We start from the raw sequence: 115,343 nt of genomic DNA, 5'->3' as shown, positions 1-115,343 counted from the left end.
CGTCTTGTATTGATATTCGGGTCCAGCCTTCACGTGCAGAGGGGGTGACGATGACGCCAATGGTTCCATTACCCACACGTCCCTCCACTCCGTGAAGAATCGCATTCTCGACGATCGGCTGAATAAGAAGCTTAGGCACCGGTACGGTAGCCTCCCTATGTTCAATTTGGATATTCCACGACAGGCGGTCTCCCATGCGCATCTCCATAATTTTCAGATAACGCTTAACCTGCTCTACTTCTTCCCCGAGGGTAACCCATTCATCGGAGTTCGAATTTCCGATAATGTACCGGAAGAGTCTGGACATTGCAACCATAAGCCCAGCCAGCTCTTCTTCGCCCTTCTCCTCAAGCGACCAATTGAAGGCCTCGAGTGTATTGAACAGGAAATGCGGGTTGATCTGTGCCTGCAACGCCTTTAGCTCCGTACGGCTCTGCAGCACTTCCTTTTCATAGACCACACGGATCAGATCATTCATATTGGCAATCATACCGTTGTACGTATAGTTCAATTCCCTTAACTCCATTGTGGATACCGTCTCTGAGTTAGGGGTCAGAACTCCTAGCCGGGATTTACGCATCGCGCGAATCAGATGTATAATCGGCCTCGTAATCATCGTGGACAGCACAAAAGACAACAGTAAAAACAGCAGCGTGCCAATCCCGCCCGAAACCAGCAATACCGTTCTTAGTACAGAAATCCCTTTGGTAACATAGCTTACTGGAGTAAGTATCAGTAGTGTCCAGTCGGTCTTATCAGAGCCCAGCTTCACCTGTACATATTCCTTGCCCTGGAAGTTAACGGTCTGGTCCTTGCTGGCAAGCAGCGGAAGCAGCTCGGGCTGCGGTTCCTCACTGCCTCCGAGCAGTTGGCCCTCGTCATTCACCAGCAGCACAGACTCGCCCCCGTCACTGCCGGACAGCGGATCATTGAGCTGGAAGTAGCTGCGCTGGATCCGGGCGATCAAATAGCCACCCCGTGAGAACCAGCGATCCATCAGGCTGACCTGGCGGATAGCCAGAAGGCTGCCTTCATCATTTGGATCCACGCCGATCCAGACCAGCCTGCCTTTCTGGGTATTGGCTTCAGTGATGTATGGATCGCTGATTCTTGCGTTAAGGCTTCCTTCCTTAATCGGGAACAGCAGCCGGTAGTCCGCCGTATACAGCTCCAGAGAACCCACACTCGGCATATAGGCCTGGTAGCTGGAGACGATCTGCTGCAGAGACTGACGCTGATTAAAAGACACGGATTTGCCGTTCAGCTCATCATTCAGCAGCTGCTGAACTGTCGGATGGTTCGCCACCTGCTCCGTCAGGCTGTCGATCTGATCGATCAGCGCATCCAGCCTTCCGTTCGCTTGCACCGCAGTCTGCTGGATGTGCCGTTCCGCATTATTTTTCAGCAAATAGGAGACCCTGTTATACACAAACGCCCCGGACACCGCAATGATCACCAGCATCACCAGCAGAAACCCAATGAATATTTGATTGCGGAGCGTGTTCAGTTCCTTCACTTTCCCATACACACAGGATTCCCTCCCTCAGGTGATAGCGTTTCCAACCTTATTCTCCAAAAGTTTCGCCAATTGTCAAGCACATTTGTCGCCCTTCTGCCAAACGCACCAGAAAAAACCAACGCAATTTCACTTACCAGGGTTCAGTTAGGGGCTTATCTGGTTGTCCATCCATTCAGACAAAAAAATAGCCCGCTCCTCAAAAGGAACCGACTGCTAAATGATCTTCTTTATACTATCTAAGTGGATTGACCGGCTTCCTGAAGCGGCAGATTACGTAATGGTAATGCCCTTCTTGATCGCCTTCATGTCAAAATTCGTGTTCACAAGCATAGGCAGTATCTTCATGCTTCTAGTCATTGGAGAGTTGCATTGCCAGCAGGTAGGTACATATTGAAAGGCAAAGTTATCGCGCATCCATCCGGTACAATCCTCTTTGGTGCAGGACCAGATGGCGGTGTCTTCCTGTGGAAGATCCTCCAGCGCTTTTTTTCGAAAATACATAAGTACCCCTCCTTGGTTCGAATTGAGAAGATGTCCACACCCATAACGGGCGTTATGGCAGGGCTGCAGCGGCTTGTTCATTGTCAAAAAAAAAAGCTGTCCTCAACTTGAGTTAAGGACAGCTTGATTTCAAAATTACAGTTTTACAACGTTTTCGGCTTGTGGTCCACGAGCGCCTTGAGTTACGTTGAACTCAACGCGTTGGCCTTCGTCCAAAGATTTGAAGCCGTCGCCAGTGATTGCGGAGAAGTGTACGAATACGTCGCTTCCGCCTTCAACCTCGATAAAACCGAAACCTTTGTCTGCATTGAACCATTTAACTGTACCTGTTTGCATGATATTACCTCCAAAATATTATTTAACACATGTCCTTTTATTCCTACGTATTGTACGAACAAATAAAAATTCACACATTGGAAAAGGCTTCATAAGCACAAATGATAACCCTTTACAATATGTGAATTAAGGTTAAACTTTATGTTTGAATTTATTGTATCACATTCATTCTTCAAAAGCAAAGGAATCGTTAAAAATAAAAATATCCTGCCGGGTCCTGAGTCCCTGCAAAGGCCATGGACCCGGCAGCTACAAGGGTTAGTCGATGTATCCGGCCAGCCCTTTATCCATTAAATAATCCATTTCCGCATCGAGGATACTCTCTACAGTCAGTTCATCCAGCTTCACATCGCGCTGGGCGACAATATAATCCACCAGATCATCGTTATCGATATCTACCTCACCTTTAGCATTCGCTTTGGCTTTGTTGATAAAGGCCAGCTCATGTTTCAGCACCAGCTGAATCAGCTTGGAATCGACTTTGGTCTGCGCAGCTAATACCTCCAACAGTTCCTGTTCATTCACTTGATCACTCATGTTCGTATTGTCAGCTCCCCTGGCATTTATGCACAGCTATTGTACCACATGTCCATACTCTGTATCGCCTCTTACTTCCACCATGTCAGTGAAGGAACATCCGCAGAACCGGTATAGACCGGCTCACCAATGCGCGGTGTAGCCAGACGCACACCCTGTGCCTTCGCCGCTGCGAACACCCGCTCCACCGGATCAGTCCAGTCATGCATCGACAGGGTAAATGCCCCCCAATGAATTGGAATCATCAGGGCACCGCGCACATCCAGATGCGCCTGGACCGTCTGTTCCGGGAGCATATGAATATCCGCCCACCGCGGATCATATTGGCCGCATTCCATCAGCGTCAGATCAAAGGGTCCATACTGCTCTCCGATCTCGGCAAAGTGCGCGCCATAGCCGCTGTCGCCGCTGAAGAAGATCTTCGTCTCTACCCCCCGGATAATCCAGGAGCACCAGAGTGTGGTATTGCGGTCCAGCAGGCTGCGCCCGGAGAAATGTCGTGCCGGAGCGCTTGTCAACGTAAGCCCGGCATACTGGAACTCATCCCACCAGTCCTGCTCACGGATTTTCTCACGGCTCACCCCCCAGCGCTGCAGGTGGGCGCCGACGCCAAGCGGCACAATGAACATGCCCACCTTGTCCTTCAACTGTTTGATCGTGCCATAGTCGAGGTGGTCGTAATGGTCATGGGAGAGCAGCACGGCATCGATACGGGGCAGCTCCGAAATCTCGGCTGGCAGTTGCTTGCTGTATCGCCTGCCACCCACAAATGGAAAAGGAGATGGCGAGCGCCCCAGCATAGGGTCAAGGAAGAGTGTCACTCCATCCATCTCCAGCAGCACGGCAGAATGCCCAAACCAGGTCACCCGGGTGTCCCCGGCCTCCTGAATCGAGCCGGGCATTAGCCTTTCCGGGATCAGGGGCTGCTTGGGCCGCGAGCGGGGGTTACCTTTGATGAAATCCTTAAGTATGGATAAGCCGTTTCCAGCACTGTTTTCCATCATCACGGTAGGAGCCGGATAGACGAATTTCCCATCCTTGTAATTCGGTGATTGGCGGATGGTCTGCTTTTCCTTCCCAGAGGCTCTGCGGCCAAAGGCAGGATAAAGGGCCATTGTTAAGTAAGCCAATACGGCCAGCGCCACAAGGACAATAGCAATGATAATTAAGGTCATGGTCCAGCCCTTCTCTCCGGCATATTAAGATCTTAGGCATATTATAAATCCGGCCGGAACCGGGAGCAACTGTGCCGCCGGCGGCTCTGCAAGCTACAGGTTCCAGCCAGGAATTTTGCGCAAATCACCATCCTGGATTTGGACCGTGCTCTGTACGGGGACATCAACCGGAGAGGAAGCTGTACGAATGAAGCAGGAATCAATCCCCACTGCCGCCGCACCTGCCATGTCTGTACGCGGATCATTGCCAATCATGACCGCTGAGCTTAGATCTGCCCCGTACTTCTCCGTCAAATAGCGGTAGAACAGCGGATCAGGCTTGCTGATGCCTGCCTCCGAGGATATCGCCACCCCATCGAATAAATGCAGAATACCCAGCATGGTCAGTTCTGCTTCAATGAAGGTTTTCTGACCATTGGAGAGCAGGAAGACCTTCTTGCCCCGCGTTCTCAAGTGCCGCAGGATTTCCTGAGCCCCGTCATACAGGGAGATCTTAATCATGGATAAGGTGCGCAGCCATCTTACAGTTTCGTGCAGCCAGGCTTGTCCAGGGTTCCCGCCCAAAGCACGGGCCACCTCGCGGAAGACCTCCTCCATCACAAAATCGGGATACTCACAGTGCTGTGCAGCAGCCGCCAGCTGACGGTCCCTTTCCAGCAGAAACCGCTGCTGCAGCTCCACTCCAGTAATCGTCAGGCCATGATAACCGTAATGGAGCGCGAGCCGCTCCCAGACTCCGGGCTGCTCCTCGTCTGTCTCAATGTCGATCAGTGTGCCGTACAGATCAAAAATATATGTCTGATACATAATTGATTCCTCCTAAGTGTCTCTGTTGCAGCTATTGTTAATATTTTCATTCTAAACGGATATGGAACTTATGCAACAAAATCCCATACCCTGGCGTTTAGAGGTTAACAGACCCGGCACCAGAGAATCTGAACCAAAGGAGCAAATACCATGAACACTATTCTAAAAACAAGCACTATCCTGCTAACCTTGTCACTCGCACTTACAAGTGGAGGGGTCTCTGCCGCCCCAAGTGCTTCATCCGCAAATTACAGCGCCGTAAAGGCAACCTCTGCTGCGGCTGCTATATTCTCCATATCCCTGAGCGGGACTGTTCTTTCGGAGTCCGGTTACCAGCCTTCCGGCAGCAAAGAGCCGCTGGTTCCTCTTCGTGCTGTTGCTGACGGGCTTGGCTTCACGGTTGCCTGGAATGCGCAGACAAAAGCTGTAGAACTGAATAAGGGTAATATTTTCACCACAGTAAAAAGCGGCGAAGACCGCTATGTTATCAATAAAATGTACACTACACTCGGTACAGCGCCGCAAACAAACCAGGGCAGGCTGTATGTCCCCGCCTCTTTTATAAACAAAGTGTTGCGTCAGGTGATTACCGTGGAAGGACAGCAGATTCTGATCCGTCCGGCAGCAGATAGTATCAGCGAGACTGGTGTGATCACTTCCATTACCCAAGCGGACAACTACCAGTCCGTGCATATCCGGGGAACCGGTACAGAGGGAATCGTTCTGAACGTAGGCAAGGATACCCAGCTCTTCCGCAAAGACGGCTCGGAACTAGCCTTTAGCGATCTCCGCATCGGCATGACTATTGAGGCCCAGCACTCCCTTATCTCCACCCGCAGCCTTCCTCCGCAAACTCCGGCCTACCGGATCACCGTACTGGACGCGGAATTACAAGGCGAACTTCTTGGCACGGCGGGTACAATCCAACAAGTCGATACCGAAGATGGTACCGTCAGCATCCGTATCCGCGGCAGCGCACTGAGCGAGAAATCGCAAAATGAGGTTGTGCTGCGTCTGACAGAGAACACTGTCGTCATCAATAAAGACGGAGAGGCTGTGTCTCCCTCCCTTCTGGTCCAGGGAGCCAAGGTTATCGGATTCTATAGCCCCTCGCTGACCCGCAGCCTGCCTCCAATAGGCACGGCCCTGAAGGTAGTTATGGAGACAGAGATACATTAAGTTGTCCGCACTCACAACAGCGTGAAGACATACCTGCTATGGCTACAAAAAAACCGCGAAACCTGTAATATACAGGAGCGCGGTTTTTTTGATAGTACCGATAAATCATCTATTCTGTGTACTAAAGCAACGAAGACCCGGCGGGCAGCCCGCAGAGTCTTCAAAAGGTGAGAAGTGAATGTTTGTTTATGCCAGGTTCCAGAGGCTAGGGTACTTTTCCGGTTAACAATCGACGCCATCTCGATTTGTTCTTGCCTTTCAGATAGTACATGGGTGAAATCAACTACCTTTCGGAATACACGTTACATGCCGTTCCAATCGTTATAATTGACACCTTCCACTTCCCACCTGCTTATTATTACCCGGAATCTGCAGTTGATAAGCAGCCTGTACAAAAAAAAGAGGACCTTCCATCCGCCATCTGCATGGCTGCGGAATATCCTCTGTGCGGTCAAACTATTATTTCTTCTGAGCCAACCGTTGTTTGAACTTGTCAACACGGCCGCCAGTTTCGGTATCTCTTTGTTTACCTGTGTAGAACGGGTGGGATGCGGAGCTGGAGTCCACACGGATCACAGGATAAGTGTTGCCGTCTTCCCATTCCATAGTTTCACCGGACGATTTAGTGGACGAGCTCAGGAATTTGAAACCTACGCTGGCATCCAGGAAAATCACCTGGTTGAATTTAGGGTGTATGCCTTCTTTCATTGTAGTAACCTCCTTCCCGTACATATACAATATCTATGGCACAATGAAGCAATCTCTTGGGAGATAACTAAATCCACAGATTTACACGCCATACTATCATACGTGATCTGGGGCGCGGAGTCAACCACCAAAATAGACAACCCGGTTAGAGCGACTTCACCATTCCACCATCAATCAATAGAGACTGGCCCGTAATATAGGTATTGGCAAAAGAGCCCAGAAATACGGCCGCTTTGCCGAACTCCTCCGGAGTACCGCTTCTTCCAGCCGGAATCTGAACCAGCGCTTCCTGTCCGACCTGCTCCCGGGAGATGCCGCGCGCCTCCGCCCGCTTGCCGTCCAGCTGCAGAATCCGGTCTGTGCCGATACGCCCGGGTGCAAGCGAATTAATCAGGATGCCTTCCGGAGCCAGCTCAGTCGCGAGCGTCTTGAACAGCGCGCTCACGCCAGCCCGGAAGACGTTCGAGAGGATCAGTCCGCTAATCGGCTGCTTGATCGATACCGAGCTGATGCCTACAATGCGCCCGTTGCCGCTTGAGCGCAGGTAAGGCAGCGCTTCGCGGATCATGCGCACGGTGCCCATTAGCGTAAGCTCATAGCCGTCGGCCCAGTCGGCGTCGGCCATATCCTCAAAGCCGCCGCCCGGTGGGCCTCCGGCATTGGTGACCAATACATCCAGCCCGCCTCCGTACTCAGCGCCGGCTTCAATTGCCCGCCGGATCTCCTCGGGGCGGGTCACATCCATCTGTACCATCGCCACCTCCCGGCCGGTAGCCTCCGCGATGGTCTTCCGGGCCGCTTCAAGTTGTTCCAGGTTCCGGCTGGCAATCGTCACCATCGCGCCCTCGCGCGCAAACTCCAGTGCAGTAGCAAGGCCCAAACCTTTACTCGCCGCCGCAACAAATACTGACTTCCCTGCTAGGCCCAAATCCATTCCCTACGCCTCCTTGTTCAGATGTCCGGCAGGCCAGTTGCCTGGTAAACCAGTTGCCTAAAGAGAGCTCACGGCAGCCGGTGCTCCGGTTTGCGTACTATTCGTTCCTATGCTGCAATAATCAGCAGCGGTTAGACTAATCTTAGTATAGCCCTGGCCCCGCGTCCAGACTCTCTCCCCGAGCCTGGCCCCTTGCACGATCCAGACCAAATAGCGATGAGCAGCCAGCGTGCTCATCGCTATCTATTATCAATATAGACTAACTAAGCGGCTATACATCATACTCCAGCTGCTTCTTGGCCTGAACAATAAAGTCGAACGGGTTCTCTATCGTACCTTCCTCATACTGCACGGCTCCGATTTTCAGACCCAGATTGACCTTGTATTTCGCCATGAATTCCGTGTCGTTCAATTCCTGGAGCTTCAACTTAATTCGTTCAATCACTATCTTGGCTCCTTCGCGGTCCGTGAATAACAAGAGTCCCCAGGTGGCCTCTTCCTTGTCCAGCAGATACAGCGCATCATTGGTGCGGATACTGGACTGACTGAGCTGGGAGACATCATAGATCGCCTCGGACAGCTGCTCTTCGGGGATCAGACGGCGGATTTCACTCCAGTATTTCACTTTGACCACCAGCAGGGTCAACGGGATGCTGTAGCGGGTAGAAATCCCTGTGAACAAGCTGGCATCCTTCTGAAAAGATATCGTGTTGCGCAGATCAGTGTTCTCATCTATGGTGGCGAGATTGGCCGTTCTTTTCTTAAGTAGATCGTTCTCAGCCTGTAGCTCCCGGGTAGTGGAGGTGAAGACCCAAAGCACAACCGTAAGCAGCGGAGTCATAATCAGCCAGAAGTACGTATTGACGCCTATAGTCTCACCCTCCGACACCGTCTGGTAGAGAACAAAGAAACCATATCCGAAGATAAATGCAAGATTAAGCACCAGCCCGGCGGTTACGTTGGTAAAATAGGTGACCAGTGCCAGGAGAAAGGCGATATTCAAAATAATAATATTCTGAACGTAATGATCAGGCGAGCCTGCGATAAACACGATACATATGAAGTTCAGCACCAGGAACACCAGAAAGGCCAGATCGGAAAACAGGCTGCTGCGGTTACTTCTCATGCTTATCACCACGTTTCTTCATATGTTTGCGGAGCAGCAGAAGCAGCGATACGATTACCAGCATAACCGCAAGCACGACCGCCACTACGAACCCCAGCACATCGCCGCGGTCCGTAATCTGCGTGATCACTGAATCTTTGGCTGCTCCAGTAATTGTTTTGAAGCGGTACGCGCTGACGTTGCCATCCTTGTCGGCGATGACGCTGTCTCCGTATACCTTCCATTTGTCCTTTTCGCTGGCAAGCAGCTTGGAGACCAGATAGATGTTCTCCGTATTCGCTCCAGTCACCGCCATGAAACCCCGTCCGCTCTGATAAGGGGAATCCAGCAACTGCAATGTGCCAATCTCTGCCCCATATTGCTCATCAATACTCATCTTCTCATTCGAGAGGAACGAGGACCCATCCTTGCTGTACCGGAAGTACAGCTTGTCATTGTTGTCACGAATGACCTTATTGTCCTTATAGGAGCCTATAGCGATAATATTATTGTCCTTAAGATTATCCGCGCCGATAGTATCGGTGTAATAGTGGATATCCCCTGTATTTCCGCCCGCATATTGGCCCAGCAGATTAAAGACATTCGCCAGACTCAGGTATGCATAGTCGTCCATCTTCTGGGGCAGTACGACCGCCACATGGTTGAAGATTTCATCACGGAGGAACGGATAAGGGTAATTATTGAACAACAGATCTGTCCGGTCTTTGGTATTCAGATGCATGGCCGTTTCCTTGCTGATATAGGCCCAGGGCATTTGCTCCCTATTCGGGGTACAGATCGCATCCTGCATCTCCAGGTCGAATGCCACGGTTACCGAGAAGTTGCCGGAAATATTCAGACTCTGCGGAATAGCCAGATTCAGTGTATCGCCGTCCGCCAGCTCCTGGGTCAGCTTCTTGCTGCCGATCGGCGTATCATTAATGCTCACCGTTACCAGCGAGCGGTTGAAGTCCAGATTCTCTGCATAGCGGAAATCCAGGCTGATCTTGCCGGAATCGGCAATTGAGCGGTTCGACGGAAGCGAGACGAAGTAGGTCTGCTCCTGATGATTCGGACCCGTCAGCTTATCACCGGTTTCGGTAAAGGTCACGTTCGAGCTCATGGCAAAAGCCGGAGACGACACATCGGTGGCATCGTCCACCACCTTCATGCCACTGCTGATCTGGCTGACCAGCTGCCGGCTGGCGAGGAGGCGTCCGGCCTTGATCAGCAGACTCTCATCCTTGGAAGTGACCACCAGGGTAGGACGCGTATCCTTGTTCACCAGCTGAATAAGGGCATGTTCGCCCAAGTCCACGGAGGAATCCAGCTGAAGCTTCAATGTATTCGGTACATGATCCGCCAAAGCAACCAGAATCACGGCTTTCCTGTCCCTCAGTGAATCTTCACTGTAAGGAAGCAGCGGAATGGCCGTATTGGTCAGGGTGTTCGCGTTGGCGAAGCCGGATAAGGCATAAGTGGCGGCTTCCAGCTCAGAACTGCTGGCACCAGCCGGCACACTCAGGAGGCTTTGGCTTCTTTTTACATAATCCATGCCGGAAAAGCGCTCGCTGAAATCGCTGATACCACCGCTCAGGGCCTTGGAGGTATAAGATACCGCGACACCGGAGGTGTTGAACAGATGCAGCCAGTTATCCGGGGTATTGTCCACATAGCAGATCTGGTTATTCTCCGCAGTGGTCCGCAGATACCCCTGAATGCTCAACGTGTTCACTCCCTCCTTCAGGAGGGTCTTCGGTGCGTCAACGGTTATGCTTTGTTCCCCGTTATTTTGCAGGGAGGGTCTGAAAGAGTAGAAAGGGCTGCCGTTCAGGGATAACGTAACACTGGAGATTTGCTCCTCTGTAATTTGCGAAATCTGAAAATGCAGATTAACCTTCACACCTTCAACATTCCAGTAGTTCATCACTGTAAAATACTGCTGCTGTGAGCTCGTTCCCTTAAGTGAACTGTCGCTGCCGGTAAAGGCAGTCTCGTATATCTGTTTGTCATCAACCGGGGCCGCAGCAGCTGCAGAAGCCGCCCGGATCGGGATCAGGAAAAGGGAGACGCAGAGCGCCCATATCATCATCTGTTTTTTGTTCATCGTCTTGTCTCCTGTATCACTGATTTCTTGTTCTGCTGTTGCTTAATATCGTTCCGTTTTGTACCATTTGGCTTCACGTTTAAAGATGACGTCTTTCAGATAGTTGTACAGTCCATACGCGGCAACGACCATCCACAGCTGACAGTATGATACATACATCAGCATAATGATCCATAAATTGGACAAGCTCATCTCGCCTTTTTCCGTAGTGAGTGTAACAAAGATGCCCACTACAAACAGAATGACAGCGAGCAGCCACAGGAAGCTGCTGAGTCCGGCAATGGTCGTATGCACGTAGCCCATCGCATGCAGCACGAGCAGCAGGTCGGAGGTGACCAGCGAGATCAGCAGCAGGAAGTAGATGGACAGATAATACAGAATATCAAAGCGGATTTTGGCTGCCGAGCGGTCGAAGAGCAACGGGATATTTTTGACGATCACATAGATATTGCCCTTCGCCCAGCGCGTCCGCTGCTTGAACCAGACCTTCACTGTCTGCGGCTCCTGCTCCCAGGTAACAGATTTGGGCTGGAATTTGATCCGGTATCCCATCATATAGATGCGGAAGCTGATCTCCGTATCCTCAGCGATTGCTTTGACATCCCAGCCGCCGATGCTCTCCACAATCGACCTGCGCATAATGAAATTGGTTCCGGGTATGGTGCACAGCTTGAATAGCTTCCAGCGCCCCGCCTGGGCCATCCATTGGAAAGACAGCGTCTCAATATTAATAAACCGGGTAAGAAGGCTCGCATCGCGGTTACGGGTCCGGAATTTGCCGATCACCGCACCAAGCGTGGAATCATTGATGATCTCGGCGACGAGATACCTTAGCGCGGTCCGCTCCGGCGTATTATCCGCATCATAGATCGCGATCAGTTCGCCTTTGCTGCGGGTGAAGCCGATGTTCAGCGCATTGGACTTTCCTTTTCCGCCCGTAACCGCATCCGTATTGATGATTATCAGATTACGATGAGGGAGGCGGGCCTGAATACTCCCCAGCAGCTCCGCGCTGTTGTCGGAGGAGTTATCGTTAATAACAATGATCTCGTACCGGTCATGCGGGTAATCGAGCGCCAACAGGGATTCGACTGTTTTGCTGATGACAACACCCTCGTTGTGGGCCGGTACCATAATCGTAACAAACGGATACTCGCCCTTAATCTCCGGAACATCCTCATTTTCAGTCTTAATGTAATACAGATAGCCCGCTATAATCAGAGCCACGTTGACCAGCAGCAGGGACCAGATGCAGATCACCGCGATTACCATCAGTACATCCGAGATCGTCATATTCTTCTCCTAAATCCAGTTATATGTTATTTAAAATACTTTCTCCGGTACAGCCTGTACCCAATCGCCATCAAACCGCCGAACAGCAGCAACGCGATGATAATCACTACAATAAAAAATTTGCTTTGCACGCTGAACAGCTTGGTGAAGCTCCGGACCTGTGCTTCTTTGTACTGGTAATCACCGCTTACGGCCTCCGGGGTATAACCGATATTCAAGGAGACGCCATTCACCGACACCACTCCATCTGCAGAGACGATCGTATTCTTATTCGTTACGGTCTTGTGCGCCCCCTGCTTGTAATCGGCAAAAGAGATCCATTCCTCTTCCAGCGTCTGCAGCAGCCGGTTAAGTCCGGCTTCATCCTCCGGGAGGTCTGCAGTGACGGCCGTACCCAGCGGCAGCTGCGGCATGGCTTTGGTAGGGTGGCTCAGCCCCTGCAGGAACTCCGGCTTCAGGCTGTAGAGAGAAGATGCTAGCACCTTAGATACATTCGTCTGGTTCATATACAGGACGTTCTCATCCGGGAACAGCACTGTGGAATCAAAAAATCCCATGCCTGCTTCCGCGTACTCCTTGTCGTAGGTCCAGTATAAGTCAGCCCCGATACCCAGCGGCGCGATGCCGTTCTTCACCAGCAAATCCACGAATCCGCCCATTTTCTCCGCGAGCGTGTGATCGCTGCTGTTGATGGATGGCATGATCACTGGCGCATTTACCAGAATACTTCCATTCTTCGCCTGAACTTCCTTCAGTGCTGCCAGATAACGTAACATCGCCGGAAAATCGGTATTGCTGAACACCGGACGGATGCTTGCGATAAAAGGAATGCCCTCCTCGTACAGACGATCCGCCGTCTCTTCCAGCAGAGACAGGTCCGAGAACGGATAGATTTCCTTCAGGACAAGATAAGTCTGTGAAGCCGTCTTACTCTCAAGCCAGTCCCTCAGCACATAAGCCATCCCTACTACACTCGCATTGCCCTGCTCCAAGTAAGGGACGTACGTATAGCTGCCGGCAGTTGCCGCATAGGGCAGCTTGCGGCCGCTGCTCTTGAGGACGAAGCTCCCATACGTACGTTCCGCGTTCACGGCAGCTATATAGGGCATGTCCTTCACCTGAAGATTGGAGCCGGTGAACGGACCGACTGTAAGACCGGCCAGGTCTTCATCCACAATTCCCGTCTTTAACTGGAGCACCTGCAGCAGTCTTGCTGGTGGATGATACCCGACATGCAGTATCTGTCCCTGGTAGTGCTCCACATCCTCAAGATAAGCCCGATTGCCAGGAGGGATATCCTCCGCATTGATTACGGTGATAACCCAGGGAAAGGCATCCATGGTTCCCTTTCCGTAACGATCCAGGCTGAGCAGTGTCACCTGGCTGCCAAAAGCTGATAACAGCCGCTGCAGTTCACTTATATTCCCTTCCCGAACAGTTCCTTTGCCCAGGCTGTCGTACAGAAGCAGTACCTTCTGCGGGGTATAAGCTTCCTGTACGCTTTGGGAGTGCGCCTGCGGAGCTGCGGACAACAGTAGAAGAACAGTAACGATCAGCGGCAGCAGCAGACTGGAAATCCTCTGTCGGTTCAAGCGCTCACACTCTCCTGTGCTTCAGGATGCACTTCAGCATAAGGTCCTGCCGTACTGGCAGCAGGCTGGCGGCCAGGGGATACTTTTCGCCCAATCACGCTTGCGGACAGCATGAAGGTGACCAGATCAAAGGATTGGGTAAACAGAAATTCATGCTTCGAAATATCAGCGTCGCCTGCTCCAATAATGGAGACAAAAATCCCTGACAGGCCAACCCCCATACTGGCCAGAATCAGCACCATCCGCTGCACCCCCCGCATATCCCTGGCTCTGACAGCCTTCACAAAGGAAGGGGCATAGAGGCCGATGACTACCGCCATCCAGAGCAGGATAAATCCGAAGGTTTTGGGTGCAAGCTTCTGCTTAAGCAGACTATAGACCGTGAAAAAATGACTCTGGGCACGGAAGGCCTTGCCCGCCGATTCTTCATAATTTCCCATCGCCGCAGGCTTGATTGAAAAGGCGCTTCGGGCCGCGACATTCAGGATGGAGCTGAGCTGATCGGGATGCACAAGATAGTTTTTGAGAATGGACCCGAAGCCGTAGCGGCTGTAGAAGTCCTTTTGCAGAATCGGCGAGTTCACATCTACTGTTCCGTACTGCTCGTAATAGATACTGCCCTGCAGAATGGCGTATTGTTCATTAATCCCAAAAGATTTCAGCGTCGTCTCGGGATTGGAAGATTCCTTCAGCACGCCCCGGGTCATAGCATGATATTGGTTGATATTGACGAATTCTTTGGAGATATTCAGGTAGGTGGCAATGCCGGCACACATCAGCAGCGCCATGGACACAAGCGTCAGACTGCGGAAGAGACGATCCCGCCGGATCCAGACCAGAGAGATGCCAAGCAAGGCAATAATCATGCCCACTGGAGCATTTTGCTGCTTGGAGGTCGTTAGAATAACGCTGCTGAGGACGAACAGACCAAGAAGTGCGTAGTCATTGTATCTTTTACGGCAGATCAGCAGCCAGGAGGCAAAGACGAAGATCATCATGATCATGACGACACTTTCGCTGTAAAAGGAGTTGAAATAGGCGGTATATCCTGTATCACCGAATACAAAAATAGCAAGAATGGCAATAATCATGCCTTGCTTGCGTGACATTTTGCAGGTGACCGCTTCTATTAAGAGATAGACTGCAATAACATAGAGAACCGTGTAAATAGCGGCCTGAAAGCGGATATCGAACACAGTGCTGCTGAACATCAGCTTATTAAGACCGATAGCCAGCTTAATGAACAACGACTGTGAGGAGTCTAGCGTAGCCCCATTCTCGTTGTAGTATTGATAGATTCCGTAATGCTTAATGAAATAGCCGAAATACTTGCTGTCGTAGTCAGGCAAGCTGAAGTAGAGACCGTTACTGTATATATTGCGGAAAAAGTCGCCGTTGTCAGCCATTCCTATGTAGGGAGCCGTAAACAGAGCTATAACTGTAACGAGCAATACGCCGAAAGCTGCTGCAAAAGCGGGGGATACCCGCAGCCCGGCGGGCATAATATGTTGCCGTAGGGGTGTTCTTACTATGTTATCGTCGATCATGCCCGGCCACCTTCGTTACTGTAATTTAGAGTGAATATGAATAAGCCAACAAGGCCATAAGATTATCAAAAGAATACGCCTGTCCGGTATCGGTATTGCCAAATCCGCCGAACAGCGGACTATCTGCCTCCTGCACCTGAAATTCATTCATTCGCGAAATTCCCGACTGGTAGAGGACGTCATCTCCAATCTCTGCCCCTATCATAGCCGCCAGGGCATAAATTGCCGTGGACCGGATATCATTCAGTGGCTTCCCTTCACGGGAATATTGCCCGTAGAGCGTTCCTGCCGCGACCTGTTCCTTGATATAGCGGATACTCGCCGGCTTCTGCCGGCCCGCCTCTGCCAAGTGCAGAATACTCAGGAGGGATTCCACCGTATTAATATTTTCCGTACTGTAGGTTTCCGCGCCATAATCGAATCTTGTCTCGTAGAACGGAAACGCATCCGAGAGGTAGCCCCCCTCCAGAATCCCCTCCATATTACGCAATAATTCTTCTCTTAATTCATCATTAATCGACATTTTTCGCATAGTATCCAAATCAATATAGCACAATGTAACAAAGCTGTTTATAGTTTTGTACGTAGCGTCATAAAAGTCATACATATATCCTTCTTTTACGTTATTCTCATAGAATCGCTGGCTGTATTTATCCGCCTGTTCTGTATAAGCCTGCTCATCAAAAAACTCACCCGCGTCATATAAGGCTCCAATCAGGCGCAGGTCGTCCACAGCGGCATTCACAGAATACTGCTTCTGTTGCTTAGGGCTGTAACGATAGCTGAATCCGCCTTTCATATCAAAGGTTTGTTCGGCTAGAGCCCACTGGCTGGCAAACTGCTCCTTATCGCCGGCAAACACAGCTGCTTTCATCAAGAGGGAAGCTGATTCACTTAGCACCTCATGACCGGTAGCCGATTCACCTGATTCGTCTGTATCCAGCAGGTTAGTATATACCCCGTAAGGTCCGGTAAGGTGATTCGCAATAAATGCCCTCAGGTCCTGTATTTCTTCCCGATTATCCACACTCTGCCCTATAGGCGACGGGGAAGAAGCTGCGACTATCGTCCCATTAGCTGTGGCGGCAGTACCGGTGGCTGGTTCGCCGCCCTTGCAGGAAGCTAGCAGCAGCATTGAGAGTAGAATCCCGGTGGCTGTGCTGAGTTTACTGGTCATACCATCACATCCTCAAGGAAGAAGATATCTGCATCTATATAATATAACGGTAATCTAAGTCACAAAATTAACCATGAAATTGATCATTTTGTGTCCAACTCAATAAAAATTCATATTTACGCAAACAAAGAGCTGTACGAAGGTCCTGATGGACCCGAGCAGCTCTTTGTTGAATGAGATATGGATATATCGTCCTACTAACCTTTGATCTGACGGTAGGTGTGCTCATCTGACACGATGTAGAGTCTGGCTTCCTGCGGGATCGGCTGATCCAGCTTGCGGTTGATACCAAGATCCCCCCTGTCGGACAGCAGCGTCGCTCCCTGGCGCAGCAGCGCCTGGAAGGCATCGCCATAAGTACGCCATGCGGCATCCCTGGGAATTTCATAGATATCATCGCCATGCTCCCGGCTAAGCAGCTGGGTAATGACCTCCGGATTCCCCTCCTGCAGCGCCGAGCGGACAGCAAGTCTTGAAATGGCATCATGCGAAAGTACGAATTCATTAACATGGACATGACGGAAGTTCTGGATATTCTTTTCCTGCATAATCTCAACAGTGGTATGTACCTGCGGAGCAATCCGCTCAATACTGGAGGCGATCAGCAGGGTTTTGCCATCCGTCAGTGAAGCCTCGTCGATCCGCGTATCCCCGAATACGATCGCTGCCCTGGCTTCTTCAATATTCGCCTTCTGCAGGATGTCATCGCTGGAAGGGTCACCGCTGATGAAATGGACATGCTCCATGTCCTGCAGCGGGTGCTGACCGCTCTCATCAATAATGATGATCCGGCAATCCGGCGAGTAGCAGAGGATCTCATCGACGGCAGCTTGTGTTTTGCGGTTCCAATTGATCAGTACCACTTGGTCTTTCCCACGAAAGCTCAAGGTTCCGGCTCCTCTCCTTCTTTGCAGTTCCCCCATAGCATCAATTACCTTTCCGATCACCAGACTGAGTAGCCCGATGCCGAAAATATACAGAAACATGGTAAATAGCTTCCCCGCCGCCGAGGTGGCAAAAAAGTCGCCGTAACCTACGGTGGACATCGTCGTCATGACCCAATAGAAAGCATTGAACCAGTTGTGGAAAGTTCCTGGCTCCAGTACAAAGGCAATCGTTGCACTCATCACAACAAAGCCCAGGATGATCAGCCCAATGGACCTTTTCCTTAGACGCATCAGCTTCCCGGAGAGACGCAGTAGAAAATGCATCGGCTTATATGATCAGACTGCTGACGGCGAATGCCGTTCCGACGAATACCAGGCACAGCATCAAGCCTACAGCAACATTCCCCTTCTGCAGATGATCGGATATTCTGAAGCTCGGTGTGAACAGCTCGAAGATCCAGTACGCCGCGATCAGGCAGACATACCCTACCGCGAACCAGAGCATCATGAACCAGATCGAGGTATTCGTATACGCCGCCACGCCCAGAATGATCGCCGTGGCCAGAAACTTGCCGCCGAGTGCCAACGCTACAGCCACGTTGCCCTTCTTCAATTCTTCCATGTCCTTGAACGGAGTCATCAGGCTGAATACCACCATTCCGAGCACCTGCAGCAGAATAATAGTCAACACGCTGACTACCAGATTAATTACAATCGTCACTTTGCCCACCCCCTGAATTTTGCGTAGGCCGAATCATAATCGGCGAAATCATGTACTTCCTCCAGCACCACAGAGGCTTTCTTGGCTTTCTCCAGAGCCGTATAGCGCTTGTCATCGATCGGCTGCTTAATCCGGTTACCCGACGGCAGCTCCACCACGGCAAAATTTCTGGTTTTGTCCTGGTATTTGGTCTTGTATACACCCACAAGATCCACATCCGTTGTAATGGAAACCTTAAGGCGCGCCAAATCTTCTGCAGCCGTCTTCTGATCAGCATACGATTTGATCGTAGACCAGGAAGACAGGCGGATATCATTCTTCTGGTCGGCATCCGTTACCAGTTCGGCATCCATGAACTGCAGGGTCCATATCTTGTCGCCCGTGGCATAATTACCATCATTGGGCAGCAGCTCATTATCCGGCAATACGGTCATGTCACTGCCGATCAGATCTCCAACCGTGCCTTCAACCACCCGGTAATCCCAGGGAACGCGTGATACATTATCCGTTGTTTCGGTGCCTGTATGAAATACACTATTCGTATTGCCCGAACATGCGCTCAGCAGCAGTACTGCCATCAGCAGCATGCCAAGCCATGTTCCCGAATGGAGCCTGTGACAACCCCCGCTCCGGCGACTTCTATCTTTGTTCATCTTCAAGCCCCCTCACTCCTAGCGCGATAAAATGACTGGAATTGCCTGTAATCGGTCCGCCTGCGCGGCCCAGTAGCCCGCAAGGCACACCGTTAATCACAAACATGCCGGTCAGCAGGTGAAATTCTCCTTCATGGGTCTGAACACGGGCCAGCTCAGCCCGCTTCTGGTACACCACGGGAAACAGTACACTGCTGTCGAAGCCGTCCTCATCGGCAATCTCCAGTGACCCGCTGTCATCAAAAATCCGTACAGAGCCGCCTTCACGACCGAAGACGGATTTGGATACAAAGTTGCCGGAGAATACAGGCTTGTTGTAGGTTGGCAGGATATAGCTGGCTATGGCCTGCCGCTCTTCCTCACTGAAGAGCAGGCCCAGCTCATACATCCCCCATACGGCAGCAACCAGCCCTTTGGACTGCAGCAGAATGCTGTGCGGGCCGTTGAACAGCTGAAGCTGTCCGCTCTCGATAGCATAAGCAAGCGCCTCCCCGCCATCATCCACCGCCATCCACTCCTTGGGATAGAGAGCGAACATCCGCTTGATGATCCGGTCCTCCGCATCTCTGACCGTCCCTTCATCGATCCACAAATCCAGGCAGTCGACACAGCGGATATCCAGACCACTGTGCGCAACAAGCGATTCAATGGTGCCGGAATCCTCCTGATGTGTTCCATAAGCGACACAAGCCGCCGTATCCGGCTGCTCGATGCCCCAGGCTGCAGCCAGTCGATCCTTCATTCCGGTGTTCGGGCTTGGCACCCCGGCCTGCGCGCAAATCCAAGGTGTAGCGATGGATGCTTCCACATAGCCGGTTGGTGTATCGGCGTTCAGCTCCAGCAGCTTGATCGTGCCGTCGCTGGCTATGGCAAAATCGAATCTGGCATAACGGCTAATCAACCCCGGCTCCGGCAGCGGAGTGTCGTCCAGCATCTGCCAGAGTACAGGCGGAATGCCCAGCAATTCATACAAATCATGCCGCTGGTGGACATAACGGACAGCCTTGTCGAGGATCGTCCAAAGCTTGACTGAGGCTTCCTCCAGCTCCTTGTAGGTCTCACTTCGCATCACGGCAACTGCATCAAGCCAGTATTCTTCGTCCTCCAGGTCAGCCCAGGTAAACCCGAGCTTATGAAGCTCTTCTACGCGCGGAGCGCGTTCGAGACCCGACTGATCAATATACTCAAAAACACTGTCTGCCAGGCTCATCCGCCGAAACCGCTCTTGCCTGAACTTTTGCCGGAGCTGGATCTTGATGAAGAGCTGGACTTGCTGCCTGAACCCAGACCGCTGGATTTGCCTCCGACTCCACCGGCCTTGCTCGAAGTGTTCCTTCTGGTGATCGAACCGGTGGACGAGGTAGAGGTCCGCGGCTTCACCACAGAGCCGGCCACTGGCTTATTCTGAAAGCTTCCGCTGTTATAGCTAGGTGCCTTGTAGACTGTCCGTGTGCCGCCATAATAGGTAGGGCGGTTATTGTACCAGCCTCTCGAAGAATAGAAGGAACCGCTGTTGAACAGCATGTGGTACAGCAGCAGATCATCCCAGCCAAAGCCAGAGTTATAGCCGCCGTAATTGTTGATGACTGTGGTACCGCCCGAGGTGACAACCCCTTGACCTTCCTGCAGCACCTCTTCAGCATTTTCTTCCGGATAAGGAATATTCCAGTCTACATTTTTGTCAAAATAAGCTTTGACCTCTTCAGTAGACCACGATACCAGCGTGGGCTCATCTGCAGAGCCGCTGCCGGCTGCACCTGCACCCCCTGGGATAAATAAAGCATTGGCCAGCAGGGCGATGCCCAGCGAGGTAGACAATACCCGGATCGGTTTGCCGTCCGGGGTGAATAATCTGGAAGCTAAAGGCTCTTTCTCATGTTCATCCTTTGCCAATTTGAGATCCTCCTCTCCTGACCTTATTCTTCCGTACGCATAGGGACAAGCAGAAGCTCCAGCTTGCCCTGATCTACATTCAGGCGCCCTTCTACGGCTTCGTACTCCCGGCTGCCCACCACAATATAATTGACATGCTCCAGAGCCGTAATCATATTCATGCTCCAGTTCCTCTCCTCAATCATTCGCAGTTCGCCATCCGGCATCTTTTCAAACAGAATGACATTCATACCATTATCCACCTTTTCCTCATCCTTCCTGAACACTATTATGCTTCAGATACGTGGTTAGCACCATTTCGTTTCAACTCTGAACCGCGGGAGCTTCTATAGAAGAATACCAGACCCAGGGAGCACAGGCTCACCGCAAGCAGAAGACCGTAGACATGCCCGTAAGCCCTAGATGGAACCAATTCCCGCTGGGCATGAAGCAGCAACCCGCAGACGGCAACAGAGACCGATCCTCCGAAGAATTGAATCAGCTGCAGAAGCCCCATCCCTGATCCGATCCAGTTGCGCGGCAGAATCCCGGATGCTTCATTATTCAAGGAAGCCAGCGTTGCCGAAAAAGCCGGGGAAAAGCACAGGTACCCGAACAGGAGCACAAGCGGCGATGCTGACAGGCTCAGGGCAAAGGTAGCCATGACGGCGGCAAGTATACAATGTCCGATGAGCAGAAACCGCATATTTCCGTAACGGTCGATCCAGTGGCCGACAAACCGGGTCAGAAAGGCCGACAGAATCGCGCCTGGTGCGATAAACAGGCCAATCCTCAGCGGAGATTGATGAAACACGTTAGCCAGTGCAAGCGGCATCAGGAATAAATTACCCAAATTCAGCACCAAAATACTAAATCCAATGGCTGTAAGCTTTAAATACCCCGACATCCGGAGCAGCCCGGGATTAATAAAGGAGTTCCGGGCTCTACGGAGATGAACAGCGTGCAGCCCGAAAGAAACCACACTTACTGCAAGCCATATGCCGGACTTACTGGTTACGGCCACGAGCAGGCTTCCGGCATTGATAACCGTAAGTAAAGCTCCATACAGATCAAAGGGCGCCGGCTTAGGCTGTTCCTTAGGCAGCAAATAGAGCAGCACCGGCAGAACAAGCAGGACCAGACAAGTTATGCCAAATAATCCGTTCCAGCCGAAATATTCGCTGATAAGACCGCCGGCAATCGGACCCAGGCCGAAAGCCATGGCACTTCCGACAGAGATCATGGCGATAGCTGCGCCTCTCCTTGCCACCGGCACATACCGGCTGGCGAGTACCAATCCGAGACCCGCCATGACTCCGGCGCCGGCGGATTGCAGAAGCCGGGTAATCAGCAGAACATTGAAGCTGTGCGCGAACAATCCGGTGACGGAAGCCAGGCCCAGCGTGGTTAATCCGATGGTCACCAGCTTACGGATGGGTACCAGATCGGACAATCGGCTATAGATCACCGTAGACAAAGCATAGCCAATGGAATAGCCCGAGATCACCCAAGAGCCAAGATCAGCAGAAATATGAAGATCCTGAATAATGGTGGGCAGTGATACATTGAACATAGTAGTGTTCATCACAACAATGAAGAGGCAGAAGGTCCATAGCGGCATTACGACTTTGTCATTCATGTTTGACTCCATCCCTATCGGTATATATCTCTGTTAGAACTCCACTAAATTCTATGCCCTGAACATACAAATGGCAATATCTTCATAGAACTTGAATGCTGTGTAATAGCTTAGCGATTCCATTTATAGTAAAAAGCCGATTCCATTATATTTCGGAATCGGCCGTCTAACTTTTAATATCGTAAACCTGATATCTTTCACTTCACCTCAGGTGTAGCGGCAATCTGGGCCGCGCTCTCTTGCGTTTTGGAGAGGAAGATATTCAAGATAATGGCCGTAAGTGAGCCGGAGACAATACCATTCTGGAGCAGCATTCTGGCGAATTCAGGTAGCTGGTCGAACATGGATGGCAGAACAGCCGAACCCAGGCCCACAGCAATACTGCAGGCAGCAATCAGCAGATTCCCATCCTTACGCAAGTCGACTTCGGAGAGAATGGACATTCCGGACGCAGCCACAGAGCCGAACATAACAATCATGGCCCCGCCCAGCACCGCGTTCGGCACAACGGTAGTCAACGCTGCCAGCTTCGGAAGCAGCCCAAGGACAACCATAATTCCACCGGCTGCAAAAATAACATTGCGCGTCTTGACGCGGGTCAGTGACAGCAGGCCGACGTTCTGGGAGAACGCCGTATACGGGAAGGCATTGAACAGGCCGCCCAGCATGATGGCAAGACCCTCGGAGCGTAGACCGTTAACAACCTGCTTTTGCTCTACCTGCTGGTCTGTGGCTTTGCCTACAGCAAAATACACGCCGGTGGATTCTACCATAGAGACGATGTTGACGATAATCATCGTGAAGATTGCGGTAATGCTGAATTCAGGCCATCCGAAATAGAACGGGCGGGCAATACTGACCCATGATGCACTGCCCACCGTGGAGAAGTGAACGAGGCCCATGGCATATCCGATTACGGTTCCGGCCACGAGTCCGGCCAAGACGGATATCGAGCGAAGGAAGCCTGTCGTGAACCGGTTCACGGCGAGAATCACAAGCAATGTGATCAGGCCAAGGAGCAGATTACGGGGCGCTCCAAAATCAGCGCTGCCCTGACCGCCTGCCACATTGTTCATAGCGACGGGAATCAACGATAGACCAATGATGGTTACAACGGACCCGGTAACTACTGTCGGGAAGAACTTTAACAGCTTCCCGTAAATCGGAGCCGCCAGAACGACGAACAGCCCGGAGATGATAATCGCGCCATAGGCTGTGGCCAGATTCGAGCCTGAAGCAATGGCAATGATCGGGCTAACCGCAGTGAAGGTACAGCCCAGCACTACCGGAAGCCCGCTGCCGAAATGCTTGCTGCTGATAATCTGGAGCAGTGTAGCGAGCCCGCAAGTGAAAAGATCCGCGGCAATCAGGTAGGCCATCTGCGCTCCGCTCAGATTCAGCGCCCCTCCGACAACAAGCGGCACAATGACAGCTCCGGCATACATCGCCAGTACATGCTGCAGTCCCAAGGCAAATATTTTCTGTTTGCTTAACATCCTGCACTCTCCTTAATGGGTTCTTCTGTAGAACAATCTATGAAATGGACTTCTCCTGGAGACATCGACGAGATTCTTGCCAAAGAATGAACAGTAATTCCCCGATCTTCAAGCAGGCTGCGCCCTTCCTGAAAGCTTTTTTCGATTACACAGCCCACACCCAGCAGCTCTGCTCCCGATTCTTTCACGATATCCGCCAGCCCTACAAGCGCTGCGCCGGTAGCCAGAAAGTCATCGACAATCAGCACCTTATCCTCCGGACCCAGATATTTCTGCGAAATGCTGATCCGGTAATCCTCTTTCCTTGTAAAAGAATGTACCGGAGCGGAATAGACATCCTCAGACTGGGTAACGGCCTTCTTTTTCTTGGCATATACGAATGGAACACCCAGCGCAATTCCCGCTGCCATGGCGAACTGGATGCCGCTGGCTTCAACGGTCAGCACCTTGGTTACCGGCTGATGCCCGAAGATCCTCCCGAACTCTTCACCAATCTGCAGCGCCAGCTGCGTGTCCACCTGATGATTCAGGAACGAGTCTACCTTAAGCACCGTATCTGATAAAATAAGACCCTCTTGCCTGATGCGCTCCTCTAGTATTTTCATATTGCAGCCTGCCTCTCCTTAATAAAAAAAGACAGATCCCCTTGAGCGTTTCTCTCAAGTGAATCTGTCCTTCTGGGTTTTTGTCCCTTAGTGGTGTAACACATACCTGTGTCCGCATCGCTTGGACCAGCCTCTTTTATGCCATGGCACAAAAAAACGGAACCCTAGATGCGCTATTTCACTCATAGTCGGATAATTACAGTGGTCATCCGGTAGAAACTTATGGGCCCTATTCCCAAGATTATATGAGTTGTTCTTATGATTTTAAAAACCTTCGTATATCTTACACGCTCTGTACGTTCCATACAAGTAAAATTTTATTTATTTTCATTAATATTTCCGTTCTTTCATAGGAGTTTCATTTTTGTTCAAATTCCGGGGAAGCCCGGCATTCAACGCCCTGTCACCGCTGTATTATTAGAGGTTTTTTTGGTATTTTACGCCGTATTCCTTTCTTCCCCCCTCTATTAAAAGTATACTTAGCTTCTAGTGACAATAACTGAACAAAGGCGGTCGACATGAAAATAAAACATCAGGTTTGGTTAGCGGCGTTAATTTCGATACTGTTGTTTAGCAGTATGATCACTATATCTATTCTTTATTTAGAAGGGATTACACGGATAATCGCCCTGAGCCTCGGCTCGGCCGGGATCGTATTATCTATCTTCCTTATCGTCGGCATCCTCCGGAATCTTACCCGTGGCATGAACAATATGATAAAGTTCTCTGCAGATCTTGCCCAGGGGACCATCAGCACCCCGGTACAGGACGGCAAAGTGCAGGATGAGTTCGGACAGCTGGCTGTTTCCTTCCATGCTGTGGCTGTGGATCTGCAGCACAAGACAGAAGAAGAGCGCAGGCTGAGGGAGATGGCTGAGGAGCAGGCCTGGATCAATGATCGGGTCTCGGAAATGGCATTGCAGCTTCAGGGCTCCGTGCAGATGCAGACGGCAGCGCGTATTTTCATCAGCAGACTGGCAGAAGCAGTTCAGGGCAGCTTCGGTGCCTTTTATCTGAAGCGGCAGGACAAGCTGGTTTTTACTGCGGGATATGCTTTCGATGAAGCAGCAAGCCTGCATGAGCCCTTTTCTCTCGGGAGCGGACTGGTAGGGCAATGCGCCTTGGATCAGAAAGTGATCCTGCTGCATGATCTTCCAGCACATTATATCAAAGTACATTCGGGATTAGGCGATACCCCACCCTCTGTTCTGATAGTAGTCCCTATCGTCTACGAGAACGAGGTTGTCGCGGTGGTAGAGCTGGCAGCGATGAGTGAATTCTCCGGGAAGGAGCGCCAGCTAATTGAACGGACCGGCCATAACATGGGGATTCTGATCAATACTTTGGCTGATGTGGCAAGAATTGAAGAACTGCTGGGCGAAACCCGGCTGCAGAAGGAAGAGCTAGAGGCACAAACCGAAGAGCTGCTGGCACAGACCCAGGAGCTTGAAGCGCAAACGGAGGAGCTCCGCATGCAAACCGAGGAGCTGCAGGAGCAGCGGGGACATCTGCAACGTCAGATGGAGCTCACGGAAGAGCAAAAGGCAGAGATTGAAGCACAAGCCGATGAATTGAAACTGCAGACGGAGGAGCTGTTTGCTTCCAACCAGGAGCTGATGCATCAAATGGAGCTGACAGAGAAGCAGCGGATAGAGATACAAGAACAGGCCGACGAGTTGCTGGCACAGACGGAAGAGCTGCAGGAGCAGAAGGAAGAACTGCTGGCACAAACGGAGGAGCTGGCCAGTCAAACCGAGGAGTTAAGCACCTCCAATGAGCAGCTCCAGCATCAAATGCAGCTGACCGAGCAGCAGAAGGACGAAATCAAAGTTCAGGCAGAAGAGATCTTTATGGCTGCCCAGTACAAATCGGAATTTCTCGCCAATGTATCCCATGAGCTGCGCACTCCGCTGAACTCCCTGCTCATCCTCTCCCAGATTCTAGCCGAGAACAAGGAAGGCAATCTGGGCACGAAGCAGCTGGAATATGTGCATACCATTTTCTCGGCAGGCAAGGATTTGCTGCAGCTGATTGACGAAATTCTGGATTTGGCCAAGCTTGAGGTAGGTAAAATGACCCCTGTGCTCGAGTCCGTATCCCTGGTTAATCTCAGCAGCCATCTGTACCGGCACTTCGAGCAGCAAGCCAAGAAGAAAGACATCCGCTTGGATGTGCACTGCGACAGCAGACTGCCGGAGCATCTTCTGACCGACGGCCACAGACTCCAGCAGATCCTGAATAATCTGCTGTCCAATGCCGTCAAATTCACACCGGAACATGGCTCTGTTTCGCTCTCCATCCGTACTCAGGGAGAAGATATCATTCTCTCCGTCAGTGATACGGGCATCGGCATTCCCGCTGCCAAGCTAGATAGTATATTTGAAGCCTTTCAGCAGGCTGACGGCACAACCAGCCGTAAATATGGCGGCACCGGTCTTGGCCTGACGATCTGCCGCGAACTCGCTTCCTTGCTGGACGGCCGGATCGAGGTGGAATCGGTTGAAGGCAAGGGCAGCACCTTCTCCCTGCTAATTCCTGCTGTTGAACCAGGTGAAGATGCACATCTCCTGCCCGCTGCCTCTTTCGAATCGGCAGCAGACAGCGAAAGCAGTGGACCGGAGATCAGCGCGGTGCAGGGTCCGGCCTTCCGCGAATCCTTTGTTCCCGACATCTCCATCTCCAATCCCAAACTGCTGCAATACGCAGAGATGGAGGACGACCGCGATCATCTGATGAGCGGAGATACCCTGCTCCTCATCATTGAAGAGGATGCGGAATTCGCAGCGATCCTGCTCCAACTGGCCCGAAGCAGAGGCTTCAAAGCCATTGTCTCCTTCAAGGGTGACCAGGGACTAGCCTTGGCCCATGCCTACAAACCGGATGCCATCCTGCTGGATCTGCATTTGCCTGTTCTCGACGGGTGGTCGATTATCAGCCGTTTGAAGAGCCGTCCGGAGCTGCGCCATATTCCGGTGCATGTCATCTCCACTGCAGAACAAAATCAGCAGAGCCTAGCCATGGGGGCCCTCTCGTTCTGGAAGAAGCCCAGCGACCAGAGTGAACTGGAGTCTGCATTCCTGCAGATTGAAACCTATATCCGGCGTCCGGTGAAGAGCCTGCTGATCGTTGAGGATAATCAGACCCTGCGGAACAGTCTTGTGGAATTCATTGCGCATCCCGATGTCCGCATCGTCGCCGTAGGAACAGGAAGAGAAGCTTTGGACCAGCTGTCCAGCCATCATTTTGACTGTATGGTACTGGATCTGGGCCTCACGGATATCTCCGGCTTCGGCCTGCTGGAGCAGATCAAGACCAACCGCAAGCTGCAGACTCTGCCGGTCATCATTTACACAGGCAAGGATCTGAGTAAAAATGATGAGCAGCGTCTTAAGCATTATGCAGAGAGCATCGTGATCAAAAATGTGCGCTCCATGGAGCGCCTGTATGACGAAACGGCGCTATACCTTCACCGCAAGCACGCCGATCTGCCGCCTGACAAGCAGCTTCTGATAGAGAAACTCCATAACCCGGAGGCAGCCTTTGCCGGCAAAAGCATTCTGCTCGTGGATGATGACATGCGCAATATTTTTGCACTATCCAGTGTTCTCGAAGGCTATAATATGGATATCCACTTTGCCCAGAACGGCAGGGAGGCCTTGGAGCATCTGGAGAGCCATCCTGATGTAGAGTTGGTATTCATGGATATTATGATGCCTGAAATGGATGGGTACGAGACCATGCAGCGAATCCGTGCCATGCCGCAGTATGATCAAATGGTCATCATCGCCCTGACAGCACGGGCACTCGAGGAGGACCGGATTAAATGCCTCCAGGCAGGGGCTTCGGACTATATTTCCAAACCGATTAATACCACACAGCTGGTCACAGTGCTCAAAGTTTGGTTAATAAAATAGAAACACACTATCCATCGTACACATCAGAACACTTTACTCGCCGTAGGAGGAATTATGGAATATCCAGTTCATATTTTAATTGTGGATGACCGGCCGGATGAGTTTCTGTCCATTCAGGCGCTTCTGGCTGGATCATCTTATCAGTTAATATACGCAAGCTCCGGTATGGAGGCTCTGAAATGCCTGCTGGAGAATGAATTTGCGCTGATTATTATGGATGTGATTATGCCGGATATGAATGGCTTTGAAACAGCAAAGCGAATTAAGATGCGCCAGAAATCTAGAGATATTCCGATCATTTTCCTGACCTCTCTCACCTCCGAGCTGGAGAACCACATGATGGCCTATTCGGCGGGAGCGATTGACTACCTGACCAAACCATATCACCCGCTTATCTTCAAGAGTAAAATTGACGGGTTTGTCCGCCTTTATGAGTCGAATAAGGAGCTGCAGATCAAATCGCAGGAGCTGGAGGCGGCAAATCAGATTCTGACCGAGCTGAAGGAAACCGCCGAGATAGCTCTGAGCATCAAAAGCGGCTTCCTGGCCATGATGAGCCATGAAATCCGCACACCGCTTAACGGCATCATTGCGATGTCGGATATGCTGAGAACCTCGGATCTGACCAAGGATGATCTGGAGATGGCTGAGATTATACATACCAGTGGACATGCCCTGGTGTCTGTCATCAACCACATTCTTGATTTCACCAAAATCGAATCCGGTAAAATGGAGCTGGATTACGAGCTGTTCAACCTGCACTCCTGCGTTAAGGAAACCTTAGACCTGTTCAGGGCGCTGGCCATGGAACGGCATCTGACTTTGGAATCGTATATCGATTCTGACGTACCGGCACTGCTTGTAGGTGATCCCAACCGTCTGCGCCAGGTCTTGAACAACCTGATCGGCAATGCCATCAAGTTCACTACTGATGGAGGGGTGAAGATTTATGTACACCTCAAGAACTCCAGCGGTAACATGCTTACGCTGGAGTTCATCGTCGAGGACACAGGAATCGGCATCCCTAACAATAAAATGAGCTATTTATTTCAGCCCTTCACTCAAATAGGCGCCACTATTAACCGTAAATTCGGAGGAACCGGACTTGGCCTGTCCATCTGCAAAATGCTGGTAGACCTGATGGGCGGCGAAATCTACGCCAAACCTGATGTCCAGCAAGGCGCCGTGTTTGTCTTTACAGTTCAGGTCAGCGAGGGACAACCAGACTGAAGCCTCATCCCAGAGATAACTTCCTGTATTCAGTAACAGCAAAAACCGCAAGCTTCCTGCAATAGGGCTTGCGGTTTTTGCTGTTACAGTGCTGAAAAGCTGAAGCCTTACTCCGGGAGACCGCCGGCCGGGGCCGGATGTGCAGCGATGTATTCCAAGGCGTTATAGATCATAGCTGCCGCTTCGGCACGGGTGATATCAGCAGAAGGGTGAAATTTCCCGGCACTATCCAGACTGGCAATCTTCAGTGCCAGCGCTCGTTGAATGGATCCATCATAGCCATTAGTGAACTCCGCTTGATCTGCAATGTCTATCGGCATGATTTTGATCATTGGAAGATTACTGTGCTTCTCAATTGTCAGAATGAGCTGATGGGTGAACTCCTCACGGGTCCAGTTCTTCGCAGGATCGAAATCAGGAGATAAACCAATATCATTGTTAGCCGCAATAATCAGGGCATTTGCATACCAGGCATCGTTCTGGGCATTAGCAAAATAGTCGGTAGCCTGAGGCGCCTTGATGAACCGGAGCAGGTCAATATTCAGATCAAAAGCATTGACGAACAACTGTATTCCCTGGGCCGCTGTCATCGTAGCATTCGGCATGAATTGAGTATCGCTCACGCCGTGGATAATACCGCGCTGCTGTAATTCGGTAATTTTATCCTTGACCGTTGTGCTGGACAGATCCTGGAACGTCGCGGCTGCGGCGAAGCCCTGTCCGGCACAAGTCAAAGTCAGAACGACAGCTGCCGATAAGGTAATTTGCTTCAAAATATTTTTCTTCATACCGGTCACCTCTTAGTAGGATTTGCAAGCTTGGGATTGGCTTCTTCTTCCTTCCAGACGGATCACCCGCTAAAAGGTTGCAGCATTGCAAGAAGGGAATTTACGCATTGCCTACAATAGAGATCAATACCGGCAGCACGAGGAAGGAGGCCAGGGTCGTCCACAGAATGCAGCGTGACACCAGCCCAGGCGAGCTGCCGAAGCGTTCGGCCAGTACAACCGAGTTGACCGCGACCGGCATAGAAGCAAGAATGAGCAGCACAGCGAACAGCGTTCCCGAAATGTTCAGCAGGAACAGCAGCAGTGCAGCGGTCAGCGGAGCCAGCAGCAGACGGACCGACATGCCTGTCCAGAATGCCAGCTGCACATTGCGTGCAACCTGCCCAGCCTGTACCCTGACCATCTGGGCACCCAGTATAGCCAGCACTACCGGGGAATACGCTCCGGCTACCATCGATACCCCCGAAGCTATCTCATGCGGCATATGTAGGCCGAGTGCCCGCAGCAGCAGAGCCAGAATCGCTGCGTAGATAGACGGCAAGGAGAATACCGAGCGGACGGCACTGCCGATAGAAAACTGTGACCTTGCTGCAAAATATACCCCGATCGTATTCACAATCACCATCTGGGCGATGACATAGACCGAAGCCTTGTCGAGCCCCAGCTGGCCAAAGGCCAGCAGTACTAGCGGCAGACCGTAATTGACACTGTTGGTGAAGGTAGAAATCAGGGTCAGACCGGCTGCCTCCGGCGGGGCCAGCTTGAGCACTCTGCCAATCAGGTTGGCCAGCGCCCACAGCACCAGCAGATTCAGCAACGAGAAGGCCAGTGTTTTGTATACATCATCGAACGAAATCTTGGCGGTAGCGAGCGTATCCAGAATGATCGCCGGACTCAGGAAATACAGATACAGCATTAACAGCGGCTTGGTATCCAGGTTCTTGAAACGTCCCAGCAGCGCACCTGATATCACTGGAATGGACAACGGGACAATCACCTCGACCAGAGTGGACAACACCTGTTGAATCAATAGCGAGGACTCCTCTGCTTAAATAGTTATTCCTACTATAACCCCCCGGGCAGACACCGTCTAAGATATGGAAGCAATATGCTTAATAGTAAAAGCCTATGAATGGCTTAACTTCCCAAAAGATAGTACTGTGGTATGATTATCACAAATCGAGATGATCTCAGGAGGTTGATGAAAATGGACTTTTCCGATCCGGTCATACTGACCAGAGGAACCCCTGGCGAGCCCTGCCCTATCGCTAAAACATTGGATCTCATTGGAACCAAATGGACATTCCTGATTATCCGTGATCTGCTGATTGGCGGAACCCTGCGCTTCAGTGATCTGCTGCGCTCCCTGGAAGGCATCAGTCCGAAGACCCTCGCGCTGAGGCTGCGTGAGCTGGAGAAACATGGCATTCTTATGCGCACCGTATATCCCGAGGTGCCCCCTCGCGTTGAATATACCCTGACGAAGAAGGGTGAACAGCTGGAAGGCATTTTTATTGAGCTGAAAAGATACGGTCTTGCGCTCTAAAAAACTTATTCCCCGAAAAAGTTTATCCCCGTCGGTTCAGCATCTGCACAATACTATATTTTCGGTAACTGTATGTACAGAATGTAACTACTTCCGTAAAGGAAGTATAAGGAATATACTCTCCTCACAAGACCATCACTTTTGAGGAGGCTACGAAATGTTAGAAGGACAGAAAATAGTTATTATCGGCGGCAGCTCAGGAATCGGCCTGGCAACGGCACAGCTTGCCGCAGTAGATGGCGCGGAGGTGGTTCTGGCCAGCCGCTCTGAAGGGAAGCTGGAGCAGGCCAAAGCGGTACTTGGACCTGGCGCAAACGTAGTTACTTATACGCTGGATGTTACGGACGAGGATCAGGTACGGTCCTTATTCGCAGAGCTGGGAGCCTTTGACCATCTGGTGGTCACCGCAGCAGAAACTAAAGGAGGCCCGTTCCTCACTACGCCTACCAGTGCTTCACGCCAACTGATGGACAATAAATTCTGGGGTCAATACTATGCTGCCAAATACGCTGCGCCGAACCTGAACCCCCGCGGCTCCATCACCCTGTTCTCCGGCGTCGTGGCTTTCAAGGCCATGGCCGGCTCCTCCGTTCTGGGGGCGGTGAATGCAGCCGTAGCCAATCTGGGGCAGACCCTTGCACTGGAGCTGGCTCCGCTGCGGGTGAATACCGTCTCGCCTGGCATCATCGATACCCCTTCCCGCGCAGGTATGACGGAAGAGACACGCAGTGCTTTTTATAAGAGTACCGCAGCCAAGCTGCCCGTACAGCGCGTAGGCACAGCGCTGGACGTTGCCGAAGGTGTGCTCTATCTGATTCGTAACGGTTTCGTTACGGGTACGGTGCTTCATGTGGAAGGCGGCCACACTCTAATCTAAGCCGGACTAACCTGTAAAATAAAGAAAATCCCTGCCCCTATTCATATGGGGCAGGGATTTAATGTGCAGAAGCCGCAGCTTACAGCATTTTGATCTCAAGCAGTTCGTATTTGATAATACCCATGGGTGCGTTCACGCTGATGACGTCGCCTACCTTTTTGCCGATCAGTTCTTTGCCGAGTGGGCTCTCGTATGAAATCTTGTTGTTCAGTACATCGGCTTCAGCCGGACCAACCACTCTATATTCGATCTTTTCGGAGTATTCCACATCATTCAGTATGACGATGCAACCGACGCTGACCTTACTCAGATCCATGCTGCTCTCATCCACAATCTGCGCTTTGATCAGCATTTTCTCCAGAATCATGATGCGGGTCTCCATGAAGGATTGATCTTCTTTGGCAGAGTGGTACTCACTGTTCTCCTTGAGATCCCCATAGCTTATGGCCAGCTTAAGCCGTGCCGCGAGCTCCTTGCGCCCTGCTCCCTTGAGTTCCTTGAGCTCTTCCTCCAGCTGGGCCAGGCCCTCTTTGGTCAAAAACACTTCTTCATTCGACATATATACAACTCCTATTTTTACTCGCTTTATTGTATTCTACCCCATAATCGGCCAACATGCGAAAAGAAAGCACCTCCGGAGTAAAATGATGCATATCTCTTATAGTGAAATTAACCAAAAATGGTTTACAATAATGATATTAAATCCCATACACAGTCAGGAGTACAAGAAGTCCATGCTCATGCATTCCGCAAAATTCGAAATATGGACCCAATACCTATGTGGATTGGCACTTCGCGACCGGGTTCAGTAATATTACCAATACATACTCCACCAAGGACAAGCAGCTCAAGCTGCGCGGGCTAAATGCCACCTATCAAAAAAATGGCCAGGTCATTATCAATGGCCTGCTGATTTACGATGTGAATCCTTCCGATCCCAAATCTGTGGAGTCGGCAGTACAGAAAGGCAAAGCTGAAGCCCCGTTTATTCTGAGCTTCCTGCGCAAAAATATCCCCGGGTTCACCAACGCCCAACTGAACGGGTTCCCGGAGTACCTCTATATCCGTGACTATAACCGCTATGAGACCAAATACGTACTGGGCTACAATGACTTAATGTCCAGCAGGATGTTCTGGGACAATGTGAGCATTGGCGGGTACTCTATCGACCTGCAAGGAACCCGGGCGATTCCCACCGGAATCGGATTCGGCAAGCCGGACCGTTACGGGCTGCCGCTTCGTTCCTTTGAGCTGAAGTCCTACGACAATGTGCTTGTAACCGGGAAAAATGTCGGCGCCAGCATCAAAGCCTACGGCAGCGCAAGGATTATGCCTACCACTGCCTTGGCAGCTCAGACCATCGGTATCATTCTGGGGCGGGAACGCAATAAACGGCTGACCGACCTGACTGCAGCAGATTTCCAGAGAATCCGTGCATACATGAAAAAAGATTATCAGATCACCTTACAGTAGGCTGCTCTCCATTTATACAGATATATTAAACCGCCCCAGCAGGTCTGTTATGAACCTGCTGGGGCGGTTTGCTGATGGACAAGTAATCCACTTGAAGCGGAGACTGCCCTCCCGGTAATACTATCCAGCTTATGTCTCCTGCCATCGTAGCAAGCCGCGCTCTAGCTGTTCGCCTCCCGCTTGACAGTAGCTACCTTCAGCACAGCGGCCTGGGGTTTGGCTGTTCCGGTCCGGAGCAGGAAGGTTAAGGGGATAGCGAGAATCCCGATTACGGTTGCGATGAGGAATACATCCTGCACACCCAGCGTCATGCCCTGAGCCTTGATGAAGGCACCCGAAGCTGTGGCTCCGCCGCTGAGCTCCTTCAGATGGGTTAAGGCTCTCGAAGACAGAAGAGAGCTGAAGATTGCGATGGATAGCGCCCCCGTAGCTTGGCGTATCCAATTGTTAACGGAAGAAGCATGCCCGGTGATCTGCTTCGGCACGGAAGACATTCCGGCATTCGTAACCGGCATGAAAGCCAAGGCAATCCCAACATTGCGTACCGCCATCAGCCAGGCCAGCTGAACATGGGTAGTGACGAGTGTGATATGGCTAAGCTCCCAGGTTGACGCAACCAGCAGCAGGATACCGCCAAGAATCAGCCAGAACGGCCCGACCCTGCTGTAGAGCTTACCGACAACCGGGGACATGACAGCCATGGCAATGGAACCCGGCAGCAGCACTAGTGCTGTTGTGAGCGGCGTAGACTGCTGGATGTCCTGCAGAAAGACCGGAATGAGGAATGTCCCGGAATATAGGGCAACGGTAATGATGCAGTTGATGATCAGGCTGTAAGTGAACCGGTTCTGCTGAAATACCTTAAGGTTCAGGAGCGGTTCTGCCAAAGCGAGCTCCCGGCGAATGAAATAAGTCAATGCTATGGCTCCGATCATCAGCAGGGATAGTGTCTTCCATGAGGTCCAGCCCCAGGCATTCCCTTTGTTAAAGGCCATAATAATGAACGCACTGCTAAGAATAACCGTTACAAACCCCGGCAGATCAAAGGTCTTTCTCTCACCGGCGGTGCGCTGAAACGGCAAGCACTTGAGTGCAACCACAATCGCGATGATTCCGATCGGCACATTAATCATAAATAGCGATTCCCAGCCAAAATATCCGGTCAGCCATCCCCCGAGTGTCGGGCCAAAGGCGGGAGCCAGCATGGAGGACAAGCTCCATAGGCTCATGGCGAACGCCTGCTTTTCCTTTTCGATGAATTGATAGATCATGGTCATTGTAGTGGGAATAATCAGCCCGCCGAACACCCCCTGTAGAATACGGAAGGTTACGAGCGAGTGAATGCTCCAGGAGATCATGCACAGTCCGGAGAACAAGGTGAATCCCGATAATGCGAACACATAGAGATATTTGTAACTCCATTTATCGCCAAAATAACCGACCACCGGAGCGATTACACCCGTAGCGAGCAGATAGCCGGTAATCATCCACTGCACAGTCCCAATCTCCGCATGAAAGTCCTTCATGAATACCGGAAACGCCACGTTGATGGTGGTCGTACTCAGGATTGCTATGAAATTCCCGAAAAATATAGCTAAAATAATCAACCAAAAGGATGAATTACGAACAGTCTGAGTCTTCAATAGGTTCTCTCCTCCACGAAGCACAATACACTACAGCCTCGCTTACCCGGCATATAGGTGTATAATACAATTAAGTAGTTATGTGTGTATTATACAACTACATTTATGAAAGTCAATATGACTCATTTCAATTATTTTTCATAAAAGTCTACTCTTTTTGCTTGTGATCCGGTATGTTCACTATAATAATGGAGAAAAGTAATTCGTAAAGGAAGGAAGCTATCGTATGGATGATAAAAACCTGGAGTCCCTTAACCATGAGATGATGACACTCATCCGGCGTTCCTCTCTCGACAAGAAACACGGGGGGTTGGACCGCTCGACATATACACTGCTCGATCATTTGGCCAATCATAAGAAGGTAGGAGTAAAGGCACTGGCTGAGGTGCTTGGCCTCGACACCTCCACGATCAGCAGACAAACCAGCGTGCTTGAATCCAAAGGCTACGCCGTCCGGGTCCCGGATCCTCACGATGGAAGATCTAGTTATTTTGATATCACCCAGCTGGGCACACGTAAGCTCGAGGAAGCACGGAACATCCGGCTGAAGCGGTATGGGGAGATCTTTGAGGATTGGTCTCCTGAGGACTGCCAAACCTTCAGCGCACTACTGGCCCGATTGAACCAAAAATTAACGCAGCGCAGTCAGGAGGTTAAAGGATTGACGGAAGAGGATGAAGTTGGTAGAGAGAACTAATCATACAATTTAAGTCGGAATTATTGCACTAAAATATGGGATCGGTATTAATATACGGCAAATAGACCGTCCCCTCCAAAAGGGGTGCGGTCTGTTGGTTCGTTATCTATCGGCGGAGCTATCTGTCCGCTCTGTCTTAAGCTGGCAGATGTTCTTGGCAGAATAGGACCAGGCCTGCTTCCTCGTCCTCTTCCATATCAAAATCAAGAATCCGGCCGGTTGTAGTCTCCAGCAGATCGTAGCTGACGATGCTCAGCTGCTCTTCCTCCACCTTCACGATTACCCGTGCAGATAAGCCATTCTCTTCGTACAGTTCATCATCCTCCGGCACTTCCAGGTTAATCATGAATTCATATCGCTTGCCGCTCAAAATATTGAATGGATCTCTTACGTTCTCTACGGTGTAGCTGGTAAATGTCAACATTGTGCATTCCTCTTTTCTTCAGTCATCTGGCTATTGTATCATACAATCCATGGCAGAGGCTTCCTCAGTTACTACAACAGACCAAATTACCAAGAAAACGCTGAATTACTCGGGTGAATCCGGATTGTACGCTAGTATTATATCAAGTAGGCACATCCTTTTACTGGTATCCTCTTAAGCTTCGGGCAATGTTGCATCTTTTATACCTGAGGTTGGGTTTGCGGCAGCTGTTCCCGCAGAAGCTATTCGGTCCGAATATACGAATGTGGGAGGCCCTGGAACATCAAGGGCACTGGTTAATCCCAAAAAAAAGGTGCCCCGTGTAACGAACACCGGGCACTGCTCTTTTGCAGCGCCATGTTATTGGCGCTGCATTATCACCGCTGCGGGCGCTGAATTAACGGCATTCCTGCCGTTGATTCGTCCCATCTCCGCTTCCCGCAAGCCGCCCCGGTTTACCCGGCGGCCACGCCGCTCTCAGCAGCCGTGCCTTTGGCTTTCTTGATCTGCTTGCTGCGCAGCTGACCGCAGGCGGCGTCGATATCGACGCCGTGCTCCAGGCGGGTGCTTACGCTGACGCCCTGCTTCTTGAGCGTATCAAAGAAAGCCCGCACGGAATCACGCTCGCTCCGCTGGTATTGGCTATGCTCATCTACCGGATTGTACGGAATCAGGTTCACGTTAGCCATCTGGCGACGGTCTCCGATCAGCTCGGCCAGCTCCAGGGCATGCTCCTGCTGATCATTGATATCCTTGAGCAGAATGTACTCCAGCGTAATTCTCCGGTTCGTTTTCTCCAGATAGTAATCAATAGCGGGCATCAGTTTCTCTATAGGAATAGCGCGGTTGATCTTCATAATCCGAGTCCGCAGCTCATTATTCGGTGCATGTAAAGAAATCGCCAGGTTAACCTGCATGTTGGCATCAGCGAACTCTCTGATTTTGTCAGCAAGACCGCTGGTGGACACCGTAATGCCTTTGCCGGCAATCGCCAGTCCTTTGTGATCCTTAATAATAGTCAGGAAATTCAGCAGGTTCGTAAAATTATCAAACGGTTCGCCGATCCCCATTACCACTACATGGCTGACCTTTTGACCCAGACCCGTCCGGTCCAGGTGATGCTGCACCTTCATAATCTGCTCCACAATCTCTCCGCTCGACAGGTCGCGGCTCTTCGCGAGCAATCCGCTTGCGCAAAAGCTGCAGCCTATGTTACAGCCGACCTGCGTGGTGACGCAGACAGACAAGCCATACTTTTGCCGCATCAGCACCGTTTCGATCAGGTTGCCGTCCTTCAAGCGGAAGAGAAACTTGATTGTGCCGTCTGCCGACTCCTGCTTCACATGCTCGTCCATCGTTTGAAAGACAAAATGTTCAGACAGCAGCTGCACCGTCTCGCCGTTAACCTCGGTCATTTCCGCAAAATCAGTGACCCGCTGGCGGTACAGTGAGTCCCATATCCGGGATGCGCGGGATTTCTTATGACCATGCTCCACGAGCCATGACGACATTTGTTCTAAAGTTAATCCATAAATGGATGATTTATTCATTATTATTCCTCTTTTCAAAACACTATAGTTCAATTTATTTTACCTTGCAGGTATCCGTCTAACAACACACACATATTGTCTCAAATTTTTTTTATTAAAACAAGAAGATTCCCGCCCAATATAAAAGCGTACCCGCCATATCGGATACGCTTGGATGGGATCGCCTTATTATTTGAATATGGCGAACTTCAGATGTTTATTCTTAAGATATTCGATAATTGCAGGCAATGCTTGGACTGTAACTCTTTTTTCATGAAGGAGATAGATGCCCCCGGAGGGATCTGTATTATAAAAATACCGGATGATCTGCTCCGCGTTCTCTGCTTTCCAGTCTTCGGGGTCCCGGTTCCAGAGCAGTACCTTCAGCTTCTGTCTGCTGGCTTCTGCCGCCACTGAATCGTTGATAGCTCCATAAGGGGGACGGAAAACGGTTACGGGTCTCCCTGTATTCTGCTCAAGCACCTGGACAGAACGCAACAGGTTGTTATGGTTCTCGGCACTGCTGTTCTTCGTCAGCTCACTATGATCCCAAGAATGGCTGCCTACCGGCATCCCGTGCTCTTCCGTATACCGGACGGCCTCCGGGTGCTGCTGGGCATTCTGGCCAATGAACAGGAAATTCGCTGCAACCCCGTGCTCTGTAAGAATATCGACAATTTCCTTAGTGTATTGTGACGGACCATCATCAAAGGATAAAGCTACATACCCCTTAGCCAAGCTATATTCATATTGGCTTCCGTCCAGTTCCAGCTCATCAACCAGTGGGTTCTTCTGCACCTCTGGTTGAGCACTCTGTACCGGCTCAGGTTCTTGTTCTGTTACTGGTATAACTTTGGCCTCGGTACTCTGAAAGGCCGCTGTGTGAATAATAGGAACATAAGGTACAGGAACACTGCTATCCACTGGTGGTGTGAAGTCTTCATGCGCTTCTGCACTATTGAGCAGAGTGTCATCCATCCGCAGAAAGAATAATACGAACAGCAGGCTGAATAGAATGCACCGCAATACAATAGGCCGGACGAAATGGAAGTTGATGGCCCTGCGCATAGGTCGTTCTGTCTGTTCAGGCTCGGGTGCAGGAAGTATAGCTTGAACCGTCTTTTCTTCATTGGACGGCAAAGTTTGCTGCTTTAACTCAAGAAGCTGCGATACGTAAGCTTCAGAGCAGGCAAAATACAATGTCTCAGAGCAGGTTCTGTTCATCTTGGTGTAAGAGCTGAAATATGTGCGGCGAAAGGGGTCCCACTTTGGATATATCGACAGCCGTACTCTGTCTTCTTGACAGGAGTCCAGCATGTTCATGTGCAGGTATGTATATTCATCGATGAGGAGAACTTTTCGGGTGAATCTGCCGCTATGGGTTAGACCTACCTCCATCTGATAGCTGTCCTGCTTATGCTCAAGCGACAGTAACTCTATCATCAGTGCGACATTTTGTTCAGGAAACGGCATATTAGTTATGGATTCCCGTTATCCGCAGGATCTGCGGGAGGCGTGCTTCCGCCAAAAGGAGCCGTCATACGCGTGGTGAAATCGTTAATCATGCTGGAGAGGTAGGCTTTCTCCTGCCGGACTGTTTCGTATTTTTGTTTCATATGAGTGTTCTCTGTTTCCAGACGCCCGATTTTTTCCTCAAGCTCGTTCATTTTCTTAAGCTTTTCCGAAATGGCATCATTATGCTTTTGTACGAGATTAGTATACTTTTGCCGCTCCAGATCAATGGTGCTCTTAAGCTCGTCCATCTCTGAAGAGAGGGTAGTATGCAATTCACGGTGGTCTTCCATAACCTGATCCACCTTCAGATTACGCTCCACCAGCTTATGCTCGAGTTCCAGGATGCTTTTCTCCCGATCCTCAATTACTTTGTTCAGATTCTTCAGGTCCTTGGTCAGACGCTCCACATGCCCGCTGGTATGGATCAACCGGTCCTGTAGCTCATGATTGGTTGTATCCGCATGCGTTCTAGCCTGAATCATTTGTTCTACTGCAAATATCAAATCGAGTGACTTCTTGTCCAGCTGCGCTTTGCCTGTGGAAATGAGGCTGGACAGGCTTTCACCCGTTTCGTAAGTTTCCTTTTCCTCAGGAGGGTTTTCCTCCGGTTGAACCTTTTGAACCACAGCGGGCTTCAACTGCTTGTCCGCCATGTCTTTTTTCTTAAAAAAAGGAGTTGCCATCTATGCTATCACCTCATTAATATCTGTCAAAAAATGTCGAGCCCATACGAATTTATTATAGTTGATTTAGCTTTCATGTTAGTGAGCCTTAGTACCTAAGTTTCGTAAATGTATCCAAAGGCCTAATTTCCCTTAAACGGAAGTTGCAAACTCAAATATAGGTATAATTACCTATTCAATAACGGGTGTTTTACGCATATTTTATGCACTTCACACTTCCAGAAATAGTTAGCTATGTATATACCGGCAACAAAAAAAGCGCAATCCCGGGGACCGCGCTTCAGCTATACCATTATTATTTGTATAGCACTTTCTCTACATTGTATTTGGCTCTAAGCTTGTTCACAATGTACGTTTCGTAAATCTCTCTGTCGACGGCCTCGTCAACGATGCAAACTTCAATCTTGGTCACTTCATCACGGTGGGGCTTCATCACCGAAACGTTATCTTCAAAATGCTTTTTGATCCGCGGTCTCAGCTTTCTGGCCTTACCTACGAACAGCAGCTCATCTTTGTCGTTGTAGAACATGAAGATGCCTCCTTGTTCACGGGTAATCAGGTGGAAATCTGTAAATCCGTAAATATGACTCAGTTCAGGATTCTCCTGTTTTGTAATGGTAACATCGGGCGTTGGAATCGTAATGTTGATCATTGTGGCTCACTTCCCTCTTGGATATAGACATAAATAGTAACATAGTTCCAGAACCCTGACTATACAGAAGTAGCGCTTAGATAGCCTTGGTCTGACGGCGCTGAATCGCTTGAATCGTCTCTCTGATCCCCTGCTCAAATGAAGTCGCCGGAATCGGGCCAACCAAACGCTCATACTTCTGTCCGCTTAAACGCAGCGGTTCCTTCGTCAGATATAGCATCTCAACAATCTCTTTCATGACTGGTACAAACAGACCTATCAGCGTTAACCCGAAAGCCCCCACAGGGATAACCGGCTTCGACTTACCGCTCGCTGTCCGGGCGATGCGGACAATTTCCCTGCCTGATATACTGCCTGCTCCAGGAATGTTCCAGTTCTGCCCATAGGCCTCCTCCCGTAGGGCTAACTCGACGATCATCACTGCTGCATCGGGCAGATACACATATTCACGCGGCACAGTCATATTCCCGACGAACATTCCCGCTTTGCCGGCAGCAATCGCCTCAAGCGTTGAACCCAGATATGAGGCTTCATTGGCAGTAGGACCGTAATAATCAGGCAGCCGTACAATCATGCCCTTGGCATGGCTCCAGCGCGGGCTGAAGAACATCTGCTCGAACGCAAGCTTTGTTTTGCCTTTTCTGGTATGCGGATTCTTGGGGAATTCCTCCGTGATTGGCTGTTCATCCTGTCTGCGGCCATAAGGATAGATTCCGTCCACAGCAACGACCCGGGCACCGAGTCTGTCCGCTGCCTCCATTACAGCCTCGCCCATTGGCAGCAGCTTAGTGTTCATCTCATTATAGGGTACTGATGCCGCATGAATAATAATGTCCGCTCCCTGCGCAGCATTGAATACATCGTCCGGTTTGAACACATCTCCTGTTCTCAGGCTAAGCCCAGCCGGATTGCCCAATTGAGCCGCGAGTTGCGCAAGCTTTGGCATGGAACGCCCGAAGGCAACCGTATTGATCCCTCTCTTGAGCAGCTCTGCAATAATTACTGTTCCAGTTCCTCCTGTTGCACCCAATACGACAGCCTTCGTTGTTTTGTTCATCATTAGTTATTCCTCCAATTTTTTTAGTTATGTTGTTATTGATCAATCACTACTTATTAGCCGTGAACTGGCTAAGAGCAGAGCCCTTAGGTCCATAAGCTAGTTCATTCCCGTCCGGCTACTCCAGATGCTTCGGCTTCAGATCAGGCATCTCCAGCGCCATTGCAATATGGCAGAGCATACCATTTGCCATAAATGTGCTGACTTCCACCTCGGGATGAGCGATCCCCGCAGCAAGGAACTTGCTCTCCATCAGACTTGTCACCCTTTGCATTCCTGTCTGCATAGACCGCCGAATGGCTTCATCACGAATCCCGAGTGCCTGCACCTGCAGAATGATTTCACTCGGATGCGTCTCCATCATCTGCTCATACACCCGAATTGATTCCCGCAGCAGTTCTTCTCCGGATGCCTTTACGTCTGTAAATGTACGGATGGTCCGTTCAAATGCCCGGTCTAATGCCGCCACAAACAGCTCCTCCTTATTCTTAAACAACTTGAAAATGTACGGCTGGGAGATCCCTACCTTCTCTGCCACCTGTGCAGTAGTAGCCTTGAAGTAGCCATGCTCTGCGAATATAACCACAGCCGCCTCCAGGATTTGCTCCCTCCGGTTGACTGAGGTAGCTTCTTGCTTAGTCCGTGCGCCTCCCGATAGCTTTGTCATACTGGCCTCCTGTTGTTTTTCCCGTTATGTGTTCTGTAATGTTGTCGGTTTTGATAATCGGATGTTGGTTATTGGTCAATCACTATCTTAATTTGTAGTATATAAAGACTTTCCCCGAAAATCAAGCCTATATTTAGTTTTCTAGAAGCCTCTGTACAAAAAAACAGCTGCACGCCCTTTATGATTAGGGACGAACCAGCTGTTTTCATGAAATCCTTTGTTACTCCGCAGCTTGCAGCACTGCATTCCTTAATCCCGGCTCCACAGCTTGGATAGCAATCTGAGAATCTCCACATAGAGCCATACGAGCGTAACCATAAGGCCGAAGGCTCCGTACCATTCCATGTATTTGGGAGCTCCCTGCTGTGCGCCGTTCTCAATAAAATCAAAGTCCAGCACCAGATTGAGCGCAGCCACAATAACGATAATAACCGAAATACCGATTCCGATCAGGCTGTTGCTGTGCAAATAAGGAACCGTTACACCGAACATTCCCAGCACGAAGCTCAAGAGATATACGATGGCGATTCCGGCTGTGGCAGCAAATATGCCGAGCTTGAAATTCTCCGTTGCTCTGATGATTCTTGTCTTATACGCAAGCAGCAAAGCAACAAATATACTCAATGTCAGCAAGGCGGCCTGCAGAGTGATCCCATAATACAAGGCCTCGTAAGTCGCCGAAATAGCACCGAGAAACAATCCTTCAGCCAGCGCATAGACTGGCACCAGATAAGGTGCGGCAGCCGGTTTGAAGCTGATAATCAGTGCAAGCACGAACCCGATCAGTGCGCCACCGATGGCGTAAGGAACTACATTTTGGCCGTTGAAATACATCGACCAGGCGCTAAAAGCCCCTGCCAGCAGAATGGTCAGTGTGATAAAGGTTTTGTTGACCGTTCCGTTAATACTCATGCGCTCCTGCCCGGAGTACCGCTCTGCACGATCAAAGGTTTTTTCATTTAATGCGGGATTTCCGCTCCGACCGATCAATGGATCATCTCATTTCATCACTTATTTGTGTTTATAATAGCATATTCGTTGTGTGAACATATTCGTCTCGCCAGCCCCTTATTTCTGATGCTGATGAAACGGACAAGCCGACTCCGCTGCCGGATCAGCCTCAGGGTGTGGACTTATCTGTAAGTCTTCTCCCAGCCAATGGGCATATGCCGCCTTCTGATAGATCAGCCTCGGGCTAAGGTTCCGCTCCTTCAGGGTGTTATCGTTCCAAATCGGTGTTGAGGACGGCGACATAGGAGGGATCAGCCAGCCCCACTTGCCTGAAACCTGGCGGCCCTGTTGCTTCTCCTGCTCCTGAAAGCGGGCGAACTGATCGGCGGCGGTATGATGATCCACAATGCTGACTCCCGCCTGTTTGAAGGAATGCAGCACCGCGCGGTTCAATTCCAGCAGTGCCCGGTCTTTCCAGAGCGAGGTGTTGGTCGAGCGGTCCAGACCGAGCAGATCCGCTACAGCAGGGAGCCGGTTATAGCGGCTTGTATCACCAAAATTACGTGAACCAATCTCTGTCTCCATGTACCAGCCGTTGAAAGGAGCAGCGGTATAGGAAATTCCGCCGATTTCGAGCAGCATATCCGACACGATGGGTACTGAATACCAGCGCAAGCCAAGCTCCGGGAACCGTTCGATCTCGGGATGGGTCAGCCGGACCTCCTGCACCAGCTCCGGCGGTATGGTGAACCAGCGTGGTTCCTCTTCACCAATACTGACGACCAGCGGAAGGACATCGAAATCTCCGCCATTGCCCTGCCAGCCCAGCCTCCGGCAGACGGCAGTGAACACATCCGACGCCGGATCGCCGGTACGGGCGCATTCCCCTTGTCCAGGGTATCCGGCATAGCGGATCAGCTGATGATTCCAGATCCGGACCGCCTTCTCCGGATTCCCGCCGCTGCGGAATATCGTAATGAGGGGACGGATGCGGCCATTATTGTTGGCCTGTTTCACATGCTGCAGGAGTGCCGCCGCCACCTCCTCAGCAGTCTCCACCTGCCGGGCATCATTCACCTCAAGAGTGTGCCAGAACAGGCGTCCGATGCAGCGGCTGTTGTGGCGCCAGGCCATTTTTGCTCCATGGACAAGCTCTTCCTCTGTATGTGTGTAGGTACCGGATTGCGCCACTTCTTCGTGTATGGCCTGTATGCGTTCCGCAATAATCTGCTCTGGCTTTTCCAGCTCTGTATAGCACAGCCGGATGAAAGACTCTGCCTGTCCGGTCAGTTTCCCGTACGACTTCTCTTGTAATCGATTATCCATCCTGCCCACACACTCCCGCTTCTACTTCCGGCGGATTTCCCTTCGGAAAATTGAATGATTTCATCATAGTAACTCCTGGAGGAATATGCAAGAATGGCTGCAAGAGCTGATTCCAGACTGAAATGAAATACAGCGTTCATGTCCACCCGGTGTCTGATAAAATGTAGTTGAGCTGCAAATGCAGTCCCTAGAACTTAAAATTCGAACCTGAGGAGTGACCGGGTGTGAGTAAATTCGGAATGGTTGCCAAATTCACCGCCAAACCAGGTGAACGTGATTCCCTTGCGGCGATTCTTCTGGAAGCTGCCGCTGCAGCTGATCACGTTCCTGAATGTGAGCTGTACATCGTTAACCTCTCGGAGAGTGAGCCGGATATCCTCTGGGTTACAGAGGTATGGAGCCATGCGGAAGCCCACGCGGCTTCACTGCAAGAGGAGGCAACCCGGGCAATCATCCAGCGGGCCAAGCCGCTGATTGCTGGTATCGAACCTATTCGGCTTATCCCCCTCGGGGGCAAAGGACTTGCGTCCGGAAATCCGGAAGCTTAGGTGTATCTGAACCCAAAAAAGCAATAATTGCAGCCACTTGAAGAGCTGCATTATTGCTTTTTTTGGCTTACACATATACTCTGCTATCAACCTTTGTATGAAAATTCATCCAGCTCTGCCAGCCTAGCGATGATCCTTCTTTTGCGGTAGAGCATCCGGGCAGCCTCGGCCACATCCTCCAGCGCTTTGCGGTTATTATAAGCCCCGAAGAACATCCCTGCGACTGGAACGGCCTGCAGCATCTTTTTCCATCCCCAATTTTCGCGGTACACCGTAACAACCTCGCGCCAGCCCTGGATCTTGGAGATGGCCGTATGGGTTCCGGCAGTAATATCACCATCCCCGCCAGCCTGCAGGTTAAGCTCTTTCAGAATGGTGCGCTTGCCTACAATATCCGAAGAAGCAAACTGCATCACCTTGACGGTAAATATCCGCTCCGCTTTATCCGTAGGATTGTAGCCATAGCAAAGGCCAATCTCCTGAATAACTTTCAAGGACAAGCCCAGAATCGCCGGGATGTCCGCCGCCAGCGTGATCAAACCGCCGAACCCCGTAGTCACTCCCTGAGCGGTGGCGACATTCCTGCTGCTCAGTGTAAGCCGCTGGGCAGCCTTATCCATAACCGTAAGCGGATAGGGTCCTTCCCCGTTTCCTCCAGCCGCGCGGCTTTCGGTCTGCATTAATAACCCAACCTTACGCCCGGCAACGAGGTAATTGCCCCCGTTCTGGATATAGCCCCCCAGCTCGTCCAGGAGCCTGCCCAGCTTGTCGTGAATAAACTTTGGCGTGACTTTATCGAGCAGCTTGAAGGGCAGACGGGTAATACGGTCCCAGATCATCAGCTGGTTCTGTTCCTTTTCCCACTTCGTAATTTCGGCAAGCGCGGCATTCAGCGCCTCCGCAGTCTCCAAATGCGGCACATGTCCAGCAGTTTCCGGCATATTTACGCCCCCTTATATACTTGTTTGTTTCAGTAGTACGTTCATTGCAGGCAATCGGTTCTGTTAACTTTATAACCCGTTTGTGGTCACTTGAAAGATGGAGGAACTATGAAGCCTCGCATCTGGATGAATAATAAAAAAGCATTTCCGGATAAATCCGGAAATGCTTGAGTTCTATGATCCTACTGTTTGGTGTTTCTCTCCGCTGCTTCAGCGAGGGCAAGCCTTTTTTTCTCATCCGCCAGTCTTTCCTCGGTCAGATCCACCCCATGGCCGCCTATCGAGCCTTCTGGAGCATGGCTCACCGCCTCCTCCGCGTGCGTAAGGCTGTTCTCTGCCTGCGACAGCATCTGCTCATTCGGGTGACTTAGCGCCTGTGATACGGAGTTGTGCAGCTTGGTCACCGCATCCTGGGCCTGATCTACCGTACTGTTGGTCCGAAGGCTGGATTCGTAATGCTTCATATGGTCAACCGCTCCCTTCTGTCTCACTGTTCAATCCTTTTTTAGGATGGATAGAGCGGGGGTTTTTATACACTATATTTGTAATTTCTGCACCAAATCAACAATCAAGGAATGGGGTTATTATCGATTTCGGTAAACTTTGTAATCGCTCTGTTAAATAATTTGAATTGGATTGAAACAGCTTTCGCCTGGCTGTATGATGGACACAAACAACAAGAATCAATATGAAAACACAAGAAAACAAATTGTTGGCAGAGGAGAAGGATCGATGAAGAATCATATTTATTTGGCAAAAAATAAACCAACGTATAAAGGCAATCTGCATCTCCACACCACATGGTCTGACGGCTCCCTTCCGGCAGCGGAGACTGTCCAGGTGTTCAAGGAGAAGGGCTATCATTTTATCTGCATAAGTGATCATGATGTTTATTCGAGAACGGACGAGTTCAATACAGACCAGTTCATTACGATACCCGGGATGGAGCGGGGCGGGCTCAACCCTGTACCTGATAAGGACCCGGGCTACCACTTCGGGGTTCTGGACGATCCAACCGCTCCTCCCGCGCAGCCACGATTTGAGCATCTGCAGAGGTTCCCGGTTCCCCTTCCGTGGGAGGGTAGTCACTCCCCGCAGGTGCTGATTGATGAGATGATTGCCCACGGGAATCTGGTGATCTTCAACCACCCGGAGTGGCATCTGACGCGTTTTGAAGACATGGTCAACTATGATGGTTTTTTTGCCATTGAAATCTATAACCATGCAACGGAATGGTCGACGACAAGTTCCTATGGAGCTGCATACTGGGATCACGCCCTGCAGAACGGTAAACGGGTATTCGGGATCGCTGCGGACGACTCCCACGGGCATGACCGGAATTGGGCCCTTCCTGAATATGGAGGTGGCTGGGTTCAGGTTCAATCGGAGGCTCTGACGCCTTACGCTATTGTGAGCAGTCTTAAGGCAGGCAGCTTCTATTCAAGCACCGGGCCGGAGATCCACGATCTACGGGTGGAAGATGGGCAACTCATCATTGAATGCTCGCCCTGCAAATTCATTATGTTCAAAGCATTTCCGCTCCGGGGACCGTTTCTAGGCAATTACCAGAATGGTGAACCCCTGACTCTCGCCTCGATGCCCATCGAAGCGGAGATGCAGTACATCCGGGTGGAGTGCATAGATTTTGAGGGAAATGTAGCATGGTCCAATCCGGTATTTGTAGCAGATTTGCTGGAGGGGGACGAATAAGGATGGAGCCGGTGATTTTTCTGAACAGCCAGAAACGCAAATATAAAGGCAACCTTCATACGCATTCTACACGCAGCGACGGGCAGTACGCTCCTGAAATTGTAATGAATGCCTATAAGAATAAAGGTTATGACTTTATGTGCTTGAGCGATCACGAAATTTATTTCAAGTCTGACGCTTATGATAATGATCAATTCATCATGATAGACGGCTACGAGATGGCTTGCGAGATGAGCAGACAGGAGACGGGGCAACAATACCATATCCACGGACTGCTCGACCGGACGCTCCATTCATCCCAAGAGTTCGGGCATGACGAAGAGCATGACAAGCCGGATTATGTGGACATGAATACCATTCAAAGCCTGATCGATGAGATGAGGGACAAGGGCAATCTGATCATTATGAATCATCCCGAATGGTCCAGGAACAAGCCGGAGGATCTGCTGGGGCTTCGGGGGTATTTCGCGATCGAGATTTACAACCATCAGTCAGAGCTTGATGAGGCGGTGGGATATGGGGTGCATTATTGGGATTATCTGTTGAAGAACGGAAGCAAGGTATACGGAATAGCCTCGGATGATGCACACGGCGGTGACATCGATAGTGCGATCTCCGAATTTTTCGGCGGCTGGGTATGTGTAGAAGCGGAGAAGCTGGAGCAGCAATCTGTCATCGATGCCTTAAAATGCGGCCAGTACTATTCGTCGAATGGCCCTGAAATCTATGACCTGCGGGTGCAGGATGGCTTCCTGCAGATCGAATGCTCCCCGGTTAAGTTCATCAGATTCATTACACATCCCGGCAATGGCCGCAACATATACAGCAAGGAAGCACTTCCCGTCAGCCAGGGCTCCTACCGGATAGAGGGCAGCGAGCAATATATCCGCGTGGAATGCGTGGATTTTGAGGGGAATGTGGCCTGGTCTAATCCTGTTTTTCCGGCTGAACTTCCGTCTGGAGCTCTTGAATAGTGTGGACAGCTTAGAATTGCAATTCCGCAGAGATATGAGAAGGCTTGTCCTGCCATCGATTCTACAGATGCTAATAGGGAATTCGTTCTCCCTGATCAATACGCTGATGGTGGGAAGCATGGGGGATTCTGCAATAGCCGTTATGGCCGCCGCAGGTCAGGTGAATTTTATTCTGGGTATGATTTTATCAGCTATCTACGGAATATCCGCCTACATCACTCAATTCTATGGCAAAAACGATATCGTCAATGTAAAAAAGGCCTTCGGACTTATGCTTATCTCGAGTGCCGCTATCAGCTTAACTGCATTCATACTAGTCTCCTGCTTCAAAGTTCCCATCCTGTCCCTGTTCATCAAGGATCCAGCCGTTGCTGCTTATGGCGTTCAATATATGTCAGTCATCGTATTCGTCTACCTGATCAATTCGATTAAAGATGTCTATGGCAATGCACTCGGCTCGATCGGCAAAATCAAGCTGATGCTTGGGGTTGGCATCATCGCCATGGTGGTCAACGTCGTGCTGGACTACACGCTCATCTATGGGAAGCTTGGATTCCCCGAGTTAGGCATTGTTGGAGCAGGGTGGGCGACATTAGCTTCATCCATGCTTAGCACAATTATTTTAATAGGCTATGTTTATGGAAAAAAGTATTACGTCAACGTTACGCTGCGGGAGATCTTCTCCTTCAATTGGCCGTTCGTGAAACGAGTCTATGCCACAACACTGCCACTCATGTTCCATGAAGGAATGTGGTCCGTCGGGAACATGCTGTATGCACTGGCTTTCGGACACATCGGCGTTGCTGCGCTAGCGACTTATCAATTGGCGAACACGTTCAATGGATATTTTATGATGGGGATCTACGGCTTTGCCTACGCGGCGAAAGTGATGGTGGGCCAAAAGCTCAGCCAGGACGACCAGAATGAGGCGGTGCTCTACGCCCGGAAATTCACCCGGATCGCCTTGTATTCCTCTCTGGCCGTGAGCGCAGGAATTCTTCTTCTGAGCCCATATGTTCCTCATCTGTTTCCCAATCTCAGCCAGGAGGTACAGTCCTCATTCCGGCATATTATGGTCATTCAAGCGATCGTGATGGTCATGTTCTTCTTGAACAATCTATGGATTGTCGGACTGTTCAGAGCAGGCGGCGACAACTTGTACACCATGAATCTGGTCCTGGTCACGACATGGCTGATTGCTTTGCCGCTGGTGTTCGCAGGAGCATATCTATTTCACTGGCCGGTGGAATGGGTATACCTGATGTTTTCACTGGAGGAAGTATCGAAAGCATGTATCGGATTCTTCAGATACCGCTCAAATAAATGGGCACGCAACCTTGTCCATAACCTGTAGGAGGAACAATGGAACAACCCTATTTATTACTGACCCCAGGCCCCCTGAGCACAACCTCATCTGTCAAGGAAGTTATGCTGAAGGACTGGTGCACCTGGGATAGCGACTACAAGGATATCGTCCAGTCGATTCGAAGTAAGCTGCTGCGGCTGGGACATGCTCCCGAAGAGGAGTATACCGCAGTGTTGATTCAGGGCAGCGGGACGTTCGGGGTCGAGGCGGCAATCGGCACTGCAGTTCCCAGCGGCGGCAAGCTTCTCATCCTCGCGAATGGTGCCTATGGTGAACGTATCCGGGAGATTGCAAGTGTGCTAGGAATCCGGCACCGGACGCTTGAGTATGCTTTTGATCAGCTTCCTGCTACAGAACATTTGGCCGCTGTGCTCGAACAAGACCCTGAGATTACTCATGTAGCCCTCGTCCATTGCGAGACAACAACAGGCATATTGAATCCGCTGGAAGCACTCATCCAGGTGATCAAGAAACATAGGAAAATAGCCATCGTCGACGCCATGAGCAGCTTCGGCGGTACGCCTATAGCGGTTGGGAAGCTCGGCATCGATTATCTGGTCAGCAGTGCGAACAAGTGTATCCAGGGTGTGCCGGGCTTTAGCTTTGTGATCTGCAGGAAGAGCGAGCTTATTGAGTGCAAGGGGCAGGCAAGGTCGTTATCACTGGATTTATACAGCCAATGGCAAGCGATGGACAGTGACCCAGGCAAGTGGAGATATACTTCTCCTACGCATGTTGTGCGGGCATTTTATCAAGCGCTGCTTGAATTGGAGGAAGAAGGCGGAGTGGAACAACGATGTGCCAGATATACCAGGAATCAACAAACGCTGGTGCGGCTAATGGAGCAGGCAGGATTCAAGGCCCATTTGCCCGTTGCTGTTCAGTCCCCTTTTATCACGACCTTTGAATATCCGAATCATGCACACTTTACGTTCGAAGCGTTCTATCGTTATTTGAAAGAAAAGGGCTTCGTAATCTACCCCGGCAAATTAAGCAATGCGCAGGTGTTCCGGATCGGAACGATCGGCGATGTACATCTAGAAGATATTGAAAGATTATGTGAGGCGGCAGCTTCTTATGTAACTATCCTGCGACAGGAGTGCTGATATGACCAAGAGAGTACAAGGAATCATCATGGATTGGGCGGGAACTACGGTGGACTATGGATGTATGGCTCCTGTACAAGTGTTCCTCGAGATCTTCCATTCCAAAGGAATAGAACCGACGATGGCAGAGGTACGGGCTCCTATGGGGCTGCTCAAATGGGATCACTTTAAAACCATGCTCGAGATGCCAAGAATCGGCAGGCTGTTCGAGGAACGCATGGGGCGTCCTTACACCAACAGTGATGTAGACGAGATGCACGAAGCGTTCGAACCGAAGCTGCTGGGCATTCTGCACCGGTTCTCGGATCCCATCGGGAATGTCGTGGAGGTTATTGATCAGTTGCGGCGGGAAGGCCTGAAGATCGGTGCAACAACCGGATACAACGATACGATGATGAAGATTGTGGCGGATCATGCCCGGGAGAAAGGATATGCGCCGGATTATTGGGTTACACCAGATTCAGTGAAGGGCAAGGGCCGTCCTTATCCGTATATGATTTACTCCAATATGATTGAACTGGATATGGGTATGCCGTCACAAGTCATCAAGGTTGGGGATACGGCCTCGGACATGCAGGAGGCAAGAAATGCCGGTGTCTGGGCTGTTGGGGTGGTAGACGGCAGCTCGATGCTGGGCTTAACAAAAGAAGAAACAGCCGCTATGGAGCCTGCTGCTCTAAGGGAATATACCGAAGCTGCCAAACAGCAATTCTTATATCACGGAGCGCACTATGTGATTGACCAGATATCCGGTCTGCCAGACCTTATCGGACAGGTGAACCGGCGTCTAGGGGAGGGGGAGTTGCCTTGTGGACATAAAGGCTAATACAAGAACCGAGGGAGATATTAACCTATCCACAGAGCGGCAAAACTTTCAGGAGGCCTGGCTCAGTCCCGAAACAATGGAAGTATTAGCAGAGGACAGCCGGTATTTCCTTCATCAGTCCATGTCGACACCTTGTCTTAATGTCATCACGAATGCGGAAGGCATCTATCTGGAAGATATGGACGGCCGCAAGATCATGGACTTCCACGGGAACAGCGTGCATCAGGTCGGGTATAAGAACCGTTATGTTCTGGATGCAGTTATGGCCCAATTGGAAAATCTCCCTTTTCTACCCCGCCGCTATACCAATCCGGTAGCCATCCGGTTAGCGCAAAAGCTGGTCCAGCTTGCCCCAGGTGATTTGAATAAAGTATTATTCACGCCTGGCGGAACAAGCGCCATTGGACTTGCGATGAAGCTGGCCCGTAAGGCAACGGGCAAATTCAAGACCTTATCCACTTGGGATTCGTTCCACGGCGCAAGCCTGGATGCGATCTCTGTGGGGGGAGAAGGCATATTCCGCAATGGAATGGGTCCACTCTTGCCGGGGGCCGAGCATATGATGCCCTTTAATTCCTACCGTAGTATCTTCGGAGATCACGATGATGGCACTTATTCCCTTAACTATCTGGAATACATGCTGGAGCGGGAAGAGGATGTAGGAGCGCTCATCCTGGAGCCAATTCGGAGTACAGATGTGCAGATTCCTCCCAAAGCTTACTTCCAGCGGCTCCGCCGGATCTGCGATCATTATGGCATCCTGCTCATCCTGGACGAGATTCCTACAGCATTCGGAAGAACCGGAACGATGTTCGTTCATGAGCACTTCGGAATCGTGCCTGATATCGTAGTGATTGGCAAGGGCTTCGGGGGCGGAGTGTTTCCCATGGCGGGGATTATTGCCCGCGAAGGCCTTGATGTGGCACAGGACATTTCGCTTGGACATTATACGCATGAAAAGAGCTCAGTAGGCTGTGCGGCAGCACTCGCCACTATAGAATTTATCGAAAATAACGGCCTTCTGGCTCACGCTGTACAAATGGGGCAATTCCTACAGCAGCAGCTTACGGAGATGATGCAGAGGCACGAGGCGATTGGCGATGTGCGTGTCATTGGGATGCTGGCCGGGATTGAACTGGTAACGGATAGACACACGAAGGAAAAGGCGATAGAGCATACCGAGAAAGTGATGTACCGCTGTATGGAGCGGGGCTTAAGCTTTAAGGTATCGAATGGAAATGTCATCACGCTGGTCCCGCCTTTGATTACGACTCAGCTCCAGTTGGAGCAGGCATTAACGATTATTGAAGAGGCCATTGAGAATATTTTCACCACATAAAAACAACTTTTTAACAACTTAATAACAACAAAAACAATATTAAACAACAACAAAACAAAAATATTACGTGGTTTTAATCCCCGGTTTACATGTCGCCTTTATACTTAGCTTGTACAGGAAATTAAGAAAAGTGAAAAGGCCATGAGGAGGACTTTGAGGAATGAAGAAGCTTGTTGTTACTGCGTTGAGTGTAGTCTTGAGCACAGGACTGTTGGCGGGATGCGGGTCGGGTAACGAACCGGCAGAGGCAACATCGGCAGGTGAGGCGAAGATGAAGGAGATTCAAATTTCTGTTCGCGAGAGTACTTGGGGAGCACGCAAAGACAACTTTATCGAAGCTGAGAAACGCTTGAACGAAGAACTGAAGGCTGACAATGTTCAAGTAAAGATCGATTGGTGGCCGGGAATCGGCGATGACGAGCTCATTCTTCAGGCACAGGCTGGAAAAGTAGCAGATATCTTCATGAATTCCAGTGTGGATATTGGCTGGGAGCTCAATGCCGGTATCATCCGTGATGTCGATTGGGTGAAGGATTCCAAAGTATTCAAGAATGTGCCTGATTCCTATACCAATATCATGAAGTATGACGGCCATTATTATGGGGCTATTCAGGATATGGATGCTTCCCCGGTATTCATCAGCCGCAAAGCGCTCGAAGGCTTAGGCTGGACGAAGGAGCAGATCGATGGTTTAAGACAGCGTGTGGACTCCGGCGACTTCACCTTCGGGGATCTAGAGAAGCTGGCTGAAGAAGCCAAGCAGAAGAAATTGGTCAAAATGGGCTTCGCCGTAGAAGATACACGGTTTGAAGGCTGGAATTATGCGTTCGGCAATTACAACTACAATGTCGATGAGAATAAAATGGTTCTTACCAAAAAGACCAAAGATGTATACGACTTCTGGGCGGATGCGGTGAAACGCGGCATTATCGACGAAGCGATTGGTGATGTAGACACGGATAAAGCGGCGCCTATGTTTGTCAAAGGTGAGATTTTCGCTGAATTTGCCCGTACCGAGTTCTACCAGATGATGCGTGAAGCGAATGGCATGCAGGACGATCTGGAAGGCTTCAACACCTGGTTCAATGAGAATATCATCTGGATCCCTATTCCCTCAGCTGACAAAGGCGGCAAACCTGTGTCTTACAGCAACCCGGCTATGATCTACGTGGGTCCAACTGTTGATGACGACAAGATGCCGTATGTCCAAAAATTGATTGAGCACGTGCTAGATCCGGACCTGCAGATCAATCACACCCTGGTCAGCGGCAAACTGCCGGTAACGCCGGAAGCGCAGGAAGATGCACGCTTTAAGGAAATGGACTTCTACAAGGACCATGCGTACCTGCTCGAATTCACGAAGACCCGCCCTGCCCAACCAGATTACGCAACCTACACCAAATCTTATATCCTGGGCGTTGATGCCATTCTAACCAAAGGCCAATCCGCAGAACAGGCATACGAATTATTCCAGAAGGACGCGAAGCAGAACGTACCTTCCGATCATCTCATCACAGAATAATTATAGGCTGGATTCACTCTACCGGAAACGGATACCGTCCTTTTGACAGGGCTGCGTAGCCGTTTCCTCTTGTTCCATATTATGAAGGCGGGTGAAGGATCAGCATGGATCACACTACAGTTCAACCTATCTACAAAAAACCGTTCAAGAAGAAGATGTACCCCTACTTTTTCATTATGCCGTTTGCGGCATTGGTGCTCGTATTTTTCATCCTGCCGGCCATCGCAACCATCGCCATGTCCTTTACGGATCTGAATGCGTCGATGAAGCCGAAATTCGTAGGATTCAGTAATTTTACAAGGGTATTCTCAGACTACAATCTTCCGGGCATTTTATGGAATACGGCTATTTTCTCCATCCTGTCCTTGTCCGTCTCGCTGCTCTTTGCACTGATTATATCCATTGCCACCCAGTACTTTCTTAAGGGGAAAATCACAGCTGTCATCTACAGGGTGCTATGGCTCATTCCCAGTATTATACCAGCTGTCGTCTATGTTACCTTCTGGAAGTATATCTTTGATCCCACCGAAGGCGGCCTGGTCAATCGGATCCTGCTGCAATTGGGTGTCGAGTCTGACCCGGTATCCTGGTTCTCCAAAGCTGCAATGGGAATTGTCATCTTGGCGACTGTCGTGTCCACGATATCCGGCGGTATGATTCTGCTGTCCGCTGCGATCAATTCGATCCCTGAGGACTTGTACAAAGCAGCAAGAGTGGACGGCGCAAGTGAGAAATCCGTTATTATGAAAATCATTTTGCCCACCTTAAAGTGGCCGTTAATGTATATTACCATCTCGGAGCTGATCGGCTTTGTATCCTCCTACTTCTTTATCATGCTGCTTACGAACGGCGGCCCGATGAGAGATACGACAACCTTGTCCCTGTACGCTTACCAGCAGGCCTTCAATCTGAAATACTATGGCTACGGAGCAGCCGTATCACTGATAGTCGTAATTATCTCTTTTATACTCACCTTATTCTTCTTGCGGTTATTTGATTTTGACCAAATGATCAAACCTTCAAGAATTGAAGACTAATCCAGGAAGGCGGCAGTCTGATGTCGACCAGTACGCTTAAAAAGTTGCTAGTGCACACCTACATGACATTATTTACGCTGCCGATTATCGCGATGATCATCTGGTATTTTCTGGCAGCAACGATGAACTTCACGACAGGGCAATTTTCAATGGACAATTTCTCCTTCTTCAAGGAGCCTGTGGAATATGCCGGAGTGAAGCTCCCATTAATATGGCCTATTGTACTTAATACCCTTGTGTATTCTTTTTTGATTGTTTTCATCGAAGTCTGCATCTCTGTACCGACGGCCTACGCCTTCTCCAGACTGGACTTCAAAGGAAGAATCTCTGCGATGAAATTCCTGTTTCTGATGAGATCTTTTCCGGGGATTACGCTAATTATTGCAACCTTTTTCATCCTTGTTCAAATGCATCTGGTCAATACGTATATGGGCGTATTATTGGTCGCAGTGACCGGTTCTCTTCCCGGGCGGGTCTATATTATGAAGGGCTTCTTTGACGAGGTGCCCTGGGATATTGAGTGGGCGGCCATGGTGGATGGATGCACCCGCTACCGGGCGTTCAAGAAAGTACTCGTCCCCTTCGTGCTGCCCGGGATTGGCGCGATTGCCGTATTTTCCTTTCTTGGGGCGTATGGAGAATGGTTCCTGTTCAAGCTGCTTATTTTTAATGACGATATGCTTACGCTTGCCGGCTACTTGTCCAAGCTAGTAACCAAAGAGGATCAGATTATGAACTATGGCCTCATTACAGCGATAGGACTCTTCTATACACTGCCTATCATTCTGTTCTACATATTCACCCAGAAGATATTCATGAAGGTCAACTTGGGAGGGGCTAAGCAGGTATGATTACCTTAAGAAATATTGTGAAGGAATACGATAGCAAGCAAGACAGCGGCAGAGCGGTAGACGGCCTGAATCTCGAGATTAACAAAGGAGAATTTGTAGCTCTGCTCGGTCCCTCGGGATGCGGGAAGACGACGACGCTTATGATGCTTGCAGGACTGCTGAAGCCGACTTCAGGAGAGATCCACTTCAACGGGAAGCTGGTCAATCATGTGGAGCCCAAAGACCGCAATATAGGCATGGTGTTTCAGTCCTATGCGCTGTATCCCCATCTGTCTGTCCGGGACAATATCGCTTTTCCGCTAAGAGAACGGAAGATTCCCAAGCAGGAAGCCTATGAACGGGCCAAAGAAACGAGCAGAATTCTGCAAATCGATCACCTGCTTGACCGCAAGCCTTCGCAATTGTCCGGTGGACAACAGCAACGGGTGGCTATGGCCCGGGCACTCTCCAAAAATCCTGAAATCTTATTGCTGGATGAACCCATGTCCAATCTGGATGCACGCCTGAAGCTGGATGTCCGGGACGAGATCCGTAAGATTCAGCGGAACTTGGGAGTAACTACGATTATTGTGACTCATGATCAGGAAGAGGCGCTGGCCATATCCGATAGGGTTGCTATCTTGAACGGCGGCAGGATTCAGCAATACGCACCCCCGAATGAATTATTCAACCATCCGGTGAATCTGTTCGTAGCCAGCTTTCTGGGCAACCCGCCGATGAACCTTGTCCAAGGAGAGCTCCGGGAGATGAACGGCAACCAGGTAGTTGTTACGGAAGGCTTTGAGTATATGGTGCCAGCCGGGCGCAGGCTGGACAGAGAGCATATCGGGAAATCCGTACAGTTCGGGATCAGGCCTCATGACATCACGATTTGCTCTGAAGCAGACCCCCAGAGGATAAAAATGAAGGTGGATCTGGTCGAGCACCTGGGCAGCGGCAAGCTGGTAAAAGTGATGGATCCGTTAGGAAAGCTGGATACGATGATCCGGCTGTTGACCGGCAATGAGGCTGAGATCGGGAACGGTGATGAAGTATATATCAAATTCAGGGAGGATAAATTCCATCTGTTCGATATGAAGGATAACGGCCGCAATTTATTGCAATATATATAGAAGATGAGTGCTTGAGGATGTATTGAATGCCCTTTATTATTAAATGAAGAGCCGATATAATGATAGTTCATAATAAGAAGGGGGTAGGGTAGAGTGTCTCTTGCCAGCGAAGAAAGAAAAGAGACGATCATGACTCTCCTGAATGAGAGAGGTAAAGTGATCGCAAGCGAGCTCTCTTTGCTGTTCGAAGTGTCCACTGAAACGATTCGCAGAGACCTCGACGAGCTAGAGAAAGAGAATAAATTGAAAAAGGTATACGGTGGTGCCGTTAAATTCAAGGCTGAAGTCGAGCCTCCTCTCTTGGAAAGAGAGGCCGTTCACGTTGAAGCGAAGCGCAAAATTGGCGTTCTTGCTGCAGGACTCATTGAGGACAATGATGTTATTGTTGTGGATGAAGGAAGCACCGCGCTGCAGATCATTCATTGCCTGGAGGGCAAGCAACATTTGACGATCTTAACCAATTCCGTGCCTGCCCTCATGCTGCTCATCGAATTTCAAAAACGCGGGACGTTCAATGGGAAGCTTATTTTCATTGGCGGCGAAGTGAGCGCCAAGCATCTGCGGGTATCCGGCCCCATCGCCGAGAAGGTTCTGGAGGATTTCTATGTGAATAAATCCTTTGTCTCTGTCGACGGTGTCTCCCTGGAGAACGGCATTACAAGCTACGACTATGAGAAGGCTGTATTCACCAGGCAAATGATCCGCAACTCAGAAATGGCGATCGTGGTAGCTGATTCCTCCAAGATTGATAAGCGTACTGTAGCCAAAATAGCCGATATGAATGAAATTCACATGATTGTTACGGATCAGGCACCTTCACCCAAGTGGAAAGCGGCCTTACAGAAAATGGATGTACAGTGGATTCATCCTCAAGATGAAGTCTAGACCAGGAACATGGCGACGATCGTAGTCGCCGCAAGTCCAAGCAGGACCGGCTTCAGGTTGCGCCGGGCCAGCTCAAACGGGCTGACGCCGCAGATGGCAGCCGCAGGAATTAGCGCCCACGGAATCAGAGTGCCGCCGCCGACCCAAATGGCGGCCACCTGTCCCAGGGCGGTCAAGGTTGCCGCGCCGGAATGGATGGCGGCGGCGAACAGCTGGGCCACTGAGCCGGCCAGCGAGATGCCGGAGAAGCCTGAGCCGTCGAGGCCGGTGATCGCGCCGATCGCCGTCATCGTCACGGCTCCCACTGCACCGTTCAGCGGCACGTGATCCGCGAGGGCCACGCCGAGGTCGTTCACGATGCCGTGCGAGCCATCCGGCAGCACCTTGCCGAACAGCTCGGTGAATGCCGAATCGCCCAGATAAAAGAAAGCGGCGATGGGAATTACCGGTCCGAACACCCGGAAGCCGAAGGTGAAGCCTTCAATCAGGTAGGAAGTAATCTTCTCCAGCCCCTGATTGCGGTGGGCCAGCATAGTGATCGTGATCAGAACCAGCACAGCGGTGCCGCCTACCAGTGCGGTAGCGTCTCCTCCTTGCAGGCCCAGTGCAAACATTGCTGCCACATCCAGCAGAAAGAGTAGTGGAATGGCGATGGCCAGTGCTTGCCGTAGCCTGGGATCCAGCAGAACCGGCTGTTCCTCCGCGCCTTCCGTCTCCGGTCCTCTCAGCTTGCCCGTGCTGCCCTTGAGGGTAACGAGTCCATCTCTCCAGGTGCCGTTCTTCTGATCACGGCGCATCATCCAGAATGCCGCAAGAGTAGTGACCAGCCCCATCACAATAACTAGCGGGACGCTCGCCTCCATCACGCTGGATACCGGAAGACCGGCGGCATCCGCGGTGAGCTTCGGGGCGCCCTGAATAATATAATCTCCTGACAAGGCGATGCCGTGACCGAACAGGTTCATAGCTACAGCGGCCCCAAGTGCAGGCAGTCCCACCCGCAGAGCCACCGGCAGCAGCACCGCCCCCACCAGCGCAACGGCCGGTGATGGCCAGAAGAAGAAAGAGGTTACCATCATTATGAGCCCAATGCCCCAATACGCCATCGCAGGGGTGCGCATAAACCGGGTAAGCGGGGCAACCATAGTCTCGTTAATGCCTGTAATCATTAGAATCCGGCTCATCGCTACAATAATGGATATAATCATAATGGTCCCTAACAGCTCTTTGGTCGCATAGACAAAAGAGTTGAAAATCCCCGTTACCGAACCGCTAAGCGTCTCTGTGGCAAACATACCCAGGGCAAAAATTCCGACTACACAGATCATCGTCGTATCCCGCCGCCGAATCAGCAGCACTATAATGAACACAATAAAAGCCAGGTAAACCCAGTGTAACGCAGTAAGCTCAATGCCCATTATTGCATACGCCCTCTCTTCACCCTGCAGGTTGGTGCTATATGCTATGCAGGAGAATAGGCGGTTGTTCGTGTGGGCATTTTACAACAATTTGTTGGCTCTTCTGGCCCGGATTAGCTGAATCTGCTGCAAGCTGTCATGCGCAGCTACTCCATCCACCGGGTTCGGCGCGGATTCTGTACTCTGAAGAGAGGCTTCCGAAGCAGACAGCAGCTTTCTCGATAGAATAGGCAAGGCCGTCTCCCAGGCATGCCGCCTCTCCGCCGCCGCGATGGCCTCCTCCGTCTGCTCATCCGGGATTTCCGTATCCTTGGATTTGCTTGCTATCCCTTCCTTCGGGGTGAACCATAGGGCCCCTGTAACCGTACCGTCCATATGAATAATAAGGCTATGTCTCAAGGGTTTCCCTCCGCTCAGCGGCTGCACCGGATTCGGGCTGATCTTCTCCGTATGAATGTGCTGGTCGATGATGCCATACATTTTACTCCGCACAACTGGATCTTTAGCCATCTGCTGAAGGATATTTGGCGCAATTACAATTTCCTGCCCACCGCCGCTCATACCGGGATGTTCCGACTCTTTTCCGTCCGCAGAAACGGTTAGAATACGCACTTTAATTCCATATTTCCGCTTGATCCGCTCCGCCTGAGCCTGCGTTGCCGCATTGACGGCCGCCAAGGTTTCGTTAAAACTGAGCGCAGAGACCGGCGTAGACGGGTGGAATTCCTGCTGCTGTGGAGGCCGGGTCAAAGAAACACCATGGATTCCCGTAATAGGATTATACATATTGCCTCCTCCTTTCTTCATAAAGTTTCAGTTATCCTATTATATCGGCCGGAATGGAATGATTACTTACACGTTCCGCAGATGCACAAAAGAGGGAGCCGCAGGCTCCCCCTTACCTTGAACAGTAATTCTTATTTTGCCAACGCACCTGCTGCGGCATCCTCTCCGCCCAAACGGCCGGAAGTGAAGGAATAGCCAAGACCTACGCCGTTGCCGACATAAGTGTCATTGAACAATACACCTTCGGATTCGAGGCCAACCGCATATAACCCCTTGATTGGCACCCGTTTGTCATTCAGTACCTGGAACTTGGCATTGACCAGCAGACCGCCAACCGAGCCCAGATTGTTGACCTCAGCGATGATTGCGTAGTATGGACCGCTGTCTCCCATAGGAACCAGATATTCCTTTGCTTTGCCGAACTCGGTATCCACACCGGTTTTCGTTGCTTCCTGATACTGTTTGAAGTCATTTGCAAAAACTTCTGCGTCCAGACCGGCATTTTGGGCCAGCTCTTCAATGGTGCTGCCTTTATAACCGTCACCGTTTGCGACCATGGATTCGAATACTTTATCCGCATCCTTCCATGGCGTGTCCAGCTTGAACTGGTCTGCAAAAGAAGCATAGAATTCCGGCGGCATTCCCGGCAGTGCAGGCGCTTTTACACCATTCATCCCTTTAGCCTTCAAAGCATCAATCTGTGCTTGCGAGACAATAACCAAATGATACGCTCCGTTAAAAGCACTTGTGTTGGCAGCCGCTACAGAGGTAAGCGTAGCCGCCTCGTCTCTGAATCTTGCCCCGGAAGGGCCGACATTCATCAAAGTAGGCAGATAGGAGAGCATCAGCGGGTAACTGGCTTCAAAATCCTTGTATTGCGTCTTCAGCTTCCCGGTTGCTCTGGCCAAGGTCTGGTGCAGCATTTGACCGCCAAAATTATCAGGCACCTTGGCTCCGGCATCCCAAGACATCTGCAGTCCTTCGCCGATATTCTGGCCCAGCCCCCCGTTGACGCCTTCGAAGCCGAACGCTTCCTTGACCATTTCTTTGTTGCCGGCATAGCCGCCGGTTGCCATGATGATGCTTTTCCCGGTAATCTCAAGCGTTGTGCCATCGGCTTTCTCAGCGACTACACCGGTCACCTCACCATTGGCGCCTGTAATCAGCTTCTTGGCAGTTGTTTCGGTAATCACCTGTCCGCCGCCCTTCTCTACTGAAGCAGCCAGCATGGCCCGCAGCGTAGGCTGGCGTGTTTCGTAAGCCGGAAGCATGTGCAGTTGTTCCCCGGCGAAATTGATGAAGGTTGTTTTGTAGCCTTTCTTATTCAGCCAATCGTAAGTTTCTCCGGACTTGGTCACATACTGGCGGATCGCTGCCGCATCCACTCTCCAGTGGTTATTGACGATCCAGTCGGAGATTTCCTTCTCCACATTGACCTTTAAGCCGCTGCTTACAGCTGCTGAAGAGTTGTAGAATTTGCCCGCCCAGGACAGATTGCTCGCTCCGCCGATGGTGGCTGTTTTCTCAATAATAATGACCTTAGCACCTTTATCTGCTGCGGACACGGCTGATGAGACACCGGATGCTCCGGCGCCTACAACCACAACATCGGCCGACAGCTGCTCGGTTTTGCCTTCACCGGCTTTGGCTACGGTTCTGGACTTGAATGCCTCTACGTTACCTCCCGCTTGCTTCACTGCATCTTCAACAGCTGCCAGAATGGCTGTGCTTGATTCAGAAGCCCCGCTGACCGCATCAATGGCGAGCGTCTGCCCAGCGATGATCTCATCCTTGATCTTGTTGATAGCTTCAACGCCAATTCCGGCAGTTTCCTTCTGGCTAAGCACCTGAATATCGGTGATTTTGGACTGTGCGTCCAGCGTAACCTCTACCTGGATTTTGCCGTCTTTGCCATCGGCCTCTGCCTTATAGGTTCCTGCTTTAAAAGAAGCCGGCACCTCATTATCATTCGTTGCCTGCTGAGTCGCTTCTGGCGACGCAGACGGCTTCCCGGATGCGGCCGGCTCCGCAGCATTATTGCCGCTGCAGCCGCTGATCAGCGACAGAATGAGGACGAGGCACATGGATAACATGAATACTTTGCCTAGTACTTGCTTACGCATTGTTTTTCCCCCTGTGTAGTTGGTAGTTGACCCCGTTCTCTCTGTAAGGGCCTTCGGACTACACAGAGTGTAAACCTTGGTGCGGCACCAAGGTCAATGAAGGTTATGTGAAATTTTTCTCAAATGGAATGTTGATCTCCAGGTAGGTTTTTTTGCCTGCACCCGCTCGTTCCGTAAACAGAATTTTGCCGCGGATATCCCCATGGACGGTGAAGCCCTCTGCCCTGATATAATCCAGCATGAACTGAAAGTCTCCCCGTCTCAGGTCCTCCTCATTAGAACTGGAAATGACTGCAGAAATACAGGTGGACGGCTCGACATACTCCGTAGTCTCATTAATACACACCCCGAGCTTCCGCTGATCCTCCTCCAGCAAAGCCAGCCCCCAGCTGTATTCCAGTTCCTCTGTCCCCATGATATTCTCCGAATTCTCAATTCTGAAGGTATAGAAGGTAAAGGGAAGCAGCTCCATCCAAGCCTGCGCCGTCCGTTTCAGGCACTCCTTCTGCAGCAGATGATTCTTGTCTGTCTGCTGGATGCGGTACATGCCCGGCACCCTTTTGATGCTGCAGGTATAGAAAGAGTCGCTGATCCGGCTGAGGTCTGCATGAATCTCGTTGATCTTCTCCAGCAGCATAACACTGTGCCTGATTTCCTCCTCCAGCTGCTGCTTCGCGTCGGCAATAGACTGTATGACCTGTTCCGCAGGCGCGTCATTAATCAGCCCGGCTACATCTTGCAGCGGAATCTGCATACTCCGGTACCAACGACTCGACAGTAAGTTCCTGGCATCCAAATCACTGAAATAACGGTAATTGTTATGCTGATCCTTCATCGGCCGCACAATATCATGTTTCTCATAGAGCCGCAAGGTATCCGCCGTCACACCCAGAATCGAGGCGAATTGCCCGATAGAATATTTCATCCAAAAGCCCCCCAGCTTCAACATATCTATCTTTCCTCACCATTCATGATAGAGGCTTTTCACAGGGGGCTTTGTGGGTTTTGTCACATGGCGCTTTCCCAGTCGCTCCGCACATCAGGATCGTTTATACTAAAGGATACTAGAAAACAAGATTGGGGAGGAAACCTCATGAATCTGGCAGAGAAAGTAGCGAGCCTTCCATTATCTCCAGGCGTCTACCTGATGAAGGACAGCCTGGGCCATATCATCTATGTCGGCAAAGCCAAGCAGCTAAAGAAACGGGTCCAATCCTACTTTTACAATGCCAAGGGCCACTCTCCTAAAGTAAAACAACTGGTCCGGAATATCAGAGATCTGGATTTTAAGCTGACCGATACGGAGTTTGAAGCCTTCATGCTGGAGTGCCGGCTGATTAAGGACATCAAGCCCATGTACAATAAAAAGATGAAAAACCCGCTCGCCTACAGCTATATTGCCATTCGCACGGACACACCCTACCGGCAGCTGGCAGTAACCTATGATCCGGCCGAGTATGAGGATAGTCTATACTTTGGACCTTACACCAGCAGAGGTATTGTGGAGCGGGCAATTCAGGGAATCAAAGAAAGTCAGAAGATCCTGTGTAGCACCCCCCATGCCAAAAACACGCTCTGCCTCAATCATTCGCTTGGGTTATGCATCGGCATGTGCGGGGGCGGGGAGGCACTAGAGCAGCACGAGGAGATCATGAACCGTGTGATCGGACTGTTGAACGGGGACGATCAGCGGATTCTGGAGGAGCTGCAGCGGCGGATGGAGCAGGCAGCCGGGAATTTCGAGTTCGAGACGGCTGCCAAATACCGCGATTATTGTTCGGCGGTCAGTTCCCTGCTGCAGAAGGAAAAGGTGATCGGCTTCACCGAACAGAACAAGAATATTGTAGTGCTTGAGCCCATGCAGGATCAGCAGCTCAAGCTGATCCTGATCCGGGGCAGCGAGATTCTGGACCGGGCCAGGCTGAATACCGCGCAGATGAGCGAAGAGTCGCTGCGTGAGGTCATCCAGTCCGCTATTCACAGCAGCTTCAGCCATCCGGCGGGCGGGAAGCCGGATGAGATCAGCCGGCATAAGCTGGACGAAGCCCAGATCATCTACAGCTATCTGGGGAGAAGCTCCGGAAGCTATTCTATTATCCCCCAGGAATGGCTAGATAACCGGGATACCGCCGCTCTGGACGAAGAGATCCGGGAACTGGTCAAAGAATACTTCATGGCTGTACCCGGCTAACCTGCAGTTAAGCATTCAGCAGCAAAAAGAGGCTTCCCTCCGGTCTATCGACCGTAAGCGGAAGCCTCTTGTTCATGGCAGCCTGAGCCTTGTAAGCTTACCCGGCTCGCCTTCCGGCGGAGCAAGGCTGGACTCTGTCTTACGCCTTAATGCCGAGCATATCACTTACACCTACACTAAGCGGTGTAAGCGGGCGCTGAAGCAGCTTCTCGAAATCGCTGCTGGTGATGTCGAGTTGGCCTTCGCGGATCGCCTCTTGAATGGCGACTACAATCGGAAGCGCACCTTCCGGCACTCCGGCTTTCGCCATAACGTCGGCATAAGTGGCATCATCCACCTGCTGTACTTGAACTTCCTTGCCCAGTACTCCGCCGACCACCGCTGCCAGTTCAGCCTGTGTTGTGGGTTGACCAGACAATTCGTACACGGTATTCGCATGACCTTCGCCTGCCAGTACAGCAGCAGCCGCTTCGGCATAATCGTGGCGCGTAGCCCAGCCCACCTTGCCTTCGCCAGCAGAGGTCAGCCACGGCGCTCCGGCTTGAACCGCCTGGATCGTGCCAATCTCATTCTCCAAATACCAGTTGTTGCGCAGGAAAGAGTAAGAAATTCCGGATTCCCGGATGAACTCCTCTGTTGCTTTATGCACGGGTGCCAGGAACAGCGAACTGCTGTCTGCATGGCCAACACTGGTATAGACGATAAAGCTTACCCCCGCACGTACAGCGGCATCAACGGCAGCCTTGTGCTGGCGAATCCGTGTGTCATTGTCGCCATCGGCGGATACGATCAGTAGCCGGTCCACACCGGCAAAGGCTTTATCCAGCGTCTCAGGCTGGTCAAAATCACCATGACGCACATCTACTCCACGTGCGCGGAGATTGTCCGCTTTCTCCGGGTTTCTTACGCTGGCTACCAGGTTTTCTGCCGCTACGGACTTCAGCAAAGTTTCTGCCACGATAGAACCGAAATGCCCTGTTGCTCCTGTTAATGCAATCTTCATTGTCTATTCCTCCTAAGGAAATGAGTTGTATAGTAGTGCCTGCTGTAACCGGTACGATACAGCAGATTTTTCTTCCTGTAACTAATATAGTTACATGTTGGCGAAATGTCAAACACAAAACATCCAACCCAGAGTCCGTCTCCATGCTCCACTTCAATCTTCGGCCCGCCAGAGCAGAGTGAGCCCGGATATTTGTTAGCATTGCCGGTTTTTGTTATTCTTAAATGAAAATAGAAATGATCTGCTATCAGAAAGGTTCTGCGCCATGTCAAAAACAAGAGCAAGCATTTATCAGCGCTATATTCCTGCAGTCACTCCCCCGATTGAGCTCAGTGGCTCCGCCTACTGGCTGATCTTCCATTCCGGCAAACTGCTGGTTACCGAAACGGGTGAGAGTACAGGCATTCCGCTTGTGCCATCGCTTGAACAGCTGTCCATGGCTCCTTTAAGGACCCTGTATCTAGGAACTTGGGATAACCTCCCCTGCTTCACCGCAGAGGTTCCGGCAGAAACACCTGAACCCGCAGGAATGGCCTTCCGTCCACTGCGCTCCCTGTATGAGCCGCTGGACGAGGATCTGTTCCATCTCGCAGGCAAGGGCATCCAGATGCTGGCCTGGGATGAGACTCACCAATTCTGCGGCAGATGCGGCACCGCCACTGAGCTGTCGCAGACAGAGCATTCCCGGAGCTGTCCGGCCTGCGGACTGGTCAGCTATCCCCGGATTGCCCCGGCAGTCATTACCGCGATCCTAAAAGACAACCGGATTCTGCTCGCCCACTCTCCGCATTTTGTGAACAATATGTATGGGCTGATTGCCGGATTCGTCGAGCCCGGTGAGACGCTGGAGGACTGTGTGCAGCGCGAGACCATGGAGGAAGTGGGTATCAAGGTCAAGAACATCCGCTACTTCGCCAGCCAGCAGTGGCCTTTCCCCCATTCTCTGATGGTTGGCTTTCTGGCCGAGTATGAGAGCGGAGAAATTACGGTGGACGGCGAAGAGCTGGATCACGCCGACTGGTTCGCACTTGATCAACTGCCCGTCATTCCGCCCCCTGTCAGCATTGCCCGCAAATTGATTGACTGGGTGGCCGAGAACCATTCCTGAGACAGACAGAAACGGATACCCCCTGCTATAGGGAGGTATCCGTTTCTATTTCAGCCTTTGACTAACTAACTGTCTTGAAATACTGGTAGATCCGTTCCAGCTTCCGGGCATGCTTGCCCCGCTTGCTCTCCATGCTGCCGAACTCAAAGAACTTTACTTTGCGGATGCCCACGTAATGGAACAACGCTTTGCGCATTAACGCTTTATGTGCATTATTCAGCAGCAGCAGCGGATAATGGGCAGGTCCCTTCATACTCGAAACACACACTACCGTCTTCCCTTTCAGCAGCCCCTCCGGCAGCAGCCCACCCTTATCCTTGTACGCGAATCCCGAAGCAAACATCTGATCAATATAACCTAGCAGCATGGCCGGAGGCCGCCCCCACCAAATCGGATAGACAAAAACGATTTGATCCGCCCACTGCAGCTGCTCCCTGTATTTAGCCAGGGCAGGGTCGGTATGCATATCCCTTCTGCGCTTATGTTCACCAAAGACCAAGACAGGATCAAATCCCTCTTCATACAAATCAAGTACCTGAATCTCGGCGACCTTCGCATTCTCCCGGCTTCCCCGTAATACCTCCTGCAGAAAAGCATAGCTCAAGCTCTGATGATTCGGATGTGTATAGATTACCAATATGTTCATACTGCCACCTCTTTACTTATCATTTGACAAAAGAGTAACACGGCCATATTTTAGTTGTCAAATGATAATTGTTTTTTGATAATCTTTTTGCTAAGGTGTCTATAGAGGTGATCTTCATGGACAACAACAGTCTTTTTCAAAAATTCATAACCTTTACGGCTTCCGTCCACCAAATAACCAGTGATATTAGCAAAGATGTGAAATCCGAGATGCTCACGCCCGTTCAATATAAAATCCTCGAATATATCGCCGTCAGCCAGCCGGTAACTCTTAGCGAGATCAGCGATTGTATGCATATGTCGATGCCGAACACGAGCCGTGAGCTGAAGAAGCTTAGCGAGAAACAGCTCTGCGACAAAATCACCGACCCTTCCGACCGTCGCAAGCAGGGCATTACCCTCTCCGCTGCCGGTGAGGCCATGATGAATGAAGCTTTCCAGCATATCGCTGTCCGGTTCACTGAACGGATCGGCCATGTGACGGACGAGGAACGCAAAGAGATCGAGCGGGCGCTCGATCTCTTGCAGCAGAAGGTATTTTATTGAAGTGAATCTATATTGAATTAAACATCATTTTACCGGAATACTGTTCGCCGAACTCTTAACCGGAGCTTCTCTGCGTTTAATGAAGAAGGCCAGAACCAATGCGATCACTGCACTTCCGGCGGTTACCATCGAAGCCACATTCATCCCGTGTATTAAGCTGTGTACATCACTCGTCTGGCCCAGACCGCCACCGCTATAGGTCATTATAGTCACAAGCAGGGCTGTTCCGATAGAACCGGCTACTGTCCGCAGAGTGGTGTTAACGGGAATGCCATGCCGGATCAGATCCGGCGCCAGTGAATTCATACCGCTCGTGACGACAGGCAGCAGCGTCAGGCTGACTCCAATCATCCGCAAGGAATAGCCAATCATCAGGAAGGCATATGTGGTATTTTCCGTCAAATTAGAGAACAGCAGGGCTGAGATTACCGTTAAGCTTATCCCTGTGATGACCAGCATCCGGGCACCTATTTTATCAAAAAGCTTCCCGGCTACAGGTGACATAACGCCCATAAGAATTGCACCTGGCAGCAGCATCAGACCTGATTTGAGCGCTGAATACCCAAGCATGGTCTGCATATAGATAGGCAGCAGCAGTTGGGCGCTCAGCATAATAATCATCAGAATCATACTGATTACTGTAGCCAAAGTGAAAGTGGGGCTTGTGAATACTCTTAATTCCAGCAAGGGATTATCCATAGTCAATTGCCGCCATACGAACAGACCCAGCGCTACGAACCCAATTCCCAACGAGATCAGAACTTCTGTGCTCCCCCACCCTTTGCTGCCGGAGACACTGAATCCATACAACACGCCGCCAAACCCAAGAGAAGACAGCGCCATAGATAACGCATCTATTTTGCTCTTCACCTGTGGGGTAACATTCTTAATCAGGAATAAACCGGCAATGGTAATCAACAGAGCGCAAGGAAACAGAATATAGAATAATAAGCGCCAGGAATGATCCTCTACAAGCCAGCCGTTCAGCACAGGTCCGATGGCAGGAGCGAAATTAATCGCAAGCCCAATCATCCCCATCGTAAACCCCCGTTTGGCAACCGGAATCAGGATAAAGGCCAACGTCTGCACCAAGGGAAGCATAATCCCCACTCCGACAGCCTGCACCATTCTACCAGTGAGCAGCAGACCGAAGTCCGGTGAGACCGCGCACAGGAGCGTTCCAGCGGTAAGCATGCCCATAGCAAAGACAAAGACTTGCTTGGTTGTGAATCTCTGAATAAGAAAAGCCGTAATCGGGACAACAATGCCGGTAACTAGAGCAAAAGCGGTTGTAAGCCATTGCGCGGTGCTTGTTGATAATCCGAAATCCCCCATAATGTTCGGGAGTGCCGTATTGAGTGAGGATTGATTCAGCAATCCCACCATAGACCCGATAATTAAAATGGCCATGATCAAAATGGTTCCTTTGGGTGTTTTCTCCATTTTATTCCCCTCCAATTATATACTAATATCGTTCCGTCCTGATTTACGTTTGGTCAGCGTACCGCCACCAGGCGAGCGTGCCCACTATGCCAATGCTGCCGGTGAGATAAGGCAGCATGCGGCTAAAAGTCTGTAAGTGTGCATGCTCCTCCCCCGAAGCGCCGCTGAGTAATCCGGGAACTGCCCACGGAATGTATTCCGCAAGCCCAACGCCACTGCCAAACTGGGCAATCACAATGGTAAGCACCACAAATCCCAAGGGAGACAGATAACCGCGTCCTACACTAGCCATCCAAGCTACCGGGATACTTAGGCAGATAACCATGATAGAGAGCAGTGCGTATCCTCTGAAGCCATGAGCGATGGCTCCAAGGCTCCAGCCGTCCAGCTGGACAAACCAAGCCGTTATACAACCAACCAAGAACATCAGCTCTGCCAGAATTACACACCAGGCTGCGGCAACGATCAATTTGGCAGCGGCCACTCCGTACCGGGACAACGGCAATGCCAGCATATCTTTGACCGTACGATCGGAATATTCCCGTCCGAAGGTCCAGCTGAACACAAAACCGAATCCGATGAGGCCCCCCATGGACATCACAATCCCAAGCTCCTTCATAAATCCCTGCATATTGATTTCGCCCTCAAAGCTGCTCTGGGAGCCTAGCCATCCGGAAAAGACCAGCCCAATCATCACTGGCAGCAGTATGCTGGTCACAAGAGAAATCCAAACCAGCCTGGAGCGGCGAAGCTTCAACGTTTCTACCCACAGGGCGGATATCCATTGATTCATCCTTTCATTCCTCCCTCAGCCTCGATCATTCTAAGAAAATAAGCCTCTAAATCCTCCTCCTCTACCTGAATGTGCGTGGGCGGCATTTCCGCATCTACAAGCAGCCTGGAGATATGTTCCGGGTGCGCTATAGCGTGTTTGTCGTCAATCACCAGCGTTCCAGCTTCGGTCAGCTTGACAGCATAACCTGCCTGGAGCAGTCTCTTCCGGCCCGCTTCAGAGTCGCGGGTCTGAACAAGCAGACGTGTGCGGAGTACGTGCTGCAGCTCTTTGACATCCGTCTCTTGCAGCAGCCGGCCCCGATGCACGATTCCTATTCTGGTCGTCAGTCTGGAGACCTCACCGAGAATATGGCTGGATATAAATATTGTCACTCCGTGATGAAGCGCCAGCTCCCGAAGCAGCTCCCGCACCTCGACAATCCCGGCCGGATCAAGCCCATTCGTCGGCTCATCCAGAATCAGCACCTTCGGATTATGCAGCATGGCCTTCGCCAGACCGAGCCGCTGCCCGTTGCCGAGGGAGAGGGTTCCGGCCTTCCGGTCCCGGTAAGCCGTAAGCTGCAGCTTATCCATAATGGTCTCTATCGCCGTGCGGTCACGGATGCCCCGCAGCCTGCGGATAATCTCCAGATTCTCGCGGACGGTAAGCTCCGGATAGGAGTAAGGTGTTTCCACCATGTAACCTACATCGGCCCATAGTTTATGGCTGCCCGCATCCACCTGCTCTCCAAATATATAGGAGGACCCCGAATCGGACCGGATCATACCCAGCAGCATACGGATGGTTGTCGTTTTGCCCGCTCCGTTCAGCCCCAGAAATCCGTAGATTTCTCCTTGGTCCACCTCCAGCGACAGTCCATTCACAGCTTGATTGCTTCCAAAATGCTTGGTTAATCTATTGGTCTGAATCACTGCAGCCATTATCATCACTCCTATCATTCATTTAAAACTAACTAGTTGTTTATATTTTGACCAAAAAAACAGCCGCCTCTTACAGTAAAGACGGCTCCATCACGCCATGAATGATAAACTTCGCAATCTGCTGGGTGGTCTGCTCCCTCATCTGCGGGGAATCCAGTCTACCAAGGAGTTGTTCAAATCGTGATGACGACTGCAGGGTAGCTGTAGTCACATTCATAATGAGAATAGGAAACAACGCCGGGTCCAAATCCTGACGGAGGATTCCATTCTTCTGAGCGGATAACGCCAATTCATGCATTTGAGTAGCATCATCCGGACGATAGGTGATTTGATTCCAGGTCTTCCAGTCCTCAGCGGCTTCCCAGAATAGAATTCTCAGGTAGCTGCGGTGCTCCAGGAGAAATGTCACTGTTTCCCGGATCATCGATTCCAGGAACTGCCGGAAGGCTGCAGGGTCAGTCACAAGTTGCTCATTTTTTAATAATCCGGTAATGAACGAGCCTGTAATTTGTTCGCCCACCTGATCCGCGCGTTTGACCACTTCTGTATAAAGACCCAGCTTATCGCCGAAATACTGATAGATAAGGCTTTTATTATATCCCGACGCCTTCGCAATCACATCAATCCGTGCCGCGGAATAGCCAAGTTCGGCAAATACCTTCTCAGCAGCGTCAAGAATGATCCCCTTGGTTCGGACGGCATCGTAAATTTTGGTGCTTCGTTTGCTCTCTGCTGATGCTATGATTGTCACCTCTTTTCTAACTAACTGGTTAGATTTTATTATGAAGCCGGACAGAAGTCAAGCGCAAATAACAAATCCCATTAGGGGACCTTGCATTGTCCCCCATGTTCCTTCAGAGATTGAATTGTGCAGTTATGCTTTTCTGACAAATTCGGATTTGAGCTTCATCGCTCCAAAGCCGTCAATCTTGCAATCAATATCATGATCACCCTCGACCAGGCGGATGTTCTTCACTTTGGTACCGATCTTCAGCACAGAGGAGCTGCCTTTGACCTTCAGGTCTTTGATAACAGTAACAGAATCCCCGTCGCTCAAAATATTGCCATTAGCATCTTTAACCACTTTGTCGTCCACGCTATTTGCGTCCTCTGACCCCGGTGCCCACTCATGTGCGCATTCCGGACAAACCAGCATTGCCCCATCCTCATATGTATACTCTGAGTTGCACTGCGGGCAGTTTGGCAATTCATTCATGATCTCATTTCTCCATTTCTTATCGACAACATGGTCTTCAATTAAATTCTCCTTATTGTAGCACACCGCTTGAACTCATGGTTACACTACATGAACTCCATAAGCATTCCTCCGGCAGCACCGGCCAGAACGATCATCCAGGGCGGGAGCTTCCAGAAAAACAGCATCACAAACAAAATGGCAGCCAGCGCAAAGTCCAGCGGCTTCAGGATGGCAGTGGTCCAGAGCGGATCGTACAGAGCAGCCAGCAATATCCCCACTACAGCCGCATTAATTCCCGCCAGGGCTCCGTGAACCTTCGGATTGTTCCTCCAGCCATTCCAGAACGGCAGTGCGCCGATGACCAGCAGAAATGCAGGCAGGAAGATCCCTGCTGTGGCAATCACAGCGCCCCAGATTCCCGAGGTCATCGCCCCAAGGTAGCCGGCAAAAGTAAACAGCGGACCCGGAACGGCCTGCGTCGCGCCATAACCGGCGAGAAAGTCCTCCCGGCTGACCCAGCCAGTGGGTACAACCTCGCGTTCCAGAAGTGGAAGCACGACATGCCCGCCACCGAATACCAGGGAACCGGAACGGTAGAAGCTGTCGAATATCGCCAAACCCTTAGCTTCCACAGACGTTCTAAGCAGCGGTAACAGGATAAGCAGAAGGAGGAATAACACCAGGCACAGGGCGGCAACAGCGCGGCTGATGGCAATCGGCAGATCCGGGCCTTTCTCCGGCTTGGTCCGGTATATCGCCAGGCCGATTATTCCTGCAGCGGCGAGAATCAGGATCTGGCCATATGCTGCATGCCAAGACAGCGCGAACACTGCAGCCACCACTGCAATGGTGACTCTTCCCCTGTCTGGCGTGAGCTTTTGCCCCATCCCCAGCACCGCTTGTGCCACAATCGCCACAGCCACAATCTTCAGCCCATGAATCCATCCGGCATTTGAAATGTCAAAGCCCTGCAGCAGAAAGGCAAAGGCAACCAGTGCAATTACTGAAGGCAAAGTGAATCCCAGCCAGGCAATGAATCCTCCAAGCAACCCTGCTCTGACCACACCAATACCAATTCCAACCTGGCTGCTCGCTGGACCCGGGAGAAACTGGCACAGTGCCACCAGATCGGCGTAGCTTCGCTCGTCCATCCATTTCCGGCGGCGGATATATTCATTATGGAAATAGCCCAGGTGGGCGATCGGCCCACCAAAGGAGGTAAGTCCCAGCTTGAGGGAAACGCCAAGAACCTCCAGCAGTTCTGCCCCTTTTCCACGGGTTCTTCCAGCTTCCGCCAGCTTCTGATTGCTCGCTTCCATATGGCTTATCCCCTTTCTCTCACTCTCTGCCCTTTCAAGGCATGTCATTCCAGCATAGCACCCTATTGTTAACTCTGTATTGACTGCAGATCAAATCAATCCAGCTCTGACAACAGCTGCGCATACAGCGACTGGAACTCCATCGAGGGAGCAATTCCGATTTCACTGTGCAAAATGTCGGCAAATTGCCGGTATTGCCGGTTCAGCTCCTCTTTATTCTTTTGCATCGCCGAGGTTTTCATAAGCAGCATATGGGATTCTTCGTCGAGCTCATTGCGTTGGAGCAGCTTATACAGCAGCCTCATAGCTGTACTTGTCTCGCCCCTGTCCAGCAAAGCCGCGCACAGTCTCCGGGTAAAGGAGGTGTACATGAATGATAGCCTTTCAATCTCATTCCAGGCCCAGGTATAGACCCGATCGCCGAACAAATCCCCACGGTACAGCTGCTCAAGCTCGAGTGCTGCCTCAATATTGGTCTGATCAATGACAGTCATCCGCCGGCAGCCCTCTTCGAAGTCCAGCACATCCACCTGCACTCCGTTAAGACTCAGGCCATAATGCTGGCTGTCCGAATGCAGACTCTTCTTCAGACCATAGGTATCCAGCAGCTTCCGCAATTGGTATACCGTTGTGTTCAGATAAATCTCCGCATTTTTATCCGCCATCCCATCGAATATATCTTCGATTAGTCTCCCCCTGGAGACAAGTCTTCCTTTATGTACAAGCAGATATCCGAAGACCTCGGCACTCTTCTTGGACTTCCATTTCGTCTTCATGCCTTGTGCGCTATGAATTTCAATCCCGCCTAAGCAGCTGATCTGCACTTCATTAGAGACGGGCCCCGGGATCCCTCCTGCGGTGCGCTCCAGACGGATCTGCGCCATGGCCCTTTGCACAGTGTGAAGAAGCCTTTCTTGCACCACTGGTTTGACAATGTAGTCGAAGGCATATACCTCAAAGGCGGGCAGCGCAAATTCCTTGTGGGAAGTAATGAAGACGATCTTCATCCCTCTGCCGCTCTCACGCAGCCGCTGGGCAAATTCCAGACCATTTTCCCGCGGCATGCTAATATCTACGAAGATCAGGTCTACCTCATGGCCGGACAAATAGGCATAAGCCGCTGCAGTCTCCGCAAAAGCACCCACTATTTCAATATCTTCAATTTTGGCAAGCATCCGCTTCATTATTAAGTGCATAGCCTTCTCATCATCGACAAGGATCGCTTTCATTGCTTCACAGCACCTTCCATCCTGTTATCTGCCGGAACTGCTGAACGTGAGGGCGGAAGGGGAAGCGAGAAAAAGAAGGTGCTTCCATGCGACGGTATGCTGTCAAACCAAATGTCTCCTCCGTTCAGCCGGACAAATTCCCTGCATAGAGATAACCCCAGGCCTATCCCCCGCTCTCCGTCTGTGCCCTGCAAAGAAACCGGATATTTATCCTGCAGCAACGTATCCGCTTGTTCAGGCGCTATACCTTCACCCGTATCCCTCACAGAAATGACCAGCTGCTGGTCTTTGCGCTCTGCCTTTATAAAGATCCTCCCCCCATCCGCTGTAAACTTAATCGCATTGGTCAAAAGATTGCGGATGATGAGCTCCAGCATTTCCTTGTCTGCATAGACATAGGTTCCCTCCGGAATGTCGGAAATAATATCAATATGCTTACGGTCACTGCGAACCGCCATCAGCCGCAAATTCCGTTCAACAGCCTGGGATAAGTCCCTTTCAAGCGGATGAAATACAAGGCCTCCGGTCTGAGTCCGAAAAAAATCCAGCAAACTTTCTACCAATGCAAAGGTATTGCGGATCTGCTGTCCCATCTCATGAACAACTTCTTCCTGACTCTCTCTGCTGCCTTGCATTTCTTCCTCCAATATTTCCATCAAGTTAACAAGAACGGCTATCGGATCACGGATATCATGGGCAACCACGCTGAACATCCTGTCTTTGAGCGTAATTAATTCACTTAGCTGTTTGGCGTTATCCATAAGCCTCTCCTGTGTACGTACATTTTCAGTTACATCACTTAAGAGGAGCATTTTGCCGACAGGCTTATTGCTGTTGTTCCAGACATAAGACAGCTGGACATTATAGAATTGATCACCGGCCTCACTTGAAAGCTGGAGCTTGCTTAACGAGGAAGGCTCTTGCAGAACCTGCTCAAGCAGTAGGGGAGAGCCGCCGAATACCTCTGTGGCTGTTTTCCCTATACTCTTGTTGCTTAATCCTTGAACCACATCTCCGGCCGAACGGTTGTAGCTGGTCAGCACATGATCGAGATCAAAAACAATGACAGCCTCATGCATCGATCCGAACACCTGCTGAAGAGCCAAGGGAGCAAGCCGCAGCATATTAAACTGATAAATCCCCCATAAGAAAAAAATACCCGAGAACAAAAAACCGAATGGTGAAATATCAATAGGCAAGTGGGTCACACCGCTAAGATACACCAGTGTAAAACCATAAGGTCCCCAGGATCCTACAATCATTAATGCAACCGGCATCCTCATCCGGGGAGCGGCCTTAAGGTACATTTGCACCAAAAATATCATTCCGATCACAAAGAAGCTATACGAATAAAAGACGTGAAGCTTATATAAGGGGCCTTTTACCAGAGTGACCAGCATAAATCCTTCTGTAGTATTGAGTGTCATACTCTTATAAAATAAGTGATGCCATTCATTAGTATAGTGGGCGATAAAGGTGATTACCGGTACAATCATCAGCAGTATTATATTCCTTCGGCTCACCCAGGATTGCCGCCCCGTGTATTGCAGCACCATAATGAACCACAGAACTGTGCCAAAGGGAATACCCATATACTCAATCCGCAGCCAAAAACGGATATGCTCCAGAGAAGTGCTGGCAATTTCAAAAGCATAGCCAAAACTATATAACGAACCGGTCAGCATACCGAGGCCATAGCTCACGGCGATCGGAAGACTCCTTCTCTTCCAGCTAAGATACGTCAATATCAGTGAACAGCAGGTTGCTGCCATCAGCAGCGCAGATAAATACAGGTTGTAGCTCATTGATGATTGACCTCAATTCTGGAAGAACTCATGCATTCTATTTCTATGCCTCCTATGTTAACAGATGGACTTCTGGCAGAGAACTTAAAATTTTTATTTTTTCGACAAAAAAAAGCCTGCTTTCGCCTTTTCTGGCGAAGCGGGCTTCATGTGGGTTGGCAGACACCGTGCAGGTGCCTGCAGGATCTCTGTTTAGGCTTACTTTAAGGTGTCCAGTAGAGCCTTAAGCTCAGGACTGATCTGCAGAACGCGCTGCACCAAAGTTAGGGCTTCCGCGCGGGATGCTTCCTTGCCAGGTAAGAACTTTCCGTTGCCGGAACCGTTGATGATGCCGGCCGCCGCAGTCTTCTGAATCTGATCCTTGTTCCATGCGGTATCAATATCCGAGAAATCTGTTGCCGCCGGTAAAGCTGCGTTGTTAAAGTCTATGATCTTATAGATGATTGAGATCATCTCGGAGCGGGTGATGTCACCGTCAGGCTTAAACGTACCGTTCGGATAGCCGGAGATCAAGCCTTTCTCCTGCAGGTTAAGAATTGAGGCTTCTGCCCAATGACCGGAAATATCGCTTAAATTGCTTGCTTTGCCGGTACCGGTGAGATCAAATGCTTTGGCAATGAGGGTTGCAAACTCCGCACGTGTGATACTTGCATCCGGGCGGAAGCCTCCATCCGGATATCCCTGAACTATCCCCAGCTTAGCGAAGGTCTCTACCGTCCAGCCCGCCCAATGGGAGGAAATGTCGGTGAATTTCCCCGCAGACGGATTACCGTTCGCCTGTCCGATCTTCTTGCTGAAGCTCAGTATTACATCATTAATATTGACTACATTGTCTGCGAAATGGACTGTTGTCTGGACCACTGATGTTGGTGTTGGTGTCGGTGTTGCTGTTGGTGTCGGTGTCGGTATCAATGTTGGTAATGGCGTAGCAGCCGATGGTGCTGCCGGTGCTATGGTTGGCGCGATAGATGGTTCAGCAGTCGCTGTTGGTGTTGGTGTTGGTGTTGGTGTTGGCAAGCTGCTCTCACTGGATGGTATAACCGTAATCTCTTTTATTCCGTATACGCCGGAACCATCGTTGGCGGCAGCTTTTACAGTAAGGGTACCCAGGGAAGTCCCGGTTAACAGGCCTTTTTCACTAATCGTACCTGTGCCCGTTCCATACACAGACCATGTAACGGTCTGGTCTGTTGCCTCGGCAGGAGCCACCACCGTATCCAGTTGAATGGAATCACCCAACTTCACCATAGATTCTCCGCCAATCGTAACGGAATCCACCGGGATCGTGGCTGGCACCACAATCGGTGTCGGTGTTGGTGTTGGTGTCGGTGTTGGTGTCGGTGTTGGCGTCGGAGCAGCCGCTATAGTAATTTCTAAGTTGCCGGTTACTAAGCCTCCGTCGGTGGATTCCGCTTGCACAGTTACAGTACCCGGATCACCTGCGGTAAGCACGCCGCTTACCGCATCAATAGTTGCCGTTCCGGTTCCGTTAACTACGGACCAGACTACCCCTGGATTAACTGCGTCTATTGGCGTTATCTCGGCAGTCATCGCCAGGGTATCACCGGTATTCAGCGAGTTCACCCCTCCTGCGCCGCTTACTGTAATCCCGGTAATAAGATGAAAGATATTATCCGCAATCAACTTGGGGCCTGAATATAACGAAATGGGTGAGGAGAACTGCGTAGTAGGAGACTTAATCAGAAATGTAACTAATCCCTGGTTCGTATACGAAGAGAATCCTTCATAGACTTCAGGGGTCTTGAAATTAATATCGCTAGGGTCTGTGTTATAGAAAATGGTAGTGGGGTTTGCATGCGCAAAGACTTCAGTCCGGTCTCCCACCAGCTGGTTATCTGTTCCGTACACAGCAAAAGTTAGACTAATGAATCCGGGATTAGTAGTACTCACCTCCGGCTGCTTAGCCAATATCACATGGTCTGCGGCATAGACAGGTTTAGATGCCTTAATGTTGTTCACATACACAGTAGAGCCCCCGTACGAATAACTGGGAACCCAGCTGATATTATTGTCATTCACATACCCGCCCACAATGGTTTTAGTGGGTTCCGTAAGAACTGTTACCGAAGAAGCTGTACCGGCATCAGGAACTTGAGCCACGCCGCCATCTGAGTATCTGAAGAATAAATGCTCTGAGCTATCCGGCTTATCGGCCGGGAAGTTCACATATACCAAGCTTGTGTTTGTTAGAACACAGCCGCTCAATAAAATGACTGTCAAGGCTGAAACCAGTAACAGTTTTAATGCTGTAATTCTTTTCATACTGTAGATTTCACCCTTTCAAATTTGCAATAAGTAATTTTAAAAGAATCATAACGCATCTCAATGACAAACTAATGACAAACTTCAACAAAAAACGACTCTCTATGAGTCGAGAGTCCTTAATCAGCTTCTTTTGATTTCTACACCTTCAATTCATCCTATAACAACTTTCAAAGTAGTTGTATTCTTATCAGGCTAATTATATATTAGAGGCAAGATGTAAGACTTTAGGCCCAAAAAACGTTCATAACAACTAATAATAGCAAGAAGGTGTAACTTATTGGGTTATATGGTATGGACTGATCTGATTCTATTCTTTGTATTGTTTGCACTATTTGTCTATATTTTCGTTACCGTTAGTATCACGAAGCTACATAAAGTATATTTAGCCTTCCACTTCACAATGATGATATGGCCCTTTTGCCAGTTCGCGATTAAAACTACAAATAGTCCTACCTTTCAATTATTTTATGTCAAATCGGCATTTGTGGATTCGGCGCTGCTAAGCACGGGCTGGATCTTTTTCACCATTCTGCTGACCGGCCAAACCCGTTTTCTGCACCGCAGAGTCATACTTTTACTGTCCATTCCTGTTACTGTTGCCACTGCAGGCATTATAATCAATCCCCACAGCTGGTTTGTGCGGCCTGTAAATGGCGGGTATATCGTAAGAACCTATGGGCCTCTTTTTTGGCTCTTCATCGCCGTAATCATCGTCCAGGTGGCTACTTCCCTGTATGTCATCTCCGCGGCACTGGTTCAGGACATGCCCCCGCGGGTGCGCAAACAGGTCATACTGGTCCTCAAAGGCCTTCTGGCTGTAACCTTATTCATTCTGCTTGATGTCCTGCTCAATGTGGTCCTGGACCCGTATCTGCCTGTCATTCCAGGAATGACCTCACTAGGGATTTTATTATCAGCCACTTTTTTTGTGATCTCTATTCACCGTGACAAAGTATTTGATATTGTAACCATCGCCCATCAGGATGTGATGGATACGATCGGACATGGCATTCTGGTACTTGATGAATATGACAACGTAGTGGAGATTAACCATTCCCTGCATCCCCATCTGCACCTGCAGCGTGGAGAGCGGTTCAACATCCATATTATTTTCCCGGAATTATCTCCTGCCATTGAAGTGTTCATTCAGACTTACCTGAAGCATCCCCTGGAGAGGATCGAAATTGAAATTTTCCACACCGCCCTCCAGCGTTATCTGAATATTCAGGCTGCGCCCATTATGATCAGTGACTCACGGGTGGGACGTATTGTTACGTTTCAAGATATGACCGAGCTGCAGCAGCTGATTCATGAGACCAACCGACAGAACATGGCCTTGCAGGAACGGAACCATTCATTGATTGAGGTACAGAAGGAGCTGTTCGAGAAGAACCGGCAGCTCCAGCACATGGCGATCACCGACAGCCTGACGGGCTGTTATAACCGTCACTATCTGACTCAGCACCTGGAGGATGAAGTGGTACGGAACAGGAAAGATCACATTCCCTTCGCACTTATCTTGCTGGATATCGATTTTTTCAAATCCGTGAATGATACTTACGGACATTTGGCCGGCGATGAGGTTCTCTGCCATACGGTAGAGGCGTTAAAACAGGAGCTACGTCCCTCTGATGTTTTAGCGCGTTATGGCGGAGAAGAATTTATTATTTATTTGCCGGATACCATAGAATCTGAAGCCAAGCGTATCGCCGAGCGAGTCAAATTGCGGGTTGAATTGAATCAAATTGCTATTGCTAATGTGGCCGAGCCGGTGTCAGTTACCATTAGTCTGGGACTCCTGAGCATCAGCGACTTCTCACAGGGCAGCAATCTTTTCGAAGAAGTGGATCAAGCGCTGTATGAGGCCAAAAATAACGGGCGCAACCGGATTGTCCATATTGCACGCTGATGCTGAACTTATGATCATTCAACGGCTTCCTTTGGGGGTAATGTAAGTACAACACATATCTGCAAACAGAGAGGAAGTTGTGCATGAGGCAGGCTATGATCATTGTGAACCCCTCTTCAGGCAAGGAGAACGCACTGGATTATGTCAGTAGTGCCGAAGAACTGCTGAGGAGCCGGAGTTATGAGGTTATCGTCAAGGAGACGCTAAAAGAAGGGGATGCTACCGAATATTGCGTAGCTGCTTGTGAAGCGAAGGTTGATCTGGTTGTATCGATCGGCGGAGATGGAACACTTCATGAAACGATCAATGGTCTGTCCGGTCAGGTACACCAGCCGAAGCTAGGGATTATCCCCCTTGGGACGGTGAATGATTTTGCCCGCGCGCTGCAGATCCCGCTGACACCCGAAGAAGCCATACGAACACTGGCCTCCACCCGGGTACAGAGGGTAGATGTAGGGAAATTAAACGGCCGGTTGTTCGTCAATGTGGTCGCTGCCGGGCCTCTGGCTGAATCGCTGTCCTCCGTGACCTCGGATGACAAATCCCGACTCGGCACTCTGGCCTATTTCAAAGAAGGCATCAAAGAACTGGCAGGCACTGCCTCCCATCACCCGCTCACCATACAGCATGACGACAAGACCTGGGAAGGCGAGACGCCACTGTTCCTTGCTGCACTGACTAATTCCGTCGGAGGGTTTGAGAAACTGGCCCCCGATGCTGCTGTCGATGACGGTCTGATCCACTGTTACATTATTAAGGATCTGCATTTCCTTAATACGCTTACGGTCAGTATCTCTGTATTGCTGGGCACGCTCAAGAACCACAAGGACGTGGATTATTTCACCGCCAAAGAAGTAACCGTAAGCTCGGCAGATGTCCTGCGGACGAATGTAGACGGCGAAGAAGGTCCGGCTCTGCCAGTCAAACTAAGCGTACTTCCCCGTCATATTCAGATAGTAGTACCTGAGGAGGAGTAACCGGGCTGAACCTCTTCTCCCTTGCCCCTCTCCGTTACCGTTCTCTTAGTACAGCTGTGGTAGCTTGTCCAGGGTGATCGCGTATTCATGGTGATACGCCCGGTACAGCTCCGCCTTTGTATTCCATTCCTCAGATGCACCGTATTCATTCGACCACGTCATATACCAAGTCCACGGAATTCTGGTCTCGGACAGCTGGGACAGACTCGGGATCACGCCTATTTCTCCAAGTGCCGTGATCTTGGGGGACGGCGTGATCCGGACAAGCTCCTCATATTCCGGACGCTGATCCGTGTGCTCATGCTTAGGCGGGTATAGGTCTCTGGAGATCACATCGGTTACATCATCACCCGGATAACCTTCTGCGAGCGGCGAATTCCACACCCAGATCAGATTGTTCAACTGGTGAATACGGGTGTATCTGTCATACATAATCCGGTACAGCTTCGCCGCAACCTCAGGCCCCTTGGCCCCCCACCAGAACCACGTACCTTCAGACTCATGGAACGGACGCCACAAGATCGGGATTTGTTTGTCACAAAAATCCTTTAAAATACCCGCCATCACATCCATGTCTGATATAAGCGCTTCGTATTCTTCCGTCCCCTCGATAACAGCCTTCGAGGCGTCAAAGGTAGTATTCTCGGCATAAAAACCTTTGGCCCAGCTGCCAAAGGGTGAGAACCAGTGCCACGTAAATGTGACCAATCCTTTGCGGTTCAATGCCCATTCCCATGCATTAGCGAGTGTATTCTTGTTCTCCTCCACTTCCAGCATGCATTCCGGCGTGGTGTTCTCCAAATTGATGTTAGGAGAATACGCCAGCAGCTCAAAGCCGCAAAGGGCAGGCAGCTTGCCAGTCACCTCTTCAATATAACGAAGCTCCTTTTGCACAGTGGTCTGGGTATGTTGTCCCGTAAGAATTCCTTTACCGGAAATATCGCTGAGGTACTTCAAGACTGCCCGGACCTCTTTCGAAGCATTGGGATTGCAGGGGGTGTAGTCCTTTATCGTAGCCATTGCAGGTGATTTCTCCTTTGTTTTGTTATTTTATTGTTATTTCATTGTTATGAATTCATCATAATTTTAATCTGCATCCGCTTACAGGTCAATGTATTAAGATCGCTTATTTGCTATTGCTGCCAAAGAAACTGACTGGTATAGTATGGAATATATAACCAAAGGGCACTGCTTCCCTGGGTAAGCCAGAGACAACCCCGCTGCTTTTGCAGCGGGGTTGTTTATTTTAGATGAAGGGCGGAGGTTCATGTGACAACCCACAAGGATACACGGGTCATATTAACGAAAGAAGATTTAATCACCCAATTCAGGAACTGCGGACTCACCAAAGGACAACATATCTTCGTGCATACTTCGTTAAGCCAACTAGGTTATGTTGTAGGCGGTCCCGAAACCTTCATCCGCTCGCTGCTTGAGATTGTGGGTGAAGAGGGGACCCTGATGATGCCTTCTCAGACCTGGAAGAATCTCGATCCAGAAACCGGCGTCCACTGGGACGCGCCGCCCGAAGGGTGGCCCCTGATCCGGGAGCACTGGCCAGCGTACAACAAAGAGATAACACCAGCTATAGGTATGGGCACTGTGGCTGAAATGTTCCGCAAATGGCCGGGGGCTGTGAGGTCCGATCATCCGGCCCGCTCCGTCGCCGCAGTAGGCAAGTACGCGGAATATCTCACGCAGGACCATGACTTAAGCAATATTTTCGGCTCAGGCTCTCCGCTCGATAAATTGTATCAGTTACATGGTTATGTACTCTTGGCAGGAGTCGGTTATGATAAAAACACCTCTTTGCATCTGGCAGAAACCCGGGCAGACTTCCCCTCCAAGAAGTGGGTACACGAGAGCAGTGCAATCATGGTGGAAGGCCAGCGCAAATGGGTCACCTACAAGACTCTGGCGGTGGATGACAACGATTTTGTCCGGTTAGGAGAAGCATACGACCAAGAAATGAATATACAGATTCACAAAGTCGGGCAGGCTGATATCCGGTTCCTGGAACAGCGTCCTCTAGTCGATTGGGCTACTGCATGGATGGAGAAGAACAGGCTGTAAATACTCAATTGCCATCCTCCGCGACATACTCGCTCAGCTTTCCTTGATAGATCAGCTTCAGCCGGTCGCTCTGCCGGAAATCATCCGGGGTAACGAGCGCGGGCAGCTTGTTCCACAGCTTGATGCCGGAACGCTCTAGAATCTCTGCAACAAACTGCGAACAGAAATAGGAGTTGCTGAATTCAACGGGCTCCTTGAGGGCGATACCAATGACACCCAGCATGTTATAGAGGTATTTCTGGCGGCTGCGGATAAAGATGTGCAGAACCCGCCGCATTTTCTCAACCTCTCGTCCAGATACCTGCAGCTCGTAGATTACACAGGTGGTGTTCGGATACTTGCTGAACGTACCTGTCCGCAGGTCTTCATGCACAAAACCGCCGTTCAGGGGGTTACTTGGATTCTTCCGCCCGAAGCTGTACAGCTCCGTAAGTTCCCGGTTGAAGGAAATAGAGGCGTGATTGTATGGCGCTTTGGTATAACCTTGAATAAGCTTAGTGAACAGTGTGCCTGTATTCGTAAGCAGGATAAAGACCGAATGATCAGCTTCCATGTGCAGTACGTCCCCTTATCGAGTTCCAAAATATTACATGCAACTTGTACTTTTTTATATATTAACATATGATTCCTTTGTTGGAATCCTATCCTGCGACAAGTTGGTGATGGCTTGAACAGCTCGCTTTTTACATTTGTGCTTATCTTTACAGCTTTATCCGTTATTCATTTGCTCTACATATTGGTAAGCAGGCTGCAGAAGGACAAGGATTACACGGGGATTGGCTTCCGCATCAAAACCTGGTGGGGCATGCTTTTCATCTTTTGCCTGGCTACTTTAATTAATCCTGTCGTGTCCCTTCTGTCTCTGATGGCGCTTGCTTTCTTTGCCCTGAAAGAATATTTCTCTATGATCCGTACCCGAAAAGCAGACCGACGGCTGTTCCTGTGGGCTTACTTGTCCATTCCGCTGCAGTTCTACTGGATCTACATAGAGTGGTATGGCATGTTCATCGTCTTCATCCCGGTATATGTCTTCCTGCTCCTGCCGCTGCCCCGGCTTATCAACAAAGGTACACTTGGATTCCTGCGTAGCGTTAGCGCCACCCAGTGGGGGCTGATGCTCATGGTCTTCGGTCTCAGCCACCTGGCCTACTTCCAATTTGCCACACCGGATTATGGCGCGGGGCTGGTGCTGTTCCTGGTAGTGCTCACGCAACTGAATGATGCCGTACATTATCTGGCTTCAATCTATTTCGGCAAGCGTAAGGTCGTTCCGACCGCCAACCCGAATCTGACCTGGGAAGGCTTCGCCTGCGCATTCGTGGCCACGACAGGGGTATCTTACCTGATCTACCCTTACTTCACACCGCTGACCCCGATCTTCGGACTGTTCTCCGGCGTGCTGATCAGTCTGGCCGGTTTCTTCGGTAGCTTAACAGTATCCGTGCTGAAGCGCGATTTGCTCATCGGCGATGATGACAAATTTGCAGCCCTGCAGAAAAGCTACCTCAGCCGTGTGGACAGCCTGGCCTACACTTCACCGGTGTTCTTTCATGTAATCCGTTACTTTTTTGATTTCATGTAGAGGCAAAGGGCGATGTGTACCGGAGTTCTGCCGGAGTATAGCACACAGGCCTGCACCCAATAACAAGAAAAGCGGCCCTTCTCCATCCACCGGAGAAGGGCCGCTTATTGGTATTAGCTGTTATTTAATTTGTAGCTTCACTCGGGGCGTCTGGCGGGGTGCCGCCTTGAGGTGGAGTACCACCATTGCCGCGGTCAGGTCTGGAACCGCCGCCTCCACCGCCGAATCCGCCGCCTCCGCCAGGGCCACGGCCTGTGTTAGCCGTTGTGACGCCTGATTCGTTAAGCCAGGTTACGCTGCTGGAGATGTCGAACGCTACTACCTGGGTACCTCCGCTATACTCTCCCTCAGTGTACAATCCGTCCACTGCAGTACCTGTCGAGGTGCCACCTGTGGAGAGGGTATACGAACCGCCTTGCTTCAGGTCCGGAGAGCTGACCACGACGGAGCGGAAACTCTTGGAGGGTGCAAAGGTCAGGATGGTGTTGCCGTCACTGTCCTGCAGATGAACCAGCGTGCCTGCCTGCTGATCTGCCGTGAAGCTCATGCTGACCGAGTACTGGCTGGAATCCTCTCCCGGCGCCTGGGCCATACCGGCACTGCCTGCAGCGACCAAGAAGCCGCCGGTCATGTCAAAGGTTCCGTCATAATCCAGCGGGCCGTTGCCGTCATTAGTAGGGCCATTTACAATGGCGGTTCCGCCTGTCATCTTAACAGAACCGTTGGAGTCCAGGCCGTCACCGTTGGCGTCAACGGTTATCGTCCCGCCGCTGATGGTAAGCATGTTGCTGCCTGTGCTGGTGAACTCATCCTGCTGCGCGGTCCCCTGTGCAGCATTAGCGTCATTACCTCCAGATACGTTCACCCCGTCATCAGAAGCGACTACGTGGATATCTCCGCCGGCTACCGTAATATTTCCGCCTTCAATGCCTTCATAGCTCTTCGTGATATCAATGGTTCCGCCAGACAAAGAGGTCAGGCTGTTAGCATGAATACCATCATCTCCTGCAGTAATCTTGAATTCACCTTCCGTGATGGATACATTGCCATTGCTGTGCAGCGCATCATCTGCAGAGTTAATCGTGAAGCTGCCGCCATTCACAGTAAGGTCTCCGCCGGATTTCAACCCTTTGGCGCTTGTAGATTCTGTATCAGCCGCTGTGGTTGCCACTGCTGTAGTCACTGATGCAGTAGTTACGGTTGCGGCATCCGTCGCTACTGCAGCTGTAGTCTTCGCCGGAGTAGCATCGGTTGTAGCTGCTGAGGTTCCGTCTACTGCGCCCTGGTCGCCGAAGGCGCCTTTGCCGCCACCCATCCCCATACCGCCCGGACCTTGCTCAGTCTTCACTTCAGCGTTCTCATATCCTCCATTCGTTACGATGTTGAACGTTCCGCCATCGATAACCTCCGCCGTCTCCGACTGAATGCCATCGTTACTTGCCGTAATATCGAAGGTTCCGGCTGCAATCGCCACGAAACCTTTGGCTGTATCCTCGTCATTGGTGGATTTGATGCCGTCGCCTTCTGCCTTGATGGTAATATTGCCATCCTTCACTGCTACCAGATCCTTGCCTACGATTCCGTCATCTGCTGCCGTAATATTCAGGGTGCCGCTCACTATTTTCAGGTCATCTTTGCTGGAAATGCCGTCCTTGTAGCTGCCGCTAATCGTCAGCTCGCCAGTTCCGTTAATGGTCAGATCGGCTTTGCTGAAAATGGCTGCGCTTGGTTCATCCGCGGTCCCGTCAGCGAACACATAGGTCGCCCCGTCCGAGATGCTGTTCTCCGTACCTTCCTGCAGGGTAATCACAACTTTGCCCGCTTCCTTAATGTAGATAGGAGCACTATCGCTATCCTTCAGATCCACACCGTTCAGCACCAGCCGGACAGTTCCTTTGGCCTGCTCGTCTACAACAATCTGTCCGTCACTTAGTGACCCGGCGAGAATATAGGTTCCCGCTTCGGTGATCGTTACCGATCCATCCTTGGCTGTAGCGCCAGCACCTTCGATCTGTGCTGTCGTCCCTACAAGGGTAATACCGGTTGAAGCCTCTGCCGTCCAGGCTGTAGTGGTATCATCTTCGTCATACTCTACCAGATCTGTTGTCTTTACGTTTGCCAGAGCTACAGCAGCAGTGGTTCCACTCTGTGCACTGGTGGTAACGGCTGTGCCGGCCGCCGCGCTGTTCGTGGCATTGGTCGCTGTTCCTGAATTCGTACTGCATGCCGTCATAAGTGCAGCACTCAGCAGCACCATTCCTATCTTGCTTCCTGTTATGAAATTCTTCATAGTTATCATCCCTTCAATTCCTAATATTCCGTAGTGGTAGGACTCATGGTGAGTGACAGATCCAGATTGCCGTTCCGGGTACGGACCGCATCCAGAAGCTCTTTCTGGCTCGTATGCTCATCAATCGTAACGTCGTAGACCAGCTCGTATAAGCTGCCTAGCTCGGTAGTTCTAATCTTTTTCAGGTCATAACGGACATTGAACTTATCGAACACTTCGGCAAAAGCCTCTTCATATCCCAGGTTCTCAGGAATGGTCACCTTCAGCGTCTTCTGCTGCGACTTTCTTGCGCCAAAGCCCGTGCGGTTCAGGATGAACATCAGCACGCAGAGAATAAGAGTGAACAGTATCGCATAGCCGAAGGAACCAACTCCGCAGGCCAGGCCCGAGGCCATGGTGAACAGAACAAAGGTGATGTCCTTCGGATCGCCAGGCGCGCTGCGGAAGCGGATAATCGAGAAGGCCCCGGCAAGACTGAAGGCGCGGGCTACGTTGCTGCCGATCAGCAGAATGATGATCGCCACAATCACCGGCAGCAGGACCATCGTCAGCGTGAAGCTTTGCGAATATCCCCCCGGATTGGTCTTCATATAGGTGAAGCTGATCAGTCCGCCGAGTACAATGGCTATGAAAATGGTTAAAATGGCCTCCGTGAAGGTTAATTCAGTACTCGTTAATGCAGCGGAGAAAATAGAGTCAAGCATATAAGGCACTCTCCCTTTCGATTTTGCTGTCTTTCAGCATTTTTTTATATTCATTGCCGTATTTGGAGAAGCTGGTGCGGTACATCTGGTGCTCCGAGAGCAGGTTGGCCAGCCAGACCGGAATCGTCTTCTCTGCCTTCACTTCCATCAGCCACTGACCTTGCGGCATCAGGAACTCGCCATGTGTACCATGCTCCAGCTTCAGATCATAGCGGCGGCTGCGGATGCCCGTGTCGAAAGTGATGCGGAGATCCCGGTTATTCTTGCAGAAAAGTGCTTTGCGGTCATAGGACAGATACACCTTGGGCATCAGATCGTACCGGGTTAACATGTACTTGATTTCCTCGATGACCTGCTTGTTCATGTAATCTTTGTACTCCGGCTCCACGCCTGTGGCGACGAAATCGTAGGCTTCCTGAAGCTTAAGCGAGGTTCTTCTTTTGTTGACCAGGCCGAACACCTTTTTCTTAATTTCCAGGTATACCCTGGTATCCTGATTCGGAGTGCCGTAGGCTCTTAACCGGAGCTTTTCCTTGTATTTCGGCTTCGCCAGGCTGCTGCGGATCAGAGTATCATGGGCGGTGTCAAAATAGAGATTCGTAATGGAGTAAAATTCATGCTGCTTGTTATAATCGTCCGGCTCCATATATTCCAGCAGATCATGGTAGAGTCTCAGGTAAGCGGCATGATCGAGCAGATATTTGTTCTCGTACCGGTTGAATACCTCAATCGCCATAGGGGTCAGATCCTTTCGTAGTGGAGTGCTGCATGTGCGTCCCGCTTGCTTATGAATGTATCTTAGTCCCGGAACCTTTAATGAATCTTAAATGACTTTACAGTCTTCTGATCTTTTTACACTCCGTTAATAAATAGACCGCCCGGATTAGATTTCTTCATATATAGGCGTTCATCGTATACTGAAATCCGGTTAAGGTTGGTTAAAGGTACTCTTGCTATACTTGCTATAATGACTTAAGTAATCAGCAAACTTTCAATGCAGAGGATGGGCATACCCATGAGAATATTAATAGCGGAAGACGAAGTGCATCTGGCGGAAGCCTTGACTCAAATATTGAAGAAACAGAACTATTCAGTGGACGCGGTACACGATGGAAGATCGGGACTCGACTATGCACAGAGCGGGATCTATGACCTGCTGCTGCTGGATATTATGATGCCGGAAATGGATGGAATCACCGTGCTGAAGAAGCTCCGCAGCGAGGGTATTTCTACGCCAGTGATCATGCTGACTGCCAAAGGAGAGATTACCGATATGGTGACGGGGCTGGATTACGGGGCCGATGATTATATCGCCAAGCCCTTCTCGTCGGAGGAGCTGATGGCCAGAATCCGGGCAGCGCTACGGCGCAAAGGCGAGGTCATCCCGGATGATGCCCTGAAGCTGGGGGATATCGAGCTGAATACGGCGAACCTGCGCCTCTCTGTGAAGGGCAAGGAGATCAAGCTGAATCTGAAGGAGAATGAGCTGCTGGAGCTGCTGATCCTAAGGAAGCAGGCGGTAACCTCGAAGGAACAGATCATCGAGAAGCTGTGGGGCTTCGACTCTGAGGCCGAGCATAACAATGTGGAGGTATATATTTCTTTTCTGCGGAAAAAACTGACCTTCCTGAACTCAGAGGTACGCATTAATACGATTCGAAACGTCGGTTATGTATTAGAGGTGACCAATTGATGTTCGCCAAACTCAGAAACCGGTTCCTGATCGTCAACTTGACCACCATCTCCGTGATGATGCTGATTGCCTTCGCCTCGATCTATGTAATCACGTACCGGAATGTACAGAACGATATTAATATGGATCTGCACCGGATTGCGGACTACCAGCAGAAAGGTCCCGGCAATGAAGGCCGCTCAGGTTTTGGCGAAGGTGGCATGATACCCAAAAACGACGGGCCTATGGACGACGGCACCCAGCCGCCGGAGCGCTCAATTTCCTTCACAGTGAAGACTGATGCGGAAGGAACCCTGATCAGCAAGGAATCCAAATTCACGATGGATGATGAATTCTATACCGCTGCGCTGCAGAAGGCCCTCAGCATGAACAAGGACATCGGCCGCTTCACCCTGGATGACAGCCGGTGGATCTTTACAGTCAAGCATACGGGGGAGGGTTCAACATTCGTCTTCCTGGACATCACGGCCCAGCAAAAAATCCTCACCAATCTGATCTATACCTTCACTGCCGTTGGCCTGCTGATGCTCATTATCCTCTACTTCACCAGCCGTTTCTTCGCTAACCGCTCGATTGCACCGGTCCGGGAAGCTTTTGACAAGCAGAAGCAGTTCATCGCCGATGCCTCCCATGAGCTCAAGACACCGCTGACAATTATCAATACCAATGCCGATGTGCTGCTGTCCAACAGTGACGATACAATCCGCAATCAGGCGAAGTGGCTGCAATATATCAAATCGGAGACAGAACGGATGACCCGGCTGACCAATGATCTGCTATACCTGACAGAGATGGATGATTCCCGGACAAGGATGATCTACAACAGGTTCAATATGAGCGAAGCGGTAGAGAATATCATTTTGACCATGGAAGCCGTAATTTTCGAGAAACACATCTCTTTCGACTATGACATCGAACCGGACCTGACCGTACAGGGCAACAGCGAACAGCTTATGCAGGTGGTCATGATTCTTCTCGACAACGCCGTGAAATACACCAATCCCAAGGGCTCGGTAGCAGTCACGTTAAAAAAACAGAATACCGATGTGCTGCTGTCCGTCTCGAACACCGGGGAAGGCATTGCCGCCGAACATTTGACCCGCATCTTCGACCGCTTCTACCGTACGGATGCCTCCAGAGCACGCAAGCAAGGAGGATATGGTCTCGGCCTCGCCATCGCCAAGTCCATTGTGGATCAGCATAAGGGGAGAATCTACGCGAAGAGTGTGGTGGGAGAGTCTACAGTGTTCTATGTGCAGCTCTCTTAAAAAACAGTCAAGCCGCCATTTATGTTAGATTATATAACACAAAATCAATAAATCGCTTTCAAAAAGCATAATTATTAGTATTTCGAAATTTATATGTTATTATTATTGACATTTCTAGTGTGACTTATTATATTGACAATATAAGATTTCAACGACACAGCATTGTGTCAACGAAGGAACAACGGTTTCTCCCCACAATGCTGTGGCCGGATGGCTTGTTGTACCAGTATTCTTACCACTACTTATAAAGTCAGTCACGATGACGTGGCTGCAATTGGCAACGGGGCCGATTAACACAATCCGCGAGTTCTGCGGGTTCTGTCAGTCGGCCCTTTTTTGTCGATTCACTTACTTGGGGTTTCACTAAAAGGAGGATGTCAACTATGGAAGCAAAGGGTTTTCGCAAGGCGGGGCATGCCCCGAGTTTGTTCTCAGCTTTTTTGTACTTTGATGTAAGCTTTATGATCTGGGTACTCTGCGGAGCTCTGTCGCTCTACATTACCAAGGACTTCGGACTTTCGGATACCCAAAAAGCGGCCATGGTCGCCATCCCCATCCTCGGCGGATCGATCTTCCGGATTCCAATGGGCATCCTGGCTGACCGCATCGGCAGTAAAAAAGCAGGCCTGCTCGGGATGTTCCTCACCATTATTCCTCTTCTGTGGGGCTGGCTAGGCGGAACCAGCCTGCTGCAGATTCATATGATCGGATTCCTGCTCGGTTTTGCAGGTGCAAGCTTTGCCGTATCACTCTCCCTTGCAAGCCGCTGGTACCCTCCGCAATATCAGGGGCTGGCGATGGGTATTGCCGGCGCAGGGAACAGCGGAACCGCACTGGCTACCTTTTTCGGACCCCAGATCGCCCAGGCTTACGGATGGCATAGTGTGTTCGGGATCGCGCTGATTCCTCTGGTAATCGTTATGATTGTCTTTGCTATATTGGCTAAAGATGCCCCGAATGCCCCTGCGCCCAAACCGCTCAAGAATTACCTTAGCGTCTTCAAGCATGCAGATACCTGGTGGTTCTCCATGTTCTACGCGATTACCTTCGGCGGGTTTGTCGGATTTGCTAACTATGCGAGTATTTTCTTCTACGATGTGTACGGCGACGGCGTACATGCTGGCGGACTGACCAAAATCCAGGTGGGCTACCTGGTCACCATCACAGTCATCGCGGGCAGCTTCTTCCGGCCCTTAGGCGGCTGGATCGCGGACCGGATTGGCGGCATGCGCCTGCTTCTAGTTTTGTACAGTGTCATTTCGGTATGTGCCTTCGCCATTGCGTCTATGCCAAGTTCATTCCTGGTGATGCTGCTCTATACCAGCGTAATGATGGCCTGCCTCGGGATGGGGAACGGCTCGGTCTTTCAGATCATCCCCCAGCGTTTCTCCAGTGAGATCGGTGTCATTACCGGAATTGTCGGTGCTGCCGGAGGTCTTGGCGGATATTTGCTCCCAACGTACATCCTGGGCCCGCTGAAGCAGTCCACAGGCTCACAGGTTACCGGATTTCTGGTGGTCGGCTCTATCGTGCTCCTTACCACCCTTATCTTTTACGCTGTAACCAGATCCTGGAGAAAATCCTGGGCGAAGGCGGAATCCGGGGTTAATTTCTAAGCAGCTTGTACAGAAACCTTCGAGGCGGTGAACTCACATGACAACTGGCAAAGTTAAAAGCGTCTGTCCATACTGCGGGGTTGGCTGCGGGATCGTACTCGAAGTATCGGATAACCGAGTGGTCAAAATCACCGGGGACAAGGAGCATCCGGCCAACTACGGCCGGTTATGCACCAAAGGCAGCACGGCCGCAGCTGCGCTTACGGAATCCGGCCGGATGGAATATGCATATAGCCGCCCGTCCCGGGGAGCCGAACCTATGAAAATGGAGATCAATGCTGCTATCCGCGACACCGCGCAGCGGTTGCGCAGCATTCTGGAGGAGCACGGTCCGGATGCCCTCTCCGTCTATGTATCGGGCCAAATGTCGCTGGAGGCCCAGTACCTGATTAACAAGCTGGCCAAAGGCTTCATCCGGACGCCGAATATCGAGTCCAATTCACGTCTGTGTATGGCAGGCGCCGGCAACGGCTATAAGCTCTCCCTGGGAGCGGATGGGCCTCCGGGATCTTATCAGGATATGGATCAAACAGATTTGTTCTTCGTAATTGGTGCCAATATGGCCGATTGCCATCCGATTCTGTTCCTGCGGATGATGGACCGGGTGAAGAACGGCGCCAAGCTGATTGTCGTGGATCCCCGGCGGACGGCTACTGCGGAGAAGGCAGATCTGTTCATGCAGATCAAACCCGGAACGGATCTTGCCCTGTTGAACGGCCTGCTGCATCTGCTTGTGAAGAACGGACATACAGACCCGGCCTTTATCGCCCGATTCACTTCGGGTTTTGAAAGTATGGAAGCATTCCTGGAAGACTATCCCCCAGATGTCGTCTCCGAAATCACAGGTATTCCGGAAGCGGATATCCGCCAGGCAGCTGAATGGATCGGTGAGGCCCCGGAGTGGCTGTCCTGCTGGACCATGGGTCTCAACCAGAGCATTCACGGCACCTGGCATACGAATGCTATCTGCAATCTGCACCTGGCTACAGGAGCCATCTGCCGTCCTGGCAGCGGCCCCTTCTCCCTCACCGGACAGCCCAATGCCATGGGCGGCCGGGAGATGGGCTACATGGGGCCGGGCTTGCCCGGGCAGCGTTCTCTGCTGTCGGAAGCCGACCGCAGCTTCATAGAGAACCTGTGGGAGATTCCAAAGGGGATGCTTCGAACCGATGCCAGCGGCGGCACCATCTCCATGTTCGAAAGCATGATCGCCGGCCAGATCAAAGCCTGCTGGATTATCTGCACCAATCCGGTGGCTACCGTTCCCAACCGCAAGAAGGTCATCGCCGCCCTGGAAGCGGCGGAGCTGGTCATTACCCAGGACAGCTTCCTGGATACCGAGACCAACCGGTATGCGGACATCCTGCTTCCCGGGGCCTTATGGGCCGAGGGTGAAGGCGTGATGATCAACTCAGAGCGCAATCTGACTCTGATGCAGCAAGCTGTTAAGCCGCCCGGAGAGGCCATGCCGGACTGGCAGCTTATCGCCAGGGTCGCCGCTGAAATGGGCTATGCTGAAGCTTTCTCCTACTCTTCTTCGGAAGAGGTTTATGCAGAAATTCAACAAGCCTGGAATCCGAAGACAGGATACGACCTGCGCGGCGCTACTTATGCACGGTTGCGGGAAACCCCCGTGCAGTGGCCTAGTGCTCCGGATCAGCCCAACGACCGGAATCCGATCCGGTATTTGAACCGCCAAGTCCGCACTGCGGTAAGCGAGCTACCAGAGGACAATGCTCCGGATATCGTGTTCGCGACAGAAAGCGGGAAAGCTGTTTTCTGGGCACGTCCGTATATGCCCCCTGCTGAGATGCCGGACAGCGAGTATCCCTTTGTCCTGAATTCCGGCCGCCTGCAGCACCAATGGCATACGCTCACGAAGACAGGCAAAGTGCCGAAGCTCAACAAATTAAACCCGGGTCCCTTTGTAGAAATCCACCCGGAAGATGCTGCGGTGCTGGGAATTAAAGACCGGGAGCCGGTAGAGCTCCGTTCCCGGCGGGGCCTGGCCATTCTCCCGGCAGTCCTTTCTGACCGTGTGCGCCCAGGCAACTGCTTCGCCCCTTTTCACTGGAATGATGTCTTTGGTTCCCAGTTGGCTGTCAATGACGTCACCAACGATGCCATCGATCCGCTGTCCTTACAGCCCGAGTTGAAATTTTGCTCTGTGTCGCTGGTCAAGGCTGCGGATCAGTCTGCCGGGGATGTGCATGCGCCGGCGATGGACAGCAATCCGACTTCCTCTACAGTCAGCGCTGAGATTGCCCGCCCGAAGGAGGCCGTAACTATGAAGCAGCTCGACACGCTTGCGGGCATGTTTGGCATTGAAGCCCGGACTGCAGTTACTCTGGATAGCCATGAACAGGCTTATCTATCCGGCTTCATCACTAGCCTGCGCACCGATGCCGGGCAATCCGCCGCGGGGATTCCGGTCCTGCCGCCCACTGCGCCGTTTGAGCAGAAGACCCGTTACTTTGTAGACGGTCTTCTGGCGGGGATGTTCTCCCGAACTTCGGTTCCCGGTGCGGATGCTTACTCCAGGCATGAACCTTTTTCAGACCAAGTATCTTCAGAGACTCCCCCGTTCCCGGGCAGCACTATAACAACCAAACTTCCGGTGACCATCCTCTGGGCCTCGCAGACCGGGAATGCCGAAGGTGCGGCCATTGACTGCGCTAGGAAGCTACAGCAAGCCGGTTATGATGTACGGCTCGTCAATATGAATCAATACTCCGTAAGCGAACTGTCTAAGAACCGGTTTGCCCTGTTCATCGCCAGCACCTTTGGAGCCGGAGATCCTCCGGACAATGGAGAAAGCTTCTTCCAATCCCTCAAGGCAGAGAATGCCCCGCAGCTTCAGGATCTCCATTATGCCGTGCTCGCTTTCGGGGACTCCAATTACGATCTCTTTTGCGGCTTCGGGCGGAATCTGGATACCCGTCTCACGGAGCTTGGTGCGCAGCGGTTGCTTGACTGTGCACATTGCGATACAGACTTCCAAGAGCAGGTGGATGCATGGACGAATGACATCTCAGCACTGCTGAGCGGATATACAGGCAGCCTTGAGTCTAGTGTCCCAACCGGAGCAAGCGTGAATCCATCCGATCCGGTCACCGTATCCGTCCCGGTTGCCCCAAGCCAGGAACTACTTGGATATCACCGGAACCACCCGGTACCTTCACGGCTACTGTTCAAGCAGACTCTGAATAAGGCCGGATCCCAAAAAGAAACCCGCCACTACGCCTTCGATCTTACGCCATCCGGATTACAGTTCGAAGCAGGCGATGCTCTGGGGGTATGGCCAGCCAATTGTCCTGATCTGGTCCGCGATCTGCTTCATACGCTGGGCATTGAACCTGCTACTCCTGTACTGGTGAAAGGCAAGGGAGAACTGACGGCGACCGAAGCCCTGCTCCGTCATTTCGAGATTGCGCGGGTCACTCCGGATATGCTCCGGTTCATCCGGGACCGCGCCCGAGATGCCCGGTTAAGCAAGCTGCTCGACAGTGAGAACCCAGCGGATCTCAAGCAATGGCTGTGGGGCCGTCAACTAATCGATGTGCTGCAGGAATTTCCGTTTTCTCTCAGCGCACAGGAACTTTTGGAACAGCTCAAGCCCTTGCAGCCGCGCCTCTATTCGATTTCTTCCAGCCCGAGGGCCAATGCGAAAGAGGTTCATATTACAGTGTCCACCGTTCGCTATGAGAATAACGGTAACGCCCGCAAGGGTGTATGCTCCACATTTCTCGCGGACCTCGCTACAGAGGATACGGAAATTCCGATTTTCATTCAGAAGAATGCCCATTTCCGTCCACCGGCTAATCCGAATGTCCCAATGATTATGGTCGGCCCAGGTACAGGTATTGCTCCGTTCCGAGGCTTCCTGCAAGAGCGCAAAGCGTCCGGGGCCAAGGGCATGAATTGGCTAATCTTCGGGGAACAGCGGGAAGAGAGTGACTTCTATTTCCGCGACGAGCTTGAAGTTCTCCAGAAGGAAGGCTTGCTGCACCGGCTGGATACCGCCTTTTCACGCGATCAGGCTGACAAAATCTATGTACAGCACCGCATCCTTGAGCATGGGGCCGAACTCTGGGCCTGGCTTCAGGAAGGCGCACATTTCTATGTATGCGGAGATGCCCAACAGATGGCTAAGGAAGTAGATGCCGCACTAAAGACAGTGATTCAGCAGCACGGCGGTATGACTGCAGACGAGGCGAATGATTACGTACAAGAAATGTCATTAAGCAAGCGGTATGCGCGGGATGTCTATTAAGCAGACTATGGATCGGCTCAGTCATTTTTTCTTGAGCCACGAGGGCTGTGGCCGGGGCTGAGTACAGTGCTATTACCTTCACCATGCCAAAACGGGTAAGAATGTTAATGTTAGACCAAATAGCGGGAAATCCGCCCTCTAATTCCGAGAGAACCAAGCTTTTGAGGCGAATAGAGGGAAATCCCCCCTTTATTTTTATCCGTTAGCCCGTTTGGTGACACAAAGAGCGATATTAGCGGGAGGATTTCCCTTTATTCCAATCATAGTGAGGAATTCACAGAAAATAGCGGGAGCTTTTCCTCCTATAGTTCCTCCTATAGAACGTGTACTTCATAATGTTAGGCCGATCATTGAATGCTTGATATTCACGCCGGTTCCACAATGATCATTATTCATTCTCAAGTTCATCTTAAACAGTGTTATGTTCCGAGATACAACGATGCATAAAATTGTCCGGCAACGATCAACCTACAGGTTAGCGTCCTTGCGGCGCGCTAATCACAGGAGGCGATCTACGAATGGCAAAGCCGGATAACCGGTCAGACAATGTTGAGCATTTACAGCAGAGCATTCAGCACACCATGCAGAACCTGCATGAAGCTGAAGACTACTTAAACGAATTTTCTTCTGAGATCAGCAGCAAAGAACGTGAACAGATCGAAGCCAAGAACGAACGCCGTAAAGAAAGCATTAAAGGCTTCCGTGAGGAAGTTAAGGACGAAGCCGCGCATTCCGAAGAGTAGTTATAGTTAACGGCACTTCAAGCAAAACGGCGGGTCACCCGGATTATTCCGGGCGGAACCGCCGTTTTGCTTGAAGTAATGTTTCTAAAATCCCTCCAAAACCACTTTGCCAACCGTTCTCCCCGTTTCCAGCATGGCATGTGCTTTGCGCAGATTCTCCGCATTGATCGGTGTGAGCGTCTCACTGGTCGTCGTCCGAATCACCCCTTCGTCGACGAGATGCGCCACCTCATTCAACAGCTTGTGCTGCTCAATCATGTCCGGCGTCTGGTAGGTGGAACGGGTGAACATCAATTCCCAGGCAAACGTAACGCTTTTATTCTTAAGCAAGGTCAAATTTAGTAATTCATCTGTCTCCACGATCGAGCATATCTTACCTTGTGGCGCGATTGCCTCTGCCATGTTCGCCCAGTGCTTCTCGGTGCTGTTCAAGCAGAGTATATAATCCACCTGATCAAATCCTACAGCCTTCAATTGCGGCACGAACGCCTCGAAATGGTTGATGATATGGTCCGCCCCAAGCCCCTTCGCCCAGTTCACGGATTCCGGCCGGGATGCGGTGCCAATGACCGTCAGACCAGAGTACTTCGCCAATTGTATAGCAATCGATCCAACGCCGCCCGCTGCTCCGATAATCAAAAGCGTCTTACCTGCATTGTCTTCCTTGTTCCGGGAGACAGCCAGCCGGTCGTACAAGCTTTCCCAGGCGGTGATTGAGGTTAACGGCAAAGCCGCAGCCTGCGCAAAGTCCAGCGTCGACGGTTTCTTGCCAACAATCCGTTCATCCACCAGATGATACTCGCTGTTCCCACCGGGACGTACAATGCTACCGGCATAGTACACTTCGTCACCAGGACGGAACAAGGTGGATTCCGGACCCACCTGTTCAACCACCCCCGCAACATCCCAGCCCAGCACCTTCGGTACGCTCTCCTCACGGTTTTTGGGTGAACGGACTTTATAGTCTACAGGATTCACGGAGACCGCTTGTACCCTCACCAGCAGATCCCGGCCTTCTGGGCTCGGCTTGTCCAATTCCACGTCGATCAGGCTCTCCGGATTCTCAATGGGCAAATATTTATACAGGCCTACGGCTTTCATGGTTTCCTTAGTCATTATCATTCTCTCCTTTGAATGGGGTTACGTTCTAATGCTTACCCTGGCAGTTTAATGTATACACAACATTTCCGGAAGTACGCACATTATTGTGATCTAGTATCAAAACGTATACTGTATATTCCCGTCTGGGATATCTATTTTATTAAATCTAAAAAAGCAGGTAGAGTTATAGCATGTCGCTGTAATCTGATATAATTTCCAATCTAGCCCATACGTCTGCACTTGGTGACAGCGACGCTGGAATTCCCCGTTCTAAATACAAAAAAAAAGAAAAACCCGAAAGTGGGGTTTTCTTGATACTTCATATGCAGGGACCTGTACCCTTGCCCCCATTATCTGTCCAGTTCCAGCTGTGTGGACTCTAATCTTCTGAAAAAATCGATTTTTTGATCGACTTTTTCTAACCTCAGATCCAGTTCCTTCCTTTGCTCGATAACAGTCTCGCGATAACTTTCTATAAATTCTCTTCTTGCCGTTATGGTTGAGACCCCGCCCTTGTTCATGGCCATTATCTTCTGAATTTCCCGTACAGGCATTCCCATTGCCCGAAAATAATGTAAAGCATTAAACCATACAATATCAGCTTGGGAATACAGGCGATATCCATTACCATCCCGTTCTATCCCGCCAATTAATCCGATTTGTTCATAATACCGCAGGGTGTGGACGCTTAATCCCGTAATTTCAGCAACTTGCTTGCTCGAAAATTTATTCTCCATACTTTTATTGTAGCATGCGTTTTAGCCCTATTGCTATCGAGTGCACTCTATACTTTATCATTTCAATTGCAAGTATTATTTTCATTTAGGAGGAATGCTCTATGCGTGTTTTTGTGACCGGAGCAACGGGTTTTATCGGTTCTGCAGTCGTCCCTGAACTCATCGCCGCAGGGCATCAGGTCGTCGGACTCGCCCGGACCGACAAAGCTGCCACGGCATTATTGGCGGCTGGTGCGGAAGTGCATCACGGCGGACTGGACGACCTTGAGAGTCTTCGCAGCGGCGCCGCCACAGCAGACGGCGTTATTCATCTTGCTTTTAAGCACGACTTCTCGGATTACGCCGGAGCTATCGCCTCCGATCTCCGCGCCGTCGAGACCATCGGAGCAGCCCTTGAAGGCTCCGGCAAGCCGCTTGTCATCACCTCGGGAACATTGATCCTCTCCATGCTGCTCCCGCCAGGCCAGACCGGAACAGAAGAAGCTGCAGCCCGGGCCGAATTGCCCCGGGGCGGTTCCGAGTGCTTGGCTATGGCACTGGCTGAGCGCGGAGTCCGGACTTCAGTAGTCCGTCTCTCGCCATCTGTACATGGAGAGGGTGATAAGGGCTTCGTCCATGCACTGATTGCTATTGCCCGTGACAAGGGGGTCTCTGCCTACATCGGCGACGGAGCGAATTGCTGGCCAGCAGTGCATCGGCTGGATGCGGCGCGGCTCTTCCGGCTCGCGCTGGAAGATGCCCCGGCAGGATCACGCCTGCACGGGGCCGGTGAGGAAGGGGTGCCCTTCCGTGACATCGCCGGCGTCATCGGCCGCCACCTGAACTTGCCCGTGGTCAGTATCCCGCGCGAAGAGGCAGACGCTCACTTTGGATTTCTCGGCGCCCTTGCCGGGCGCGATAATCCAACATCGAGCTTACTTACCCGAGAACGCCTGAACTGGCGGCCGGAACATCCAGGACTGATCACCGATCTTGAGAAAGGCCACTATTTCAACAATTGAATAACTTTCAACTTTCTTAAACAGAGATTTGGATAAAACAGCGGCAGTCTGGGAGCTATCTTTCGCCTCCTGGACTGCCGCTGTTCCTGCTATTAAGACTCACCAAATCCAATATTCCCTAATCTTTCACTCATATTGTTCAGCACGCCTTCTGCCTAGGCTTCACCGTTACTCAGCCTATCCCGCATCTCGGTATACGCTTCCGGGGTGCCGACATCATCAATCGTGCCCTCCGTATAGTAGGCCCGCATCTCCTGGCGGGAGTGCAGCCACTCGGGAAAATAACTCGGCGCATCCGGGTTGCCCCCTTCGGCGAGATAATGGGCGAATAGCGGCAGCGTGGAACGCTTATAGAGATAGAGGGCAAAGACACCAATGTTCGTACGGGGTGATTGCGGCTTTTCTTCCAAAGAAAGAACCCGCCCCTCCGCATCCAGCTCAGCAACGCCAACACTGCGAAGCTCCTGGATATCGTCCACCGTCCGGACCAGAATACAGTCTTTGTCTACCTGATGAAAATAATTCAGATAGCCCTCGAGGCCAAATCCGAGCACATTGTCACCCGCCAGAACCAGCAGGTCCTCTGACAAATGTTCCCGTTCGATGACATACTGGATATCGCCAACCGCTCCTAACCGTCCTTCGGGTAAAGAAGTGCCGTCATTCAGAATACGAATCGGCTTCGTCCCCCTATACTTGAGATGCCACTGCTCAAAAGCACGGAAGAAGCGATCATTCGTTACAATCTGAATCTCCGTGACTTCCTCCAGAACCTCCAGACGATCAATCAACAAATCCAGAATCGTCCGGCTTCCCTGAACCGGCAGCAGCGGCTTCGGCGTATCTTTCGTTAACGGATAGAGACGGGTCGCATACCCCGCAGCCAAGATCAATGCTATCATCCCTGTTCGCTCCCCTGTCCTAGAAATGTCCCTCTACTATATACCACCGGAGACGTCCAGCCAAGCTATCCGCTGCTGCATTTCACCTTTACGAGTGGATACCTGCTCAGCGCTATGCGCGCGAACGATACGCCACACCATCCATCTGTACCTTGAGCCCATCCGGCCCGCCGACATGCGCGAACTCTGTGGAGATCGTCTTCCGGGCAGGGTACTTTCCTTGGAATCTGCGCTTGAACACCTGCTCCATCACCGGAATATCCCACACATCCCGCAGCAAAATATCGACCTTCACGACATCCGCAAGCGTCAGCCCCACCCGCTGCAGCCGGCCACTCATATCATTCAGCGCGCCTTCCACCTGCTCCTCCACGGTTCCCCCCACATTGCCTACACAGAAGCTGAGAAATACAAAATCCCCCGCCTCCACCACTTCAGAATACGCATACTCCTCATTCACATCATGTCTAACAATCTCTCCCATACCTATGCTCGTCTCCTTATTATTTCAAGATACGTTCATTATAGGAGGACAAACCGGACAGCTGTGTGTCGTGGTTTTGGGGGATTTACCTCTCAACAGTTGCTAATAATTCTCTCCCCGATAATACCGCTCCAGCTTATGCTCCAGATGAACGAGCTGAGCTTTTTTCTGTTCAATTTCGTCCAATAGAGCTTGCTTCTGCTCCTCAATGAGCCTGGTTCTCTCCGGCAGGGTAGAGATTCCAACTTTGACCATGTCGTGGTACTTCTTGATCTCCTCTATACTCATTCCCGTTTCGCGCAGACATTTCAGAAAGATCAGCCAGCCAATCTCGTCGTCGGTATACAGGCGATTGTTTTGCTCGTTGCGGACTACTGGCTCGAGAAGACCTTTTCGTTCATAAAAGCGAATCGCGCCAATATTTATCCCTACTTTTTTGGCAACTTGTCCAATCGTAAAAATTGTTGCTCACATCCTCACTTTTAGTGTTGACCTACACTAAGTGTAGCATAGTAAGCTACGAATTATTAATAGAACCTCACTCACAGAAAGAAGGATGAAGATGACAAAAACAGCGTTTGTAACAGGTGCCAATAAAGGGATTGGCTTGGAAGTCGCAAGACAGCTTGGTGTAGCGGGCTGGAAGGTATTGCTTGGGGCACGCAGTCTCGAACGGGGGAAATCCGCAGCTGCTGAATTAACCAGTCAAGGGCTGGACGTGGAGTTCTTGCCCATTGATATGACGAATCTGGACAGCATTGAGCAAGCAGCCGTTACCATTCGCAACAACTATTCTGATGTGACGCTTATCATTAACAATGCCGGCATGCCGGGGGCATTCTCCAGTTCATTCAGCGATACCCGGGAGGAGCATTTGCGGAACGCTTTTGAGGTGAATTTCTTCGGAACCTTCCGCTTGAATCAACTTCTTTTCCCTCTAATAAAAGAAAATGAAGGAACGATTGTGAATGTCTCTACCGATATGGCGTCCCTTCATTTCATGCAGAATTCGGAGTACGCGCTGAATGCATTTGACTACAATTCCTCTAAAACTGCAAACAATGCGATGACTGTAGCCATGGCCCTAGAGCTCAAAAACAGCAAAGCCCAGGTATTTGCAGTAACCCCCGGCTTCACGAAGACGGATCTGAATGGGAATGCCGAAGGCGGGAAATCCAAAGAGGCCGGGGCGGCCATTATTGTCGGCTATGCCACGGATGGCAAGCGTCATAACGGAGAGTTTTTGGATGCGAACGGGGTTTATGCGTGGTAATGCTGGTAATGTGCGTGCTGTAACCTGCTCGGCTATTAAGGCCCACAATCAACAAAAAAGGCTCCGTTATTGGAGCCTTAGGCCTTAACAATCTATAACTCTCCCCTAGCTGAAGCGTTCTCCCAACATTCAATATGATCCAGACCTTGAATACTATCTTTTACAAAAACCGGGTCTTTTCCGGCCTGTTTCTGCCGCTTGTAATCCTGAAGGGCTGCAAAGGCTACTTTGGATAAAAGAAGGATGGCGATCAAGTTAACTACCACCATGAGCCCCATAAATAAGTCAGCCAAATCCCATACCAGTTGAACCTTGGCAACCGCCCCGAATAGAATCATCGCAAGCACACTGTATCTGTAGAATATGACTACTGATTTCTTTGAGTTTAAGAACTCTATATTGGTTTCTCCGTAATAATAATTCCCAATTAACGTACTGAACGCAAACAGGAATACCATGACAGCCAGAGAACCAGAGGCCCAAGAACCGATATGTTCGCTTAGTGCAGCTTGCGTAAGCTTGATGCCATCCAGCCCAGGCTGCTTATACGCATCGGATAGCAAAATAATGAAAGCGGTACTCGAACAAATAAGCAACGTGTCTGTAAGCACACCGAATGCTTGCATAAGCCCTTGTTTTACAGGATGACTTGTCGTTGCCGTTGCTGCAGCATTCGGCGCACTTCCCATTCCCGCTTCGTTCGAGAACAAACCGCGCTTCACCCCCTGCAGAATCACCGCCCCAAGAGACCCTCCTACGACTTGCTCAAATCCGAACGCACCCTTCACAATAAGCGCCAGGACTTCCGGCATTTTTGTAATGTTAATCAGCACAATGCATAAGGCAACGGCGATATAGATCACGGCCATGAAAACTACAATATATTCGGACAATTTAGCAATACGTTTGATGCCGCCAAAGATAATACTGGCAAACGCAACCGCCATTAGAAGTCCAACAACCAGACGATTGGTGCCGAATGAATTTTCAAAAGCAACGGTAATCGTGTTGGACTGAACCGCATTAAAGACGAGGCCGAAGGACAACGTGATCAGCACGGCAAATAATGATCCCATCCAGCGTTTCTTCAAGCCTTGTTCCATATAATAAGCAGGACCACCGCGAAATCCTGTTTGATCCCTTACTTTATACACCTGCGCTAAGGTACTCTCAATAAAGCTGGATGCGGAACCAATAAGTGCAATTACCCACATCCAGAAGACCGCACCCGGCCCGCCCAAAGCAATGGCAATCGCAATTCCTGTAATATTGCCTGTCCCCACCCTGGCTGCCATGCTGATACAGAATGCCTGGAATGATGAGATGCTGTTGGTAGACTTCGCATTCGACTCTCTTAGCACAACAAACATTTCTTTGAACATGCCAAATTGTACAAATCTCGATCGAATGGTGAAATACAAACCACAACCGATCAGAAGAACAATCAGAAGCTTAGACCAAAGAAAATCGTTTGTTAGACCGATACCCTCTAATACTTGTTGCATGTAAATCCGCCTCTCATCCTTTTATGCCGACACCTCTGCTGCTTATCCCTCTCTGACCATAGTATTTTCAAATATAGCAGGCCTAATTTCAAAAGCCAATAAAAAAGTTATGTAACATCCTTCCATATGATCACGTTGTGCACACAAGCTGATGGCCTGTCTGAAGGAGATTATTCCTGATCCAGCGGATTCTGCACTCCATCTTCGTAGAAATCGAACACGAGCTGCTGCTGCGTGCCTTTTACCGCATAGAACACATCTGCCAGCGTCTTGCCCTGCTGCTTCTTCTCAAGCTCCGTCTCCAGCCACTCGCGCGTCAGACCGTTCCGCTTCAGATTATCCTCCACCACTACCCCATCCATAATCAGCTCTACAGGAAAAGCCTGCGGATGCAGTACCAATCCCAGGTCCTGCTTAGTTACGGACTGGTAGGCCTCCTTTTTCAGAACAGAGACCTGTCCATTGTCCTCAAGCACTGCATATTCGACCTCTTCGAGATTAAAAATCTCCTTCTCCCTAAGCGCCTGAACCAGCGAATCCAGCGTATAGTGGATCTTGCGCATGTTGGCCTCCATGATCTTTCCGTCCTCGATCAGGACCGTGGGAGAACCGGAGATCCAGCTGCGCAGGCGGCGGCTTTTGAGGGAAATGAAGGAGAGCAGGAACGAGATCGCCGTGATCACAACAATCGACAGGACCAGATACGTTGACTTCAGACTAACATTGAACGCGAGATTCGCCGCCAGGGAGCCAAGTGTAATGCTGATCACGAAATCGTTGGACGTCATATTGGAAAGGGTCTGCTTGCCCAGAATTCGGGGAATGAGCAGCAGCAATCCCACCGATAGAACCGTCCGCATCAGAATCTCTATATAGTTCATTATTCAAGCCTCCTACCCCCATTATTTCCAAAGGGCAGCAAAAGAAACAGGAATGCAAACAAGCCTGCCGGAGGCAGGCTGAGAAGGAGTCGTTTGTTCTCTATTTTAATATAGAGATTATTGAACCGACTGCAAATGCTCTTCCAAGCGGTCCCATGTTTCGGTAATGCCTTGTATCATCCCCATATCCATCACTGTTTTGAGCGCTTCGTCAGAGTCATATTTGGAGCGGCTTACCAGCTTCGTCTTTCCGTCATGTTCTTCAAACAGCATCGTAATCAGCGTAGACGGCATGCCTTCGGTTTCGTTGCCTTCGGCATCCGAGAAGTAATCGGTGTAGACAATTTTCTCTCCATCTATGATTTCATGGTAGACGCCTTTGCCCCACGATTCCATTCCGAAGAAGTCCCCCTGCTTCTCATCGACACACTTCATACAGTAATGCCATACTCCGCCCGGACGAAAATCAACGCTGCAGTAAGGGATGGTCCAGCCGCGCGGACCCCACCAATGCTTCAGATGCTCCGCCTCGGAGAACACTTTGAACACTAGCTCGCGGGGTGCATCGAATACATGCTCAAGAATCAGTTCCTGGCCTTCTACTCGGGAAATCATTTGGTTAGACATTCATAATCCCTCCTGAAAGTAATGTTCATTGTCATTCGCGGTCTTTGGATTGCAGCTGACGCAGGTAGTCGTCCAGATTATCGAAGCGTTCACTCCAAATCTTCCGGTAGGCTTCAAGCCAAGCATCCAGTGCCTCCAGCGGCTCCGTGCGCAGCCTGTAGTTCCGCCGGTTGGCCTTAGCCTCTACTTCAACCAGCCCGGCATCCAGCAGAACACGCAGATGCTTCGAGGCCTGGGGCTGACGGAGTTCCAGACGCTCGGCGATATCGCCTACGCTTAGGGGTCCGTCCTTCAACATTTCTACCATCCGCAAGCGGGTGGGTTCGGCTAATGCGCTAAATATTGTCGTTTCCATCATGCAATGTTCCTTTAGTGAATCAGTTTTTACTACCTTGCACTTACAATATACCCGATAAGGAATATTCCTGTCAAGGAATATTAAAGTTTGATTCGAGCCCTTAAGCTGGTTATGCGGCCAAAGGGGATTTATAATAACAGAAACATTAGAATCTTGTTGGTAGAGAGAGAGGAAAAGATGCATGCTCATCCTCCAAATCGTTACGTGGCTGTTCGCACTAGCCGTTCTCCTGTCTGTAATGTGGATCGTTGTGGACACCTGGCGAAACGGAATCTCTCCAATGCCCACTTCAAGAGCTGTACGGCTGGCGGTTGCCAGGGAGGTGAACCGGATTCCCGGCTACGGTACTATTGTGGAGGCAGGATCCGGCTGGGGCACACTGGGTCTGGATATCATCCGCCATTGCCCAGGCAAAAGGCTCATCGGGATCGAGAATTCAAGCCTCCCTTTATGGTTCTCGCAGCTGCTGCCGCTGATATTCGCGCGGCTCCCGCACTCAGGGAACGGCCCGGATCCGCTCCAGGGCAGACTCCGCTTCATCCGGGGCGATATCTACCGGAGCTCCTACGCAGATGCCGATATGGTACTGTGCTATTTATTCCCCGGCGCAATGGAGCGGCTGGCGGAGAAGTTCAGACAGGAGCTGCCGCCCGGCGCGGTGGTAATCAGCATTTTCTTCGCCATGCCGGACATGCAGCCGGTCCGCACAATAACCTGCAGAGATCCGATGCGGACCAAGGTGTATGTGTACTCTTTTTAAATCCAACCAAGGGGGTCTCCCATGATTGACAAGTCCATCACTGAAGGCGTCATCCGCACACGAAGCAAGCTCCGCAAGGATCTGCTAATCTCCATATTTGAAGAGTTCGACGGCGGAATTATGGGCCTGAGTCCTGAGAAACGGGCAGAGAAATACTCGAAAATGTCGCTGAACGCTTTTTCCTTCTACCGGGGCAGCGCGTACTTATTCTATTTCGATACAACCCGCCAGTACTTCCCTTATCATACCCCCGAAGACCGGCCAACCTGGATTCAGGGAGACCTGCACTTCGAGAACTTCGGCGCCATCCGCAGCGAGGACGGAGATAATGTCTATGACGTCAATGATTTCGATGAGGGATATGTCGGTTCGTATCTCTACGATCTCCTGCGTATGGCGGGCAGCATCGCTCTTGTGGGCAGACAGCTCGGATATGGTGAAGCTGAACAGTTAAGCCATATTGAGAGCTTCGTTAAGGCGTATGGAAGGCAGATCCGGCGGTTCGCCCAGGGCAAGGACAACCCCGCCACTTATGTTATGGATGAGGAAACGGCTAAAGGTCCGGTGAAGAAGCTCCTCCGCAAGCTGGAGAACCGCAGACAGGCGCATTTTCTGGAAAAGGTTACGGCCCAGATGCAGACGGGCAGAGTGTTCTTGGAGAATTCCGAGCTGGCTGTTCCCGGGCAAGCCGAACAGACCCTCCTGGAGAGCGCCTGGGCGTTCTACATGCAGACCCTTACTTCCCGCAACCTGGGGGAAGATCATTACCGGATGAAGGACATCGCCGTCAAGCATGGTTCAGGCACCGCCTCCATTGGGCTAGATCGCTATTATGTGCTAATTGAGGGTGGACATGAGCAAGAGGATACAGACGATACTGTTCTTGAGGTAAAAGAGGTTAGGGTGCCGGTGCCAGCCTATTTCATGCCGTATTCCGAGTCCTTCTGGCAGCATTTCGGACATCAGGGGAAAAGGGTCACCGCGACGCAGCAGGCCATGCACCATAAGGCTGACCCATATCTGGGCTTTCTAACGCTTGCGGGAAGGGATTTCTATGTAAGAGAACGGTCGCCGTATAAGAAACGGCTGAAGCTGACTGATATCGGAACTACGGAGGATATGACACGTGTACTCGAGGTAATGGGCAGTCTCACTGCCAAAATGCATGCCCGGGCCGATGCCGATGTGGACCAGGGAATTCTTCCTTATCATAGTGAGGAAGAAATTGCCAAGGCCATGGGGCAGGACCCGGATGCTTTTGCGAGCTATCTCTCCCGGTGGGCCTACGGATATGCCAGCCAGGTGGAGAAGGACTATGGAATGTTCACAGAATGGGTACAAGAACGATTCGGAACGGCGGCTGTGGAGTAATCAATCCAGCTCAGCCCGGGGAAGAGGTCCCGGATCAGCGTCATAGGTTGCCGTTTCCAGGCACATCGATGCCGTTCAGCTTGCGCAGCAGGGCCTCCCGGGCTTCTTCCGTGAAGCTAAGCACACCACCGCGTTCAACAATGCTCCCCTGCCGGACGCGCTCGTCCAGCCAATCCGTTATGAAGGACGGCGCGTAGCCGCCGGTTCCGAATTCGCCGCCAAAGGCAATCATTTTGGAATAGACCTCAAGGTATTCAGCCCGGATCGTTGTCGGGTACGACTTGGTATACAGCCAGAACTGCACATCATACATCAAGGTAGACCGCTCATCAGCATGGAGAGAGAAATGTCCTTTGTCTTCTACAATCTCCGTGCAGATCGTACGGATGATGCCTTCGATATTCTCTATCTCCGTGACATTGCCGCACAGTTCCGCAAGCAGAGGGGAGAAGGCTCCCTGAGCCACCTTCCGCAGATCCTCTTCCTTGTCCTCCACGGACGTATCGAAGACCTCCTCATTCACCAATCCGCGTACAAAGCTCTCGAAGTCTTTGGCCAGAAAAGTAATCTCATAGTCCGCTTCCTGATCCACGTGGATCACTACCGGCTCGCCTTCCGGACCACAGGCCCGGTAATCCAGCATAATCACATCATGCCCTGCGGACGGACAATCGCCGAATACCACCCCAATATCAGGGTAACCCCACTCTTCAATCATGAAGCGGCTGCCAAGTTCCCCGCACAGGGAATAGGTCTTCTCCCGTCCAATGCCCATAATGCCTGTAATGGCCACATGGTCCTCTGCCCAAGAGGTCGCTTCCTCTGTAGGGAAACAGGTATCCCGGGGAATCCCGCCGTTCTGCCGCTTCATCATCCCGATATAAAAAGCCGGCAGCTTATACCCCAGCTCCTGCTCCACAGAGGCAATCAGCTCATCCGTAAGCGGCTCGGATACATACGATTCGCGGGCATATTCGCTATCCTCCCAGAAGACATCGAAGTCGAAAGGTTCCAACGGGGCTCCTCCTGAAGTGCTGCCGGTCTGTGCCGCTGCAAAACGCTGCTGTTCCCGCACTTCCCGTGCCGCCGCAAGGCGGCTCCAGTCCAGAAGCTGCAGAACCGCCTCATCCCCGGGCTCCAGCTCATCTGCAAGCTCAAATTCGCGAACAGCATGATCGTACTGCTTCAGATAATAATAGGCATATCCTGTCCGGTAGTGCCATACCGGGTCCTTCTCTCCTTCCCCGGCAACACTCAGCAGCTGTTCCAGTGCTTCATTGTAACGGTCCAGATTGTTGAGCGCCCTGCCCAGCTGACCGATAATCGTATAGTCTCTATCCGGTTCGGGAATCTCCATGATGCGGTCTACAATGTTGGCAAATTCATTATCTTCATGCCACTGTGTCAGCTGCGCCAGCAAAGCTGCTTCCATGATGCAGATACCTCCTCTCGAATTTTCTCTTCGGGACTATTCCTCTTCCTCGTCAGCATCTGTATCCGCCGGGGCTTCAGCTGCCTCCTTGCGGCTCCATTCCAGGAACTGTACGGTATCTTCATCTTCAGGGTCCAGCTTGTGTGCAATCTCAAATTCCCGGATCGCATCCTTCAGCTGGTCCAGATAATAGTAGGCGTACCCCACACGGAAATGCCACAGCGGGTCTTTTTTGCCCTGGTCCGCCGTTTTCATGAACCATTTCAGCGCTTCTTTGTATCGTCCCAGATTATTCAGAGCTCTCCCCAAGTGGGTAGCCAGCTCGTCATCAATGAGTATCGTCGGCGTTTCTTTGATACGGTCTACGATCTCCTGATACTTGTCCTCCTCATGCCACTTATTTAATTGTGCGATCAATTCTTGTCTCATTCCTTCGGCCTCCTGGTTATCATTTCCTGAGAACTCTATCTTCAATTAACTACTTTATCATTTTTGAATAGGGGTCTGCCACAGAGTAACTTTAGGTAGGAATGGTAATGAGGAAGGTTGTGCCCTTACCCTTTTCACTTTCCACCTCAATGTTCCCTTTAACCTTATTGATCGTGCTGTAGGCCATGAGCATCCCTAGACCTGTTCCTTCTTCTTTGGTGGAATAGTAAGGCTTGCCGAGGCGGGAGATTTCTTCCTTAGTCATGCCGATGCCGGTGTCCTGGATCGTGATCAGGATGTCTGACTTTTTCTCCGAGATATCAATGGTAAGGATGCCCCCGTCTTTTTCCCTCATCGCTTCAATCCCATTCTTGTAAAGGTTGATCAGGCATTGCTGGATTTGGTTCTTGTCATAGCTTTTATTGAGCGTGTTATGGAAAGTGAATCTGACCTCCACCTTGTGGATGCTCGCATAGGGCATAATGATATTCTTTGTGTACTCTGCTTCCGCCTGCATATTGGAAAATACCATATTGTCGGATTGCGGCTTGGCAAAAGAGAGATAATCGCTTACGATCTTCTCCGCCCGGTTCAGCTCCAGCAGCGATAGCTCTACATATTCCTTTTCTTCAGGCGTAATGGACGTTGATTTATTCAGCAGCTGCAAAAAACCACTGGTCACCGTTAGCGGATTTCGGATTTCATGGGATACACTTGCTGCCAGCTCACTAACTACATTCAGGCGCTCCGACTGGAGAATCCGGTCACGGTTCTTGATATTGGTGATAATCTGCTCAATCAATATCATGATGATACTCATGACTACGGCATGCGTGGTCAAGGCATAGACCGTGAGCGTCCAGAATTGCTTGTCCAACCTACCCGTCATCGTCGCCAGAACCATCAGGTAGATTCCCATGGTTAGCGTAGCGATAGCAGCGGCCCAGAGGATGCGGCGGCTGGATGACTGCTTGATAAAGCGTTTACTGAAGTAAGGTACCAGCAGCAGCACCGCGGTTGAGAACAGGAAGGAGGGAATCAGCCCCGCTCCCCCTACATAGAAACGGTAAACATTCATAACTAAATATAATGGAAGCACATTACGGTATCCGCCAAAAAGCGCCACAAGAATAAACGGGATATACCTGAGATCATAGATATATCCCATTTCCAGTCGGATAGGCTTGGCCATACACAGAACCATCGTTACGGCCGACATCATAACAAGCAGCCTGTTATTGTACGGGTACGCTCTATTTTCAAAGAAAATCACTACGATCAAGACCGGGAACAACAAAAATAAGAAATTTAAAAGTAAGGTTTCGAACAAGGTTAACTCCCTCTCAGTTGTCTTACTATATAAGCTGTCTATTCCTATTATAAGGAAAGTTCACCCAATTCCCTATACATTTTTCCTGCAATCATTCGATGAGGAAACAGACAACTGATCATTGACGGTGCGGCAGCAGAAAGGATTGGTTTCGATTATTTTATAATCAGGACAAAATCTCTCGCAGATACCCGGTCAACTCTTGGGCAGCCCGTTCATGGGCCAATACGCCGGGATGGGTTCTTGAACCTACGGTTTCATCCGTGGTATTCGGAAGCTGAAAAACCGACACCCCTCTGTCCCCTGTTGTCTTCATATAGCTGTTGACCGCGCGGTGGATGGACGGCATCATCGGTATGCCCAGCATGCCATAGACCCACACGATCCGGGCCTTATTATTATTGTGCCGGAGTGTACCCAGAAAACGTTCAACCGCCTCCTCAAAGGCCGCTAGATCCTCTTCATTATAGGTTCCGTCTTCATTTAACCGTTGCTTATGCGTAACTCCGGTCGCTTCATCTCTCCATGCCGGGGATTGGAAAGCACCGCCATCATTGGTTCCCAGATTTACTACCACTACATCTGGCTGCCAGTCCTCAAAAGCGTTCACTGAATGCGCCCCTAACGTCTTATTCCTCTCCCCGGTGAGCAGCCCGCACACCTGCTCATAATACCGGGGAATATTGCCATGCGGATTATTATCCCAGCTTGTGAGTACTCCCCAGCCACTCTGGGAGATCACCCGGTAATCCGCATTCAGCGCTTCTGCCGTCATTGCCGTGTAGTTATAGGTTGCGCTGAACCAGGCAGGAATCCAGTCTTCCTCCGTCTTGGCCCCTACTGTTCCCTCACCTGAAGTAATACTGTCACCGATAAACTCAATTTTATAGGGCTTATCTGCAACCGGAAGAAATTCCCCATCTCCCTTCACCGCATGGATCTGCAGGAGGCACGCGGGATCTCCGCTCATGGCTTGGACCTCTTTGACGATCCGCACATTTTTGACAACACTCGCATTCATCCCTCTAAATACACATATCCAGTAGCGCCCTGCGGTCAGCATTTGTCTGCTTACTGGAACTGAATTAATCAGAATGCTGATCCAGGGCTCATACACCTCATAATCCACTTCGACTTCAATCCACAGCTCCGAGCCCTGCACATTGAATTCCACAGCACTCCCCGTCCAAAACAGAGTTAATGGAGCAAGCGCACCGGTTGTTCTGCCATGGACTTTCACATGTGCTACTTCAGACAGCGGCTGTGTCACTAAACGGTCTTGCGTGGTCATTGAATGGCCTCCCATAATTTTCTTTTCCCTTGGATTATATCAATAATTATTTCTCTTCGCTTCAGCCCTCCAGTATGAGAGGATTCTAGAGTACAAGGAAATACACCCTTTGTGTCGAATACCTACACTTTGAAGCAGAACTGCTCACGTTTACGACATTATTGCCAGCAGAGGAGAGGATTAATATGGCCTACACTATCAATAATCTGAAAGATAACAGCAATGTTGTGATCAAGGAACAGCTTGGCGGATTTTCGGTGATTGAGTACAAAGAGGATTTGAGCAGTACTACCTTGGCGGAAGCCCAATCCAACTTCTTCATGAGCAAAAGCAACATG

General features: G+C 50.8%; 107 protein-coding genes and 1 riboswitch (2 of these 108 running past the window's edge). Of the genes, 36 read left to right on the top strand and 71 right to left on the bottom strand.

The features are described 5' to 3' along the window. From ACAN54_RS15505 to ACAN54_RS15480, 6 genes are all read right to left on the bottom strand, one after another. Positions 1–1,462 carry the 5' portion of a cache domain-containing sensor histidine kinase gene (locus tag ACAN54_RS15505; RefSeq protein WP_379157517.1) on the bottom strand. It extends 254 nt beyond the left edge of the window, so the window shows 1,462 of its 1,716 coding nt (coding positions 1–1,462); the start codon lies at positions 1,460–1,462; its stop codon lies beyond the left edge, outside the window. Positions 1,463–1,789: 327 nt separating this feature from the next. After that, on the bottom strand, positions 1,790–2,020 hold the full coding sequence (locus ACAN54_RS15500; RefSeq protein WP_219215299.1) for a cold-shock protein: 231 nt from the start codon (positions 2,018–2,020) through the stop codon (positions 1,790–1,792). Positions 2,021–2,155: 135 nt separating this feature from the next. Next, complete coding sequence (locus tag ACAN54_RS15495; protein ID WP_019914790.1) at positions 2,156–2,356, bottom strand: cold-shock protein; 201 nt, start codon at positions 2,354–2,356, stop codon at positions 2,156–2,158. A gap of 258 nt (positions 2,357–2,614) precedes the next feature. Further along, complete coding sequence (locus ACAN54_RS15490) at positions 2,615–2,893, bottom strand: hypothetical protein (protein ID WP_379156671.1); 279 nt, start codon at positions 2,891–2,893, stop codon at positions 2,615–2,617. A 71-nt stretch (positions 2,894–2,964) separates the two neighbouring features. Then, complete coding sequence (locus ACAN54_RS15485; protein ID WP_379156668.1) at positions 2,965–4,068, bottom strand: MBL fold metallo-hydrolase; 1,104 nt, start codon at positions 4,066–4,068, stop codon at positions 2,965–2,967. Positions 4,069–4,161: 93 nt separating this feature from the next. Continuing rightward, entirely contained in the window at positions 4,162–4,875 is a 714-nt protein-coding gene (locus ACAN54_RS15480) for an HAD family hydrolase (protein ID WP_379156665.1), read from the bottom strand. Between the two features lie 150 nt (positions 4,876–5,025). Between ACAN54_RS15480 and ACAN54_RS15475 the strand changes: the two genes are divergently transcribed. After that, positions 5,026–6,054, top strand: coding sequence for a copper amine oxidase N-terminal domain-containing protein (locus ACAN54_RS15475; RefSeq protein ID WP_379156662.1), 1,029 nt, complete (start codon positions 5,026–5,028; stop codon positions 6,052–6,054). Positions 6,055–6,513: 459 nt separating this feature from the next. On the opposite strand, the gene ACAN54_RS15470 is transcribed toward ACAN54_RS15475, so the two are convergent. The 17 genes from ACAN54_RS15470 to ACAN54_RS15390 form a co-directional block, all read right to left on the bottom strand. Next, the gene (locus tag ACAN54_RS15470) at positions 6,514–6,762 is read right to left on the bottom strand and encodes a type B 50S ribosomal protein L31 (RefSeq protein ID WP_074088414.1); all 249 of its coding nucleotides are present in this window, start codon (positions 6,760–6,762) and stop codon (positions 6,514–6,516) included. 145 nt (positions 6,763–6,907) lie between these two features. After that, on the bottom strand, positions 6,908–7,696 hold the full coding sequence (locus tag ACAN54_RS15465) for an SDR family oxidoreductase (protein ID WP_379156658.1): 789 nt from the start codon (positions 7,694–7,696) through the stop codon (positions 6,908–6,910). 271 nt (positions 7,697–7,967) lie between these two features. After that, positions 7,968–8,822, bottom strand: coding sequence for a diguanylate cyclase domain-containing protein (locus ACAN54_RS15460; RefSeq protein ID WP_379156654.1), 855 nt, complete (start codon positions 8,820–8,822; stop codon positions 7,968–7,970). Beyond that, positions 8,812–10,908, bottom strand: a complete 2,097-nt coding sequence (locus tag ACAN54_RS15455) for a cellulose biosynthesis cyclic di-GMP-binding regulatory protein BcsB (RefSeq protein ID WP_379156650.1) — start codon at positions 10,906–10,908, stop codon at positions 8,812–8,814. Before ACAN54_RS15455 ends, ACAN54_RS15460 begins: the two co-directional genes overlap by 11 nt. 42 nt (positions 10,909–10,950) lie before the next feature. Next, a complete protein-coding gene (locus tag ACAN54_RS15450; RefSeq protein WP_379156647.1) occupies positions 10,951–12,201 on the bottom strand; it encodes a glycosyltransferase family 2 protein in 1,251 nt (416 codons plus the stop codon). 26 nt (positions 12,202–12,227) lie between these two features. After that, on the bottom strand, positions 12,228–13,793 hold the full coding sequence (locus ACAN54_RS15445; RefSeq protein ID WP_379156643.1) for a hypothetical protein: 1,566 nt from the start codon (positions 13,791–13,793) through the stop codon (positions 12,228–12,230). After that, on the bottom strand, positions 13,790–15,340 hold the full coding sequence (wsfD, locus tag ACAN54_RS15440; protein WP_379156640.1) for a glycan biosynthesis hexose transferase WsfD: 1,551 nt from the start codon (positions 15,338–15,340) through the stop codon (positions 13,790–13,792). The genes ACAN54_RS15445 and wsfD overlap by 4 nt, the downstream gene beginning before the upstream one ends. Positions 15,341–15,365: 25 nt before the next feature. Continuing rightward, entirely contained in the window at positions 15,366–16,517 is a 1,152-nt protein-coding gene (locus tag ACAN54_RS15435) for a hypothetical protein (RefSeq protein ID WP_379156637.1), read from the bottom strand. 197 nt (positions 16,518–16,714) lie between these two features. Then, positions 16,715–17,728, bottom strand: coding sequence for a potassium channel family protein (locus ACAN54_RS15430; protein WP_379156634.1), 1,014 nt, complete (start codon positions 17,726–17,728; stop codon positions 16,715–16,717). A gap of 4 nt (positions 17,729–17,732) precedes the next feature. Continuing rightward, on the bottom strand, positions 17,733–18,125 hold the full coding sequence (locus ACAN54_RS15425) for a DUF350 domain-containing protein (RefSeq protein ID WP_379156631.1): 393 nt from the start codon (positions 18,123–18,125) through the stop codon (positions 17,733–17,735). Then, the gene (locus tag ACAN54_RS15420; protein ID WP_379156628.1) at positions 18,122–18,778 is read right to left on the bottom strand and encodes a signal peptide protein; all 657 of its coding nucleotides are present in this window, start codon (positions 18,776–18,778) and stop codon (positions 18,122–18,124) included. The genes ACAN54_RS15425 and ACAN54_RS15420 overlap by 4 nt, the downstream gene beginning before the upstream one ends. Then, a complete protein-coding gene (locus tag ACAN54_RS15415; protein ID WP_379156626.1) occupies positions 18,765–19,988 on the bottom strand; it encodes a glutathionylspermidine synthase family protein in 1,224 nt (407 codons plus the stop codon). The genes ACAN54_RS15420 and ACAN54_RS15415 overlap by 14 nt, the downstream gene beginning before the upstream one ends. After that, a complete protein-coding gene (locus ACAN54_RS15410; protein ID WP_379156623.1) occupies positions 19,985–20,671 on the bottom strand; it encodes a hypothetical protein in 687 nt (228 codons plus the stop codon). Before ACAN54_RS15410 ends, ACAN54_RS15415 begins: the two co-directional genes overlap by 4 nt. 23 nt (positions 20,672–20,694) lie before the next feature. Then, entirely contained in the window at positions 20,695–20,901 is a 207-nt protein-coding gene (locus ACAN54_RS15405) for a hypothetical protein (RefSeq protein WP_379156620.1), read from the bottom strand. A gap of 38 nt (positions 20,902–20,939) precedes the next feature. Continuing rightward, positions 20,940–22,289: an MFS transporter gene (locus ACAN54_RS15400; protein ID WP_379156617.1), complete on the bottom strand. Its 1,350-nt coding sequence runs from the start codon at positions 22,287–22,289 to the stop codon at positions 20,940–20,942. A gap of 197 nt (positions 22,290–22,486) precedes the next feature. Continuing rightward, positions 22,487–23,785 (bottom strand): nucleobase:cation symporter-2 family protein, encoded by a 1,299-nt coding sequence (locus tag ACAN54_RS15395; RefSeq protein WP_379156614.1) that lies wholly within the window; start codon positions 23,783–23,785, stop codon positions 22,487–22,489. After that, complete coding sequence (locus ACAN54_RS15390; protein WP_379156611.1) at positions 23,779–24,390, bottom strand: xanthine phosphoribosyltransferase; 612 nt, start codon at positions 24,388–24,390, stop codon at positions 23,779–23,781. The genes ACAN54_RS15395 and ACAN54_RS15390 overlap by 7 nt, the downstream gene beginning before the upstream one ends. A 165-nt stretch (positions 24,391–24,555) precedes the next feature. Further along, positions 24,556–24,659: riboswitch (purine riboswitch) on the bottom strand. A 309-nt stretch (positions 24,660–24,968) separates the two neighbouring features. Here ACAN54_RS15390 and ACAN54_RS15385 point away from each other — a divergent pair. Both ACAN54_RS15385 and ACAN54_RS15380 read left to right on the top strand, forming a co-directional pair. Beyond that, on the top strand, positions 24,969–28,304 hold the full coding sequence (locus ACAN54_RS15385; protein ID WP_379156608.1) for a response regulator: 3,336 nt from the start codon (positions 24,969–24,971) through the stop codon (positions 28,302–28,304). A gap of 54 nt (positions 28,305–28,358) precedes the next feature. Continuing rightward, entirely contained in the window at positions 28,359–29,534 is a 1,176-nt protein-coding gene (locus ACAN54_RS15380) for an ATP-binding response regulator (RefSeq protein WP_379156605.1), read from the top strand. A gap of 107 nt (positions 29,535–29,641) precedes the next feature. Here ACAN54_RS15380 and ACAN54_RS15375 read toward each other — a convergent pair whose 3' ends face one another. Further along, entirely contained in the window at positions 29,642–30,322 is a 681-nt protein-coding gene (locus ACAN54_RS15375) for an S-layer homology domain-containing protein (RefSeq protein ID WP_379156602.1), read from the bottom strand. Positions 30,323–30,422: 100 nt separating this feature from the next. After that, positions 30,423–31,352 (bottom strand): AEC family transporter, encoded by a 930-nt coding sequence (locus ACAN54_RS15370; RefSeq protein ID WP_379156599.1) that lies wholly within the window; start codon positions 31,350–31,352, stop codon positions 30,423–30,425. A 177-nt stretch (positions 31,353–31,529) separates the two neighbouring features. On the opposite strand from ACAN54_RS15370, the gene ACAN54_RS15365 reads away from it, so the two are divergent. Beyond that, a complete protein-coding gene (locus ACAN54_RS15365; RefSeq protein WP_379156596.1) occupies positions 31,530–31,868 on the top strand; it encodes a winged helix-turn-helix transcriptional regulator in 339 nt (112 codons plus the stop codon). Between the two features lie 157 nt (positions 31,869–32,025). Further along, entirely contained in the window at positions 32,026–32,745 is a 720-nt protein-coding gene (locus tag ACAN54_RS15360; RefSeq protein ID WP_379156593.1) for an SDR family oxidoreductase, read from the top strand. 79 nt (positions 32,746–32,824) lie between these two features. On the opposite strand, the gene greA is transcribed toward ACAN54_RS15360, so the two are convergent. Continuing rightward, entirely contained in the window at positions 32,825–33,304 is a 480-nt protein-coding gene (gene greA, locus ACAN54_RS15355) for a transcription elongation factor GreA (RefSeq protein WP_379156590.1), read from the bottom strand. 221 nt (positions 33,305–33,525) lie between these two features. Between greA and ACAN54_RS15350 the strand changes: the two genes are divergently transcribed. Continuing rightward, positions 33,526–34,218, top strand: a complete 693-nt coding sequence (locus ACAN54_RS15350) for an FAD-dependent oxidoreductase (RefSeq protein WP_379156587.1) — start codon at positions 33,526–33,528, stop codon at positions 34,216–34,218. A 161-nt stretch (positions 34,219–34,379) separates the two neighbouring features. Here the strand turns inward: ACAN54_RS15350 and ACAN54_RS15345 are convergent, their stop codons facing one another. Next, positions 34,380–35,861: an MDR family MFS transporter gene (locus ACAN54_RS15345; RefSeq protein ID WP_379156584.1), complete on the bottom strand. Its 1,482-nt coding sequence runs from the start codon at positions 35,859–35,861 to the stop codon at positions 34,380–34,382. Between the two features lie 226 nt (positions 35,862–36,087). Between ACAN54_RS15345 and ACAN54_RS15340 the strand changes: the two genes are divergently transcribed. Then, positions 36,088–36,558: a MarR family winged helix-turn-helix transcriptional regulator gene (locus ACAN54_RS15340; protein WP_379156581.1), complete on the top strand. Its 471-nt coding sequence runs from the start codon at positions 36,088–36,090 to the stop codon at positions 36,556–36,558. Between the two features lie 136 nt (positions 36,559–36,694). On the opposite strand, the gene ACAN54_RS15335 is transcribed toward ACAN54_RS15340, so the two are convergent. The 9 genes from ACAN54_RS15335 to ACAN54_RS15295 all read right to left on the bottom strand — a co-directional run bounded on the left by ACAN54_RS15335 (position 36,695) and on the right by ACAN54_RS15295 (position 45,362). Continuing rightward, the gene (locus tag ACAN54_RS15335; protein ID WP_379156578.1) at positions 36,695–36,982 is read right to left on the bottom strand and encodes a DUF6509 family protein; all 288 of its coding nucleotides are present in this window, start codon (positions 36,980–36,982) and stop codon (positions 36,695–36,697) included. Between the two features lie 455 nt (positions 36,983–37,437). Continuing rightward, positions 37,438–38,532 (bottom strand): dual-specificity RNA methyltransferase RlmN, encoded by a 1,095-nt coding sequence (gene rlmN, locus ACAN54_RS15330; RefSeq protein ID WP_379156575.1) that lies wholly within the window; start codon positions 38,530–38,532, stop codon positions 37,438–37,440. Positions 38,533–38,700: 168 nt separating this feature from the next. Further along, a complete protein-coding gene (locus tag ACAN54_RS15325) occupies positions 38,701–39,954 on the bottom strand; it encodes a polysaccharide deacetylase family protein (RefSeq protein WP_379156571.1) in 1,254 nt (417 codons plus the stop codon). Between the two features lie 35 nt (positions 39,955–39,989). Next, the gene (locus tag ACAN54_RS15320; RefSeq protein ID WP_379156568.1) at positions 39,990–40,709 is read right to left on the bottom strand and encodes a hypothetical protein; all 720 of its coding nucleotides are present in this window, start codon (positions 40,707–40,709) and stop codon (positions 39,990–39,992) included. Positions 40,710–41,004: 295 nt separating this feature from the next. After that, complete coding sequence (locus tag ACAN54_RS15315; RefSeq protein WP_379156565.1) at positions 41,005–41,361, bottom strand: nucleotide excision repair endonuclease; 357 nt, start codon at positions 41,359–41,361, stop codon at positions 41,005–41,007. Positions 41,362–41,437: 76 nt separating this feature from the next. Continuing rightward, complete coding sequence (locus ACAN54_RS15310) at positions 41,438–42,421, bottom strand: NAD-dependent epimerase/dehydratase family protein (protein WP_379156561.1); 984 nt, start codon at positions 42,419–42,421, stop codon at positions 41,438–41,440. 115 nt (positions 42,422–42,536) lie between these two features. Next, entirely contained in the window at positions 42,537–43,085 is a 549-nt protein-coding gene (locus ACAN54_RS15305) for a TetR/AcrR family transcriptional regulator (protein WP_379156558.1), read from the bottom strand. Between the two features lie 249 nt (positions 43,086–43,334). Beyond that, a complete protein-coding gene (locus ACAN54_RS15300) occupies positions 43,335–44,075 on the bottom strand; it encodes a Bax inhibitor-1/YccA family protein (protein WP_379156555.1) in 741 nt (246 codons plus the stop codon). 78 nt (positions 44,076–44,153) lie between these two features. After that, a complete protein-coding gene (locus ACAN54_RS15295; protein WP_379156552.1) occupies positions 44,154–45,362 on the bottom strand; it encodes a nitric oxide synthase oxygenase in 1,209 nt (402 codons plus the stop codon). 224 nt (positions 45,363–45,586) lie between these two features. Here ACAN54_RS15295 and ACAN54_RS15290 point away from each other — a divergent pair, with 224 nt between their 5' ends. After that, entirely contained in the window at positions 45,587–45,910 is a 324-nt protein-coding gene (locus tag ACAN54_RS15290) for a putative quinol monooxygenase (protein WP_379156549.1), read from the top strand. Positions 45,911–45,996: 86 nt separating this feature from the next. Here ACAN54_RS15290 and ACAN54_RS15285 read toward each other — a convergent pair whose 3' ends face one another. Further along, a complete protein-coding gene (locus ACAN54_RS15285; protein WP_379156546.1) occupies positions 45,997–46,851 on the bottom strand; it encodes an EcsC family protein in 855 nt (284 codons plus the stop codon). 182 nt (positions 46,852–47,033) lie between these two features. Next, positions 47,034–47,315 (bottom strand): hypothetical protein, encoded by a 282-nt coding sequence (locus ACAN54_RS15280; RefSeq protein ID WP_379156543.1) that lies wholly within the window; start codon positions 47,313–47,315, stop codon positions 47,034–47,036. Positions 47,316–47,583: 268 nt separating this feature from the next. Between ACAN54_RS15280 and ACAN54_RS15275 the strand changes: the two genes are divergently transcribed. The 11 genes from ACAN54_RS15275 (at position 47,584) to ACAN54_RS15225 (ending at position 59,579) form a co-directional block, all read left to right on the top strand. Further along, the gene (locus tag ACAN54_RS15275; protein WP_379156540.1) at positions 47,584–48,561 is read left to right on the top strand and encodes a CehA/McbA family metallohydrolase domain-containing protein; all 978 of its coding nucleotides are present in this window, start codon (positions 47,584–47,586) and stop codon (positions 48,559–48,561) included. 2 nt (positions 48,562–48,563) lie between these two features. Then, positions 48,564–49,535 carry a PHP domain-containing protein gene (locus ACAN54_RS15270; RefSeq protein ID WP_379156537.1) on the top strand — a complete coding sequence of 324 codons (972 nt, stop codon included), beginning with the start codon at positions 48,564–48,566 and terminating at the stop codon, positions 49,533–49,535. Continuing rightward, positions 49,477–50,889, top strand: coding sequence for an MATE family efflux transporter (locus ACAN54_RS15265; RefSeq protein WP_379156533.1), 1,413 nt, complete (start codon positions 49,477–49,479; stop codon positions 50,887–50,889). The genes ACAN54_RS15270 and ACAN54_RS15265 overlap by 59 nt, the downstream gene beginning before the upstream one ends. Before the next feature lie 8 nt (positions 50,890–50,897). After that, positions 50,898–52,007 carry a 2-aminoethylphosphonate--pyruvate transaminase gene (gene phnW / locus ACAN54_RS15260; protein WP_379156530.1) on the top strand — a complete coding sequence of 370 codons (1,110 nt, stop codon included), beginning with the start codon at positions 50,898–50,900 and terminating at the stop codon, positions 52,005–52,007. A 1-nt stretch (position 52,008) separates the two neighbouring features. Then, positions 52,009–52,833, top strand: coding sequence for a phosphonoacetaldehyde hydrolase (gene phnX / locus ACAN54_RS15255; RefSeq protein ID WP_379156527.1), 825 nt, complete (start codon positions 52,009–52,011; stop codon positions 52,831–52,833). Continuing rightward, the gene (locus ACAN54_RS15250) at positions 52,817–54,172 is read left to right on the top strand and encodes an aspartate aminotransferase family protein (protein WP_379156524.1); all 1,356 of its coding nucleotides are present in this window, start codon (positions 52,817–52,819) and stop codon (positions 54,170–54,172) included. The genes phnX and ACAN54_RS15250 overlap by 17 nt, the downstream gene beginning before the upstream one ends. 160 nt (positions 54,173–54,332) lie before the next feature. After that, positions 54,333–55,694 (top strand): extracellular solute-binding protein, encoded by a 1,362-nt coding sequence (locus ACAN54_RS15245; RefSeq protein ID WP_379156521.1) that lies wholly within the window; start codon positions 54,333–54,335, stop codon positions 55,692–55,694. Positions 55,695–55,798: 104 nt separating this feature from the next. Further along, the gene (locus tag ACAN54_RS15240; protein WP_379156518.1) at positions 55,799–56,731 is read left to right on the top strand and encodes a carbohydrate ABC transporter permease; all 933 of its coding nucleotides are present in this window, start codon (positions 55,799–55,801) and stop codon (positions 56,729–56,731) included. A gap of 20 nt (positions 56,732–56,751) precedes the next feature. Then, positions 56,752–57,582, top strand: coding sequence for a carbohydrate ABC transporter permease (locus tag ACAN54_RS15235; RefSeq protein ID WP_379156515.1), 831 nt, complete (start codon positions 56,752–56,754; stop codon positions 57,580–57,582). Continuing rightward, entirely contained in the window at positions 57,579–58,694 is a 1,116-nt protein-coding gene (locus ACAN54_RS15230; protein WP_379156512.1) for an ABC transporter ATP-binding protein, read from the top strand. Before ACAN54_RS15235 ends, ACAN54_RS15230 begins: the two co-directional genes overlap by 4 nt. A 93-nt stretch (positions 58,695–58,787) precedes the next feature. Next, positions 58,788–59,579, top strand: coding sequence for a DeoR/GlpR family DNA-binding transcription regulator (locus tag ACAN54_RS15225; RefSeq protein ID WP_379156509.1), 792 nt, complete (start codon positions 58,788–58,790; stop codon positions 59,577–59,579). Here ACAN54_RS15225 and ACAN54_RS15220 read toward each other — a convergent pair. The 4 genes from ACAN54_RS15220 to ACAN54_RS15205 form a co-directional block, all read right to left on the bottom strand. Next, a complete protein-coding gene (locus tag ACAN54_RS15220) occupies positions 59,576–60,997 on the bottom strand; it encodes a hypothetical protein (RefSeq protein ID WP_379156506.1) in 1,422 nt (473 codons plus the stop codon). The genes ACAN54_RS15225 and ACAN54_RS15220 overlap by 4 nt on opposite strands. Before the next feature lie 81 nt (positions 60,998–61,078). After that, the gene (locus tag ACAN54_RS15215; protein WP_379156503.1) at positions 61,079–61,783 is read right to left on the bottom strand and encodes a DUF6033 family protein; all 705 of its coding nucleotides are present in this window, start codon (positions 61,781–61,783) and stop codon (positions 61,079–61,081) included. Between the two features lie 131 nt (positions 61,784–61,914). Then, on the bottom strand, positions 61,915–63,906 hold the full coding sequence (locus ACAN54_RS15210; RefSeq protein WP_379156499.1) for an FAD-dependent oxidoreductase: 1,992 nt from the start codon (positions 63,904–63,906) through the stop codon (positions 61,915–61,917). Between the two features lie 103 nt (positions 63,907–64,009). Next, complete coding sequence (locus tag ACAN54_RS15205; RefSeq protein WP_379156495.1) at positions 64,010–64,831, bottom strand: MerR family transcriptional regulator; 822 nt, start codon at positions 64,829–64,831, stop codon at positions 64,010–64,012. Positions 64,832–64,999: 168 nt separating this feature from the next. Between ACAN54_RS15205 and ACAN54_RS15200 the strand changes: the two genes are divergently transcribed. Next, entirely contained in the window at positions 65,000–66,097 is a 1,098-nt protein-coding gene (locus ACAN54_RS15200; RefSeq protein WP_379156492.1) for a UvrB/UvrC motif-containing protein, read from the top strand. Between the two features lie 139 nt (positions 66,098–66,236). Here ACAN54_RS15200 and ACAN54_RS15195 read toward each other — a convergent pair whose 3' ends face one another. Further along, on the bottom strand, positions 66,237–67,100 hold the full coding sequence (locus ACAN54_RS15195) for an SDR family oxidoreductase (protein WP_379156489.1): 864 nt from the start codon (positions 67,098–67,100) through the stop codon (positions 66,237–66,239). Between the two features lie 265 nt (positions 67,101–67,365). Here ACAN54_RS15195 and nudC point away from each other — a divergent pair, with 265 nt between their 5' ends. Then, a complete protein-coding gene (gene nudC, locus ACAN54_RS15190; RefSeq protein ID WP_379156486.1) occupies positions 67,366–68,208 on the top strand; it encodes an NAD(+) diphosphatase in 843 nt (280 codons plus the stop codon). Positions 68,209–68,269: 61 nt separating this feature from the next. Here the strand turns inward: nudC and ACAN54_RS15185 are convergent, their stop codons facing one another. Further along, positions 68,270–68,854 (bottom strand): NAD(P)H-dependent oxidoreductase, encoded by a 585-nt coding sequence (locus ACAN54_RS15185; protein ID WP_379156483.1) that lies wholly within the window; start codon positions 68,852–68,854, stop codon positions 68,270–68,272. 116 nt (positions 68,855–68,970) lie between these two features. Here ACAN54_RS15185 and ACAN54_RS15180 point away from each other — a divergent pair, with 116 nt between their 5' ends. Continuing rightward, complete coding sequence (locus ACAN54_RS15180; RefSeq protein WP_379156479.1) at positions 68,971–69,399, top strand: MarR family winged helix-turn-helix transcriptional regulator; 429 nt, start codon at positions 68,971–68,973, stop codon at positions 69,397–69,399. Between the two features lie 24 nt (positions 69,400–69,423). Here the strand turns inward: ACAN54_RS15180 and ACAN54_RS15175 are convergent, their stop codons facing one another. The 9 genes from ACAN54_RS15175 to ACAN54_RS15135 form a co-directional block, all read right to left on the bottom strand. Continuing rightward, positions 69,424–70,842 (bottom strand): DHA2 family efflux MFS transporter permease subunit, encoded by a 1,419-nt coding sequence (locus ACAN54_RS15175; protein WP_379156476.1) that lies wholly within the window; start codon positions 70,840–70,842, stop codon positions 69,424–69,426. A gap of 43 nt (positions 70,843–70,885) precedes the next feature. Further along, positions 70,886–71,635, bottom strand: coding sequence for an ABC transporter permease (locus ACAN54_RS15170; RefSeq protein WP_379156473.1), 750 nt, complete (start codon positions 71,633–71,635; stop codon positions 70,886–70,888). Beyond that, on the bottom strand, positions 71,632–72,558 hold the full coding sequence (locus tag ACAN54_RS15165; RefSeq protein WP_379156470.1) for an ABC transporter ATP-binding protein: 927 nt from the start codon (positions 72,556–72,558) through the stop codon (positions 71,632–71,634). Before ACAN54_RS15165 ends, ACAN54_RS15170 begins: the two co-directional genes overlap by 4 nt. Before the next feature lie 70 nt (positions 72,559–72,628). Further along, positions 72,629–73,309: a TetR/AcrR family transcriptional regulator gene (locus ACAN54_RS15160; protein ID WP_379156467.1), complete on the bottom strand. Its 681-nt coding sequence runs from the start codon at positions 73,307–73,309 to the stop codon at positions 72,629–72,631. 123 nt (positions 73,310–73,432) lie between these two features. Further along, entirely contained in the window at positions 73,433–73,774 is a 342-nt protein-coding gene (locus tag ACAN54_RS15155; protein ID WP_379156464.1) for a zinc ribbon domain-containing protein YjdM, read from the bottom strand. Between the two features lie 86 nt (positions 73,775–73,860). After that, positions 73,861–75,075, bottom strand: a complete 1,215-nt coding sequence (locus ACAN54_RS15150) for a chromate transporter (RefSeq protein WP_379156461.1) — start codon at positions 75,073–75,075, stop codon at positions 73,861–73,863. A 95-nt stretch (positions 75,076–75,170) separates the two neighbouring features. Then, positions 75,171–76,304, bottom strand: a complete 1,134-nt coding sequence (locus ACAN54_RS15145; RefSeq protein WP_379156457.1) for a response regulator — start codon at positions 76,302–76,304, stop codon at positions 75,171–75,173. After that, the gene (locus ACAN54_RS15140) at positions 76,301–78,109 is read right to left on the bottom strand and encodes a sensor histidine kinase (RefSeq protein ID WP_379156454.1); all 1,809 of its coding nucleotides are present in this window, start codon (positions 78,107–78,109) and stop codon (positions 76,301–76,303) included. The genes ACAN54_RS15145 and ACAN54_RS15140 overlap by 4 nt, the downstream gene beginning before the upstream one ends. 198 nt (positions 78,110–78,307) lie before the next feature. Further along, positions 78,308–80,296 carry an S-layer homology domain-containing protein gene (locus tag ACAN54_RS15135; RefSeq protein ID WP_379157514.1) on the bottom strand — a complete coding sequence of 663 codons (1,989 nt, stop codon included), beginning with the start codon at positions 80,294–80,296 and terminating at the stop codon, positions 78,308–78,310. 385 nt (positions 80,297–80,681) lie between these two features. Between ACAN54_RS15135 and ACAN54_RS15130 the strand changes: the two genes are divergently transcribed. Continuing rightward, positions 80,682–82,304 carry a histidine kinase N-terminal 7TM domain-containing diguanylate cyclase gene (locus ACAN54_RS15130; protein WP_379157511.1) on the top strand — a complete coding sequence of 541 codons (1,623 nt, stop codon included), beginning with the start codon at positions 80,682–80,684 and terminating at the stop codon, positions 82,302–82,304. Between the two features lie 83 nt (positions 82,305–82,387). Then, positions 82,388–83,281 carry a diacylglycerol/lipid kinase family protein gene (locus ACAN54_RS15125; RefSeq protein ID WP_379156451.1) on the top strand — a complete coding sequence of 298 codons (894 nt, stop codon included), beginning with the start codon at positions 82,388–82,390 and terminating at the stop codon, positions 83,279–83,281. 45 nt (positions 83,282–83,326) lie between these two features. On the opposite strand, the gene ACAN54_RS15120 is transcribed toward ACAN54_RS15125, so the two are convergent. Further along, positions 83,327–84,301 (bottom strand): glycosyl hydrolase, encoded by a 975-nt coding sequence (locus ACAN54_RS15120; protein WP_379156448.1) that lies wholly within the window; start codon positions 84,299–84,301, stop codon positions 83,327–83,329. A gap of 249 nt (positions 84,302–84,550) precedes the next feature. Between ACAN54_RS15120 and ACAN54_RS15115 the strand changes: the two genes are divergently transcribed. Then, on the top strand, positions 84,551–85,354 hold the full coding sequence (locus tag ACAN54_RS15115) for an AAC(3) family N-acetyltransferase (RefSeq protein WP_379156445.1): 804 nt from the start codon (positions 84,551–84,553) through the stop codon (positions 85,352–85,354). A 4-nt stretch (positions 85,355–85,358) separates the two neighbouring features. On the opposite strand, the gene ACAN54_RS15110 is transcribed toward ACAN54_RS15115, so the two are convergent. Further along, entirely contained in the window at positions 85,359–85,907 is a 549-nt protein-coding gene (locus ACAN54_RS15110) for a hypothetical protein (protein ID WP_379156442.1), read from the bottom strand. A gap of 114 nt (positions 85,908–86,021) precedes the next feature. Between ACAN54_RS15110 and ACAN54_RS15105 the strand changes: the two genes are divergently transcribed. Next, positions 86,022–86,936 (top strand): phosphatidate cytidylyltransferase, encoded by a 915-nt coding sequence (locus ACAN54_RS15105; RefSeq protein ID WP_379156439.1) that lies wholly within the window; start codon positions 86,022–86,024, stop codon positions 86,934–86,936. 124 nt (positions 86,937–87,060) lie between these two features. Here ACAN54_RS15105 and ACAN54_RS15100 read toward each other — a convergent pair whose 3' ends face one another. From ACAN54_RS15100 to ACAN54_RS15090, 3 genes are read right to left on the bottom strand one after another with little or no spacing between them, the layout of a single operon-like run. Next, positions 87,061–89,226, bottom strand: coding sequence for a carbohydrate-binding domain-containing protein (locus tag ACAN54_RS15100; RefSeq protein ID WP_379156436.1), 2,166 nt, complete (start codon positions 89,224–89,226; stop codon positions 87,061–87,063). Positions 89,227–89,246: 20 nt separating this feature from the next. Continuing rightward, a complete protein-coding gene (locus ACAN54_RS15095; protein WP_379156433.1) occupies positions 89,247–89,930 on the bottom strand; it encodes a DUF4956 domain-containing protein in 684 nt (227 codons plus the stop codon). After that, positions 89,923–90,666 carry a polyphosphate polymerase domain-containing protein gene (locus tag ACAN54_RS15090; protein ID WP_379156430.1) on the bottom strand — a complete coding sequence of 248 codons (744 nt, stop codon included), beginning with the start codon at positions 90,664–90,666 and terminating at the stop codon, positions 89,923–89,925. Before ACAN54_RS15090 ends, ACAN54_RS15095 begins: the two co-directional genes overlap by 8 nt. 279 nt (positions 90,667–90,945) lie before the next feature. Here ACAN54_RS15090 and ACAN54_RS15085 point away from each other — a divergent pair, with 279 nt between their 5' ends. The 5 genes from ACAN54_RS15085 (at position 90,946) to tlp (ending at position 99,523) form a co-directional block, all read left to right on the top strand. Next, positions 90,946–91,623: a response regulator transcription factor gene (locus ACAN54_RS15085; RefSeq protein WP_379156426.1), complete on the top strand. Its 678-nt coding sequence runs from the start codon at positions 90,946–90,948 to the stop codon at positions 91,621–91,623. Further along, complete coding sequence (locus ACAN54_RS15080; RefSeq protein ID WP_379156422.1) at positions 91,623–92,891, top strand: sensor histidine kinase; 1,269 nt, start codon at positions 91,623–91,625, stop codon at positions 92,889–92,891. Before ACAN54_RS15085 ends, ACAN54_RS15080 begins: the two co-directional genes overlap by 1 nt. Before the next feature lie 383 nt (positions 92,892–93,274). Continuing rightward, positions 93,275–94,507 (top strand): MFS transporter, encoded by a 1,233-nt coding sequence (locus ACAN54_RS15075; protein ID WP_379156418.1) that lies wholly within the window; start codon positions 93,275–93,277, stop codon positions 94,505–94,507. A 37-nt stretch (positions 94,508–94,544) separates the two neighbouring features. Next, positions 94,545–98,780, top strand: coding sequence for a sulfite reductase subunit alpha (locus ACAN54_RS15070; RefSeq protein WP_379156415.1), 4,236 nt, complete (start codon positions 94,545–94,547; stop codon positions 98,778–98,780). 518 nt (positions 98,781–99,298) lie between these two features. Next, a complete protein-coding gene (gene tlp, locus ACAN54_RS15065; RefSeq protein ID WP_379156412.1) occupies positions 99,299–99,523 on the top strand; it encodes a small acid-soluble spore protein Tlp in 225 nt (74 codons plus the stop codon). Positions 99,524–99,607: 84 nt separating this feature from the next. Here the strand turns inward: tlp and ACAN54_RS15060 are convergent, their stop codons facing one another. Both ACAN54_RS15060 and ACAN54_RS15055 read right to left on the bottom strand, forming a co-directional pair. Further along, entirely contained in the window at positions 99,608–100,639 is a 1,032-nt protein-coding gene (locus ACAN54_RS15060; RefSeq protein ID WP_379156409.1) for a zinc-binding alcohol dehydrogenase family protein, read from the bottom strand. A 335-nt stretch (positions 100,640–100,974) separates the two neighbouring features. Then, a complete protein-coding gene (locus ACAN54_RS15055) occupies positions 100,975–101,361 on the bottom strand; it encodes a MerR family transcriptional regulator (protein ID WP_379156406.1) in 387 nt (128 codons plus the stop codon). Between the two features lie 101 nt (positions 101,362–101,462). On the opposite strand from ACAN54_RS15055, the gene ACAN54_RS15050 reads away from it, so the two are divergent. After that, positions 101,463–102,362 carry an SDR family oxidoreductase gene (locus ACAN54_RS15050; protein ID WP_379156403.1) on the top strand — a complete coding sequence of 300 codons (900 nt, stop codon included), beginning with the start codon at positions 101,463–101,465 and terminating at the stop codon, positions 102,360–102,362. 155 nt (positions 102,363–102,517) lie between these two features. Here ACAN54_RS15050 and ACAN54_RS15045 read toward each other — a convergent pair whose 3' ends face one another. From ACAN54_RS15045 to ACAN54_RS15035, 3 genes are all read right to left on the bottom strand, one after another. Beyond that, positions 102,518–103,264, bottom strand: a complete 747-nt coding sequence (locus tag ACAN54_RS15045) for a nucleotidyltransferase family protein (RefSeq protein ID WP_379156400.1) — start codon at positions 103,262–103,264, stop codon at positions 102,518–102,520. Between the two features lie 112 nt (positions 103,265–103,376). Further along, positions 103,377–103,748 carry a RidA family protein gene (locus ACAN54_RS15040; protein WP_379156397.1) on the bottom strand — a complete coding sequence of 124 codons (372 nt, stop codon included), beginning with the start codon at positions 103,746–103,748 and terminating at the stop codon, positions 103,377–103,379. 102 nt (positions 103,749–103,850) lie between these two features. Continuing rightward, complete coding sequence (locus ACAN54_RS15035) at positions 103,851–104,201, bottom strand: MerR family transcriptional regulator (protein ID WP_379157508.1); 351 nt, start codon at positions 104,199–104,201, stop codon at positions 103,851–103,853. Between the two features lie 109 nt (positions 104,202–104,310). Between ACAN54_RS15035 and ACAN54_RS15030 the strand changes: the two genes are divergently transcribed. Next, a complete protein-coding gene (locus tag ACAN54_RS15030) occupies positions 104,311–105,021 on the top strand; it encodes an SDR family NAD(P)-dependent oxidoreductase (RefSeq protein WP_379156394.1) in 711 nt (236 codons plus the stop codon). A gap of 92 nt (positions 105,022–105,113) precedes the next feature. Here the strand turns inward: ACAN54_RS15030 and ACAN54_RS15025 are convergent, their stop codons facing one another. From ACAN54_RS15025 to ACAN54_RS15010, 4 genes are all read right to left on the bottom strand, one after another. Beyond that, complete coding sequence (locus ACAN54_RS15025) at positions 105,114–106,526, bottom strand: alanine/glycine:cation symporter family protein (protein WP_379156391.1); 1,413 nt, start codon at positions 106,524–106,526, stop codon at positions 105,114–105,116. Positions 106,527–106,696: 170 nt separating this feature from the next. Beyond that, positions 106,697–107,407, bottom strand: a complete 711-nt coding sequence (locus ACAN54_RS15020; protein WP_379156388.1) for a DUF421 domain-containing protein — start codon at positions 107,405–107,407, stop codon at positions 106,697–106,699. Between the two features lie 117 nt (positions 107,408–107,524). Further along, entirely contained in the window at positions 107,525–108,034 is a 510-nt protein-coding gene (locus tag ACAN54_RS15015) for an SRPBCC domain-containing protein (RefSeq protein ID WP_379156384.1), read from the bottom strand. Positions 108,035–108,065: 31 nt separating this feature from the next. Further along, on the bottom strand, positions 108,066–108,389 hold the full coding sequence (locus ACAN54_RS15010; RefSeq protein ID WP_379156381.1) for an ArsR/SmtB family transcription factor: 324 nt from the start codon (positions 108,387–108,389) through the stop codon (positions 108,066–108,068). A gap of 184 nt (positions 108,390–108,573) precedes the next feature. Here ACAN54_RS15010 and ACAN54_RS15005 point away from each other — a divergent pair, with 184 nt between their 5' ends. Beyond that, on the top strand, positions 108,574–109,152 hold the full coding sequence (locus ACAN54_RS15005; protein WP_379156378.1) for a class I SAM-dependent methyltransferase: 579 nt from the start codon (positions 108,574–108,576) through the stop codon (positions 109,150–109,152). Positions 109,153–109,173: 21 nt separating this feature from the next. Continuing rightward, positions 109,174–110,523, top strand: coding sequence for a DUF2252 domain-containing protein (locus ACAN54_RS15000; RefSeq protein WP_379156375.1), 1,350 nt, complete (start codon positions 109,174–109,176; stop codon positions 110,521–110,523). Positions 110,524–110,563: 40 nt separating this feature from the next. Here the strand turns inward: ACAN54_RS15000 and ACAN54_RS14995 are convergent, their stop codons facing one another. From ACAN54_RS14995 to ACAN54_RS14980, 4 genes are all read right to left on the bottom strand, one after another. Then, entirely contained in the window at positions 110,564–111,955 is a 1,392-nt protein-coding gene (locus ACAN54_RS14995; RefSeq protein ID WP_379156371.1) for an SMI1/KNR4 family protein, read from the bottom strand. A gap of 36 nt (positions 111,956–111,991) precedes the next feature. Beyond that, positions 111,992–112,384: a tetratricopeptide repeat protein gene (locus ACAN54_RS14990; RefSeq protein ID WP_379156368.1), complete on the bottom strand. Its 393-nt coding sequence runs from the start codon at positions 112,382–112,384 to the stop codon at positions 111,992–111,994. Positions 112,385–112,475: 91 nt separating this feature from the next. Continuing rightward, the gene (locus ACAN54_RS14985) at positions 112,476–113,657 is read right to left on the bottom strand and encodes an ATP-binding protein (protein WP_379156365.1); all 1,182 of its coding nucleotides are present in this window, start codon (positions 113,655–113,657) and stop codon (positions 112,476–112,478) included. Between the two features lie 223 nt (positions 113,658–113,880). Further along, positions 113,881–115,005: an SGNH/GDSL hydrolase family protein gene (locus tag ACAN54_RS14980; protein ID WP_379156361.1), complete on the bottom strand. Its 1,125-nt coding sequence runs from the start codon at positions 115,003–115,005 to the stop codon at positions 113,881–113,883. Positions 115,006–115,190: 185 nt separating this feature from the next. On the opposite strand from ACAN54_RS14980, the gene ACAN54_RS14975 reads away from it, so the two are divergent. Next, positions 115,191–115,343, top strand: the beginning of a protein-coding gene (locus tag ACAN54_RS14975; protein ID WP_379156358.1) for an AIM24 family protein. Its footprint extends 642 nt past the window's final position; only the first 153 of its 795 coding nucleotides appear in the window; its start codon is at positions 115,191–115,193; its stop codon lies beyond the right edge, outside the window.

The sequence above is a fragment of the Paenibacillus diazotrophicus genome (genome assembly GCF_042610465.1).
The sequence above is the reverse complement of the archived record's forward strand: the minus strand, read 5'-3'. Positions and strand labels throughout refer to the sequence as shown.

Excerpts from the sequence above, each read along its gene's own strand:
- ACAN54_RS15500 (WP_219215299.1), bottom strand. The coding sequence starts at position 2,020 with ATGTATTTTCGAAAAAAAGCGCTGGAGGATCTTCCACAGGAAGACACC.
- ACAN54_RS15495 (WP_019914790.1), bottom strand. The coding sequence starts at position 2,356 with ATGCAAACAGGTACAGTTAAATGGTTCAATGCAGACAAAGGTTTCGGT.
- ACAN54_RS15490 (WP_379156671.1), bottom strand. The coding sequence starts at position 2,893 with ATGAGTGATCAAGTGAATGAACAGGAACTGTTGGAGGTATTAGCTGCG.
- ACAN54_RS15485 (WP_379156668.1), bottom strand. The coding sequence starts at position 4,068 with ATGACCTTAATTATCATTGCTATTGTCCTTGTGGCGCTGGCCGTATTG.
- ACAN54_RS15480 (WP_379156665.1), bottom strand. The coding sequence starts at position 4,875 with ATGTATCAGACATATATTTTTGATCTGTACGGCACACTGATCGACATT.
- ACAN54_RS15475 (WP_379156662.1), top strand. The coding sequence starts at position 5,026 with ATGAACACTATTCTAAAAACAAGCACTATCCTGCTAACCTTGTCACTC.
- ACAN54_RS15470 (WP_074088414.1), bottom strand. The coding sequence starts at position 6,762 with ATGAAAGAAGGCATACACCCTAAATTCAACCAGGTGATTTTCCTGGAT.
- ACAN54_RS15465 (WP_379156658.1), bottom strand. The coding sequence starts at position 7,696 with ATGGATTTGGGCCTAGCAGGGAAGTCAGTATTTGTTGCGGCGGCGAGT.
- ACAN54_RS15460 (WP_379156654.1), bottom strand. The coding sequence starts at position 8,822 with ATGAGAAGTAACCGCAGCAGCCTGTTTTCCGATCTGGCCTTTCTGGTG.
- ACAN54_RS15455 (WP_379156650.1), bottom strand. The coding sequence starts at position 10,908 with ATGAACAAAAAACAGATGATGATATGGGCGCTCTGCGTCTCCCTTTTC.
- ACAN54_RS15450 (WP_379156647.1), bottom strand. The coding sequence starts at position 12,201 with ATGACGATCTCGGATGTACTGATGGTAATCGCGGTGATCTGCATCTGG.
- wsfD (WP_379156640.1), bottom strand. The coding sequence starts at position 15,340 with ATGATCGACGATAACATAGTAAGAACACCCCTACGGCAACATATTATG.
- ACAN54_RS15435 (WP_379156637.1), bottom strand. The coding sequence starts at position 16,517 with ATGACCAGTAAACTCAGCACAGCCACCGGGATTCTACTCTCAATGCTG.
- ACAN54_RS15430 (WP_379156634.1), bottom strand. The coding sequence starts at position 17,728 with ATGCATTTTCTACTGCGTCTCTCCGGGAAGCTGATGCGTCTAAGGAAA.
- ACAN54_RS15420 (WP_379156628.1), bottom strand. The coding sequence starts at position 18,778 with ATGAACAAAGATAGAAGTCGCCGGAGCGGGGGTTGTCACAGGCTCCAT.
- ACAN54_RS15415 (WP_379156626.1), bottom strand. The coding sequence starts at position 19,988 with ATGAGCCTGGCAGACAGTGTTTTTGAGTATATTGATCAGTCGGGTCTC.
- ACAN54_RS15405 (WP_379156620.1), bottom strand. The coding sequence starts at position 20,901 with ATGAATGTCATTCTGTTTGAAAAGATGCCGGATGGCGAACTGCGAATG.
- ACAN54_RS15400 (WP_379156617.1), bottom strand. The coding sequence starts at position 22,289 with ATGAATGACAAAGTCGTAATGCCGCTATGGACCTTCTGCCTCTTCATT.
- ACAN54_RS15395 (WP_379156614.1), bottom strand. The coding sequence starts at position 23,785 with ATGTTAAGCAAACAGAAAATATTTGCCTTGGGACTGCAGCATGTACTG.
- ACAN54_RS15390 (WP_379156611.1), bottom strand. The coding sequence starts at position 24,390 with ATGAAAATACTAGAGGAGCGCATCAGGCAAGAGGGTCTTATTTTATCA.
- ACAN54_RS15385 (WP_379156608.1), top strand. The coding sequence starts at position 24,969 with ATGATCACTATATCTATTCTTTATTTAGAAGGGATTACACGGATAATC.
- ACAN54_RS15380 (WP_379156605.1), top strand. The coding sequence starts at position 28,359 with ATGGAATATCCAGTTCATATTTTAATTGTGGATGACCGGCCGGATGAG.
- ACAN54_RS15375 (WP_379156602.1), bottom strand. The coding sequence starts at position 30,322 with ATGAAGAAAAATATTTTGAAGCAAATTACCTTATCGGCAGCTGTCGTT.
- ACAN54_RS15365 (WP_379156596.1), top strand. The coding sequence starts at position 31,530 with ATGGACTTTTCCGATCCGGTCATACTGACCAGAGGAACCCCTGGCGAG.
- ACAN54_RS15360 (WP_379156593.1), top strand. The coding sequence starts at position 32,026 with ATGTTAGAAGGACAGAAAATAGTTATTATCGGCGGCAGCTCAGGAATC.
- greA (WP_379156590.1), bottom strand. The coding sequence starts at position 33,304 with ATGTCGAATGAAGAAGTGTTTTTGACCAAAGAGGGCCTGGCCCAGCTG.
- ACAN54_RS15340 (WP_379156581.1), top strand. The coding sequence starts at position 36,088 with ATGGATGATAAAAACCTGGAGTCCCTTAACCATGAGATGATGACACTC.
- ACAN54_RS15335 (WP_379156578.1), bottom strand. The coding sequence starts at position 36,982 with ATGTTGACATTTACCAGCTACACCGTAGAGAACGTAAGAGATCCATTC.
- rlmN (WP_379156575.1), bottom strand. The coding sequence starts at position 38,532 with ATGAATAAATCATCCATTTATGGATTAACTTTAGAACAAATGTCGTCA.
- ACAN54_RS15325 (WP_379156571.1), bottom strand. The coding sequence starts at position 39,954 with ATGATAGAGTTACTGTCGCTTGAGCATAAGCAGGACAGCTATCAGATG.
- ACAN54_RS15320 (WP_379156568.1), bottom strand. The coding sequence starts at position 40,709 with ATGGCAACTCCTTTTTTTAAGAAAAAAGACATGGCGGACAAGCAGTTG.
- ACAN54_RS15315 (WP_379156565.1), bottom strand. The coding sequence starts at position 41,361 with ATGATCAACATTACGATTCCAACGCCCGATGTTACCATTACAAAACAG.
- ACAN54_RS15310 (WP_379156561.1), bottom strand. The coding sequence starts at position 42,421 with ATGATGAACAAAACAACGAAGGCTGTCGTATTGGGTGCAACAGGAGGA.
- ACAN54_RS15305 (WP_379156558.1), bottom strand. The coding sequence starts at position 43,085 with ATGACAAAGCTATCGGGAGGCGCACGGACTAAGCAAGAAGCTACCTCA.
- ACAN54_RS15295 (WP_379156552.1), bottom strand. The coding sequence starts at position 45,362 with ATGGATAATCGATTACAAGAGAAGTCGTACGGGAAACTGACCGGACAG.
- ACAN54_RS15285 (WP_379156546.1), bottom strand. The coding sequence starts at position 46,851 with ATGCCGGAAACTGCTGGACATGTGCCGCATTTGGAGACTGCGGAGGCG.
- ACAN54_RS15280 (WP_379156543.1), bottom strand. The coding sequence starts at position 47,315 with ATGAAGCATTACGAATCCAGCCTTCGGACCAACAGTACGGTAGATCAG.
- ACAN54_RS15275 (WP_379156540.1), top strand. The coding sequence starts at position 47,584 with ATGAAGAATCATATTTATTTGGCAAAAAATAAACCAACGTATAAAGGC.
- ACAN54_RS15270 (WP_379156537.1), top strand. The coding sequence starts at position 48,564 with ATGGAGCCGGTGATTTTTCTGAACAGCCAGAAACGCAAATATAAAGGC.
- ACAN54_RS15265 (WP_379156533.1), top strand. The coding sequence starts at position 49,477 with ATGTGGCCTGGTCTAATCCTGTTTTTCCGGCTGAACTTCCGTCTGGAG.
- phnW (WP_379156530.1), top strand. The coding sequence starts at position 50,898 with ATGGAACAACCCTATTTATTACTGACCCCAGGCCCCCTGAGCACAACC.
- phnX (WP_379156527.1), top strand. The coding sequence starts at position 52,009 with ATGACCAAGAGAGTACAAGGAATCATCATGGATTGGGCGGGAACTACG.
- ACAN54_RS15245 (WP_379156521.1), top strand. The coding sequence starts at position 54,333 with ATGAAGAAGCTTGTTGTTACTGCGTTGAGTGTAGTCTTGAGCACAGGA.
- ACAN54_RS15240 (WP_379156518.1), top strand. The coding sequence starts at position 55,799 with ATGGATCACACTACAGTTCAACCTATCTACAAAAAACCGTTCAAGAAG.
- ACAN54_RS15235 (WP_379156515.1), top strand. The coding sequence starts at position 56,752 with ATGTCGACCAGTACGCTTAAAAAGTTGCTAGTGCACACCTACATGACA.
- ACAN54_RS15230 (WP_379156512.1), top strand. The coding sequence starts at position 57,579 with ATGATTACCTTAAGAAATATTGTGAAGGAATACGATAGCAAGCAAGAC.
- ACAN54_RS15220 (WP_379156506.1), bottom strand. The coding sequence starts at position 60,997 with ATGGGCATTGAGCTTACTGCGTTACACTGGGTTTACCTGGCTTTTATT.
- ACAN54_RS15215 (WP_379156503.1), bottom strand. The coding sequence starts at position 61,783 with ATGTATAATCCTATTACGGGAATCCATGGTGTTTCTTTGACCCGGCCT.
- ACAN54_RS15210 (WP_379156499.1), bottom strand. The coding sequence starts at position 63,906 with ATGCGTAAGCAAGTACTAGGCAAAGTATTCATGTTATCCATGTGCCTC.
- ACAN54_RS15205 (WP_379156495.1), bottom strand. The coding sequence starts at position 64,831 with ATGAAATATTCTATCGGGCAATTCGCCTCGATTCTGGGTGTGACGGCG.
- ACAN54_RS15200 (WP_379156492.1), top strand. The coding sequence starts at position 65,000 with ATGAATCTGGCAGAGAAAGTAGCGAGCCTTCCATTATCTCCAGGCGTC.
- ACAN54_RS15195 (WP_379156489.1), bottom strand. The coding sequence starts at position 67,100 with ATGAAGATTGCATTAACAGGAGCAACAGGGCATTTCGGTTCTATCGTG.
- nudC (WP_379156486.1), top strand. The coding sequence starts at position 67,366 with ATGTCAAAAACAAGAGCAAGCATTTATCAGCGCTATATTCCTGCAGTC.
- ACAN54_RS15185 (WP_379156483.1), bottom strand. The coding sequence starts at position 68,854 with ATGAACATATTGGTAATCTATACACATCCGAATCATCAGAGCTTGAGC.
- ACAN54_RS15180 (WP_379156479.1), top strand. The coding sequence starts at position 68,971 with ATGGACAACAACAGTCTTTTTCAAAAATTCATAACCTTTACGGCTTCC.
- ACAN54_RS15175 (WP_379156476.1), bottom strand. The coding sequence starts at position 70,842 with ATGGAGAAAACACCCAAAGGAACCATTTTGATCATGGCCATTTTAATT.
- ACAN54_RS15170 (WP_379156473.1), bottom strand. The coding sequence starts at position 71,635 with ATGAATCAATGGATATCCGCCCTGTGGGTAGAAACGTTGAAGCTTCGC.
- ACAN54_RS15165 (WP_379156470.1), bottom strand. The coding sequence starts at position 72,558 with ATGGCTGCAGTGATTCAGACCAATAGATTAACCAAGCATTTTGGAAGC.
- ACAN54_RS15155 (WP_379156464.1), bottom strand. The coding sequence starts at position 73,774 with ATGAATGAATTGCCAAACTGCCCGCAGTGCAACTCAGAGTATACATAT.
- ACAN54_RS15150 (WP_379156461.1), bottom strand. The coding sequence starts at position 75,075 with ATGGAAGCGAGCAATCAGAAGCTGGCGGAAGCTGGAAGAACCCGTGGA.
- ACAN54_RS15145 (WP_379156457.1), bottom strand. The coding sequence starts at position 76,304 with ATGAAAGCGATCCTTGTCGATGATGAGAAGGCTATGCACTTAATAATG.
- ACAN54_RS15140 (WP_379156454.1), bottom strand. The coding sequence starts at position 78,109 with ATGAGCTACAACCTGTATTTATCTGCGCTGCTGATGGCAGCAACCTGC.
- ACAN54_RS15130 (WP_379157511.1), top strand. The coding sequence starts at position 80,682 with ATGGTATGGACTGATCTGATTCTATTCTTTGTATTGTTTGCACTATTT.
- ACAN54_RS15125 (WP_379156451.1), top strand. The coding sequence starts at position 82,388 with ATGAGGCAGGCTATGATCATTGTGAACCCCTCTTCAGGCAAGGAGAAC.
- ACAN54_RS15120 (WP_379156448.1), bottom strand. The coding sequence starts at position 84,301 with ATGGCTACGATAAAGGACTACACCCCCTGCAATCCCAATGCTTCGAAA.
- ACAN54_RS15110 (WP_379156442.1), bottom strand. The coding sequence starts at position 85,907 with ATGGAAGCTGATCATTCGGTCTTTATCCTGCTTACGAATACAGGCACA.
- ACAN54_RS15100 (WP_379156436.1), bottom strand. The coding sequence starts at position 89,226 with ATGAAGAATTTCATAACAGGAAGCAAGATAGGAATGGTGCTGCTGAGT.
- ACAN54_RS15095 (WP_379156433.1), bottom strand. The coding sequence starts at position 89,930 with ATGCTTGACTCTATTTTCTCCGCTGCATTAACGAGTACTGAATTAACC.
- ACAN54_RS15090 (WP_379156430.1), bottom strand. The coding sequence starts at position 90,666 with ATGGCGATTGAGGTATTCAACCGGTACGAGAACAAATATCTGCTCGAT.
- ACAN54_RS15085 (WP_379156426.1), top strand. The coding sequence starts at position 90,946 with ATGAGAATATTAATAGCGGAAGACGAAGTGCATCTGGCGGAAGCCTTG.
- ACAN54_RS15080 (WP_379156422.1), top strand. The coding sequence starts at position 91,623 with ATGTTCGCCAAACTCAGAAACCGGTTCCTGATCGTCAACTTGACCACC.
- ACAN54_RS15075 (WP_379156418.1), top strand. The coding sequence starts at position 93,275 with ATGGAAGCAAAGGGTTTTCGCAAGGCGGGGCATGCCCCGAGTTTGTTC.
- ACAN54_RS15070 (WP_379156415.1), top strand. The coding sequence starts at position 94,545 with ATGACAACTGGCAAAGTTAAAAGCGTCTGTCCATACTGCGGGGTTGGC.
- tlp (WP_379156412.1), top strand. The coding sequence starts at position 99,299 with ATGGCAAAGCCGGATAACCGGTCAGACAATGTTGAGCATTTACAGCAG.
- ACAN54_RS15060 (WP_379156409.1), bottom strand. The coding sequence starts at position 100,639 with ATGACTAAGGAAACCATGAAAGCCGTAGGCCTGTATAAATATTTGCCC.
- ACAN54_RS15055 (WP_379156406.1), bottom strand. The coding sequence starts at position 101,361 with ATGGAGAATAAATTTTCGAGCAAGCAAGTTGCTGAAATTACGGGATTA.
- ACAN54_RS15050 (WP_379156403.1), top strand. The coding sequence starts at position 101,463 with ATGCGTGTTTTTGTGACCGGAGCAACGGGTTTTATCGGTTCTGCAGTC.
- ACAN54_RS15045 (WP_379156400.1), bottom strand. The coding sequence starts at position 103,264 with ATGATAGCATTGATCTTGGCTGCGGGGTATGCGACCCGTCTCTATCCG.
- ACAN54_RS15040 (WP_379156397.1), bottom strand. The coding sequence starts at position 103,748 with ATGGGAGAGATTGTTAGACATGATGTGAATGAGGAGTATGCGTATTCT.
- ACAN54_RS15030 (WP_379156394.1), top strand. The coding sequence starts at position 104,311 with ATGACAAAAACAGCGTTTGTAACAGGTGCCAATAAAGGGATTGGCTTG.
- ACAN54_RS15025 (WP_379156391.1), bottom strand. The coding sequence starts at position 106,526 with ATGCAACAAGTATTAGAGGGTATCGGTCTAACAAACGATTTTCTTTGG.
- ACAN54_RS15020 (WP_379156388.1), bottom strand. The coding sequence starts at position 107,407 with ATGAACTATATAGAGATTCTGATGCGGACGGTTCTATCGGTGGGATTG.
- ACAN54_RS15015 (WP_379156384.1), bottom strand. The coding sequence starts at position 108,034 with ATGTCTAACCAAATGATTTCCCGAGTAGAAGGCCAGGAACTGATTCTT.
- ACAN54_RS15010 (WP_379156381.1), bottom strand. The coding sequence starts at position 108,389 with ATGGAAACGACAATATTTAGCGCATTAGCCGAACCCACCCGCTTGCGG.
- ACAN54_RS15005 (WP_379156378.1), top strand. The coding sequence starts at position 108,574 with ATGCTCATCCTCCAAATCGTTACGTGGCTGTTCGCACTAGCCGTTCTC.
- ACAN54_RS15000 (WP_379156375.1), top strand. The coding sequence starts at position 109,174 with ATGATTGACAAGTCCATCACTGAAGGCGTCATCCGCACACGAAGCAAG.
- ACAN54_RS14995 (WP_379156371.1), bottom strand. The coding sequence starts at position 111,955 with ATGGAAGCAGCTTTGCTGGCGCAGCTGACACAGTGGCATGAAGATAAT.
- ACAN54_RS14990 (WP_379156368.1), bottom strand. The coding sequence starts at position 112,384 with ATGAGACAAGAATTGATCGCACAATTAAATAAGTGGCATGAGGAGGAC.
- ACAN54_RS14980 (WP_379156361.1), bottom strand. The coding sequence starts at position 115,005 with ATGACCACGCAAGACCGTTTAGTGACACAGCCGCTGTCTGAAGTAGCA.